Source organism: Kiloniella sp. (assembly GCF_965205715.1).
GTDB lineage: Bacteria > Pseudomonadota > Alphaproteobacteria > Kiloniellales > Kiloniellaceae > Kiloniella.
On record NZ_CBDBHW010000013.1, the window covers coordinates 458,067 to 573,409 of the forward strand.

Annotated in this window: 109 protein-coding genes and 6 pseudogenes (2 of these 115 cut by a window edge); 60 read left to right on the top strand and 55 right to left on the bottom strand. The window is 49.1% G+C overall.

Translation table 11 applies throughout. The features are described from left to right. A protein-coding gene (locus ACOGW3_RS13415) for an MFS transporter (RefSeq protein ID WP_419903442.1) crosses the window boundary here: on the top strand, positions 1–350 show its end. The gene continues 1,081 nt to the left of window position 1, outside the view; the window shows 350 of its 1,431 coding nt (coding positions 1,082–1,431); its start codon lies off the left edge, out of view; it ends in the stop codon at positions 348–350. Between the two features lie 48 nt (positions 351–398). On the opposite strand, the gene recQ is transcribed toward ACOGW3_RS13415, so the two are convergent. Continuing rightward, positions 399–2,240, bottom strand: coding sequence for a DNA helicase RecQ (gene recQ / locus ACOGW3_RS13420; protein ID WP_419903443.1), 1,842 nt, complete (start codon positions 2,238–2,240; stop codon positions 399–401). A 220-nt stretch (positions 2,241–2,460) separates the two neighbouring features. Between recQ and ACOGW3_RS13425 the strand changes: the two genes are divergently transcribed. After that, positions 2,461–2,850, top strand: coding sequence for a hypothetical protein (locus ACOGW3_RS13425; RefSeq protein WP_419903444.1), 390 nt, complete (start codon positions 2,461–2,463; stop codon positions 2,848–2,850). Positions 2,851–2,936: 86 nt separating this feature from the next. On the opposite strand, the gene ACOGW3_RS13430 is transcribed toward ACOGW3_RS13425, so the two are convergent. The 3 genes from ACOGW3_RS13430 to ACOGW3_RS13440 form a co-directional block, all read right to left on the bottom strand. Next, the gene (locus ACOGW3_RS13430) at positions 2,937–3,653 is read right to left on the bottom strand and encodes a Bax inhibitor-1 family protein (RefSeq protein WP_419903445.1); all 717 of its coding nucleotides are present in this window, start codon (positions 3,651–3,653) and stop codon (positions 2,937–2,939) included. A 115-nt stretch (positions 3,654–3,768) separates the two neighbouring features. Next, positions 3,769–6,303: an ABC transporter permease gene (locus tag ACOGW3_RS13435; RefSeq protein WP_419903446.1), complete on the bottom strand. Its 2,535-nt coding sequence runs from the start codon at positions 6,301–6,303 to the stop codon at positions 3,769–3,771. 5 nt (positions 6,304–6,308) lie between these two features. Further along, positions 6,309–7,058 carry an ABC transporter ATP-binding protein gene (locus tag ACOGW3_RS13440; RefSeq protein WP_419903447.1) on the bottom strand — a complete coding sequence of 250 codons (750 nt, stop codon included), beginning with the start codon at positions 7,056–7,058 and terminating at the stop codon, positions 6,309–6,311. A gap of 183 nt (positions 7,059–7,241) precedes the next feature. Between ACOGW3_RS13440 and ACOGW3_RS13445 the strand changes: the two genes are divergently transcribed. The 3 genes from ACOGW3_RS13445 to ACOGW3_RS13455 are packed head-to-tail and all read left to right on the top strand — an operon-like array spanning position 7,242 to position 9,244. Continuing rightward, positions 7,242–7,877: an arylesterase gene (locus ACOGW3_RS13445; protein ID WP_419903448.1), complete on the top strand. Its 636-nt coding sequence runs from the start codon at positions 7,242–7,244 to the stop codon at positions 7,875–7,877. A gap of 5 nt (positions 7,878–7,882) precedes the next feature. Further along, a complete protein-coding gene (locus tag ACOGW3_RS13450; RefSeq protein ID WP_419903449.1) occupies positions 7,883–9,055 on the top strand; it encodes an FIST signal transduction protein in 1,173 nt (390 codons plus the stop codon). Between the two features lie 33 nt (positions 9,056–9,088). Next, positions 9,089–9,244, top strand: a complete 156-nt coding sequence (locus tag ACOGW3_RS13455) for a hypothetical protein (RefSeq protein WP_419903450.1) — start codon at positions 9,089–9,091, stop codon at positions 9,242–9,244. Between the two features lie 6 nt (positions 9,245–9,250). Here the strand turns inward: ACOGW3_RS13455 and ACOGW3_RS13460 are convergent, their stop codons facing one another. Further along, a complete protein-coding gene (locus ACOGW3_RS13460; protein ID WP_419902857.1) occupies positions 9,251–10,426 on the bottom strand; it encodes an ISL3 family transposase in 1,176 nt (391 codons plus the stop codon). A 107-nt stretch (positions 10,427–10,533) separates the two neighbouring features. Between ACOGW3_RS13460 and tnpA (ACOGW3_RS13465) the strand changes: the two genes are divergently transcribed. The 3 genes from tnpA (ACOGW3_RS13465) (at position 10,534) to thpR (ending at position 12,777) form a co-directional block, all read left to right on the top strand. Continuing rightward, positions 10,534–10,968 (top strand): IS200/IS605 family transposase, encoded by a 435-nt coding sequence (tnpA, locus tag ACOGW3_RS13465; protein ID WP_419901075.1) that lies wholly within the window; start codon positions 10,534–10,536, stop codon positions 10,966–10,968. Between the two features lie 121 nt (positions 10,969–11,089). Next, positions 11,090–12,112: an aldo/keto reductase gene (locus ACOGW3_RS13470; RefSeq protein WP_419903451.1), complete on the top strand. Its 1,023-nt coding sequence runs from the start codon at positions 11,090–11,092 to the stop codon at positions 12,110–12,112. A gap of 101 nt (positions 12,113–12,213) precedes the next feature. Beyond that, entirely contained in the window at positions 12,214–12,777 is a 564-nt protein-coding gene (gene thpR, locus ACOGW3_RS13475) for an RNA 2',3'-cyclic phosphodiesterase (protein WP_419903452.1), read from the top strand. Here thpR and ACOGW3_RS13480 read toward each other — a convergent pair. Together ACOGW3_RS13480 and ACOGW3_RS13485 are read right to left on the bottom strand one after the other, a co-directional pair. Beyond that, a complete protein-coding gene (locus ACOGW3_RS13480) occupies positions 12,695–13,654 on the bottom strand; it encodes a DMT family transporter (RefSeq protein ID WP_419903453.1) in 960 nt (319 codons plus the stop codon). The two genes, thpR and ACOGW3_RS13480, sit on opposite strands and share 83 nt — an antisense overlap. Then, on the bottom strand, positions 13,647–14,126 hold the full coding sequence (locus tag ACOGW3_RS13485) for a low molecular weight protein-tyrosine-phosphatase (protein WP_419903454.1): 480 nt from the start codon (positions 14,124–14,126) through the stop codon (positions 13,647–13,649). The genes ACOGW3_RS13480 and ACOGW3_RS13485 overlap by 8 nt, the downstream gene beginning before the upstream one ends. A 580-nt stretch (positions 14,127–14,706) precedes the next feature. Here ACOGW3_RS13485 and ACOGW3_RS13490 point away from each other — a divergent pair. The 7 genes from ACOGW3_RS13490 to ACOGW3_RS13520 all read left to right on the top strand — a co-directional run bounded on the left by ACOGW3_RS13490 (position 14,707) and on the right by ACOGW3_RS13520 (position 21,791). Next, positions 14,707–16,314 carry an ABC transporter substrate-binding protein gene (locus tag ACOGW3_RS13490; RefSeq protein WP_419903455.1) on the top strand — a complete coding sequence of 536 codons (1,608 nt, stop codon included), beginning with the start codon at positions 14,707–14,709 and terminating at the stop codon, positions 16,312–16,314. 6 nt (positions 16,315–16,320) lie between these two features. Further along, positions 16,321–17,388 carry an ABC transporter permease gene (locus tag ACOGW3_RS13495; RefSeq protein WP_419903456.1) on the top strand — a complete coding sequence of 356 codons (1,068 nt, stop codon included), beginning with the start codon at positions 16,321–16,323 and terminating at the stop codon, positions 17,386–17,388. Positions 17,389–17,390: 2 nt separating this feature from the next. After that, on the top strand, positions 17,391–18,320 hold the full coding sequence (locus ACOGW3_RS13500) for an ABC transporter permease (protein WP_419904053.1): 930 nt from the start codon (positions 17,391–17,393) through the stop codon (positions 18,318–18,320). Further along, complete coding sequence (locus ACOGW3_RS13505) at positions 18,317–19,177, top strand: ABC transporter ATP-binding protein (protein ID WP_419903457.1); 861 nt, start codon at positions 18,317–18,319, stop codon at positions 19,175–19,177. The genes ACOGW3_RS13500 and ACOGW3_RS13505 overlap by 4 nt, the downstream gene beginning before the upstream one ends. Further along, the gene (locus tag ACOGW3_RS13510) at positions 19,164–19,958 is read left to right on the top strand and encodes an ABC transporter ATP-binding protein (protein ID WP_419904054.1); all 795 of its coding nucleotides are present in this window, start codon (positions 19,164–19,166) and stop codon (positions 19,956–19,958) included. The genes ACOGW3_RS13505 and ACOGW3_RS13510 overlap by 14 nt, the downstream gene beginning before the upstream one ends. Positions 19,959–20,008: 50 nt before the next feature. Beyond that, complete coding sequence (locus tag ACOGW3_RS13515; protein ID WP_419903458.1) at positions 20,009–21,064, top strand: dipeptidase; 1,056 nt, start codon at positions 20,009–20,011, stop codon at positions 21,062–21,064. A gap of 142 nt (positions 21,065–21,206) precedes the next feature. Further along, positions 21,207–21,791: a uracil-DNA glycosylase family protein gene (locus tag ACOGW3_RS13520; protein ID WP_419903459.1), complete on the top strand. Its 585-nt coding sequence runs from the start codon at positions 21,207–21,209 to the stop codon at positions 21,789–21,791. 29 nt (positions 21,792–21,820) lie between these two features. Here ACOGW3_RS13520 and ACOGW3_RS13525 read toward each other — a convergent pair whose 3' ends face one another. Then, positions 21,821–22,246, bottom strand: coding sequence for a metallopeptidase family protein (locus tag ACOGW3_RS13525; RefSeq protein ID WP_419903460.1), 426 nt, complete (start codon positions 22,244–22,246; stop codon positions 21,821–21,823). 163 nt (positions 22,247–22,409) lie between these two features. Between ACOGW3_RS13525 and ACOGW3_RS13530 the strand changes: the two genes are divergently transcribed. From ACOGW3_RS13530 to ACOGW3_RS13565, 8 genes are all read left to right on the top strand, one after another. Continuing rightward, positions 22,410–22,721, top strand: coding sequence for a 4a-hydroxytetrahydrobiopterin dehydratase (locus tag ACOGW3_RS13530; RefSeq protein WP_419903461.1), 312 nt, complete (start codon positions 22,410–22,412; stop codon positions 22,719–22,721). A 56-nt stretch (positions 22,722–22,777) separates the two neighbouring features. Next, positions 22,778–23,152: a YkvA family protein gene (locus tag ACOGW3_RS13535; RefSeq protein ID WP_419903462.1), complete on the top strand. Its 375-nt coding sequence runs from the start codon at positions 22,778–22,780 to the stop codon at positions 23,150–23,152. 205 nt (positions 23,153–23,357) lie between these two features. After that, the gene (locus ACOGW3_RS13540; RefSeq protein ID WP_419903463.1) at positions 23,358–25,628 is read left to right on the top strand and encodes a host specificity factor TipJ family phage tail protein; all 2,271 of its coding nucleotides are present in this window, start codon (positions 23,358–23,360) and stop codon (positions 25,626–25,628) included. Positions 25,629–25,652: 24 nt separating this feature from the next. Beyond that, entirely contained in the window at positions 25,653–25,946 is a 294-nt protein-coding gene (locus ACOGW3_RS13545) for a DUF6127 family protein (RefSeq protein ID WP_419903464.1), read from the top strand. A gap of 14 nt (positions 25,947–25,960) precedes the next feature. Then, positions 25,961–26,419 (top strand): hypothetical protein, encoded by a 459-nt coding sequence (locus ACOGW3_RS13550; protein ID WP_290077025.1) that lies wholly within the window; start codon positions 25,961–25,963, stop codon positions 26,417–26,419. 87 nt (positions 26,420–26,506) lie between these two features. Continuing rightward, positions 26,507–26,638, top strand: coding sequence for a hypothetical protein (locus tag ACOGW3_RS13555; RefSeq protein ID WP_419903465.1), 132 nt, complete (start codon positions 26,507–26,509; stop codon positions 26,636–26,638). Further along, entirely contained in the window at positions 26,616–26,801 is a 186-nt protein-coding gene (locus ACOGW3_RS13560) for a hypothetical protein (protein ID WP_419903466.1), read from the top strand. The genes ACOGW3_RS13555 and ACOGW3_RS13560 overlap by 23 nt, the downstream gene beginning before the upstream one ends. After that, on the top strand, positions 26,798–27,241 hold the full coding sequence (locus ACOGW3_RS13565) for a lysozyme (protein WP_419903467.1): 444 nt from the start codon (positions 26,798–26,800) through the stop codon (positions 27,239–27,241). Before ACOGW3_RS13560 ends, ACOGW3_RS13565 begins: the two co-directional genes overlap by 4 nt. Here ACOGW3_RS13565 and ACOGW3_RS13570 read toward each other — a convergent pair. The 5 genes from ACOGW3_RS13570 to mads1 form a co-directional block, all read right to left on the bottom strand. After that, a complete protein-coding gene (locus tag ACOGW3_RS13570) occupies positions 27,223–29,973 on the bottom strand; it encodes a DEAD/DEAH box helicase (protein WP_419903468.1) in 2,751 nt (916 codons plus the stop codon). The genes ACOGW3_RS13565 and ACOGW3_RS13570 overlap by 19 nt on opposite strands. A gap of 2 nt (positions 29,974–29,975) precedes the next feature. Beyond that, positions 29,976–31,418 carry a site-specific DNA-methyltransferase gene (locus tag ACOGW3_RS13575; RefSeq protein WP_419903469.1) on the bottom strand — a complete coding sequence of 481 codons (1,443 nt, stop codon included), beginning with the start codon at positions 31,416–31,418 and terminating at the stop codon, positions 29,976–29,978. A 197-nt stretch (positions 31,419–31,615) separates the two neighbouring features. Next, positions 31,616–32,848 carry an ISL3 family transposase gene (locus ACOGW3_RS13580; protein ID WP_419901077.1) on the bottom strand — a complete coding sequence of 411 codons (1,233 nt, stop codon included), beginning with the start codon at positions 32,846–32,848 and terminating at the stop codon, positions 31,616–31,618. 126 nt (positions 32,849–32,974) lie between these two features. Beyond that, positions 32,975–35,818: an SNF2-related protein gene (locus ACOGW3_RS13585; protein WP_419903470.1), complete on the bottom strand. Its 2,844-nt coding sequence runs from the start codon at positions 35,816–35,818 to the stop codon at positions 32,975–32,977. After that, the gene (gene mads1 / locus ACOGW3_RS13590) at positions 35,793–35,999 is read right to left on the bottom strand and encodes a methylation-associated defense system helix-turn-helix domain-containing protein MAD1 (protein WP_419903471.1); all 207 of its coding nucleotides are present in this window, start codon (positions 35,997–35,999) and stop codon (positions 35,793–35,795) included. Before mads1 ends, ACOGW3_RS13585 begins: the two co-directional genes overlap by 26 nt. 98 nt (positions 36,000–36,097) lie before the next feature. On the opposite strand from mads1, the gene ACOGW3_RS13595 reads away from it, so the two are divergent. The 11 genes from ACOGW3_RS13595 (at position 36,098) to ACOGW3_RS13645 (ending at position 48,526) form a co-directional block, all read left to right on the top strand. Next, positions 36,098–39,433: a TM0106 family RecB-like putative nuclease gene (locus ACOGW3_RS13595; RefSeq protein WP_419903472.1), complete on the top strand. Its 3,336-nt coding sequence runs from the start codon at positions 36,098–36,100 to the stop codon at positions 39,431–39,433. 143 nt (positions 39,434–39,576) lie between these two features. Continuing rightward, complete coding sequence (locus tag ACOGW3_RS13600) at positions 39,577–40,686, top strand: Fic family protein (protein ID WP_419903473.1); 1,110 nt, start codon at positions 39,577–39,579, stop codon at positions 40,684–40,686. A gap of 362 nt (positions 40,687–41,048) precedes the next feature. Further along, a complete protein-coding gene (locus ACOGW3_RS13605; protein WP_419903474.1) occupies positions 41,049–42,245 on the top strand; it encodes a tyrosine-type recombinase/integrase in 1,197 nt (398 codons plus the stop codon). Beyond that, complete coding sequence (locus tag ACOGW3_RS13610) at positions 42,245–43,108, top strand: hypothetical protein (RefSeq protein WP_419903475.1); 864 nt, start codon at positions 42,245–42,247, stop codon at positions 43,106–43,108. The genes ACOGW3_RS13605 and ACOGW3_RS13610 overlap by 1 nt, the downstream gene beginning before the upstream one ends. A 155-nt stretch (positions 43,109–43,263) precedes the next feature. Further along, positions 43,264–43,467: a hypothetical protein gene (locus tag ACOGW3_RS13615; RefSeq protein ID WP_419903476.1), complete on the top strand. Its 204-nt coding sequence runs from the start codon at positions 43,264–43,266 to the stop codon at positions 43,465–43,467. 121 nt (positions 43,468–43,588) lie between these two features. Continuing rightward, complete coding sequence (locus ACOGW3_RS13620) at positions 43,589–43,867, top strand: hypothetical protein (protein ID WP_419903477.1); 279 nt, start codon at positions 43,589–43,591, stop codon at positions 43,865–43,867. Then, a complete protein-coding gene (locus ACOGW3_RS13625) occupies positions 43,867–46,236 on the top strand; it encodes a DUF3987 domain-containing protein (RefSeq protein WP_419903478.1) in 2,370 nt (789 codons plus the stop codon). The genes ACOGW3_RS13620 and ACOGW3_RS13625 overlap by 1 nt, the downstream gene beginning before the upstream one ends. Beyond that, the gene (locus ACOGW3_RS13630) at positions 46,233–46,709 is read left to right on the top strand and encodes a hypothetical protein (RefSeq protein ID WP_419903479.1); all 477 of its coding nucleotides are present in this window, start codon (positions 46,233–46,235) and stop codon (positions 46,707–46,709) included. The genes ACOGW3_RS13625 and ACOGW3_RS13630 overlap by 4 nt, the downstream gene beginning before the upstream one ends. A gap of 1 nt (position 46,710) precedes the next feature. Then, a complete protein-coding gene (locus tag ACOGW3_RS13635; protein WP_419903480.1) occupies positions 46,711–47,127 on the top strand; it encodes a terminase small subunit in 417 nt (138 codons plus the stop codon). A 127-nt stretch (positions 47,128–47,254) separates the two neighbouring features. Further along, positions 47,255–47,548 carry a hypothetical protein gene (locus tag ACOGW3_RS13640; RefSeq protein WP_419903481.1) on the top strand — a complete coding sequence of 98 codons (294 nt, stop codon included), beginning with the start codon at positions 47,255–47,257 and terminating at the stop codon, positions 47,546–47,548. 165 nt (positions 47,549–47,713) lie between these two features. After that, positions 47,714–48,526: a tetratricopeptide repeat protein gene (locus ACOGW3_RS13645; RefSeq protein ID WP_419903482.1), complete on the top strand. Its 813-nt coding sequence runs from the start codon at positions 47,714–47,716 to the stop codon at positions 48,524–48,526. A 64-nt stretch (positions 48,527–48,590) separates the two neighbouring features. On the opposite strand, the gene ACOGW3_RS13650 is transcribed toward ACOGW3_RS13645, so the two are convergent. From ACOGW3_RS13650 to ACOGW3_RS13660, 3 genes are all read right to left on the bottom strand, one after another. Beyond that, entirely contained in the window at positions 48,591–49,067 is a 477-nt protein-coding gene (locus ACOGW3_RS13650) for a hypothetical protein (protein WP_419903483.1), read from the bottom strand. A 224-nt stretch (positions 49,068–49,291) separates the two neighbouring features. Further along, positions 49,292–49,591, bottom strand: a complete 300-nt coding sequence (locus ACOGW3_RS13655; RefSeq protein ID WP_419903484.1) for an addiction module antidote protein — start codon at positions 49,589–49,591, stop codon at positions 49,292–49,294. 2 nt (positions 49,592–49,593) lie between these two features. Beyond that, positions 49,594–49,881, bottom strand: coding sequence for a type II toxin-antitoxin system RelE/ParE family toxin (locus tag ACOGW3_RS13660; protein ID WP_419903485.1), 288 nt, complete (start codon positions 49,879–49,881; stop codon positions 49,594–49,596). Between ACOGW3_RS13660 and ACOGW3_RS13665 the strand changes: the two genes are divergently transcribed. Next, positions 49,874–50,071, top strand: a complete 198-nt coding sequence (locus ACOGW3_RS13665; RefSeq protein ID WP_419903486.1) for a hypothetical protein — start codon at positions 49,874–49,876, stop codon at positions 50,069–50,071. The genes ACOGW3_RS13660 and ACOGW3_RS13665 overlap by 8 nt on opposite strands. A 430-nt stretch (positions 50,072–50,501) precedes the next feature. Here ACOGW3_RS13665 and ACOGW3_RS13670 read toward each other — a convergent pair whose 3' ends face one another. The 4 genes from ACOGW3_RS13670 to lexA are packed head-to-tail and all read right to left on the bottom strand — an operon-like array spanning position 50,502 to position 53,337. After that, positions 50,502–51,002 carry a hypothetical protein gene (locus ACOGW3_RS13670; RefSeq protein WP_419903487.1) on the bottom strand — a complete coding sequence of 167 codons (501 nt, stop codon included), beginning with the start codon at positions 51,000–51,002 and terminating at the stop codon, positions 50,502–50,504. Next, on the bottom strand, positions 50,999–51,517 hold the full coding sequence (locus ACOGW3_RS13675; RefSeq protein ID WP_419903488.1) for a hypothetical protein: 519 nt from the start codon (positions 51,515–51,517) through the stop codon (positions 50,999–51,001). Before ACOGW3_RS13675 ends, ACOGW3_RS13670 begins: the two co-directional genes overlap by 4 nt. Beyond that, positions 51,483–52,688, bottom strand: coding sequence for a hypothetical protein (locus tag ACOGW3_RS13680; protein ID WP_419903489.1), 1,206 nt, complete (start codon positions 52,686–52,688; stop codon positions 51,483–51,485). Before ACOGW3_RS13680 ends, ACOGW3_RS13675 begins: the two co-directional genes overlap by 35 nt. Further along, a complete protein-coding gene (lexA, locus tag ACOGW3_RS13685) occupies positions 52,675–53,337 on the bottom strand; it encodes a transcriptional repressor LexA (protein ID WP_419903490.1) in 663 nt (220 codons plus the stop codon). Before lexA ends, ACOGW3_RS13680 begins: the two co-directional genes overlap by 14 nt. A 177-nt stretch (positions 53,338–53,514) precedes the next feature. Between lexA and tnpA (ACOGW3_RS13690) the strand changes: the two genes are divergently transcribed. The 18 genes from tnpA (ACOGW3_RS13690) to ACOGW3_RS13775 all read left to right on the top strand — a co-directional run bounded on the left by tnpA (ACOGW3_RS13690) (position 53,515) and on the right by ACOGW3_RS13775 (position 65,775). After that, positions 53,515–53,931, top strand: coding sequence for an IS200/IS605 family transposase (gene tnpA, locus ACOGW3_RS13690; protein WP_419901640.1), 417 nt, complete (start codon positions 53,515–53,517; stop codon positions 53,929–53,931). Between the two features lie 120 nt (positions 53,932–54,051). Further along, entirely contained in the window at positions 54,052–54,261 is a 210-nt protein-coding gene (locus ACOGW3_RS13695; protein ID WP_419903491.1) for a hypothetical protein, read from the top strand. Beyond that, positions 54,254–54,709, top strand: coding sequence for a DUF2924 domain-containing protein (locus ACOGW3_RS13700; RefSeq protein ID WP_419903492.1), 456 nt, complete (start codon positions 54,254–54,256; stop codon positions 54,707–54,709). The genes ACOGW3_RS13695 and ACOGW3_RS13700 overlap by 8 nt, the downstream gene beginning before the upstream one ends. Beyond that, positions 54,706–56,091 carry a recombinase family protein gene (locus ACOGW3_RS13705; RefSeq protein ID WP_419903493.1) on the top strand — a complete coding sequence of 462 codons (1,386 nt, stop codon included), beginning with the start codon at positions 54,706–54,708 and terminating at the stop codon, positions 56,089–56,091. The genes ACOGW3_RS13700 and ACOGW3_RS13705 overlap by 4 nt, the downstream gene beginning before the upstream one ends. Next, positions 56,076–56,486 carry a hypothetical protein gene (locus ACOGW3_RS13710; protein WP_419903494.1) on the top strand — a complete coding sequence of 137 codons (411 nt, stop codon included), beginning with the start codon at positions 56,076–56,078 and terminating at the stop codon, positions 56,484–56,486. The genes ACOGW3_RS13705 and ACOGW3_RS13710 overlap by 16 nt, the downstream gene beginning before the upstream one ends. Before the next feature lie 198 nt (positions 56,487–56,684). After that, positions 56,685–57,233, top strand: coding sequence for a sigma-70 family RNA polymerase sigma factor (locus tag ACOGW3_RS13715; protein WP_419903495.1), 549 nt, complete (start codon positions 56,685–56,687; stop codon positions 57,231–57,233). Positions 57,234–57,288: 55 nt separating this feature from the next. Next, positions 57,289–57,591: a hypothetical protein gene (locus ACOGW3_RS13720; protein WP_419903496.1), complete on the top strand. Its 303-nt coding sequence runs from the start codon at positions 57,289–57,291 to the stop codon at positions 57,589–57,591. Between the two features lies 1 nt (position 57,592). Then, positions 57,593–57,886, top strand: a complete 294-nt coding sequence (locus tag ACOGW3_RS13725; protein WP_419903497.1) for a hypothetical protein — start codon at positions 57,593–57,595, stop codon at positions 57,884–57,886. Then, positions 57,883–58,797 (top strand): ATP-binding protein, encoded by a 915-nt coding sequence (locus ACOGW3_RS13730; RefSeq protein ID WP_419903498.1) that lies wholly within the window; start codon positions 57,883–57,885, stop codon positions 58,795–58,797. Before ACOGW3_RS13725 ends, ACOGW3_RS13730 begins: the two co-directional genes overlap by 4 nt. Then, complete coding sequence (locus ACOGW3_RS13735; protein WP_419903499.1) at positions 58,797–59,387, top strand: hypothetical protein; 591 nt, start codon at positions 58,797–58,799, stop codon at positions 59,385–59,387. The genes ACOGW3_RS13730 and ACOGW3_RS13735 overlap by 1 nt, the downstream gene beginning before the upstream one ends. Before the next feature lie 12 nt (positions 59,388–59,399). Beyond that, complete coding sequence (locus tag ACOGW3_RS13740; RefSeq protein ID WP_419903500.1) at positions 59,400–59,795, top strand: DEAD/DEAH box helicase family protein; 396 nt, start codon at positions 59,400–59,402, stop codon at positions 59,793–59,795. Next, positions 59,687–61,063 carry a DEAD/DEAH box helicase gene (locus ACOGW3_RS13745; RefSeq protein WP_419904055.1) on the top strand — a complete coding sequence of 459 codons (1,377 nt, stop codon included), beginning with the start codon at positions 59,687–59,689 and terminating at the stop codon, positions 61,061–61,063. Before ACOGW3_RS13740 ends, ACOGW3_RS13745 begins: the two co-directional genes overlap by 109 nt. Further along, on the top strand, positions 61,060–61,269 hold the full coding sequence (locus tag ACOGW3_RS13750; protein WP_419903501.1) for a DUF6511 domain-containing protein: 210 nt from the start codon (positions 61,060–61,062) through the stop codon (positions 61,267–61,269). The genes ACOGW3_RS13745 and ACOGW3_RS13750 overlap by 4 nt, the downstream gene beginning before the upstream one ends. Further along, positions 61,270–62,076 (top strand): hypothetical protein, encoded by an 807-nt coding sequence (locus tag ACOGW3_RS13755; RefSeq protein ID WP_419903502.1) that lies wholly within the window; start codon positions 61,270–61,272, stop codon positions 62,074–62,076. Beyond that, the gene (locus ACOGW3_RS13760; RefSeq protein ID WP_419903503.1) at positions 62,073–64,262 is read left to right on the top strand and encodes an AAA family ATPase; all 2,190 of its coding nucleotides are present in this window, start codon (positions 62,073–62,075) and stop codon (positions 64,260–64,262) included. The genes ACOGW3_RS13755 and ACOGW3_RS13760 overlap by 4 nt, the downstream gene beginning before the upstream one ends. 373 nt (positions 64,263–64,635) lie before the next feature. After that, a complete protein-coding gene (locus tag ACOGW3_RS13765; RefSeq protein WP_419903504.1) occupies positions 64,636–65,121 on the top strand; it encodes a crossover junction endodeoxyribonuclease RuvC in 486 nt (161 codons plus the stop codon). Beyond that, positions 65,118–65,402: a DUF6378 domain-containing protein gene (locus ACOGW3_RS13770; RefSeq protein WP_419903505.1), complete on the top strand. Its 285-nt coding sequence runs from the start codon at positions 65,118–65,120 to the stop codon at positions 65,400–65,402. Before ACOGW3_RS13765 ends, ACOGW3_RS13770 begins: the two co-directional genes overlap by 4 nt. A 16-nt stretch (positions 65,403–65,418) precedes the next feature. Further along, entirely contained in the window at positions 65,419–65,775 is a 357-nt protein-coding gene (locus tag ACOGW3_RS13775) for a DUF6362 family protein (protein WP_419903506.1), read from the top strand. 112 nt (positions 65,776–65,887) lie between these two features. Here ACOGW3_RS13775 and ACOGW3_RS13780 read toward each other — a convergent pair whose 3' ends face one another. The 15 genes and pseudogenes from ACOGW3_RS13780 to ACOGW3_RS13850 all read right to left on the bottom strand — a co-directional run bounded on the left by ACOGW3_RS13780 (position 65,888) and on the right by ACOGW3_RS13850 (position 84,511). Beyond that, a complete protein-coding gene (locus tag ACOGW3_RS13780; protein WP_419903507.1) occupies positions 65,888–66,526 on the bottom strand; it encodes a transposase domain-containing protein in 639 nt (212 codons plus the stop codon). 70 nt (positions 66,527–66,596) lie between these two features. Then, positions 66,597–67,640 carry an SWIM zinc finger family protein gene (locus ACOGW3_RS13785; RefSeq protein WP_419903508.1) on the bottom strand — a complete coding sequence of 348 codons (1,044 nt, stop codon included), beginning with the start codon at positions 67,638–67,640 and terminating at the stop codon, positions 66,597–66,599. A gap of 37 nt (positions 67,641–67,677) precedes the next feature. Continuing rightward, a complete protein-coding gene (locus tag ACOGW3_RS13790) occupies positions 67,678–70,425 on the bottom strand; it encodes a DEAD/DEAH box helicase (protein WP_419903509.1) in 2,748 nt (915 codons plus the stop codon). Then, complete coding sequence (locus ACOGW3_RS13795; RefSeq protein WP_419903510.1) at positions 70,422–73,583, bottom strand: type I restriction endonuclease subunit R; 3,162 nt, start codon at positions 73,581–73,583, stop codon at positions 70,422–70,424. The genes ACOGW3_RS13790 and ACOGW3_RS13795 overlap by 4 nt, the downstream gene beginning before the upstream one ends. 6 nt (positions 73,584–73,589) lie before the next feature. Beyond that, positions 73,590–74,087, bottom strand: coding sequence for a DUF4411 family protein (locus tag ACOGW3_RS13800; protein WP_419903511.1), 498 nt, complete (start codon positions 74,085–74,087; stop codon positions 73,590–73,592). Next, positions 74,084–75,238 (bottom strand): ImmA/IrrE family metallo-endopeptidase, encoded by a 1,155-nt coding sequence (locus ACOGW3_RS13805; RefSeq protein ID WP_419903512.1) that lies wholly within the window; start codon positions 75,236–75,238, stop codon positions 74,084–74,086. The genes ACOGW3_RS13800 and ACOGW3_RS13805 overlap by 4 nt, the downstream gene beginning before the upstream one ends. After that, positions 75,235–75,963 carry an abortive infection family protein gene (locus tag ACOGW3_RS13810; RefSeq protein WP_419903513.1) on the bottom strand — a complete coding sequence of 243 codons (729 nt, stop codon included), beginning with the start codon at positions 75,961–75,963 and terminating at the stop codon, positions 75,235–75,237. Before ACOGW3_RS13810 ends, ACOGW3_RS13805 begins: the two co-directional genes overlap by 4 nt. Further along, complete coding sequence (locus ACOGW3_RS13815; RefSeq protein WP_419903514.1) at positions 75,960–77,600, bottom strand: restriction endonuclease subunit S; 1,641 nt, start codon at positions 77,598–77,600, stop codon at positions 75,960–75,962. Before ACOGW3_RS13815 ends, ACOGW3_RS13810 begins: the two co-directional genes overlap by 4 nt. Continuing rightward, positions 77,597–78,013, bottom strand: coding sequence for a nucleotidyltransferase substrate binding protein (locus ACOGW3_RS13820; protein ID WP_419903515.1), 417 nt, complete (start codon positions 78,011–78,013; stop codon positions 77,597–77,599). Before ACOGW3_RS13820 ends, ACOGW3_RS13815 begins: the two co-directional genes overlap by 4 nt. A 1-nt stretch (position 78,014) precedes the next feature. Beyond that, the gene (locus tag ACOGW3_RS13825; RefSeq protein WP_419903516.1) at positions 78,015–79,559 is read right to left on the bottom strand and encodes a type I restriction-modification system subunit M; all 1,545 of its coding nucleotides are present in this window, start codon (positions 79,557–79,559) and stop codon (positions 78,015–78,017) included. Then, the gene (locus tag ACOGW3_RS13830; RefSeq protein ID WP_419903517.1) at positions 79,559–79,741 is read right to left on the bottom strand and encodes a type II toxin-antitoxin system Phd/YefM family antitoxin; all 183 of its coding nucleotides are present in this window, start codon (positions 79,739–79,741) and stop codon (positions 79,559–79,561) included. Before ACOGW3_RS13830 ends, ACOGW3_RS13825 begins: the two co-directional genes overlap by 1 nt. A gap of 216 nt (positions 79,742–79,957) precedes the next feature. Continuing rightward, a complete protein-coding gene (locus ACOGW3_RS13835) occupies positions 79,958–80,107 on the bottom strand; it encodes a hypothetical protein (RefSeq protein ID WP_419903518.1) in 150 nt (49 codons plus the stop codon). Positions 80,108–80,307: 200 nt separating this feature from the next. Continuing rightward, the gene (locus tag ACOGW3_RS13840) at positions 80,308–83,475 is read right to left on the bottom strand and encodes a PKD domain-containing protein (protein WP_419904056.1); all 3,168 of its coding nucleotides are present in this window, start codon (positions 83,473–83,475) and stop codon (positions 80,308–80,310) included. Beyond that, positions 83,393–83,752 carry a hypothetical protein gene (locus tag ACOGW3_RS13845; protein ID WP_419903519.1) on the bottom strand — a complete coding sequence of 120 codons (360 nt, stop codon included), beginning with the start codon at positions 83,750–83,752 and terminating at the stop codon, positions 83,393–83,395. The genes ACOGW3_RS13840 and ACOGW3_RS13845 overlap by 83 nt, the downstream gene beginning before the upstream one ends. A 65-nt stretch (positions 83,753–83,817) precedes the next feature. Next, positions 83,818–84,511: pseudogene (locus ACOGW3_RS13850) on the bottom strand (IS1595 family transposase). Between the two features lie 47 nt (positions 84,512–84,558). On the opposite strand from ACOGW3_RS13850, the gene ACOGW3_RS13855 reads away from it, so the two are divergent. After that, positions 84,559–85,734: an ISL3 family transposase gene (locus tag ACOGW3_RS13855; RefSeq protein WP_419902857.1), complete on the top strand. Its 1,176-nt coding sequence runs from the start codon at positions 84,559–84,561 to the stop codon at positions 85,732–85,734. Here the strand turns inward: ACOGW3_RS13855 and ACOGW3_RS13860 are convergent. From ACOGW3_RS13860 to ACOGW3_RS13920, 13 genes and pseudogenes are all read right to left on the bottom strand, one after another. Then, a complete protein-coding gene (locus ACOGW3_RS13860) occupies positions 85,712–87,070 on the bottom strand; it encodes a tyrosine-type recombinase/integrase (protein WP_419903520.1) in 1,359 nt (452 codons plus the stop codon). The genes ACOGW3_RS13855 and ACOGW3_RS13860 overlap by 23 nt on opposite strands. Beyond that, on the bottom strand, positions 87,042–87,587 hold the full coding sequence (locus tag ACOGW3_RS13865) for a helix-turn-helix domain-containing protein (RefSeq protein WP_419903521.1): 546 nt from the start codon (positions 87,585–87,587) through the stop codon (positions 87,042–87,044). Before ACOGW3_RS13865 ends, ACOGW3_RS13860 begins: the two co-directional genes overlap by 29 nt. Positions 87,588–87,596: 9 nt before the next feature. After that, positions 87,597–87,809 (bottom strand): helix-turn-helix domain-containing protein, encoded by a 213-nt coding sequence (locus ACOGW3_RS13870; protein ID WP_419903522.1) that lies wholly within the window; start codon positions 87,807–87,809, stop codon positions 87,597–87,599. Between the two features lie 23 nt (positions 87,810–87,832). After that, positions 87,833–88,084, bottom strand: a complete 252-nt coding sequence (locus tag ACOGW3_RS13875) for a hypothetical protein (RefSeq protein WP_419903523.1) — start codon at positions 88,082–88,084, stop codon at positions 87,833–87,835. Positions 88,085–88,143: 59 nt separating this feature from the next. Then, positions 88,144–88,403: pseudogene (locus ACOGW3_RS13880) on the bottom strand (recombinase family protein); the annotation flags it as partial. A 517-nt stretch (positions 88,404–88,920) separates the two neighbouring features. Further along, positions 88,921–89,595, bottom strand: coding sequence for a hypothetical protein (locus ACOGW3_RS13885; protein WP_419903524.1), 675 nt, complete (start codon positions 89,593–89,595; stop codon positions 88,921–88,923). 45 nt (positions 89,596–89,640) lie between these two features. Then, positions 89,641–89,853: a toll/interleukin-1 receptor domain-containing protein gene (locus tag ACOGW3_RS13890; RefSeq protein WP_419903525.1), complete on the bottom strand. Its 213-nt coding sequence runs from the start codon at positions 89,851–89,853 to the stop codon at positions 89,641–89,643. A gap of 209 nt (positions 89,854–90,062) precedes the next feature. Then, positions 90,063–90,215, bottom strand: a pseudogene (locus ACOGW3_RS13895) (ATP-binding protein); the annotation flags it as partial. A gap of 45 nt (positions 90,216–90,260) precedes the next feature. Next, on the bottom strand, positions 90,261–90,629 hold the full coding sequence (locus ACOGW3_RS13900; protein WP_419903526.1) for a DUF4351 domain-containing protein: 369 nt from the start codon (positions 90,627–90,629) through the stop codon (positions 90,261–90,263). 16 nt (positions 90,630–90,645) lie between these two features. After that, positions 90,646–92,067: a DUF6880 family protein gene (locus ACOGW3_RS13905; protein ID WP_419903527.1), complete on the bottom strand. Its 1,422-nt coding sequence runs from the start codon at positions 92,065–92,067 to the stop codon at positions 90,646–90,648. Between the two features lie 242 nt (positions 92,068–92,309). Further along, positions 92,310–92,737 (bottom strand): annotated as a pseudogene (gene tnpA / locus ACOGW3_RS13910) (IS200/IS605 family transposase). A gap of 257 nt (positions 92,738–92,994) precedes the next feature. After that, positions 92,995–93,411 (bottom strand): UPF0158 family protein, encoded by a 417-nt coding sequence (locus ACOGW3_RS13915; protein ID WP_419903528.1) that lies wholly within the window; start codon positions 93,409–93,411, stop codon positions 92,995–92,997. A gap of 20 nt (positions 93,412–93,431) precedes the next feature. Then, positions 93,432–93,560 (bottom strand): annotated as a pseudogene (locus ACOGW3_RS13920) (helix-turn-helix domain-containing protein); the annotation flags it as partial. Between the two features lie 171 nt (positions 93,561–93,731). Here ACOGW3_RS13920 and ACOGW3_RS13925 point away from each other — a divergent pair. After that, positions 93,732–96,926 carry a TM0106 family RecB-like putative nuclease gene (locus tag ACOGW3_RS13925; protein ID WP_419903529.1) on the top strand — a complete coding sequence of 1,065 codons (3,195 nt, stop codon included), beginning with the start codon at positions 93,732–93,734 and terminating at the stop codon, positions 96,924–96,926. Between the two features lie 6 nt (positions 96,927–96,932). Here ACOGW3_RS13925 and ACOGW3_RS13930 read toward each other — a convergent pair whose 3' ends face one another. Beyond that, positions 96,933–98,165, bottom strand: a complete 1,233-nt coding sequence (locus tag ACOGW3_RS13930) for an ISL3 family transposase (RefSeq protein ID WP_419903530.1) — start codon at positions 98,163–98,165, stop codon at positions 96,933–96,935. Between ACOGW3_RS13930 and ACOGW3_RS13935 the strand changes: the two genes are divergently transcribed. The 3 genes from ACOGW3_RS13935 (at position 98,152) to ACOGW3_RS13945 (ending at position 101,618) form a co-directional block, all read left to right on the top strand. Beyond that, a complete protein-coding gene (locus tag ACOGW3_RS13935; protein WP_419903531.1) occupies positions 98,152–98,466 on the top strand; it encodes a hypothetical protein in 315 nt (104 codons plus the stop codon). The genes ACOGW3_RS13930 and ACOGW3_RS13935 overlap by 14 nt on opposite strands. Further along, positions 98,456–100,174 (top strand): DUF262 domain-containing protein, encoded by a 1,719-nt coding sequence (locus tag ACOGW3_RS13940; RefSeq protein WP_419903532.1) that lies wholly within the window; start codon positions 98,456–98,458, stop codon positions 100,172–100,174. The genes ACOGW3_RS13935 and ACOGW3_RS13940 overlap by 11 nt, the downstream gene beginning before the upstream one ends. Positions 100,175–100,409: 235 nt before the next feature. Continuing rightward, positions 100,410–101,618, top strand: a complete 1,209-nt coding sequence (locus ACOGW3_RS13945; protein WP_419903533.1) for an IS256 family transposase — start codon at positions 100,410–100,412, stop codon at positions 101,616–101,618. 286 nt (positions 101,619–101,904) lie between these two features. On the opposite strand, the gene ACOGW3_RS13950 is transcribed toward ACOGW3_RS13945, so the two are convergent. Then, the gene (locus tag ACOGW3_RS13950) at positions 101,905–107,919 is read right to left on the bottom strand and encodes a LamG-like jellyroll fold domain-containing protein (protein ID WP_419903534.1); all 6,015 of its coding nucleotides are present in this window, start codon (positions 107,917–107,919) and stop codon (positions 101,905–101,907) included. Positions 107,920–108,446: 527 nt separating this feature from the next. On the opposite strand from ACOGW3_RS13950, the gene ACOGW3_RS13955 reads away from it, so the two are divergent. Continuing rightward, on the top strand, positions 108,447–108,860 hold the full coding sequence (locus ACOGW3_RS13955) for a VOC family protein (protein WP_419903535.1): 414 nt from the start codon (positions 108,447–108,449) through the stop codon (positions 108,858–108,860). 82 nt (positions 108,861–108,942) lie between these two features. Here the strand turns inward: ACOGW3_RS13955 and ACOGW3_RS13960 are convergent, their stop codons facing one another. The 5 genes and pseudogenes from ACOGW3_RS13960 to ACOGW3_RS13980 all read right to left on the bottom strand — a co-directional run. Continuing rightward, entirely contained in the window at positions 108,943–109,428 is a 486-nt protein-coding gene (locus ACOGW3_RS13960) for a YajQ family cyclic di-GMP-binding protein (protein WP_419903536.1), read from the bottom strand. Between the two features lie 200 nt (positions 109,429–109,628). After that, the gene (locus ACOGW3_RS13965) at positions 109,629–110,780 is read right to left on the bottom strand and encodes a methyl-accepting chemotaxis protein (RefSeq protein ID WP_419903537.1); all 1,152 of its coding nucleotides are present in this window, start codon (positions 110,778–110,780) and stop codon (positions 109,629–109,631) included. Positions 110,781–111,086: 306 nt separating this feature from the next. After that, positions 111,087–111,899, bottom strand: a complete 813-nt coding sequence (istB, locus tag ACOGW3_RS13970; protein WP_419901088.1) for an IS21-like element helper ATPase IstB — start codon at positions 111,897–111,899, stop codon at positions 111,087–111,089. Next, on the bottom strand, positions 111,896–113,404 hold the full coding sequence (gene istA, locus ACOGW3_RS13975) for an IS21 family transposase (protein ID WP_419901087.1): 1,509 nt from the start codon (positions 113,402–113,404) through the stop codon (positions 111,896–111,898). The genes istB and istA overlap by 4 nt, the downstream gene beginning before the upstream one ends. A 192-nt stretch (positions 113,405–113,596) precedes the next feature. After that, positions 113,597–113,899 (bottom strand): annotated as a pseudogene (locus tag ACOGW3_RS13980) (PAS domain-containing protein); the annotation flags it as partial. A 442-nt stretch (positions 113,900–114,341) separates the two neighbouring features. On the opposite strand from ACOGW3_RS13980, the gene ACOGW3_RS13985 reads away from it, so the two are divergent. Further along, a protein-coding gene (locus ACOGW3_RS13985) for a transporter substrate-binding domain-containing protein (RefSeq protein WP_419903538.1) crosses the window boundary here: on the top strand, positions 114,342–115,343 show its 5' portion. Its footprint extends 357 nt past the window's final position; only the first 1,002 of its 1,359 coding nucleotides appear in the window; the start codon lies at positions 114,342–114,344; its stop codon lies beyond the right edge, outside the window.

The following is a 115,343-nucleotide window of genomic DNA, read 5'->3' on the forward strand; positions in this document are numbered from 1 at the left end:
TTTCGCTGACACTGCTTATGATCGGTGTCTTTGGTGTTTACCGTATGACTGTCCGTGAATCTGTTCCAATCGAAGATCAGGGGGATTACATTGGTGTTCCTCTTGAATCGTCAACCATGGTGGTGACTATGACCCCAGAAGGGGAGGAATGGTACGAAGAAGTGATCGCCGAAGCTGAAGCCGAGGCAGAAGCCGAAGCCGAGCAGGCATTCGTACAGGCTCACCCCGAGTTGGACTTGGGCGATATTGAGATCGCAGCAGAGAGTCAAACGTCTGAAATGCTAGAAGATGGTCCCGCTTTTGGGGACGAAGTGAGCGATGATGGCGAAGAGCCTGAGCCAAAAAACTAGCTTAAGAAGTCAGAGGCTGGCTCTATTCTATCTCCTGGATACTTAGAGCTAGCCTCTATCTTCGTTTATGACTTCAAGGAAAATACTGGCATAGCGCTCAAGCTTGCGCTTACCCACCCCTGGAATTTCTGCCATGTCACCCAAGTCTATCGGGCGGGCCATGACCATTTCCAACAATGTTTTATCGTTGAATATGACATAGGGGGGAACTCCCTGATCTTTGGCGAGTTCTAAACGGCGTGCTCTGAGTGATTGGAATAGGGCTTCGTCTTTCGGGTCGTCTATGGTAGCAGCTGGACCAAAAGACTTTTTGTAACGTTCTCGAAGAGCCGCGCGGGTTTTCTTTTGCGGGTCTCTCCTAAGAAGAACGGATTTTTCTCCACGCAATACAGGGCGGCAATCTGCACCGAGTTGAAAAGAACCATGCCCTTCCATATCAACCTTTAGCAACCCAAGAGCAACGAGCTGGCGGAAAATTGAGCGCCATTCTTGCTTGGGATATTCAGTGCCAATGCCAAAGGTGCTGAGTTGATCATGCCTGAGCTTTTCAATGCGTTCGGTTTTAGCACCAAGCAAAATATCAATGACGTGTGCGGATCCGAAAATCTGACCAGTACGATAAACTGTAGATAATGCTTTTTGCGCCGCCTCAGTCCCGTCAAAACTCTCAACGGGATTGAGGCAGGTATCACAGTTTCCACAAGGCTCTATAGGATTGTCGTCAAAATATTCTAACAGCACCTGACGTCGACAACGGGTGGTTTCGCAAAATCCCAACAGAGCTTCGAGTTTTCTGTTTTCGATACGTTTTTGGGCTTCGGGAGCGTCGGACTGGGATGCCATATGATAGAGACGAGCCACATCGTTCATGCTGTAGATCATCCAGGCTTCAGCGGGCAACCCATCTCTGCCTGCGCGACCTGTTTCCTGATAATAAGCTTCAAGGCTTTTAGGCAGATCCAAGTGAATAACAAAGCGTACGTCTGGCTTATCAATACCCATACCAAAAGCAACAGTCGCGACCATGATCACAGCATCATCTTTTAGGAAGCGATCCTGATTACCGGATCTGATTTCTTTACTTAGGCCCGCATGATAGGGCAAAGCATTAAAGCCTTTTTCGCACAAAGATTGCGCAATTTCCTCGACCTTGTTTCGGGACATGCAATAGATGATGCCGGATTGTCCGCTGTGTTCGCGCTCTAGTAAATCTGTAAGTTGCTTCTTGGGAGCAGCCTTTAGGCCGATGCGATAGCGGATATTTGGGCGATCAAAACCTGCAACAAAAGCACGCGCATCCGAGAGGTGGAGCCGCTCTTTTATGTCTTGTCGTGTCGGGCCGTCTGCAGTCGCGGTTAGGGCAATTCTAGGGACCCAGGGAAAGCGTTCTTTCAGAAGACTCAGCTTTAGGTATTCCGGCCTGAAGTCGTGCCCCCATTGTGAAACGCAATGTGCTTCATCAATGGCAAAAAGAGCGAGCTCACATTGATCGAGGAGGTTAAGGAAATTATCAGTAAGTAATTTTTCAGGTGCAACATAGACCATCTCGAGCTCGCCAGATCGCATGGCACGTTCTGTCGCAAGAATTTCCGAATAGGGAAGGGATGAGTTTAAAGCTGCTGCTTTAACCCCTAGTTGCTGGAGGGCCGTAACCTGATCTTGCATAAGCGCAATCAAGGGAGAGACGATGACGGAAAGGCCTGGTCGACAGAGAGCTGGGATTTGATAGCAAAGGGACTTACCACCCCCTGTTGGCATCAGAACGAGAGCATCACCGCCATCAATGACATGGCGGATAATAACTTCCTGATCTCCACGAAAACTGTCATAGCCAAAAACGCGGCTGAGAATATCTTTGTGCGGTAATATTTGAGGGGCAAGAGCATCCATAAGATGGCTTATAGCCAAGCGGGTCGTGGTCGGTCAAAAGAGTTTGTTAAGAGATTTTACAGTATTTTAAACTTTCACTTTAAATGAGCTATTCGTTATCACTAAAACAAGAACTTGGTAAGGTGTTCTTTAACTTTACCTTGTACGGTATTTTTAATTATTTTTGAGATGCGCCAAAAATTAAGAGGATATGTGAGTGTCAGGACCCAGCCAAGTACCTTTGACAGAAGAAGAGCTTGCGGATCTGTATAAAGCAGGTGTTGAGGAAGATCTTGTTGTACTTGAAAGCTTGCTTGATGACATCAAGGCATCGCCCTCTAGCGCTCTAGAGATGTTCGAAAAAGCACGCGGAATTGTCCATAATGTAAAAGGACAGGGTGCTAGCTTTGGCTATCCTTTGATGACTGAAATTGGAAATAGTTATTACAGTATTTTAAAATATCAGACGGCCCAGGAAGAGATAAATCCAGTTGTTATAAAGTTATACGAAGCCCATCTCACAGCAATGAAATCCATCATTGGTAATAAGATCCGCGGCGAAGGGCCAGAATTGCTGCAAAAGGTAGCCATGACTTTAAAAGAGAAAGTCGAGTTGATTATTAGTCAGTGATTTGAATGGAAGCTGATAATCCAGACACAAAAAAGCCCGGTATAAAACCGGGCTTTTTTTATTTTTACCTACTGTTTGGTAAGGAATTATTCGCGGTTACCAAGCAACTGTAAAAGGAACAAGAACATATTGAGGAAGTTCAGATAGAGGGACAAAGCGCCCATAATTGATTTCTTCTGAGCAACCTCCGAACCATCGCTCTCCATGTACATCAATTTGATTCTTTGTGTGTCGTAGGCTGTAAGGCCAGCAAAGATCAGAACACCAATGACTGAGATCACGAACTCAAGACCTGGAGAGCCCAAGAAGATGTTTACAACACTGGCTAGAATCAAGCCAAATAGCCCGATAATTAGGAATGATCCCATAGCGGAGAGATTCTTCTTCGTTGTGTAACCAACTAAGCTCAAGCCAGCAAAGGATGCTGCTGTGATAAAGAAGACGCGAACGATTGATCCGCCAGTATAGATTAGGAAAATGGAGGAAATAGAAATCCCCATCAATACGGCAAAAACCCAAAAGAGCGTTTGTGCAGTTGAGGCTTGAATTTTATTAATGCGGGCACTCAGGAAAAAGACCATACCCAATGGCGCAAGCATTACGACCCATTTTAAAGGGGAGCCAAATATAACTGACATAAGCTCTGGGCTCTGTGAGACCCCAAAAGCAGCCAAGCCGGTAATGCCCAAGGCGATTGACATATAGTTGTATACGCCAAGCATATAGGAGCGCAGACCAGCGTCAATTTCTTCAGCTGTAGCCTGACCATATCCAACACTACGTGGTGAGGAACGGTTAATCATAAGAAACCTCGTTTCAAATTTACCAAATATCTGCCCCTAATATTGGGTGTAGAGATAAAAGAATCAACAATAATCCAACATGAAGGCAGCTTTTAATCGTTTTGGTAGTGGAAAATTACTCATTTCGCAGCAATGAAGCCGGCCGTTGGCGGAGGGCGCTCCAGGTTCCGGCATAACCGCAAAGCAATGTCGCCATGAGTGCAATTGCCGGGGTGAGTAGAACAACTTCTGTTATCAGGCTAAATTCCAGTTTTAAAATATAGACTGTTATAGCCCATGAAGCCGTGGACCCAATAACCGTTGCTACAAGGGCGGATATTAGGCCCAACATCCCAAATTCCAGGAAAAAGGTCGCGGCCAGAGATCGGCGACTCGCACCAAGGACCTTAAGGATAATGGAATCATAAACCCGACGGCGATGCCCCGCGGCAACAGCGCCACCAAGGACCAGCGTTCCAGCCAATAGAGCAACAGAAGCAATAACCGAAAGGGCGAGGGCTACGTGACTAAGTAAATCGGTTGCGGCTTGAAGGGCCTCTTTCACCCGGATGGACGAAACGTTGGCAAAGGTATCTGTTACCGCAATTTCTAGGTTGTCTTCTATATCTGGTGTGGCCTTCACGGTAGCGATATGGGTTTGGGGAGCACGTGACATAATACCCGGAGAAAAAACCATAACGAAGTTAATCTCTAAACCGCCCCACTCTATCTTACGTAAATTGGCAATTTCTACATCTATGGGGCGCCCCAATAAATTAATGGTCAAACTATCGCCGAGAGAAAGGTTCAGGCCTTTTGCGACAGCTTGATCAAGCGATACAAGGGGCTTGCCATCGTAGTTCTCTGGCCACCACTCTCCAGCAATGATGTTTGTATTCCTCGGCATTTCTGCTGACCATGTCAAACCACGGTCACTTCTGAAAACCCATTGAATTTCCGATGGAATGGTCAGTTCTGATGGCGGGGTTCCATTTACAGCGGTAATTCTGCCGCGCATCATGGGTACGCGACGAAGCTCGGTTACACCTTCTGTGGAATTGACAAGTTTTTCGAATTCTTCAACTTGGTTGGGCTGGATATCAATAAAATAAAAACCGGGGGCTTCCTCGGGCAAACTTTGGGTTACTGCATGTCGTACATTTCCCTCAAGCAATGCGACAATCACAAGAACCGTGAGCCCAAGTCCCATGGAGAGAATAACGCTTGTGGTTGGCGCGCCAGGTCTGTGAAGGTTGGCCACGGCCGTTCTAAGCGCGGGATGTGTCGCACGGGGTAAAAGTCTTGTCAGCTTGGTAACTGCCCAACCCACGAGATTGTAGATAACAAAAGTAACGATAGTTCCTGCAATAAAGAAACCGGCAATCCGTGGATTGCTTGCAAAGGCAATCGCTGTTAGGGCAAGCAGCACGGCGCTGATTATCAAGGCAATCATAGCCTTGAGAGTTGGTTGGCCCGTGATCGGCGAGGTCAAATCGCGAAACAATCGAGCCGGGGATGTTTTTCCAGCCTTCGAAAGGGACCAAATCGAAAAGGTGAAGGCGGTGAGAAATCCAAACGAGGCAGCGAGTGCTAGGGGTTCAATATAGAGTTGGGCGGCAATTTCCCAACCGAGAATCCCCTGAGCAAATTCAGCAGCTAAATAAGGAGCTACCGCGCCCGCAGCCAAGCCAGCAATTGTCCCAAGGAGGGTGAGTACTAAAATTTGGGCAAGGTATATTTGGAATATGAGGCGCGAGGGAGCACCGAGGCATTTAAGTGTTGCGACCACTCCAACCTTACTGTCCATGAAACTTTTGACTGCATTACCGATGCCAACGCCACCAACCAGAAGAGCGGCAAGACCTATCAAGGTCAAATACATATCGAGAACGTCAATGAACTGGCTGATCCTTGGGGCGGCTTTTTCGGAGCTTCTGATTCGCCATCCCGCTTCAGGGAAGGTAGAAGTTAGGTTATCTTGGAAAGTACCGAGATCCGTGTTTTGGGGAAGTGCGAGCCGATAATCATACCTGACAAGGCTTCCGGGTTGAATGAGCCCTGTTCCCTCTAAGCTATCGCCAGAGACCATGACGGTGGGGCCATAAGTGAAGGCCCGAGTTGAAAGATCGGGCTCTTTTACAAGAGCTGCCCGGACTTCATATTTACCATTTCCAATAATGATATTATCGCCAACATCTAAACCTAGTTTCCTCATGAGATTAGGGGCAATAACGGTTCCCCAGCCTTCATCGGTTTTGGCCAAAGCTTGGTGAAGGGCCATTGCAGGCTCAGTTACGACGTCGCCATATAACGGGTAGACCTGGTCTACCGCACGTAACTCGATCAGGGTCCGTTTGCCGCCTTCCCGATCTTGTTTACCCATCGTACGCATTTCGCGCACCAGTGATATCTTACTTTTATTCTCTAACCATTGGAGTTGTTCATCGGTTGCTTTTTGGTGAACAAGGTTTAAGGCGATATCTCCCCCGAGAAGGTTCCTACCATCGTTTTGCAAACCTTGATCAATGGCTGCTGATATCGATCCAACCGCAGCGATGGCGGCGACCCCAAGAAAGAGGCAGGCTGTGAAAATGCGAAAACCCTTCAGGCCGCCGCGGAGTTCGCGAAAAGCATAGGTTAAAGCAAGGGAAAAGGGCAGACGCTGGCGCATTGTTATTACCCTTGTTTAGCGGTGACAGGAGTTTCTTCGGCAGAGGATTCTTTGGTGGGGAGCTTTTCTTGTTTGGTTTCGCTCAGTTGCCCATCTTTTAGGGTAATGGTTCTGTTACACATCTTAGCAAGTCGCTGGTCATGAGTAATGAGCACGAGTGTCGTGCCGTGATCTTTCTGAAGCTGAAAGAGCAGGTCGATGATGATTTCACCCGTTGCGCTGTCGAGGTTTCCCGTGGGCTCATCTGCCAGCAACAATTTGGGTTCAGCAGCAAATGCCCTGGCCAAAGCAACGCGTTGTTGTTCGCCACCGGATAATTGTCCAGGAAAATGATCGAGACGATGCCCCAACCCTACGGCTTCCAGTCGTGCCTGCGCCCGAGATAGTGCGTCGGGCTTGCGGGCAAACTCAAGAGGAACAGCGACGTTTTCAAGCGCGGTCATTGTTGGGATCAGATGAAAGTCCTGGAATACAATGCCAACTGCGTCGCGTCTAAAGCGAGCTAACGAGTCTTCATCCATGGTACCGAGATTGTGACCCCCAATTTCAACTAGGCCAGAGCTAGCGGCTTCCAACCCTGCCATCAGCATCATCATTGATGATTTACCAGCGCCAGAAGGGCCCACGACTGAAACGGTTTCCCCAGTGTGGATATCTAAATCAATATTTTTTAAGATGTCGACGGATCCTGCCTGAGAAGCAAGTGTCAGGTTCACATTTGACAAGTGAACCAACTTTGGAGAGCCAGTGTTCATAGCGGCAGGACTTTCTATTTGGTGTCATAAAGCTTTGATCAAAAAGCTATATGGTATTTTAAAGTAAGATTTCAATTGCAAGTGTATTGAAAGAGAATACTTGTTCCTAATCCAGACAAAACCTATTTCTAGGTGTAGAATGGAATAACATATTGTTTTTGTCGGAATTGGATGACTCAATCTATGTCGCGTAGAATTGTTATTAAAACACTGATTTTACTTTTTTCTTTCGGGATTTACCTCAATCCTGCTGCCTCAGAAAACCCTATAAAATTACTGGCCTATGGCGATAGTCTTACACATGGATATGGTCTAGAGGCCGGCGATACATTCCCTGATCGTCTGCAATCGGCTCTGAACGAAGCGGGGTACGCCGTTGAAGTTATCAATGGCGGAAATTCCGGAGATACTTCCGCATCGGGACTTGCCCGTCTTGATTGGGCCCTGTTTGACAAGCCGGAAGTGGTTATCATTGAACTCGGCGCCAATGATGGTCTTCGCGGGCTGGAACCTTCGGAAACACGGGAAAATTTACGGAAAATATTACGGGGATTTAAAGATTTTGGTGCAAAAATACTTCTGACAGGGATGCAGGCACCGAGGAATTTGGGCGAAGAATATGTTCTTGAATTTGATAAAATTTACCCCGAGATCGCCCAGGAATTTAACGTTGAACTTTATCCCTTCTTTTTGGATGGGGTTGCGTTGAACCCAGACCTTAATCAAGCAGATGGTATCCACCCAAACAGGACGGGTGTTGATAAAATTGTAAAGGGTATTATCCCATATCTGGAACCACTACTTAAGGGCAGGACTTAGTATAGATGGCGGTTGTTCCCCCAAGGTTTAAGGCGGCTTGTTCCCTTTCCCCTGATTGGGCAAAGGCCTGCAATGAGGTCATTTTGGGGATCGGGGATATTCCCCCAGAAGCCAATCTTGGATTTATTTACGTGTCGGATGTACTCGTTGATGATTTTTCAAGCATTCTGACTTATTTGCGCAAGAAGATTGGCATCGAAAATTGGAGCGGTACCGTTGGGATTGGTATTGCTGCCACGGCTGCAGATCAACTCGGAAGAGTATCAGCACAAGAAGTGTACGATAATCCCGGCTTGGCAATTCTTGTCGGGGCCTTCCCAACGGGGAGTTTTCAGGTTTTTGAATCTGGACAGATTGAGACTGACGAAGGGGTAAAGCTGGCTGTAACAGGTGAAGGAGTAGAGAGTTGGTTGGATACAAACACGCCATATCTCAGTGTCGTCCATGGCGATCCCCGCAATTACGATTTACCATTACAGCTTTCTTCTTTGGCAGAGGGCCTGGAAACTTACCTTGTCGGCGGTTTGTCATCGTCGCGATCTGAATTGCCTCAAGTGGCAAACCACCTTACCGAATCGACCATATCGGGTGTTTTTTTTAATGATAACGTACCCGCAATCACAGGTCTAACCCAGGGCTGTAGCCCTATTGGGCCTAAGCGAAAGGTTTCGTCAGTCGAGGGGCAGCAGATTTTCTCTATTGATGGAAGATCTGCATTAGAGGTCATGAAGCAAGATATCGGAGAACTTCTTTCACGCGATCTGAGTAAAATAGGCGGTTATATTTTTATCGGATTTCCTGTTGAAGGTACCGATCAGGATGACTATCTGGTACGGAACCTAATGAGCATTGATACCAGCGATGGGTCTCTAAACATCACTGAAGAAGTTGAAGTGGGCCAAGAACTCTTTTTTTGCCGCAGAGATAATGAGGCGGCACGAAATGATCTCAACCGTTTGCTGGATGATATGCGAAAACGTTTACCAAGCCCGCCTAAGGCTGGATTGTACTATTCTTGTTTGGGGCGAGGACAGGCGCTATTTGGGCCCAACTCAGAAGAGTTAACCGTTATTCGTCAAGAGTTTGGAGACATGCCTCTGGTCGGTTTCTTTGCCAACGGTGAAATTTCTCATGATCGCCTATATGGCTATACCGGGGTTTTGACCCTCTTTTATTAAAGTAAGAATTTATTAGAGAACACAGGGAATATTATGGAATACAAAAAGCTCGGCCGAACTGACATTAACGTCAGCGCTTTATGTCTTGGAACAATGACCTGGGGAGAACAAAACACTCAGGAAGAAGCCTTCGAGCAGATGGATTACGCCATCGAACAAGGAATTAATGGCACTTCTCCGCTTTGTTGAGTAGATTTAGGATTTCAAATAGAGCATAGATTGATTATCTGGAATGGATGATTGTCTAATTTTGAGTTTGAAGTATTCGGTATCCTTGATGCCTCTGGCTCGCTTACGGATCATTCCTATACTGACATTACCAGCCTCTATCCTGGCGCTTGTGAGCTTGTGTTTGGCGTAGTTGCAGATGCCCACACAATGTTTCCGTAGGGATTTCGCGAACTTTTTTAGATAGAGCATCTGTGACTGATCTGCTATCAGGCACCAACGTTCCAGTTGCTCCGCCATCGCCTCAAATGAAGCGGCACTCCACAGCAGCTGAAGCTGTTCTTTCAAGACGTAAAGTGCATTCAGGTTGCTATTGCTCTCCAGCAACCTTTGCAGCTTGTCACTTTGTTTTTCACTCAACTTATCCGCATTTTTGAGCAACAGATAATGTGTCCCTTTCATCAACTCTTTACCACTTGGATCGGCCTTTCTGAACTCAAGTCGACGCTGATTATGGATAGCTTTGCTGTAGTTTTTCATGACGTGGAAACGGTCAAATACTATGTCGGCCAACGGCAAGGACTCTCTGACAGCCTTTTGGTAGGCAGGCCCCATATCCATCGCTACGGCCTTTATTTTGCAGGCTGTATCTGGTTGCAGTTGTTTCAAAAACCTTGAAAAAACCTCGGCAGTTCGGCCTGCTTCAACCCAGATCAGATGACCGCCAACCATATCGTAGACCACCGTCATGTAGTCATGACCTTTCGCCCGGGCAACTTCATCTACACCAATATATTCCAAGCCAGTTAGCTCTGCAGGATCAAGCGTAGGGAGAGTTTCAATAAGGTATGCCCTGTCGATATTCTTGACCGTTTCCCATCGTATATCCAAATGTCTGGAAACCGCTTGAATAGACATATGCCGACATAATCCACTGATCAGTCGGCAAAATCGGTGAGTGAAACGGCACCCTTTATCAACAAAATCACACCCCTCAATGCGGCGTTCGCCCTTGTTAATATAAACCTGCGCCAGCTCAATCTCGACCACACAAGGATACCCAAAAAGGGGGATGTCGTTTACTTGTCGGCGGACATGCTGGTTGATGCTTCCCTTCTGGCCTGTAGCAGGGTCTATAGCCCTCCTACGCGCGTCTCGGCTGCAGTGAATGACAATCTTAACACCGCCGTCATCCAGTTTAATTTAATCCGGTAAACCCCCGGCTATGCCGGGGGACTCTCAATGGTTTGACCGTTCCCACGGTCTTACATTTCTTTGTTTATTGACCAAAATAACAAAGGAATTAGCCGATGAGAGATTACAAAAGCCTTGCACATACGAGATGGGATTGTAAATACCACGTGGTTTTCATCCCTAAACGCAGGAAAAAAGTTATCTATGGCAACCTACGTCAGTATCTTGGTGAAATTTTCCATGAACTGGCCGGGCATCGCGAAAGTAAGATTGAGGAGGGCCATTTGATGCCGGATCACATTCACATGTGTATCAGCATACCGCCCAAACATGCTGTTTCAAAAGTCGTTGGATACCTAAAAGGAAAAAGCGCGATTGCCATAGCTCGAAAATTCAAAAATAAAGCACGGAATTTCAAGGGTGAAAATTTTTGGGCCCGTGGATATTTCGTCTCAACTGTAGGGCTCGATGAACAGATGGTGAGGGAGTATATCAGAACGCAAGAAGAGCGTGATAAGTACTTTGACCAAATGGATATATTCAATCCATAACCGCTTTAGCGGTTCCCAATTTGCCCCTTTAAGGGGCTCACCCGCTTAAGCCCCCGGCTTTGCCGGGGGTCATTTAACTTCATTTACACGTTGCCCTTTGAGGCCTAAAATATGCTGCGAGATGTTGATTGTCATATACCTGCTCTATGTAAAGTTATCAGAAACCATACATATCAACAGGTTACTTGGCGGTCGGCATCTTTTTCTACTCAACAAAGCGGAGAAGAGCCGAATTAATTTCTTTGATACGGCTGAAATTTATGCGGTTCCCCCAAAGGCTGAAACCTATGGTCGGACGGAAGAGATTATCGGTAATTGGTTCCAGGAAAGAGGAAGCCGCGAAAAGGTAATTCTCGCATCAAAAGTTGCAGGGCCAAGTCCGGCGCAGACGTATATCCGTGGTGAAATTTCACGATTTAACCGTAAACACATTGTCTCGGCCCTGGATAATTCATTACGTCGTTTAAAGACTGATTATATCGATCTCTATCAACTTCATTGGCCGGATCGAAACTCCAATCTGTTTGGACAACTTGGTTTTGAACACCGGGATCAAGAGCGAATTACCCAGCCAGAAGAAACATTGTCAGTGCTTGATGACTTGGTCAAAGAAGGCAAAGTTCGCCACGTGGGTCTATCCAATGAAACGCCGTGGGGAACAATGAAGTTCCTTCAACTCGCCGAGCAGGGGAAAGGGCCACGTATGCTCTCTATTCAAAATCCCTACAGTCTATTGAATAGAAGTTTTGAAGTCGGCTTGGCAGAAGTTGCTATGCGGGAAGATATTGGCCTGTTGCCTTATGCGCCCTTGGGTGCCGGAGTTCTTACAGGGAAATACCTTGGAGGAGCCCGTCCGGAGGGCGCCAGAATGACTCTGTTCCCGGATAATAAGCGCTATATGGGGGAGCGGGGTCAGGCTGCTGTTGCTGATTATATTAACCTTGCAGAGAAGCATCGTCTTGACCCCGCGCAGATGGCGCTCGCTTTCGTGAGATCACGACCATTTGTAACTGCGCCGATTATTGGAGCCACAAAGATGGCACAATTGAAGGTGAATATTGAATCTGCAGCAATTAATTTGTCAGAAGAAGTATTGAAGGAAATCGAAGACTTAGGGAAAAAGCATACTATTCCTTGTCCTTAAGTTCCTTTGTGAGAAATGAAACGTTTGCTACGATCACGACACGTCTGTGATCTTTGTTCAAAGTAAATGTTTCGCCTTAGGTCTGTACACAGGAGGCACCCATGCGGCTATTCTCGGCAATTGCTCTACCTGAAGAGGTTCGGTTACGGCTTTTAGGGCTTTGCCATGGATTACCTGGCCAACGATGGGTGGCTCCTGAAAATTTTCACCTGACTCTCAGGTTCTTTGGTGATCTTGATGGGGCTCAGGCTCGAGATTTAGATGATGCTTTTAGCCGGTTACAAATTAACCCGCTTGAAATTCGTTTGAACGGGATAGGCTTTTTTGGCAAAGAAAGCCGCCCGCGAATGCTTTGGGTCGGGGTGGATAAAACACCTGAAATTTGTGATTTAAGACGCAAAATTGAATACGCAGCCCAATCTATAGGGCTGCGTCTTGATAGAGAGAAGTTTACCCCGCATATCACTTTATGTCGGATAAAGAGTGACCCAGGATTTGCCTTTGGTAATTATTTACGTACCAACAGTCTGTTTTCTCACCCAGCATTCGTTGCGGAAAGTTTCGGGCTTTATTCAAGCCAGCTTACCCCGTCGGGGGCGTGCTATTTTCTAGAAGCAGATTATCCTGAACCTTTTTATTCTTGGCCCGAGACTCTCGATATATAAGATAAAGGCCGCTTGAGATGATGACTGAAGCTCCAACCAATACATGGGCTTCTGGGATTTCCTGCCAAAATACCCAGCCAAAGATTATCCCCCAGATCAACATAGTGTAATCAAACGGCGCAATGACAGCTGCCGGGGCATATCTATAGGCCTGTCCGGTGAGAAAGTGCGCAGTTGTTGCAACCCCCGCCATCCCGAGAAGCAGCAATAAATCCTTGCCAGTTGGAAGAGTCCAGGCAAAGGCGTCGCCTGGTAAAATAAGGGCTATCGATGCAATGCTAACAGTTGCTATGGTGCCCCATAAAGTCATTCCGGATGACGTGCTATGGTGCCTGAGTTGGCGTGTCATAATCATAAGGACGGCATAAAAGAAGGCGGCAATTACAGGAAGGATAGCCGCGATCTGAAAGGTATCCGTCCCTGGTTGAAGAATGATCAGGACTCCGATAAAGCCTGTTCCAACAACGGCCCAGCGATGTGGTCCAACTTTTTCTTTTAAAAATATTATCGATAATACAGTTGTAAAAAGGGGGGCGACAAATGCGATGGCAAAGGCTTCTGCCAAGGGCATATAAGGAAGAGCGGCATAGAAGGATCCTGCCGCAAAGAAGATTAGGGAAGATCTTGCAAGTAATAGCAGGGGGCGGTCGGATTTTAAATTCTTTAGACCGCCAGTTTTCAACATCAATATAATAGCGATCGGAAGACTAAAGGTGTTTCTGATCAGAATGATACTCACGATGCTATAGGAAGCTGTGAGCCACTTGGCTATACCATCCATAACTGAAGTGCAAAACACCATGAGAATTGCAAAGATGATGCCGAGTATTATTCGGTCCTGGTTTTGCGTGCTATCTGTGTTCTGGGAATCACTCATTGATCACCTGCCGGAGGTGGGCAATCAAGCCATTTACCCCAGTTTCGATTACATCTAACATGGCTTCATAATCAGAAGGACCACCATAGTAAGGGTCGTTGACCTCTTTACTGACCTGATCACAAAAATCCAAAAACATTGCGACCTTCGGCAAATGGCGTTCAGGACAATTATTTTGAATAATGTCGAGATGACCGTGGTCCATTGCGAGAATGAGGTCAAACTCGTTAAAGTCATTTTGATTTAGCTGCCGGGCTCTCAGATCTGCGTAATCGTATCCTCTCTTGGCAGCGAGATTTAATCCTGTCGGGGTTGGCGGCTCTCCGACGTGATAGCTATGGGTGCCGACTGAATCAGTTTCGATGAGATGATCAAGATTCTCCTCAGCCAATTTATGGCGAAGGATTCCGTCTGCGCTAGGGGAGCGGCAAATATTTCCAGTGCATACAAAGAGAACTTTGTATTTTGTCATCTCTTTTATTCCTGAATATGGTGTGTTGAGGTTTTTGGTTGAAACCTAACGACAATATACGTCTTTAGGTATCGAACATTACATAAAGACTCAATACGAGTAAGCTGTCTAGATAAGATTGTATACAATCTTCGGATTTCAGGATTCTTGTTAACAAATTAGTTGGACAGAGAACGCGTGACATATCTTAAAATAGAAATTTTTTTATGTTCGGGTTCTGAGGACTGATTTTGTATTTTTAAATTGGTGTTTACTTAACTTCTAACAGCCCATGCGAGTATTTTTTTAAGAATTATAAAGTTCCTGATTCTGCCAGTAGTTGTAAGGAGCTAAGAAGCATATACAACTAAAATAAGTGTGAAACAGGCAGGGGTATAATTTATAAAGTTTCTCTTTTCAGTTGATAATTTTACGCATCAATTTAACTAATCCTCTTTGATTGTTGGATTTTATTTTGGTTTCTCTAAGTTGACAAATTCTTTGAGAACGGCAACGCTTAGGTAGCGACGCACATTCATTCGTTGAGAATCATTGTTCGGTTTTCCTTAAAAAGCGCCGCATCTAATACAGGGAGTCCAAAGTGAAAATAAAAAAATTATTGAAGGGCCTGGTTTTTGCCACGGCTGTCTCCGCTACTGCATTATCGGCGTCCGCTACTTTTGCAGGAACGCCTGATAACGTTCTCGTAGTTGCCAATAGAATTGACGATATTGTTTCTCTCGATCCGCAAGAATTGTTTGAATTTGCGGGCTCGGATTATGCTAACAATGTCTATGATACACTCGTTGTCTTCGACCCGAATGATCTCTCAAAAGGGTATCAGCCAGGTCTAGCTGAAAGTTGGAGCATAAGTGAAGATGGCAAAACTTTTACCTTTAAAATGGCAAAAGGTCGCAAGTTCCATTCAGGAAATACTGTAACAGCACACGATGCAGCGTTCTCGCTCCAACGAGCTGTCGCAATGAAGAAGACACCTTCTTTCATTCTTACCCAATTTGGCTTTAATGCTGATAATATTGGAGCGACAATTAAAGCGACGGATGATAATACGCTCGTCGTAACTACTGATGCAAAATATGCTCCTTCTTTTGTTTTGAACTGCTTTACAGCAGTTATTTCGTCAATCGTTGATTCTAAAGTTGTGAAGTCTCACGAAGTTGATGGCGATTGGGGTAACGTTTGGCTACAAACAAATTCTGCAGGATCAGGTGCTTACTCACTTGTGAACTGGAAACCAAACCAGTCCTACAAGCTGAAAGTAAACGGTGATTACTGGCAGAAGAAGCCTGCAATGAAGAGCGTTATCGTTCGTCATATAGCAGAATCAGCAACGCAACGGCTACTGCTTGAAAAAGGCGATATTGACGTTGCGCGTAATCTGACACCGACTGATGTTGAAGGCATCTCGGGCAATTCTGATCTGGCTGTAGATAACGATCTTCGCGGTCGTATCATGTACATTTCCATGAATCAGAAAGACCCAATTCTCTCCAAACCAAAAGTACGAGAAGCGCTACGCTATCTGATTGATTATGAAGGAATGACCAGCTCTTTCCTAAAAGGTCAGTATGTCGTGCATCAGGCATTCCTGCCATTGACCTATATGGGTGAGTTGAAAGACAAGCCGTTCAGCCTAAACCTAGCTAAAGCTAAAAAATTACTAGCTGAAGCGGGCCATGCTGATGGGTTTGATGCTGAGATCATTGTACGTAACGCACAAGAGCGTATTCAGATTGCTCAGTCCATTCAAAATACCTTCAAGCAAGCTGGTATTAACATCAGCCTGACACAGGGAACTGGTAAACAGATCCTGGGTAAATACCGTGCCCGTGATTTCCAGATCTATGTAGGTGCTTGGGGCCCGGATTATCCAGATCCGCACACAAATGCAGATACCTTTGCATCTAATCCAGATAACAGAGATGAAGCGAAGCTTACGGGTAAGTTGGCCTGGCGTAACTCTTGGGATATTGCTGGTATGACTGCTCAAACAAAAGCTGCCGTTCAGGAAACAGACAATGCAAAGCGTGCTCAGATGTATATCGACATCCAAAAAGAGCACCAGGTATCTTCCCCGTTTGTTGAGATGTTCCAGAAAAACGAACAGACTGGTCGTCAAGCCAATGTAAAAGGCTTCTATACTGGTTCTGCCGTTACTCAGGTCTTCTATTGGACAGTTACGAAGTAAGATCAGATGAGTAATGCTGTTGATGCAGCGACGCCGAAGCGGCGCGGTTCTTCCGCGCCGCTTCTAAAGCGTCTGAAAAGTTTGGTCACGGTGCTTTTCACTGTGTTGCTTACTTTAGTTGGCCTATTATTTATTACCTTTATTATTGGCCGCGTAATGCCTGTCGATCCAGTTCTTGCGATCGTGGGAGAGCGTGCCTCTCAGGAAATATATGAAGAGGCATATAAATCTCTTGGTCTGGATAAACCGTTAATCGTTCAGTTCGGTATATTTCTAAAGCAGATAGCTTTGGGTGATTTTGGTGTCTCAACACTTACTGCACGTCCGGTATCCGAAGATATTCTCCGTGTTTTCCCTGCAACGATGGAACTGGCCTCTGTTGGTACGATATTTGGCGTATTGCTCGGTGTGCCTATGGGTGTCATTGCTGCTGTGAACGAAGGAAAGTGGCAAGACCAAATCGTTCGCTTTATTGGATTGTTCGGCTATTCGATGCCAATTTTTTGGATCGGCCTTGTCGGTTTAATTGTTTTTTATGGCATCCTCGATTGGGTCGGAGGACCAGGTCGATTGGATGTTTATTACGAAGACACAATCCCGGTTGTGACCGGATTATTGCTAATAGATAGCCTTATCGAAGGTGATATTGATATTTTCTGGAACGCTGTTTCCCATATCATCTTACCAGCATGTATTCTTGGGTATTACTCGCTGGCCTATATCAGCCGTATGACACGTTCCTTTATGTTAGAGCAATTGTCTCAGGAGTACATAACGACAGCGCGGGTTAAGGGCTTGTCAGAAAGAACCGTTATCTGGCGACATGCACTTGGAAATGTCATGATTCCCCTCATTACAGTAATTGCCCTTTCCTATGCGAACCTGCTCGAAGGTTCGGTTTTAACAGAAATTATTTTTGCGTGGCCTGGTTTGGGTTCTTATCTGACCACAGCGCTACTCTCAGCAGATATGAATGCAGTGATTGGTGGGACGGTCGTTGTCGGCATGATTTTTGTGGGCCTGAATCTCTTATCAGATTTCCTCTATAAAGTCGTAGATCCGAGGGCAAGATGACAATGAATACAAATGTCCCGGCTCAAGGAGTGGGTCTTAAGGCATGGCTGACGAGCGAGTCACCAAGTTCACGAACTCATGCTCAGATGGTTCAAGCTTATGCAGGGTGGCAGTCCCTTTGTGCTAATCGCCTCGCATTTCTAGGTTTTATGATTATTGTTGCGCTTATATTGGTTGCAATCTTTGCTCCCTTGCTTGCGACACATGATCCAGCCATCCAAAATCTGAAAACAACTTTATTGCCGCCTTTAAGCGAGGGGCATATTTTGGGAACGGACGATTCCGGGCGCGATATCTGGAGCCGAATTATTTACGGGTCACGGATAACCTTGCTCATTGTTGGTCTCGTCGCTTTTACCGCTCCAGTTTTTGGTCTTTTTGTGGGTACTGTATCCGGATACCTAGGAGGTTGGGCAGATACTGTTCTCATGCGGATCACGGATATTTTTCTCGCTTTTCCAAGGCTGGTCTTGGCTTTGGCCTTTGTCTCTGCATTGGGAGCTGGAATTGAAAATGCTATTTTGGCGATCTCTCTTACCGCGTGGCCTCCTTACGCACGTATCGCACGTGCTGAAACCCTGACCATTAGAAACAGCGATTATATTGCTGCTATCCAGCTACAGGGTGCTGGAAGAATTCGGATCATCCTTGGTCATATTTGGCCCATGTGCATGTCTTCGCTGATTGTCAGGGTTACCCTTGATATGGCAGGGATTATCCTTACGGCTGCGGGACTTGGCTTCCTGGGACTGGGTGCGCAACCCCCAAGCCCAGAGTGGGGAGCAATGATCTCCTCTGGCCGTCAGTTTATTAATGACCATTGGTGGATTGCGACCATGCCGGGTCTCGCAATTTTCATTGTATCCCTTGGGTTCAACCTTTTAGGTGATGGCCTGCGTGATATTCTTGATCCGAAGAAGGCAGAATCATGAGTGAGCCGCTTTTAGAAGTAGAAGATCTCTGGGTCCGCTTTCCCTCTAAAAGGCGCGTTGTTGAAGCGGTTCGCGGGATTTCCTTTTCTGTCGGACGAGAGCGTGTAGGCATAGTCGGTGAATCCGGATCGGGTAAATCAATGACCGGACGCGCCATCCTTCGGTTGATCAGAGAACCTGGGCAAGTCGAAGCCTCTAAAATAATATTTGATGGCCAGGATATCCAGGCTCTGAGCGAAAAACAGATGCGTGATATTCGCGGACATCGAATTTCCTTGGTTATGCAGGACCCCAAGTTTTCATTGAATCCTGTGATGAAGGTCGGTGATCAGATCGCTGAGGCTTATCGAGTACATACCAACGCTTCCAAAAAAGAAGCTAAAGTTCGTGCGATTGAGATGCTTAACGCGGTGCAAATCCGGAACCCGGAACGTGTATACGACAGCTACCCCCACGAAGTCTCAGGTGGTATGGGCCAGCGTATCATGATTGCGATGATGCTTATTCCAGAACCAGATCTTCTTATTGCAGATGAACCGACTTCGGCGCTTGATGTGACCGTGCAAATGCGGGTTCTTCAGATCATGGATAAGCTGGTTAAAGAGCGGGGGATGGGTTTGATTTTCATCTCGCATGATCTCAATCTGGTGGCTTCGTTCTGTGATCGTGTGATCATCATGTATGGCGGCCGTATTGTTGAAACCTGTCGCGCAGATGAACTGCAAAACGCTAAGCATCCTTACACGCGTGGTTTATTAAGTGCCTTGCCAGACATCCATAAACCGAAAGATCAACTGTCCGTTCTTCAACGTGACCCAAAATGGATAGAGGACCCCAGTGTTGATGCCTTCCTCTGAAAATGTAAAACAATCTAAAGCTTCGGCGGCTCTAGAGATCGAAAAACTAAACGTGTTCTTCGGTGAGGGACACGATCGTTTCCAGGCTGTCAAAGAAGTTTCCATCTCTGTATCGGAGGGGGGATCTTTTGGGCTTGTCGGGGAATCAGGGTCTGGTAAATCAACTGTCCTAAGAGCCATTAGTGGGCTAGTGACCGATTGGGATGGCGCTATTGTTGTAAATGGTGAGCACATAAGCAAAAAGCGTGAGATGTCCTATTGTCGAACCATACAAATGGTGTTTCAGGACCCCTACGCATCGCTACATCCGCGCCATAGTATCGATCGAACGTTATCTGAACCTCTAAGGCTTCATAAGTTTGACAATATTGATGATCGGGTGAACCAGGCACTGATTGATGTTGGGCTCGGGGCTTCTTTCAGATTTAGGTATCCGCACCAACTTTCAGGTGGTCAACGACAACGTGTGGCGATTGCCAGAGCTTTGATGCTGGAGCCTGATATTTTACTCTTGGATGAACCAACATCTGCCCTTGATGTATCTGTACAAGCTGAGATTCTCAACTTGCTATCGGATATCCGGAAGAAGAGAAAGCTGACCTATATTCTCGTGACCCATGATCTCGCTGTTGTTGCTCATATGTGTGAAGAGATTGCTGTTATGAGCCATGGTGAAATCGTCGAGGTGATGGATGTGGAAACCATGAGGCACTCAACGCCGAAACACGAATATACCCGTGAATTACTTCTCGCGAGTGAAGGTTATCAGCCAGAGGCTTAAAACCTAAATCCTGGCATTTGGGTTTAAAGAAAAAGAACACAGGAAATACCATGACGGACACTCTAATCCCGGTTTTTGATGGCCATAATGACACGCTTCTTCGCCATGTCATGAACGAAGGTACTACGAAACAAGTGTCCTTCTTTGAGGAAAACAAAACCGGACACATAGACTTACCAAGGGCACGTAAAGGTGGTTTTACTGGTGGTCTGTTTGCGATGTTCACGCCCTCGAAATACGATGATACCTCGGGAGTTCCCTTTGACCCAGAGGATCCAGCAAACTTTGCCGAGATTGATCAACTCGGCGCGCTCAATTTCACAAATAAAATGTTCGCCATGGCGCGTAAATTTGAGAAAGAAAGCCAGGGGGATGTGATCATTGCGCGTTCAGTTGCCGAGGCTCGATCTGCGATGGCAGAAGGTAAGTTGGCAATGATCATGCACATTGAAGGTGCGGAAGCTATTGACGCTGACCTCAAGGCGTTGGAAGTCCTTTATGCATCTGGCCTGAGATCCATTGGTCCGGTATGGAGTAGGAAAAATATCTTTGCAGATGGTGTTCCAATGGCTTTCCCAAGTTCTCCTGACACAGGGTCTGGTTTAACGGATAGGGGCAGAGAACTGATCAAGAACAGTAATGACATGGGAGTCATGATTGACCTTTCTCACATTACGGAAAAGGGTTTCTGGGACGTAGCGGAGCTTTCGACAAAACCTCTCGTTGCCTCCCATTCCAACGCCCATGCACTTAGTCCTTCTGCTCGAAACTTGACGGACAAACAACTGGACGCCATGCGTGAAAGTAAAGGGCTTGCTGGTCTGAATTACCATGTTGCCTTTCTTCGGGAAGACGGCGCTCATGATGTGGATACATCCCTTGATGTACTCGTCCGTCATACGGCGTATTTGGTTGAAAAGCTTGGTGAAGATGGCGTTGCACTTGGTTCCGATTATGATGGTTGTCTTGTTCCGTCAGAGCTAAAGGATGTCGCTGGATTACCTAAATTAATACAGTGTTTTCGCTCGGCTGGTTTTGGTGAGAAATTGATCCGAAAGATAGCCAGTGAAAACTGGCTCAATGTACTTGAGCGTACAGGTCTTTAACTCTTTGATGTAGAAGCAGAAATAGATACCGCTACAAACTTCAGAGCCATTCTGACTTCACAATCCATTGAATTGTGTCTTTGATCTTGTTCACGCACAGTGAAAGAAGAAGTCTTCTGACGTATTTGAAGTGGGGTTTGCTATGGGCGATGAGATGGAAGGATTACTTCAAGAAATAAGAGACTGTAAGGTCTGTAAAAGTGAACTTCCGCTAGGCCCCCGTCCTGTTGTACGTGCGTCCGCAACCGCTAAAATACTGATCATAGGTCAAGCCCCGGGGACAAAAGTTCATGAAACCGGGATTCCCTGGAATGATCCCTCAGGAGAACACCTCAGAGAGTGGATGGATGTGGATGCAACGACCTTCTACGATGACACTCGCATAGCGATCATGCCGATGGGCTTTTGTTATCCCGGACGCCTTGAGAAAGGGGGCGATGCGCCACCGCGACCGGAATGTGCGCCTTTATGGCATGCTAGGCTCAAGGAGCAGATGTCAAATGTCCAGATAACTCTGTTAATTGGTCAATATGCACAGCGATATTATTTGGGGAAAAGTGGTAAGAAAACCCTGACGGAAACGGTACGTTCCTGGCGGGAATATCAACCAGACTGTTTTGTTACCCCGCATCCGAGCTGGCGTTCAAAAATATGGTTAAAGAAGAACCCTTGGTTTGACGAAGAGGTACTTCCTGTAATGCGTGCCAGAATAAGGGAGTTGCTTTAAAAGTAGCTAGAAAAGCAGCATGAAATTAATCAGGAAAGGGTGTTCGTCCGGCTCTCCATTTTTTCCATATCGTCGTCACTTATGCCAAAATAGTGGCCGATTTCATGAAGAAGCACGTGGTTGATCACCTGGCTCAGGTCTTCGCCATTTTCACACCAAAAATCAAGGATAGGGCGGCGAAACAAAAAGACGGTGTCTTTTTCATCGCTCAGGTCCCGTTCAGTCGGAGACTTTCGATCAACACCTTGATAAAGGCCGAGCATTTCGAAGGGCGTTTCACAATCCATGGCTTCCATCATATATTCGGATGGAAACTCCTGAACTTCAATTTTGATTTGGCTTGCCACATCACGAAGTTCATCCGGCATATGGGCATAGGATTCACGTGCCAGAGATTCAATATCACTGATCTCTGGGGGGGTGGAGAAACGTTCTACGTTATGAAGTTGGCCCATTTTTTCATTCCAGAATGCCGAGGAGGGCAATAGGCATAGATTCAAAGGCACTGTCAATGTCAAACACAGCCGACGCTTTTTTTAAATCACCCACTCTTATATACAATTATTCTATGCTATTGTTAACAAAAGAACAAATTTCATTATTACAGGATCCATGAATATGACAAGCCGAACTGTACCAGAGAAATTATCTTCAGATGAACGTGTCGATTTACTTTCTTCTTTGGAAGGCTGGGCTTTGGAGCCGGATAGAGATGCCATTCGCAAAGTTTTTATGTTTAAAACTTTTAATCAGGCGTGGGGTTTTATGAACAGGGTTGCCTTGGTCGCTGAAAAAATGGGGCATCATCCAGAATGGTTCAATGTTTATAATAAGGTAGATATAGTATTAACCACGCATGATTGTGACGGATTGTCTTCACTGGATGTAGAGCTCGCCAAAAAAATGAATCTTTTTGCCTCTAAGGTATAGACAGGTTTATTGCCAAAGGGCTTGTAACAACAACGAGTCCTTCTCATGTGTTTAAAATGCGATTCTTTCAATTTAGAAAACCTGACCCTGATAAACCTGAAAATGAGCCTCTGGAGGATGATGAGAAGCTCGTTAAGAAGGACTTTTTGAGAAAGCTCAAAAGAGTTGCGGCTAAAATCACGTTTTCAGAAAAACTTCTCGCCGCCTATTTCTGTGCAATGGATACGAGCACCCCGGTCAGGGTGAAGGCTATTCTTATGGCTGCTTTGGCTTATTTTGTTGTCCCAGCAGATCTAATCCCTGATTTTTTGGTGGGCTTAGGATATACGGATGATATCTCGGTCCTCATTGCCGCGATAACTTCGGTAAACGCACATGTAAAAGAGGAGCATATGGAAAAGGCCCGTGATCTTCTTGAAACACTAGACTAATGTTGGCACTTCTCCGCTTTGTTGAGTAGATTTAGGATTTCAAATAGAGCATAGATTGATTATCTGGAATGGATGATTGTCTAATTTTGAGTTTGAAGTATTCGGTATCCTTGATGCCTCTGACTCGCTTACGGATCATATCTATGCTCTATTTGAAATCCTAAATCTACTCAACAAAGCGGAGAAGTGCCACAACGAGGTTCTCATGTTTGCTTGCGTCCACATGCTTCACAATCCATTTATGCCAGCACGCGGACGCGATATTTTTGCGGTCGATCATCCCATCACCATTCGTGAATGGCTTGATGAAGCGGGCATCACAGAATTTGAACGTCCTACCATTTGCCTATTCAATGGCGAAGCGGTGCTTCGAGATCAATGGTATAAAATCACCATTGGTCTGTCTGATGTCGTTACCTTTATCACGCTGCCCCAAGGCGGCGGCGGAGGGGGTGGAAAGATTATACGATCCGTCCTGACCATTGATGTCATGGTTGCGGCCCCTTATGCTGGAGCTGCGCTCGCTGGGGCGATTGGTGTCACCAGCACTGTAGGCATTGCACTGGTCACCGCTGGCGTGGCCTTTGCCGGAAGTGCGCTATTGAATGTGTTGGTGCCGCCACCTGTGCCATCCACCAGTTTGAATAGCGGCTTTGGTAATACACCTGCAGCAAGCCCAACATATTCATTGCAGGCACAGGGCAATCAGGCGCGCTTAAGTCAACCCATCCCAGTGGTTTATGGTCGGCATATTGTCTATCCCGACTTGGCCGCAACGCCATATTCGCTCTATCAGAATAACGAGCAGTATTTGCATCAGCTGCACTGCATCGGTCAGGGTGAATATGATCTGGAGCAGATCCGTATTGAGGATACGCCGATCAGCTCCTTTGAAGAAATTGACTATGAAATCGTGCAGCCCGGCGATGCCGTCACGCTATTTGATACGGATGTCGTCACTGCACCCGAGGTCGCCGGACAGGAATTACTCAGCACAGGTGATGGTGGTGATTGGGTCGGGCCTTTTGTGGCCAATCCCGCACAAACCAACTGCCACCAGATCAGCGTTGATATTGTCATGCCGCGTGGGGTCTATTATGCCAATGATAGCGGCGGCCTGAACAACCGCACCATCACATGGCAGTTTGAAGCGCGTCAGATCGATGATGACGGCACAGCGATTGGTACATGGCAGACATTGGGGAGTGAAACCCTCACGGCAGCAACCAATACGCCGCAACGCATGACGTTTGATTATGCTGTGGCGACCGGACGCTATGAAGTGCGGGCTTTGAGAACCGATGCCAAGGATACATCTGCCAGAGCTGGGCATGAGCTTCGCTGGGGCGGCTTAAAAGCTGTCTTGGATCAAACGCCTGATTTCGGGGATGTCACGCTCATTGCCATGAAAATGCGGGCTACGGATAATTTATCGCAGCGCTCATCGCGGATGGTGAATTGCCTTGTCACGCGCAAATTGCCTGTGTGGGATGAAGCCACCGGATGGTCAACACCACAAACCACACGCTCCATCGCATGGGCTCTCGCTGATATTGCCCGCAGTCAATATGGTGGAAAACTAGATGATAGCCGGATTGATCTGGCACAACTCAAAGCGCTGGATGCCAATTGGCAAGCACGCAACGATTATTTCGATGCCGTATTTGATCAAACGGTCACGGTTTGGGAGGCACTGAGCCGAACAGCACGTTGTGGCCGCGCCGTGAGCTTCATGCAAAGCGGCACTGTTCGCTTTGTTAGAGATGAACAACGCTCGATCCCGGTTGCTTTGTTCAGCCCCCGCAACATTGTGAAGAACAGTCTTAAAATCCAGTATCTGCTGGCCAGTGATGATACGGCTGACAGCGTTACGGTGGAGTATTTCTCAAAAGAGACATGGCAAACGGCAGAAGAAACCGTCAGCCTGCCGGATAGCACCAGCGATCAACCCGCCCGGGTGAGATTGTTTGGCTGCACTGAAAAGAACCAAGCCATCCGCGAAGGCAAATATATGGCAGCCGCTAATCGTTATCGCAGGCGCTTGGTGACCTTTCAAACAGAGTTGGAAGGCTTGATCCCCACTTACGGTGATCTGATAGCCATTACCCATGATATGCCAAGCTGGGGCCAAGGTGCCGAGGTTATTGCGGTTGATGACAATGTTCTGAGCTTATCAGAGCCATTGGAATGGTCTGAGGAGCTTGGGGATCATTTCATCAGTCTGCGTAAAGCTGATGGCAGCGTTTCTGGTCCTTGGCTTGTCCTGCCCGGTGAAACACCCAGTCAGGTGGTTTTGCAGGATGAGCTCGACTTCACGCCCTACACCGGAGAGCTGCAGGAGCGTACGCATATTGCTTTTGGCGCTGGCGAGAAATGGAGCACGCTGGCCCGCGTAACGGCTGTCCGGCCTCGCGGTGAGCTGGTTGAAATCAGCGCCGTTGCCGAAAATCCGGTCGTCCATACCGCCGACCAATAACCATTAAAAACAGGAAGATTAATCATGACCGCTGATAATCATCAGCGGCAGGACGATATGGTGTGCCTGCCGCGTACAGAATTTGAGTCTCTGCTGGAGCAAGCTGCCTGCCGAGGGGCCAGAAAAGCCTTAAAGGAAGTGGGTTTGGCAGATGAAAAAGCCGCCAACGACATCCGCACGTTACGTGATTTAGCAGGCTCAATCAAAACCATGCAACGCACCTTTCTGCAAACCATCGTGCGCTGGATAACCATTGGTCTTCTGGCGCTCTTGGTCGCAGGTGTGGCTGCAAAAATTGGACCCTTCACCCCCAAATAAATAGGAGAAAAACTATGCTGACATTACTTGGAAGCCTGCTGGGCTTTTTATCATCCGCGTTTCCGGATTTTTTAAAACTCTGGCGTGATCATGCCGACCGCAAACATGAGCTGGCCATTCTGGACCGCCAGATGGAAGCGCAACGCCAAGGCCACACGCAGCGCCTTGAAGAAATACAGGTGCAGGCCGATGTGGCTGAAAGCAAGGCGCTCTATGCCCATGCCAGCCAGCCCAGCGGTGTGAAATGGGTTGAGGCTTTGCGTGCATCGGTGCGCCCAATCATCACTTATGCGTTTTTTATCCTGTTCGCCACCGTCAAAACCGCTGCGCTGTTCAAGTTATTGGATCAGGGTGTCGGAATTACCGACGGGCTGATTGCCGTTTGGGATGGTGAAACGCAGGCATTATTTGCGGCTGTCATGTCCTTCTGGTTTGGGCAACGCGCTTTGGCCAAGTTCCGCTCAAATCCTTGAAAAACATGATCTTATTCACTTGATAAGCGCCCAGAACGAAGCGTTACTGTAAGTGTAAAAAGCAATAGAAAACAAGGAGATAACGCCATGAGCAAACTATTTTACAAGGCCATGATTGAGGATGTTCAAAACGAAAAATGCACCGATGCAGAGCTGGAAGCACTGCTGAATGCCTTTGAATACACCGTCAAAAAAAATGGCCACCACACTGGCCCGTAAAGCTTGGTACGCGCTGGAAGATTACGCCACTGCCAAACAATACGGCATTAACCGCTTTACGCTGATAATTGAGCGCAAGAATGTCCTCGGGCAAGAGCAATGGCATGGCGTTTTTGAATATGGCAGCAAGAACCTGAAAGTTATAGGAACACTGGAAAAATGAGACACATCACACAAAACGGACTGGAGCTGATCAAACGGTTCGAGGGCTTCTCTCGGACCGTTTATTTTTGTCCTGCTGGTTATCCCACAATCGGCTATGGTCACGTTGTCAAAGACGATGAGGATTTTTCGGCAGGCATTGATGAAGCACAGGCCGAGGAATTATTGCGTCAAGATGCCCAGATTGCAGAGCGTGCTGTCCTGCGCTTAATCAATGTGCCGCTGACAGACGGTCAGTTTGATGCGCTGGTGTCATTCACCTATAATCTGGGTGGTGATGCGCTCCAGCGTTCAACACTACGTCGTAAAATCAACCGCGAGGAACATGGCGAGGTTCCAGAGCAATTCATGCGCTGGGTCTGGGCGGGTGGACGCAAGCTCAAAGGGCTGGTTCGGCGTCGGGCTGCAGAGGCTGGTTTTTATCAAACCAGCTCTGCCTGAGTCATGTATTCGCTCATCAATCCGTCAAAACTTCTATTCGAAGTAATGGCATTGTGTGGAATAAGAGCATAGTGCCATGGCTTGCCGCCATTTTCTTGGGCATGTTGAGTGGCAAACTGGCACCAACGCACAGCTGCTTTTTGTTTAGCCAAAACTGTGTCACTCTTCATCTCTGAAGCCATTTTAGGTTCACATAGATATTTGGCATCCGCAGTTTCAACGACAAAATCCGGCTCATAAGAAACACCATTTTTATACTCAATTTGGAAGAAGCCCGGTGCTGGCTTCATCCAGCGAATGACTTTACCATCATCTTCCAAAATCTGAGCAAACCTAAGCTCACCATCTACCGAATCAAATTTTTGCAGCGGATAACAGCATTTTGCAAAGCCGCCAAAAACAATCTTTTTCACATCACTTTTGACTTCTAGAATAGATCTGAAATCTCGGGGTGTTGCGCCTTCCTGAATAGTACAGTTGAATGGCTTCAATATTGTAAATCCTCTGCTTACACTTACCTGATAGTCCGTAGGTGTTTCCCAATAATGCTGCATAAGCTGTGCGACTATAAAGTCGGTTATTTTGCCTTGATTATGGATCAAAACATTTTCGACATCGCTTTCATCGGATAAATAAGATTTAAAGCGGGCAACAATCTGTCCAGCAAGCTTGTAAAGCAATTCAGCATGTTCATCATAGTCAACAAGGTCATGATCAATCAGGCCACGAATGACATAGTTTTCAAGGCTCTGTTCTTTATCGTAACCACCGTCCCAAGAAAGTAGACTACTTTTGCTGGTACGAAGCTGACGGATCAAGATTTCTTGGCTAACAGGCTGAAAGTTCAATCGTTCTAAACCATCAAGATCAAAATCATTGAAGCCATAAGTCACATCACGAGATGGAATCAAAACGATATTAGGAATATCGATTGTTAATTCAGCAAGATTCTTTGTAACTGTTTCAACTACCTCTTTAACCACAGCGTTTGCGCTATCAGGTTCAAGCTCCAAAGCACCCTGATCCGGCTTAATGATTTCTGAAACTTCTTTGATGATCTGCGTTTGAATTTCAGGCGTTGATAGTTCTCTAGAGCTTTTAAGACGCTCGTATCGTTTAGCAACTTCCATCGTCACCTCAGCAACTCGTTGATGCTGTGGCGTTTTTATGATGGTCGCCGTTGCTGTTTCTGGCTGATGATTATAATCATTTCCAGACACAGAAGAACCAGCCAATGCCATTGAAGCTAAAGATGGAACGGCGATGGCTTGAGGTTTCTCAAACGGTACATCGCCGCCGTTACCAATCTCAATTTTCTTCTTGATGATCGAATTTGGATCATTGGCGCGGTCCACAATATCTTGGAATCTGTCATGGGCGATAATCGTCAGGCGATCAACCGCTTCAACACCTGTTCTGCGTCCATATGGCAATCGCAAGCCACGGCCAATAGTTTGCTCGGTTAAAATCTCAGAAGCCGATGCGCGAAGAGGAACAATGGTGTAAAGGTTAGTAACGTCCCAGCCTTCTTTTAGCTTATTAACGTGAATAACGATTTCTGTTGGCTCGTTCGGGTCCTCAACGGAAATTAAGCGCTGAATGTTTTCATCTTCTTCCGCACCAGATTGCTTGGAATGAACCTCGGCAACCTTGCCTTTGTATCGTCCTTCAAAGAAAGCATCGGATTCTAACAGCTCACGCAACTGGCGAGCATGCTCGGTATCCTGTGCCACCACCAGCATAAACGGCTTGACGATCTTTTTATCATACTGACGCGCATAAACATCAAGCTTGACTTTCACATGCTCGTGGTGATGGATACCATCTTCCAGCTTAATGCGCTCAAGTTGCTCAGGCGTATAGTTTTCAGGCTTAAAGTCTTTACGCGTAGCCACCGCTGGGTCTTTCACATACCCATCTTCCATAGCCTCTGATAGTGAATACGCATAAATCGTATTCTTAAAATCAGCAGGCGTTGCACCTGTTGTTTTCGGTGTAGCCGTCAGTTCTATACCCAGCACTGGTTTTAGCTCATTAATGGCGTTTGCGCCTGCTGTGGCGCGATAGCGGTGCGCTTCGTCCATCAGCATGACCAAGTCCGGCAGGTTGGAAAGATACTCAAAATAGCTCTCCCCAATAGTTTCCTGCAGGCGTTTGATACGCGGTGTTTTAGATTTTGCAGCACCTTTTTTATTCTCGGTCGCATTAATCTTTGAGATATTGAAGATATTGATAAATGGCGTGTCGCTATCTTCAAACAAGCGGCCTTGACCACGGAAATTATTTTCATCGAAGCGAACACCTTTGCCGCTGTCATAATCTTCACCTGTGATGATAACGGGTGGGTTTGCGATGAATTCCTGAATGCCACGGAAGACGTATTTAGGGCTTTGTGGGCTAAAATCTTCCTTCAGCTTTTCATAGATGGTCAGGTTTGGTGCCAACACAAAGAAGTGTCGACTTCGGCTGGTCAAATACAGGTAGCTGATAAATGCGCCCATCAAGCGGGTCTTACCAACCCCGGTTGCCAACGCAAAACAGATGGATGGGAAATCACGCTCAAAATCCTGAACGGAAGAGTACATGCTTTTTATGACTTCAAGGTCGCGCTCAAGGTCCGTGTCTTTTGACAGTTCGATGCTTTCAAGCACACGAGCCAGAATATCAAGAGATTCATCCTGCGGTCGGCGCAGCGAGAGGCGAGCAGATATGTTTCTTACAGTACGGTTCATGATTATACCTCCTTACTTTCTTCGGTAAATAGGTCGGGTTCGGCCTGATCATCGCTTTCTGCTGGCTGCAGCTTGGCGACATTCAGGCTGTAATCATCCTTGCCCCATTCACATTTTGTCAGAACCGCCTGCGGTATCTTTTTAAGGGTTAAATTATCGAATGCTTCTGCATTGGCGTTGAATGCCTTGCAGCAGATCAAAAGGGTCCGGTTCGGGCCAACTTCTTCGCTGATTGCCCGCAGCTGCTCATGCGTCAGTGAGCTGGTTGTCACATAGATGAAGTCGGTTTCCGTTGAGTGACCATGCATCCAGTAGTGGCTTTCATCCGGTGCATAGGTGAAGCCCATATGCTTGCACATGGCCTCGGTCAGCATTCCGGCGTTGTAATCCTTACTGATGACCCAGTTGCCCCATTTATCTTTTTCCAACATGGATGGTGCTAGTCGGTAATAACGGAAACCGCCACCACCTTTCCAATCTACAGCTTTGGATATTCCCCCATCATCAATATTGTTAATTACCGCTTCAATTCGTGGTAATATGTGAGTATCGCAGTGCTCTCCGAGCTCGATCATAATCCATTTACGATTCATTTTATGAGCAGTGGCTCCAGTTGAACCTGAGCCAGCGAAACTATCGAGAACAATATCTCCCGGTTTAGTTGACCACCTAACGATTCGCTCTAGAAGTTCTTCATGCTTTTCATGCGGGAAATCAGTATATTTTCCAGATGTGCGAACATCCATCCAAACATCTGAAACCATTTTATAATTTCTTGGCGGAACATAATATTGGACTACATTATCTTCGCTTAATCTAACCAAGTTAAGCTTTTCACCTGTTTCTTGAACTTTCAGTCCATAATAATCATCCAAGCTCATACTGTCTGAATAATTATCAAGATAATCTTGGTAGTTTTTTATCGCTACTTTTGTTCTGTTCTCAGCCCATCTCCACTGACCTGTCTCTGGTTTTATACCAAAGATTTCGTAGCGCATTGTTTTTCGATCTGTTCCTCGCCAAAATGTATCCCATTTCCCGGGCTCGGCATCTTCTTGAAAGGCCATTAACTTAGGCAGGCGCGTACCTTGTGATTTTGCGTACAAGAATATTGTGTCATGTCCTACTGAAAGAGCATCGATAGTTTCAAATTGAGATTGAACATTCTTTGTTCCTCGGCGAACAATGATTTCATTCTTGAAGCAGGTTTCACCGAACACTTCATCAAGCAAACACTTCAATCTTGCTCCTTCTCTGTAATCAATTTGTATGAAGAGTAGCCCATCGTCACTGAGAAGCTTTTTGTATATTTCCAATCGGTCTCGCATTAGGCCGAGCCATATTGAATGCTCCAACCCGTCGTTATAATGGGTGAATGCTGCGCCAGTATTATATGGGGGGTCGATGTAAATACATTTTACCTGTCCAGTATATTCTGACTCCAATGCCTTGAGTGCAAGTAAGTTGTCGCCAAAAATAAGCTTATTATCAAAGATGTCATTTTCTGTAACGCGCTCCTTGGCGTGATAGGACTTTTCAGGGTCTTCCAGCAGGATGCGTGGCTCAAGCCGAGGGCGCTTATCTTTCCCGATCCATGTTAATTCTAGTTTTTGTTGGCTCTTCTCCGCTTTGTTGAGTAGATTTAGGATTTCAAATAGAGCATAGATTGATTATCTGGAATGGATGATTGTCTAATTTTGAGTTTGAAGTATTCGGTATCCTTGATGCCTCTGGCTCGCTTACGGATCATTCCTATACTGACATTACCAGCCTCTATCCTGGCGCTTGTGAGCTTGTGTTTGGCGTAGTTGCAGATGCCCACACAATGTTTCCGTAGGGATTTCGCGAACTTTTTTAGATAGAGCATCTGTGACTGATCTGCTATCAGGCACCAACGTTCCAGTTGCTCCGCCATCGCCTCAAATGAAGCGGCACTCCACAGCAGCTGAAGCTGTTCTTTCAAGACGTAAAGTGCATTCAGGTTGCTATTGCTCTCCAGCAACCTTTGCAGCTTGTCACTTTGTTTTTCACTCAACTTATCCGCATTTTTGAGCAACAGATAATGCGTCCCTTTCATCAACTCTTTACCACTTGGATCGGCCTTTCTGAACTCAAGTCGACGCTGATTATGGATAGCTTTGCTGTAGTTTTTCATGACGTGGAAACGGTCAAATACTATGTCGGCCAACGGCAAGGACTCTCTGACAGCCTTTTGGTAGGCAGGCCCCATATCCATCGCTACGGCCTTTATTTTGCAGGCTGTATCTGGTTGCAGTTGTTTCAAAAACCTTGAAAAAACCTCGGCAGTTCGGCCTGCTTCAACCCAGATCAGATGACCGCCAACCATATCGTAGACCACCGTCATGTAGTCATGACCTTTCGCCCGGGCAACTTCATCTACACCAATATATTCCAAGCCAGTTAGCTCTGCAGGATCAAGCGTAGGGAGAGTTTCAATAAGGTATGCCCTGTCGATATTCTTGACCGTTTCCCATCGTATATCCAAATGTCTGGAAACCGCTTGAATAGACATATGCCGACATAATCCACTGATCAGTCGGCAAAATCGGTGAGTGAAACGGCACCCTTTATCAACAAAATCACACCCCTCAATGCGGCGTTCGCCCTTGTTAATATAAACCTGCGCCAGCTCAATCTCGACCACACAAGGATACCCAAAAAGGGGGATGTCGTTTACTTGTCGGCGGACATGCTGGTTGATGCTTCCCTTCTGGCCTGTAGCAGGGTCTATAGCCCTCCTACGCGCGTCTCGGCTGCAGTGAATGACAATCTTAACACCGCCGTCATCCAGTTTAATTTCATTTACACGTTGCCCTTTGAGGCCTAAAATATGCTGCGAGATGTTGATTGTCATATACCTGCTCTATGTAAAGTTATCAGAAACCATACATATCAACAGGTTACTTGGCGGTCGGCATCTTTTTCTACTCAACAAAGCGGAGAAGAGCCTTTTTGTTTTTTACGGCTCATGTGATCGTCCTCAAATTAAATTCCAGCGAATGGTAAAGACCTCATCGGCTGTGTGGGACAGCTTAAGCTTGGCTTCGATCTCTTCAAGCAATTCGTCTGACTTCTCATCGACTTGTTTACGAGTTTCAAAAAACTCCATCATCTTTTTATCATGCTCTTTTTCGAGCTTTTTGACTTGGCGCTGAGCGGCTGTTTTTTCTTCCAGCGTTTTCAATGCGCGGGCTGCCTTTTTGGCAGCCCGGATATCTTTCTGCAGTCGATTTAATTCCTGCTGAATTGCATCTTTGGAATCCTCGGCCCAGCGATCAAGTTTTTCCTGCTCTTCATTGAAGTATTCTTCATTTAGGCGCTGCGCGTCTTCAAGATGCAAGGTCGTGGCAGATTGTTCTGCTTGTTCAATTTTGCCAAGGATAGTGCCATCAATGCTTACCATACTGCCTTGGGTTGCCGGGATTAGCATTAAGCGCTCGCATTGCTGTTGGTCGAGGGTTGAGCCATCATCTGCAACAGCGCTGAATACCAGTTTTTCAACGGTATCGATGGAATCAATTTTTAGTTTGGATAACTTCAGCCAGCCAGATTTGCCTCGCATATTTCTCAAGTCAGCCAATTGCATGCCGTAACTGTCATAGTCGAACGTGATTTCTGTGGGCGTAAGGCTGTTTTGCTTGGCAGTGTCAATCAAGCTTGCAACAAGTGGGTTTTCAATTTTCAGGAAATGACCGTTTTGTTCTTCCGCCAGCTTCCAGTCGCAATAAAAGCGCTGCCCATCGTGCATAAACCCATCATCAAAGTGATCGGCAAGTGGCAAAACACCTCTGCAGAAAGCGCGTATTTTCCGCCCGTGTTCATCCATGACCCATTGTATTTTTTCTTTTCGTGATTTCAGGCGAGAAATGACTTCCTCATCAAAATGCTCCAGAAGCTTTTCTCGTGTATTCTGCTCTTTTTCTTCAATGAGATCATCTAACTCTGTTTGAAGGGTATTGAATTCGGCTTCAATCTCATCTGCATGACGACATTTTTGTAAAATATCATTGATACGCTTCTCAATAGAAATCTCAGATTCAATAGCCCCAAGGATTTCATCGCTGGCACCGAACACACCTTCAAATAACTGGAATTTGCGGGCCAAAAGCTCAAACACGAGCTGGTCGGCTTTGTTGCCTTTGTTAACAAAATTCACGACCACCACATCGCACTTTTGGCCATAACGATGCACACGTCCGATACGCTGCTCAACCCGCTGCGGGTTCCACGGTAAGTCATAATTGATCAAAAGGGAGCAGAATTGCATGTTCACACCTTCTGCCCCGGACTCGGTGGAAATCAGGATTGTGGCTTTGTTCTTAAACTCCTCAACAATGGCCGCTTTCATATCAGCGGTTTTTGATCCTGATATTTTGTCGCTACCAGCATGGCGCTCTAGCCATTCTTTGTATATTCGCTTGGAATCTGGATCGCTATTGGACCCATTAAGCAGTGCCAGCTGTCCTTGATAGCCATTAGCCTCAAGCAGCTCCTGCAGATATTTCTGCGTGCGACATGATTCGGTGAAGATTACCGCTTTGCGTTGGCCGCCAAGTTCTCCCACTTTTGAGAAAGCTTTATCCAGCACAGTTAAAAGCGCTTCACCCTTGGCGTTTTGCTGAATTTTCTGAGCGATTGCTTTATAGGACTTGAGCTCTTCGATCTCTTCACGAAGCTTGGCTTGGTCAATGGCCGCTGCATCATCCTCCAAGTCCATTTCTTCGGCGACTTCACCAGCTGTTTCATAATCATCTAGGCTTTCGAGGCCAGCTGCTGCATTCTCTTCTAGGCGTGTAATCATTTTATCGAGCGTGCCGCTGACTGCGAAAGATGAAGAGGCGAGAATTTTCCTGATCACAAGGGTTACAAGGTGCCTTGCACCGGGTTTGATGGAGGCAATATCGTCACGCTGCAGATATGATGAAATCTGATTGTAGAGTTCCATTTCCTCAGTGGAAGGACGAAAATCCTCGACCATTGAATGACGACGTGTGAAATTAATACCACCTTCTTGTTGAACCTGACGGCGAAGCGTCCTGTTGCAAACCTTTGAAAGACGGTGACGTAAAATATCGAGATTGTTCGCGGTCGTTTTGGCCCCGACATATTGGGCTTTAAATGATTCAACGCTCCCAAAAAAATGAGGATCAATAATCGAAACCAAGCCATACAACTCAAGCAGTGAGTTTTGTAATGGAGTTGCAGAAAGCAGGATTTTTTTACGACCTTCTAACGCTTCTTGCAGTCGTTTGGCTATTTTTGCGCCGTCTTTTTTCCAGATGTTGCGAAGCTTGTGTGCTTCATCAAAAACAACCAAGTCCCAGTTGACGCTTTTTAAGTCAATATTTTTACGTGACGCAAATTCATACGAGCAGATTAAAACCCGATCTTCTTTCAGGTCGAAAGGATTGAGCGCACCAGACTTTTTATCAGCGTTATAAGAAGATGATTCCAGTATGTATGATGGAATATTGAATTTTTCTAAAAGCTCCTGTGACCATTGATTTCGAAGCATGGCAGGCACAATAAGAATGATCTTGCGGTGACGCTCCGCCCATTTCTGAGCAATGATTAGGCTGGCCTCAATTGTCTTACCAAGCCCCACCTCATCAGCTAATAGAACACCTTGCGATAGTGGCGATCTTAGAGCAAACAAAGCAGCCTCAACTTGATGAGGATTCATATCCACCTTCGATGAAGCAAGCGATTTTGAAAGGTTGTCTTCGGCAGAGCCGTCAATAGTCAAAGTGTGTGCCAGATAGGCCGCCTGATGTTCGGTATAACTTTCCGTTTTTACATTATTCTGCTTTTGTGCCTGACTCATTTTTACCGCCTGTGCTTTGCTCTTTTGTCCATTGATCGATTTCGCTCTTACGGAATCGCCATGCTCCTCCCACTTTAAAGCCCGGCAATCTGCCTTCAGATGCAAAGCGATAAGCTGTTTTCTCAGCTATTTTCAGGTATGCCGCCAGCTCTTTGACGGTTAAAATCTCATCGTCAGTCATGTCAATTAGGCTCCAAATTAGGAATTATGATTGAAAATACTGGAAACTTGAGTAGTTTTCAAGTAGTTTAATCCTCACAGCACAAAAGCAGACAATTAATGCAGCAGTACGGTAACGATCAAATTCTCTACTCACCATCGGACTTGGTCACCTTTTTGGGGTGTCACCATGCGAGCTTCCTTGATGTGAAGGCGCTGAGCGAGAGCATGGACAAGGCCGAGGCCAGCACCACGGGTCAGCTGCTGCAGAAAAAAGGCTTGGAGCATGAGGCAGCTTACCTCCAGCAGCTCAAGGATGAAGGCAAATCCGTCATTGAAATCCCCAAAGACCGTAATTTGCAAGATCGCGCCCAGCTGACATTAGAGGCCATGCAGTCTGGTGCAGACGTAATTTATCAGGCCGTTTTCTTTGCACCGCCATGGCGGGGAGATGCCGATTTCCTGATCAAGTGCGATACACCGTCCAACTTGGGTGATTTCAGCTACGAGGTGCTGGACACCAAACTGGGGAGAACGGCTGAGCCAAAACACATCATGCAGCTTTGTGTCTATTCTGAGCTACTGACTGACTTACAAGGATTGCCCCCGGCTGATATGCATCTGTTTCTGGGCGACCATGCAAAACACAGCTTTCGCGTGACCGACTTTTTCTATTACTACACCCGCGCCAAAGGCCGCTTTGAAACCTATCTGCAAAATTTGCCAGCAGACTCATATCCCGAGCCTTGCAGCCATTGTAATTTCTGCCCATGGCGCGAGGGCTGCAAAACGCAATGGGAACAAGATGACCATTTAAGCCTTGTGGCCAATATCCAACGCTCACAGATGGACAAGCTACGTAAAGCTGGCATCCGTACCGTTGCGGAGCTTGCCGCCACAACGCCCGATACCAAAATTCCTGATTTAAGCCGAGATGTATGCCTACGTCTGCGTTCACAAGCTGTCCTGCAACATCACAAAGCCGCAACGGGCGAAGATAAATGCGAGATCATCCCGTTCCCACCGGGCAAAGGCTTTACCCGCATGCCTGTGCCGGATGGTGGTGACCTGTTCTTTGATATGGAAGGCGATCCGCTTTACCCAAATGGATTGGAATATTTATTTGGGGTCTATTATTTCAAAGATGGCAAGGAGCTGTTCTTGCCGTTCTGGGCGCATGACCACGAAGAAGAAAAAGAAACCTTCAAATGCTTCATGGGCTTTCTGGCTGATCACTTGGCAAAACATCCGCACGCCCATATCTATCACTACAACCATTATGAAACGACAGCTCTGAAACGCTTGGCCTGCCGTTATGCTGTGTGTGAAGAGCAGCTGGATAATCTGCTCCGCAATCAAAAATTCATCGATCTGTATCTGGTGGTGCGTGAGAGCATCCGCACCTCTGAACCCGGCTATTCCATCAAGAACATGGAAACCTTCTATATGGACAAGCGTGCCAATGCCGTAGCGACCGCAGCCGATAGCATCATTGTTTACAATGAGTGGCGTGAAACAGGTGCTGATGAATTGCTGCAAGAGATTTCTGATTACAATGAGGTGGACTGCGTTTCCACCCATCTGCTGCGCGATTGGCTGCTGACGCTTAAGCCAGAAGATGCGCCGTGGTTTAAGGGCTTGCCTGAATGTACGGAAGAAGAAGAGCTGCAGCGCAAGGACTGGGAAATCGAATATGATGACTACCAAACCCGCCTTGGTGTGACCGAAGAAAACCCACCACCCACCAATGAACGGCTATCGCATCTGCTAGAGTTTCATAACCGGGAAGCCAAACCCCAATGGTGGAGCAGCTTTGAGCGCCAGAACAAGTTTGAAGATGAGCTGATTGACGATACGGAATGCCTTGGAGGCCTGCAACAGGTTGGTAGCCCAGAGCCTGAAAAGCGCTCCCTGATTTACAGCTACCGCTTCCCATCACAAGAATACAAGCTGAAGGTTGGCGCACAGGCCGTTGACATTGCCCTCATGGAAAATGCAGGCACCATTGTTGAGATCGATGAGGATGCCTGCATCGTCAAGATCAAACGCGGAGCCACTAAAGAACCATTGCCGGAAAGCCTGTCTATTGGCCCGCCGGGACCGATTGACAGCAAGATCATCCGCTCAGCCATTTATCGCTACGCTGACCATGTGTTGGAAGCTCCAGAAGGCACCCATGCGGCCACCGAGCTATTAGCACGCAATGTACCACGCATTCGGGATAAGCAGCCGGGAGAAGCAGTCATCACATCTGACGATTTGCAAGACGATGCGCTGGAAGCCATTGCCGCGCTACAAAACAGCTATCTCTTTATTCAAGGCCCTCCGGGCGCAGGGAAAACCTATACCAGCAGCCACATTATTGTGGACCTGATTAAGCTCGGCAAGAAAATCGGTGTTACATCCAACTCCCACAAAGCCATTCATAATCTGCTTGAAAAAGTGGAGAGCGTTGCCGCTGAAAAAAGCGTGCATTTCCACGGCATCAAAAAAGCCACAGGCGGTAATGATGAAACCGTCTTTGACGGGCAATTCATTCGCTCAGAAACCAAAACCGATAATATGAGCCTCGGTGCTGATCTATTCGCTGGAACCGCATGGACCTTTGCCAGCCCGCACTTTGACGGTCAGCTTGATTACCTGTTTATTGATGAGGCCGGGCAAGTTGCCACGGCCAATGTGGTCGCTATGGCCACGGCAACCAAGAACATCATTCTGGTCGGCGATCAGATGCAACTGGGCCAGCCCATCCAGGGCACCCATCCGGGCGAAGCCGGACTATCAGTGCTGGAATTCTTGCTGAGCGATCATTCGACCATCCCGGCAGAGCGCGGTATCTTTCTGGGCCAGACACGCCGTATGCGCCCAAGCATCTGCCAGTTTATTTCTGATGCCTTTTATGATGGTCGCCTGACAGCCCATGAAACAACAGCCGAGCGCAGCTTGAATCTGCAACGCGTTGATCTGCCCAATGAAGGGATTGTCATGATACCAGCAGAGCATGAGGGCTGCTCGCAAAAAAGCGTAGAAGAAGGCGAAATTATCAAAGAAAAATATGATGCCTTGCTCGGCCAAGAATTTACCGACCGTGATGGCAGCACACGCCCAATCACCGAAGACGATATTCTGCTCGTCACCCCATATAATGTGCAGGTCAATTACCTGCGCTCTATCTTGCCGGACAATGCCAAGGTCGGCACCGTTGACAAGTTCCAAGGCCAAGAAGCGCCCATCGTGCTGATTTCCATGGTGACATCCAGCGCCGAAGACCTACCGCGCAATATTGAATTCCTCTACAGCAAGAACCGCCTGAATGTGGCTGTCTCTCGCGCACAGTGTTTGGCAGTAGTGGTCGCCAATCCCAAGCTGCTGGAAATCCCATGCGGCACTGTGGAGCAGATGAAACTGGTCAATACATTCTGCTGGCTGGATGAGTACGCACAAACATCTGCCTGACCATATTGCTGACTTCGGCAAAATGGTTGTTCAATAGGTCTGCGGTGAATAATGGGCTTAATCACCGCACTATATGCGGCGATTTATATTGACCTTGCGGTGAATAGCGGTTATAATCACCTCAAATAATGCGGTGATTAAATATGTGGATTCATGAACATCAAGACTGGCCAATCTTTACATGGGATACAGAATCCCTTGCATCCAAGCTGGCCGATATACGCCATCGCCAAGGTCGTTTGCTGGGGCGCATGGAAGGGCTTGGCTTTAAGCTTAAGCGCGAAGCGTCTCTTAATACACTTACCAGTGATGTCGTTAAATCATCGGCCATTGAAGGTGAAAACCTGAACCCAGAGGAAGTGCGTTCGTCTATTGCCCGTAGGCTTGGGATTGATATTGCAGGGCTTATTCCGGCGAGCCGCGACGTTGAAGGTATCGTTGAGATGATGCTGGATGCCACACAACAGCTCTCCAAGCCATTAACCAAAGGTCGCTTGTTTGACTGGCATGCTGCTTTGTTTCCAACAGGGCGCAGCGGCATGCACAAAATCATCGTTGGGGGATGGCGGACTGTTGAGGCTGGTCCAATGCAGGTTGTCTCCGGCCCTATCGGCAAAGAAAAGGTTCATTTTGAAGCTCCTGCTGCAGATCGCTTAGAACAGGAAATGGAAGTTTTTCTCAAATGGTTTGGTAACGGTGATGGCATTGACCCTGTTATCAGGGCTGGCATAGCTCACTTGTGGTTTGTCACAATCCATCCGTTTGAAGATGGCAATGGGCGTATTGCCCGCGCTATTGGTGACATGGCACTCGCTCGTGCCGATGGCACACCAGACCGTTTTTACAGCCTGTCATCCCAGATCGAAGCAGAGCGCAAACAGTATTACGATCAACTGGAAGCGCAACAACGCTCAAAACCTGATATCACAGACTGGCTGTCATGGTTCTTGGATTGCCTTGGTCGCGCCATCAGCAATGCGGAGAACACGCTTGGTAATGTGCTGTTCAAAGCGCAGCTCTGGGATATGATCAATCAAAAGCCTGTGAATGACCGTCAGCGCTTGATCATCAACCGTATGCTTGAAGATGATTTTGAGGGCTTTATGAACACATCGAAATACGCCAAGCTGGCTAAATGCTCGAACGATACAGCCTTGCGTGATATCCAAGAGCTGAAGGAACGTGGTATATTTATTCAGAATCCCGGGGGTGGACGTAGTACCAGTTACAGGCTCCAGGACCGCGAAGAATGACACGTTTCCAATGAATCCCAAACAGGGATTCGAACCCACGGTTGGTACGGTACTTTCATCATTATGATGGAAGCCATGCCAAGAGCGGAAATCAAAGCAGCACAAGGTGTTGCAACATAAAACTTGCTTTCTATTGTTTTCAGGTCGATTATTTGTTGCAACACTATGGTAGGTGTAGAGGATTCGAACTCAAAGGGGTTCAATACACCGCCAATCCACCCTTATTTACAATTACACTCACCCGCCTTGAATAGCATTAAACCCTTATTTCATTGGGCAATGCGGCGTCTTGGATTATTCTGGTATTTTCTCGATTACCCCTGTATGTTTTCGTTGAGTGGTAACAAATGTGGTAATTTATAATGTCCCACCTGACAGGGAAGCTAACAAAGAAGCTGGTTGAGAACTTAGGTGTGGGTCGCCACGGTGATGGCGGCGGCTTGTATCTTGTCGTTAAGCCTTCTGGCTCACGTAGTTGGGTTGTCCGTGTTGTCGTGCAGGGACAGAAGAATAGAAAGGGTGCGCCCCTTAGAACAGACTTTGGGTTGGGTGGTGCGGATATTGTCACGCTTAATCAAGCAAGAACCAAAGCCTTGGAATATCGCCGTATGGCAAAGCAGGGGCTTAGTCCACGTTTCAATGCCAAGCAGGAAATCCCGACTTTTGAGGAAATCGCCCGGCAAGTGCATATCGACCGTATGCCAACATGGAAGAACGCCAAGCATGGGCAGCAGTGGATTAACACTTTACGGGATTACGCGTTTCCAAAAATAGGACGGATGCCAGTGGACGCCATAGGGCAGCCAGAGGCATTGATGTGCCTATCGCCCATATGGACAGAAAAGCACGAAACGGCAAAGCGACTGGCGCAGCGTATCAAGACTGTTTTGGATGTGGCGAAGTCAAAGGGCTTTCGGACTGGGGAAAACCCGATCACCGAGATTAAAGACGCCAAGGTATTACCAAAGGTCACCAAGAAGCCCAAACACCATGCGGCTATGAAGTGGCAAGACGTGCCAGCCTTCTTTGCTGATTTGTGCACCCGTGAGACTATGGCGGCTAGGGCTTTGATGTTCACTTGTCTGACTGGCTCGCGCACTGGTGAAGTATTGGGCATGCGCTGGGATGAAGTAGACTTAGAAGCGCGTTTGTGGACCGTGCCAGCGGAGCGGATGAAAACCGCTACCGACCACCGCGTTCCCCTGACATGCGAAATGCTGGCAATAATTGAGCCGTTGCAGGCTATGGCCTCTGCATATGTGTTTGAGGGCCAGAAACGCCACAAGCCGTTATCCGATATGGCAATGCTTATGCTCTTGCGCCGCATGAAGGTCGAGGACGTCACGGTACACGGGATTCGCAGTACATTCAGGGATTGGGCGTCGGAGGTTGCCAATGCGCCGCGTGAGGTGGCTGAAATGAGCCTGTCGCACAAAGTCGGGTCTGCTGTTGAGCAAGCCTATGCGCGGTCTGACCTGCTGGAACGGCGCAGGGCATTGATGGAACGCTGGTCGCAGTTTGTGACCGGGAATACAGGTAAGATTGTGAGGATAGGTTAATGTTTTGCCCTGAAGGCTATATCACTATGGCGGAAATAGTTAGAAAATTTGAAGGCAGTCTTTTTCAAGGCGTACTACACAAATTTAAAACAAGAAGGAACGATTTACACGACTTTTTTTCCACCTCTCCCATGGATGAATTGGAAGATATTGTTTTCAATTTTATTGAGGGGAATGCCTTTATAGCATCCCCAGAAGGGATGATATCGACATTAGATACTCTGAATATCAATGGGGCTGCGCGTATCTCGACAAAGGAGTTGTATTTTAGAGGTGCGAATGTGGATCTATCACTAGATTTTGCGAATACATTTAAGTTATCCACCCTGCCGCCAGATCGTTTTTCAAAGGCGTATCGTGACCAACTTAAAGCACCTGATAGTTACAATCCTTGGGAATTTGCCGCTGCTACTGGTGAGGCAAACTGTAATCATCTGTTACCAATGTATTTTGAGCGTTGTGGTTACACAATCTCACTCAAAGGGTTTGACTATATCAAAAATATTGAGACGTCCAAAGTAGAAAGATTTATAAATACGGCCAATATAATCAGGCCTTTTGAAGGTTGGCCTATTTGTGTGAGTGAACAGTTTGCCAGCGAGAAAAACATGAAATCAGAATGTGATAAATGGTTGAAGCTGAATCCTGCCCCGCAACCACACCCAAGAGTCCAAGCCGCCGCCCCGCAAGTACAATCAGGACGCCCCAGAAAACGAGACCTCGCCGCAAAAGACTACAGGCGGGTATTCCCCACTGGGCATGGAAATAAAACATGGAAGGCGGTGCTGGCCGAGATAGAAAACGAAACTGGCAACAGCTACACCATAGACACCCTCAAGCGTGGACTTAGGCTAAAAAAGTAGGGCAAAACCCTAGAAAAAATAGGCAAAAGTCATCTAAATTGAGGCAAAACCCCTAGGCAAAACTGTTTTAGACTTTTGCCCTTTTTGCCCCTGTTCCCAAGCGAATAAAACTGCCCATAATTGGAGACCTATCGAACATATCGAAAGGTAACCCAATGACTGCATTATTCGACGAAACCCGTCACTATCAACCGAACGACCCTGAAATTCTTGCCTTGCTTGGCAGTAAAGAAAAGCAAGCCCAAATGCGCCACCACGGGCGTTCACCTGCTTTTTATAAGCTGGGCCGCAAGATAATCTACCACGGCGTTGACCTTAATAAATGGGCCAATGACCAGCGTGTAGAACAGGTCGCTTAAACGAAAACCCCATTCGGACAAACGGGGCTTTCGAGGTGTTGGATAGTGGTAACTAAATATAACCACACCATACCAGCCCCGTTCCGAATTTCAAGCATTTTGAGAATAAGGAGCAGTGCAAATGGCACGTATGTATTCAAGTAAGACACAAATTTATTGGGCGTGTAAGTCATTCTGTGACGGACGCACATTATCACATAAAACAGAAATCCGTGAAATGGATGGTTGGCGATTAGCCGCAATCGTTCACAACCTACGGAAAAAATATAACTGGCCTATTCGCGGTGAATATCGCGGCGTGAATAATATCATGCATTACTGGCTATACCGTGACTGCCAACAGACCACACTCGCATTCCCCCGCGCTGCCAAAGACCTGAAACAGGAACTTGGCCTATAATGGACATTCAAACACTCACACATAATCTAGGTGGCTTTTATAGTAACGGTAAAGGACAAGCCCCATGTCCTATCTGCCAACCAGAAAGACGCCGTGACCAGAACGCCCTTAGGCTGTCACAACAAGGCGATAAGATACTGGCCTATTGCTTTAAGTCACGATGCAGCTTTGTAGAAATAGCTAAGGCCGCAAACATTCCCGTAAACAGTGTTGGCATAGGCTTTGAAACCCAAAGACACGCGGACGTAAAGCAAGCCGAATATCAAGCCAAACAGAAGGCAAAAGCGCGTTCTTTATGGGATGCGGCTAAACCGATGGCAGGAACCAAAGCAGAGGCATATCTACAGGGGCGCGGTATCTCTGTCCCATTGCCTCCGTCATTGCGTTTCATGACTGATATTTACCACAGCCCCAGTTCTAGTTGGTGTTGTGCGATGATTGCCAATGTAGAGCCTACAGGCGGCGTTCATAGAACATATTTCACAAAGCAAGGTGAACGCTTGGCCAAGTCTGCAAAAATGATGCTAGGGCCGTGTTGTGGTGGTGCAGTGTGTTTGTCCTATGGTGATGGGCCTCTGGTCATAGCAGAAGGCATTGAGACAGGTTTAAGCCTGTTACAAATACTCGCAGACAAAGACCCCGTTGTTTGGGCCACACTATCGACAAGCGGTATGAAAGCCGTGGGGCTTCCCCCGGAACCGCATAACCTGATTATCGGTGTGGATGGGGATGAGGCTGGCAAGCAAGCCGCCAATGCCCTAGCAACACGTTCTACCCAGCTGGGCTGGTCGGTGTCTTTAATGGAATCTCCAGAGGGTCAAGATTGGAACGATGTCATTATGTCGGGAGGTGGTGGCATGAATATTCCAAACGTAGACGGCGCGATTATTCCCTTTGATACCGATGCACAGTGGCCCAACCCAGATATGGCAGTCATTCGCCCCGAACGTCCACCAGCACTTGAAATGACCGAGCAAGAATTTTCCGTTGTTTTTGGAGACTGGGCAAATTGGATTAAACAGGCGGCAGAGGTCAAAAACTCCCATGAGGATTATGTTGCCCTTGCGTTGCTGACCACTGCCAGCGCAATCATTGGCAATACGCGCTGGGCGGTGCCGTGGGATGGGTGGAAAGAACCTCCTGTACTTTGGGGTATGTTAATCGGCGACCCGTCATCAGGTAAATCACCCGCCCTTGATGCGGTGTTAGACCCTTTGAAGGAAATCGATAGTGAGCTGACTCGTCGATACAAGGAAGAACGGGCTGCTTGGCAGGATAAAGACGAAGTTGCTCGACTGGTGCTGTCTCAATGGAAAGCGGATGCCAAGGTGGCGTTATCAGATGGTGGTGACCCGCCAACAAAACCCGATGGTGCAGATGCTGGCAAAGTCCCCGTTCGCAAGCGGGTTAGAATTACCGATGCCACGACCGAAAAAGTGGCTGAATTACTGGCCGCTACATGGCGCGGTTTGTTGCTCTCGCGTGATGAATTATCTGGCTGGTTATCCTCTATGGACAGGTACAGTGGGGGTGGCGACCGTCCGTTTTGGCTAGAAGCGTTCGGGGGCAGAACTTACACGGTTGACCGTAAAAATAATCCTGAACCTGTTATTGTTGAACATTTATCTGTTTCGGTTTTGGGCGGCACCCAGCCCGATAAACTGGATAGCTTGCTGATAAAATCGGATGATGATGGTTTAACAGCACGTTTCCTAACGGTGTTCCCAGACCAAATTCCTTTGAAGCGTCCCTCTGGCAATATTGACGAGGTGTACCTTGTCGAGGCGTTAAAACGGATGCACCGTCTTGAACCTGTGATTGATGAGCATGGCGCACAACGTCCGTTTTTCATGTACCTTGATGAAGATGCACAAACTGCACTGCATGATTTTCGAATAGAGTGCAGGGCATGGGAGGCTAAAACAACGGGGCTTATGAAAAGTCATATAGGTAAACTTCCCGGCCTTTCCGTTCGTGTTGCTCTGGTGTTGTCCGTATTGGACTGGTCTACCAGTGATGGCGCAATGCCGTTATCAACTATCAGCAAAGCACATATAGGCCGTGCTTGCCACTATGTTGGGGAACACCTTCGCCAGCATGCGTTTCGGGCATATGGTGCGGCGTCTGTTCCTTTGGAGATACGTAACGCCCGTCGCATTGCTGAAATCATACAGACCGAACGTTTAAGCATTATCAAATCACGTGAGATACAACGCCGCGAACTGGCTGGATTGCAAACCTCTGCCGATATTAAACCTGCTCTGGCTGTTTTGATTGAAGCTGATTGGATTACGCTGGTTCCCAGTTCTGGTGCAGGGCGTCCCGCAAAAACCTTTGCCGTAAACCCAAAGGTTTGGAGGACAAAATGAGCAGATGGTTAGCCTTAGCGGAAGATACGAATAGTAAATCTATATCTCTACCCGACACCCCGACAAAACCAGACACAATACAACTGAAAGGCGATAAGGAGGGGTTTTGTCGGGTTATGTCGGGGTGTCGGGTAGAGGGTAAAGAAAAAGATACGGCCCTGCCAAGCACCCCGTTTCAGGTAGGAGCCACAAACGACAAGGGAAAGCACTTAGGCAAAATCGCCATGCAAAAGATCGCCCTGTGTCAGCACATCGAGCATGGGGCCAGTCACCGCGCAGACCTCATTGTAAAATCTGGCTGGAGCCATACGGTTACACTCAAAATACTCAACACGCTTATCCGTTCTGGCTATGTGTCGGAAAGCGACAACGGCGTCTTGTCTCTCAACAACATCACCTACCAGCTTATCAACAGGCTGATACAGGCGGGGCATTTGGTTGTCGCAGGCTCGCATTCTCGAAAAGGAGCATAAATTGGAACGCAAACTAACAATAAAGCAGGAAAAGTTTTGCCATGAATACATCACAACGGGCAACGCCAGCGAAGCATATCGTAGAGCGTACAATGCCGAACGTATGAAGCCAGAGACGGTGAACAGGAAAGCCAAGGTTGAAATCGACAAGGACAAGATCAGGGCAAGACTGGAAGCCCTGCAAGAATCAGCCCAGGAACGCACCATGGTTACTGTCGAAAAAATAACTGCGGAACTTGAGGCAGTGCGCATAGCGGCAATGGAGAATCGCAACCTCGCCGCCGCCGTTTCCGCGATCATGGGCAAGGCCAAGCTGCATGGCATGCTGATCGACAAAAAACAGGTAGCTGTTGGATACACGGTCGAGGATATCCGCAATCAACTGTTTGGCGATGTAATTGACGCCAGACCTGATTGAAGCGCACCCTATAGTTCATCGAGAAAGCTGAGGGAAGGTTCGGTAAGTTATGCCGTATATGAAGCTGGCACACTGGCTCCGACTCGTATAGGTGCTAACCGTATGAACCGTGATCTGAGTATAGCGGTTGAAAAAATCTCAAGAAGGCGAGGACGGTAGAGTGACGCAACCCGAAGCAAATAAGGAAGAAATCGAAAATCCATATTTGATATTGGATTTTTGGCATTTCGCTATCATCAGCACCCTAATGATCCTTTTTTTTCCGTGGTCTCTACTGTTTTGTGTATTTGTTTACGGGTTAGAGGAGACAAAATTACTATGTGCTGCCCTGATGCATGATGCATTCAAAACATTATTGGCGATTTTATCTGTGATTACCTCACTAGTGATTTTGATTCTCATAATACTTGCCGTATTCTGACTCTCTTAACGTCGATGTGTCCGCAAAAAATTCAAAAGGTGTCGAGAAGAACACCACCCCAAACCACGGTTGAATTATCACCTTGTTTGTCGCGCGACAAACGCCAGTTTGAGACGTTATGCAAAGGCGTGAAGCTGTAAACAACGACAAGAAGGAGATTCATCTATGCGTAAAATTATCCAAGCGGCAGCACTCATTATTGCCCTGCTCCCATCCGTTACATTGGCGCAGGACTTCGATGCAGGGCTGCAAGCGTACAAAGATGGAGATTATCAAACCGCCGTGAAAGAATGGCGACCACTTGCCGAGCAGGGGAACGCCTTCGCGCAGCTCAGCCTTGGCGTGAGTTACGACAGCGGCAAGGGCGTTCCGCAGGATTACGCCGAGGCCACCAAGTGGTACAGGCTGGCCGCCGAGCAGGGGGACGCCGAAGCGCAGTTCAGCCTTGGCGTGAGTTACTACAGCGGCAAGGGCGTTCCGCAGGATTACGCCGAGGCCACCAAGTGGTACAGGCTGGCCGCCGAGCAGGGGAACGCCTTCGCGCAGTTCAGCCTTGGCGTGAGTTACTACAGCGGCAAGGGCGTTCCGCAGGATTACGCCGAGGCCACCAAGTGGTACAGGCTGGCCGCCGAGCAGGGGAACGCCTTCGCGCAGCTCAGCCTTGGCGTGAGTTACTACAGCGGCAAGGGCGTTCCGCAGGATTACGCCGAGGCCACCAAGTGGTACAGGCTGGCCGCCGAGCAGGGGGACGCCTTCGCGCAGCTCAGCCTTGGCGTGAGTTACTACAGCGGCAAGGGCGTTCCGCAGGATTACGTGCTGGCGCATATGTGGGCCAATATTACAGCCGCAAACGGGAACAAGCACGCTCAAGAACTCAGAGAGCTTATTGCCGTCAAAATGGCCCCATCCGACATAACAAAAGCGCAACAGATGGCCCGTGAGTGTTTGGAAAGCGGTTACAATAACTGCGGGTATTGATGTTGAGAGTGGATTTTCAGTTTCCCCGGCTACCCTGCGGAGTCGCATCGCCCGAAACTTGTCTTTACCTGTTTCGAAACTTGCTGAGGACTAATTTTCCGGTTGCCAGCAGGACGCAACCAACCGCAAGAAACCCAGTCACAAACACAAGAATCGTCTTGGTTTGTGTAAACAGTGATGCGCTTTGTACCTGCCCTGCTGAAATGTCAGGATATTGCAGCAGAATCGTCGTGATCTGGATATTTTCGCCAAGATCAACGAGCCCCGTTATGACCGGGATGATGGCAAGCCAGCCAAGCAGGTCGTTTGCACGCAATCGGTAAATCAGGCCGACGAAAAAGGTCACATAGATCAGTGGAAACAGAGTGTCCAAAGTGGGACTGGCCATTGAATAGATGCGGCGGCCATCTTCGCCATATTGAGCCATCAGTTTATGAACAAGCGCAAAATCATATTCGGGTTGTGCATCAAGGCTCTCACCGCCGATCGGGAGGTTGGGAAAGATCACCAGAGCAAATAGAAAAGTTCCGACGAACGTCAAGATCAGAACTTTGGTTTTTGCGGCAAATTGAAAGTAACAAATCACGGGGCTAGACCTTTGTAAAAAAGAGCGGCAACCAAGACTGCCGTAAATAGTCTGGATTCCATATCTGTCCCTTCTTTCGCTGTTGCCAGAATTACGACACACAAATCACACCAGCGATATTTGCGCTTCACGGCCCTTGCATAGGCACGCAATCGGTTCATGCTGATATGCGTCCGCCTTCAATTTGCGCCCACATTCGTCGTGCTGGCGGTTAGCTTCAAGCCCAACGCCGACACCACTTTTAAGACGGTTCCGAACTCTGGGTTTCCTTTGGCACTAAGGGCGCGGTACAGGCTTTCACGTGACAGACCTGTATCACTTGCGAGTTGCCTCATACCTTTGGCGCGAGCAACAACGCCCAGTGCGTCCGTTATGAACGCATTATCACCAGTTTCAAGGGCGTCTGTCAGATACCCGGCAATTGCATCTTTATTATCAAGATAGTGAGCAGGGTCAAAGTCGGTTAGTTCAATGGCCATTGTTACACCTCTTTCGCTAAAGCCTTGGCGGCGGTTATATCACGGGATTGGGTTTTCTTGTTCCCGCCGCAAAGCAGGATTACCACCACACCATTACGCTGGACAAAATAAACTCGGTATCCTTTGCCTTCATGTATCCGCAATTCGCTGACACCATCGCCGACTGGCTTTGTGTCACCAAAATGACCGAACCCCAGTCGCCTGATGCGGGTTGCAATTTTCTGCTTTGCCCTGAAATCTTTAAGGCTATGCAGCCAAACAGTGAATTGCGGCGTCTGTTTTATGTCCATCACGACACATGTAGCCCATGGGCTACTGGATTGCAATCAGTTCTTTTCAATTATCCTTACCACCCAGTTTCAGCGCCACCCCATCACCCTGTGCGGTATCGCTATATTTGCCCCAACTATCGTTCTGGCTGAGATGCCGCTTGATCTGTATCATGGGAACAACGGGGCTGGCGGTATAGGCTGTGCATGATGGGGAAATAGGGCTGGCCGCTTAAATCTATAGGCGAATGACAACAGCATCGCGCACCAGCCATGCGTGGTTTTTGAATCACCACGTGGTAATAAATGTGGTAATAAAATATAATACAAATTATTTACCATTTAATCACAATATGTTGGATGATTTATTAGGCGGACTCTCTCTCCGCCATTGACTACAAACAAACTTTCATATGCCCGAGATGGCATAGCCTCAAAAGCCCAGCATTTGCGGGCTTTTTCGCTATTTACAATTGACTTGCTCTCTATAAAAACACCCCGTTTTTCTCTAATTTTTCTCCTATATATGCCCCTTTCCTGAAAAACACCGTACTTGGAAAAGCGAAGTACGGAGCTTTTAGTCATGTGGAATCAAGGGCTTGGCAATTGATCAGTTCGCACCGATCTATGCCTGTCATTGACTACTCATCTGGTGAGATATGAAACTTAGAACGATAGCAAACCCGGTTTTTGTGATCTTTGTAATCCTCAAATGGATCGCTGTCATATATGCCGAAGAACTTTTGAAAGACCTTCTTTAGCTCTTGTTTTTGTTTCTTCTGGTTACGATTGGCTTTTGGGTTGTCCCATGTGAACTGGCCTCGCTCATCTGCAAAGCCTTCCAGTAGATTCCATTGTTTATTAGGAGATGCCGTTCGGCCATCTGCCATGCCCATCTGGGTAAAATTATAAACTTGAGAAACCCTATTGTTACCAGTGTTGCAAGTAACACGAACTGTATGCCCATCTGTAAATTTAATCGTAATATTGGACCACTCTGCATCGGCTGGGGTTGGAAATAAGACACAGCTCACTTCTGGCATTGGGTCTTCCTGATCTTCATGGAAGGCAGAAAATTCTTCTAATGCTTTGGTGGTATCGATAAGCGTGTCTGTATTAGCCAAATCCTGCAGGCCAATCAAAGCAGAGCCTTTAGCTCGGATGGCATCAGCAAAATGGCTGATCCATCAAGACCAATCACATGGTTGATTATGCCTTCCAGATCTCCATCGTGAATGTTGATTCCAAAGAAAACCGGATAACGAATGGTGCCTCGGGGAATGTAGAGCCCAACTCTTATACAGCTTGAGGTGCCGTCAATGGTCTGTATATCCTTTAGAACTGAAATCTCATTCGTAGAGTCAGCGATTAAGCTAGCAATCTTTTTTAGGCTTAGGGTATGCAGCCGTCTGTCATTATTTGAAATATGTAAGTCTGGGCAGGAGGTGGTGTCATCATTACAAACTGCCAGCACTTTTCCATTAGGCATTTCACAAACACGTCTTCCACCGCAATGCCCATGATCGCAATGCAACTGTTCATCAAAAGCCGTTGTGCTATCGAACCAAGATTTAACTACCTCAGTATCACCAAAGTGCTTGATTAAAAATGCATGATTATGTTCATGCCGAGGCAGCTTCGCGAGCATATTCCACATATTGCGCTGCCTCCTGTTTTGAGGTTCTTGGTTCAACTAGCCCTTGGTCGGTGATCCAATCTTCTACAACCAAGAAGTCTTCGTCACGACTGAACGTGGCACGATTGCCAGCCCGGATATCAATCGGCCTTGCTTTTTTCAGCCCCTCAAACTTCACGCTGAACTTGGCAAAAGTTATGGCAGCACGCTTTGTCGAGTCTTGACCATTTTTTCGTATCAGTGTGTTGAGAAGATTGCCCGATTTTCTGATTTCAGTTTCACCGCCCCAATCATAATGAATCTCAACCAGCTTCACATCTTCAACGCCATCAGTGGTGGCAAAATTATGAGCGGCATTATCAACGTCCCGTAATTTTTCTAACGAAAACTTCTTTTGCTCAGAGAAGTACCCTTCGTTGCCAAAAATATGTTTTCCCACACAGCGTAAGAATTCCTCTATATGACCTTTTTTCTTACTAGATATTCTGACGCTGACATCATCGCTGTCGCAATTATAAATCAGAAGATCATGGCATTGAGGGTTGTAAAATACACTCCCTGTCTCACCATCTTTCATTTTAAATTCACGCTTTAATGGCTTGCCGTATTTTATAACGATGCTAACTCGGTGCCCTTGAGGGAACAAATAAACTCGGCAATTTCGCAATCGGTTATTACTGGCAAACCAGTCATCAAGCTCTGATTGTAGTGCGGTGATTGTTTCATCTGAAATCTTTGGAAAAGATCTTTTTTGAGCGTGTGAGCCCCAATAAAAACTAAAGCCTCGATAGTTTCGGACTAATGATCGCGCATATTCCGTATGGAAAAGATCAGGCTGATTTAAAAAGCAAAACAGGGCTAAATCTTCATGTGATCCGGGCGTATAGTGTAATTCAATACCTTGGTCTTTAGCTGCTGATATCAGCGAGTCCATAGCTTCTTGACTGGACATTTCTGTTATTAATTGTAGAGCTTCCATCAACTCATGGGTTTCATAAGAATCTTGAACGGTGTCGTTTGGACGGATAAGCGCTTTTGTAATATCTTCAAAATTCAAAGTGCCGTTTTCGAGATGAATCCCATGAGCTTCAAAGAATTTTGGAAATTTTTTAAATAGCTGAATAAGCAGCTCGGCATCCAGACCGCCTAAAACATCTACATTTGTGAATACCTTTGGATTATATCTCGACATCGCCAATCTCCTGTTTCGTCGTTACAGGGTTGGCCTCGGTGTCAACACCCGAGCAGACGTGTAAGACCTTCCCAATTATTTTAAGTTCATCCTGTTGTCCTATGATGATGGGTTTTAGTTTCTGATTTTCAGGGCGCAGCTCAATATGCTCCCCTTCAATGCTCAGCCGCTTTACAGTGGCCTCTTCGCCGACCATGGCCACAATAATATCGCTGTTTTCAGCAATTGGTTGTCTTCGCACGACAACGTAATCTCCCTCGAAAATATCAGCATCAATCATGCTGTCGCCTTGCACTTTGAGCGCAAAGCATTTTCCGCGCAGAACATTATTCGGCACCATGACCTGACCAATCTGATTTTCAATCGCAAGAATCGGTTGACCAGCAGCGACCACCCCCAAAACGGGAACGGCAGTCAGGTTGGTTTTATCCGGTGTTTGTGCGTGAAGGACTTCGATGGATCGCGCTTTTCGCGCCTGTCTGCGAATATAGCCTTTGTCTTCCAGCCGCTTGAGCCCTTCAAACACACTGGGTGCTTTCACCCCCAATTCCACAGCAAGCTCTTGTACCGTGGGCGACATCCCCATGGCACGTTTCAGGCGTTCAATGGCCTGTAATAGCGTATTCTGTGCGTTTGTCAGTTGCTCCATAGCATCCTTTCAATTTTGGCTAATGACCTAATATAAATTAGGCCTTTTATTATCCAACACTTAGGTTTAAAACCACCGACTTTCAGTCGGTAGAGTCGGACTTTAGTCCTTTTTTCTCAGTCATTGTATACTCCCAAGAGGTCGTCCCGGAGGGGTGAAACCTCTTGGGAGTATACAATGACTTACACAGCCTCTGGCCATGCCGTTTTTCACAATCGCTATCACCTCGTCTGGATTACGAAGTACAGATACCGGGTATTGACCAGGGAAATGCGCCTTCGTATCCGTGAGATTACCCGCCAGATATGCGCTCAGTTGGGTGTAACTATCGTCAAAGGCGTATTGTCTGATAATCATGTCCATATGTTTGTCGAAATACCTCCCAGGTTGTCTGTCAGTGATTTCCTGCAAAAAGTTAAGGGCTGTACATCCCGGAAGATCCAGCAAGAATTTCCAGAGCTACGCAAACGCTATTGGGGGCAGAGGTTTTGGGCGCGGGGCTATTTCTGTACAACAGCTGGAAACGTCACTGAGCAAACCATTCTGGATTATATCGAAAACCACACCCCCGAACCTACCGGCTTAAGACGGTAGTCGTTCAGTTTCACAAGCCTAATTTGATTCAATGCACAGCATTGACTGAACCGACAGTTTTCAAGTCATTTCAGTAAGTAACTCCTTGAACGACGCAATAATTCTCAAGGAGGAACGCCCATGTCTTCACTTCCCCCAAACCTAATAAATGAGCGAGATCGCCGCACCGAAGTGGCCCGTTTGCTGGCGCTTGGCATCCTGCGCCGAAAGATTCGCCTGAACCGACAGTTCGAGCCAACAAATCCCTCTAATTCATTGGACTTCAGGGTTTTTCCAAGCGTTCATGCCCATGACGAAGAACCAAAAAACCAAGGAGAAACAGATGGATAAAACACTTCTGGCGCGTGTGGCGGCACTCCCAAATATGCCGCTATCAGAACTAAAAGCATTATGGCGGGATGTGTATCAGGACGAACCACCCGGCGGCCATAAAAGCCACATTGTCCGCAGACTGGCTTATCGCCTGCAAGAGCTTGCTTATGGCGTTGATCCGCAGATTGAGAACCGGATCGAACAGCAGGCCAATGATTTATTCGGTTCGGGTAAGAGAGCCAAGCCGAAGCGCAAGACACAATATCAGCGGCCCATCCCCGGCAGCAAACTGGTTCGGGAATATAAGGGCATCGAATATCAGGTCACCATTTTAGAAGAAGGCTATGAATATGCAGGCTGCCTATACAAAAGCCTGTCTAAAGTCGCGCTGGCCATCACAGGCAGCAGCTGGTCTGGACCTGCCTTCTTCGGATTAAACAACAAGGCACAAGGAGGCAAACATTGAGCACAACCACACCGAAAAAACGCTGCGCGATTTATACGCGCAAATCCACCGAGGAAGGCTTGGACATGGAGTTCAACAGCCTTGATGCTCAGCGCGAGGCTTGTGAATCCTACATTGCTTCACAAAAACATGAAGGCTGGTTCCAGCTCCCTGATGAATATGATGATGGCGGCTTCACAGGCGGCAATATGGATCGTCCAGCCTTAAAGCGTCTGATGGACGATATCAAAAGCGGCTTGATTGATACGGTTGTCGTGTACAAGGTTGACCGCTTGTCACGCTCCTTGGCTGATTTTGCCAAGTTGATCGATCTGTTTGATGTGCACAAAGTTTCCTTTGTCTCTGTTACCCAGCAATTCAACACCACCACATCAATGGGCCGTCTAACGCTGAACATCCTACTCAGCTTTGCCCAGTTTGAGCGTGAGGTTATTGGCGAACGCATCCGCGATAAATTGGCCGCCTCTAAACGCAAAGGCATGTGGATGGGCGGTGTCACGCCCATGGGTTATGTGGTGAAAAACCGCGAGCTTGTGATTGAGCCTGATGAGGCTGAGGGCATTCGCAAAATATTTGATCTGTTTTTGATGACCAAGTCACCCACAGAGATGGCAAAGATGTTGCCGCGCATGGGGGTGTTAAGCAAGAAGCGCACAACTAAAAACGGACGCGTCATTGGTGGCAAGGCACTGGATAAAGGCGGTCTCTATAAGATTCTGCAAAACCCCATCTATATCGGCAAGATCAAACATAAAGACAAAATCTACGAAGGCCGCCACCCAGCCATCATCGACATGGATACGTGGAATAAAGTCCGCGCCATCATGAAAGAAAACACAATCAACCGAGGCGCAATCACACGCAAGAAAACCAAGGCCATTTTGATGGGACTTTTGAAATGCGGTGAGTGTGAATGCTCTCTGGTGCCAAGCCATACCCGTAAAAAAGGCGGCAGGCTTTATCGCTATTACACATGCGAGCACTATCGCAAAGGCATCAACCCGGATTGCAAAGTTCGTAATGTCAGTGCCAGTGAGATGGAAGCTTTGATCCTAGCACAGCTACAAGCCGTTTTTGCTTCACCTGAAATGATCGTTGAGACATGGCGCGAGGCATACAAAGAGGATGAAAGCGTGACTGAAACGGAAGTCCGGGACCCGCTTGGCAATATTGTACCGATCTGGAAGGAGCTTTTTCCGGCAGAGCAGCAACGTATTCTTGAGCTGATGATTGAGAAAGTCATCGTCAATTATGAATATGTCGATGTCCGTATCCGGGCAGATGGCATGCTCAGCCTTGCACGAGAATTGGACGAACAAGAAAAGCGCCTCCAAGGAATTTCAACCAAACAATTGGAGGAGCAAGCATGGATGCACGCATAAAAATGATGGAAGGCAATGTGATCTCGGTTCGGGTGCCGATAAAAATCAAACGCTACGGTGGCAAAAAACTGATTTTACTTCCCGAAGGTGCTCATATGACTGCACCGCAAGAAGCTTCAAAACCCGACGAGACGCTCGTTAAAGCCTTGGCCAAAGCCTATTACTGGCAAAACCTGATTGATACCGGGCGCTACAAATCCATCGATGACATGTCGCGCCAACGCAAAATCAATTCCTCTTATATGTCGCGGATACTGCGCCTCAATCAACTCGCTCCACAGATTAAAAAAGCCATCTTGGATGGTACGCAGCCGCGCCAGTTAAGCCTGCAGGATATGCAAACCCCATTTCCCGATATTTGGGATGAGCAATTAAAGCATTTTGGATTTGCCTAATCTCCCTTCGGTGAAATTTCACCGACCACCCTGAAATTTTTTTCAAAAAAATTTACCCCCACCAAAGCCCCGCATGTAGGGGCTTTTTTTGTTTTTGCAGCGCTTTGAATAGCCCGTCTCATCGGGCCTCCAGTGAGTTTTCGCCAGTCCCAGTTGACCCGCCCGCGTGGCGGCTAACCGCAACTGGAGACGAAAACCATGAGCAAAAACAACTATGAAGGAATCTATCCTTATGTCGTAAACCAAGTCCGTTATCACGCACGCAGCCTGATGCGGCACTCCGCCATTCATGGCGTAGAAGTTGAGGACCTCGAGCAAGAGCTGATGCTGGATTATTTATCCCGCAAGCAGGCTTATAACCCCGAAAAAGCAAAATGGTCGACCTTTGTTGACCGCATCCTAAACCACAAATGTGCCAGCCTCATTGAAGCAGCCCGCGCCCAAAAGCGTGGGTCCGGCATCAGTGATTTTTCACTTGATGCGTGGCTTGAGGATAAGGACGGCGAAGACAACGCCTTGCCTGATCCCGCAACCGAAGACCTGACCAGCCGCGACCTTCAAATTGACCTTGAACAAGCTATTCAGCAGATGCTGCCGCATCTGGCGTTGCTGCTGGTTGATCTGCGAACTCTCAGCATCAGTGAAATCTCACGCAAAACCAAAACCCCACGCTCAACCCTCTACGGGACGCTGTCCGAACTGCGCGGATCGCTGAAAGAGCGAGGCTTTGCGGAATATCTGCACTGAGTCGCCGACAGTTTTTGAGCCCTCTCGGTAAGTAACTCCTTGAAGGCAAGAAAACATGCCGGGTTCTCGCGGAAATACAAGACCTGAATCAGGGAATACCGCGACCGCTTTGCTCTTTGGGCGGCGTCAGAACCCGGCAGGTAGAGCCGACAAGACCAAAGAGCAATTTTTAACCGCTGATACCAAGGAGATCACGATGACGACAAAAACCTTACACGAAATTTTCGATGTGCCTGTCGGGCAACTCATCGAAATGGATGAAACCGAAATCCGCAATTTGCTGACAAAAGCCGAGCTTCTTTGCCGTTGGCTGCGTGGTGTTTTGCGCCTGAAAGCCAACAAAAAAGGAGGCAAATAATATGTTTAAAAGCAAACTCACTAAACTTTTAAAGGACGAATATCTCACTCGAGATTTGCCCAAAGAAATTACTGTTCCAGCATTAGGAGCAATACCAGAAACAAGCATTAAAAATCTAGAAGACGCAACGCTTGATGATCTGGCTTTTGCCGCTCAGGCATTAGATCTCGAAGTTGATGCAATCAATTCACGTTTATACGCCATTCGTCGCTTATATCGTGCAGCACGTTCCAAAGGCGCATTAGGCGCTGAAAATATTGTGGATGCACTCTCCCGCAAAGGAGGTGACCAATGAGCCTTCCTATCATCTCAGCTGATGAACGCTTGAAAGAAACCAAAGGCATCAAAGGATGCATCTTCGGTAAAAGCGGCATTGGCAAAACATCACTGCTGTGGACGCTTCCCGCTGAAAAGACGTTGTTCTTTGATCTTGAGGCTGGTGATCTGGCCATTGAAGGTTGGCAAGGCGACACCATTCGTCCGCGCACATGGCAGGACTGCCGTGATATTGCAGCCTTTATTGGCGGTCCAAACCCTGCCTTGCGTGATGAGCAGCCTTACAGCCAAGCCCATTATGATGCCGTCACCGCCAAATACGGCGATGCCAATAATCCAAATAATAGTGCGCTGGATAAATACGACACAATCTTTATCGACAGCATCACCGTTGCCGGACGCTTGTGTTTCAACTGGTGCAAAGGCCAGCCACAGGCATTTTCTGACAAAACAGGCAAACCTGATACCCGTGGTGCTTACGGCCTGCATGGTCAGGAAATGATCGCGTGGCTTACGCATCTGCAGCACACACGCGGCAAGAATATCTGGTTTGTCGGCATCTTGGACGAAAAGATCGACGATTTTAATCGCCGTTTCTTCCAGCCCCAAATTGAGGGCAGCAAAACCGCATTAGAGCTGCCGGGTATTGTCGATCAGGTCATCACCATGACCGAGATGACAAGCCCCGAAGGCAAGTCATTCCGCGCCTTTATCTGCCACACCATCAATGATGCCGGATACCCGGCCAAGGATCGCTCCGGTCGTCTTGAGCTGATGGAAGAACCCCATCTTGGTCGCCTTATGCAGAAGATTGCGGGCAAAGCCAAGCCTGCTGCTGAACGCCTCACGTTCTCGATTGAACAAGACGCGCCTGCCAGCAGCACCCCTGATTCCCAACAACAAAATAACGAAACACAAGGAGGCCAATAATGAGTTGGAACGATTTTAATAGTGCAGATGATCAAAGCGTATTTGATGTCATCCCCAAAGGAACGCTGGCTAAGGTCCGTATGACCATTAAGCCCGGCGGCCATGATGACGCGTCGCAAGGCTGGACGGCTGGCTGGGCCACGCGCAGCAATACCACAGGTGCCGTCTATTTGAACTGTGAATTTGTGGTGTTGGAAGGCAAATATGCCCGCCGCAAAATCTGGAGCCTGATTGGCCTTTACAGTGCCAAAGGACCGGACTGGGCCAATATTGGTCGCGCCTTTATCAAAGGGATTTTGAACTCCTCTCGCGGCGTGTCCAACAAGGATAATTCTCCAGCCGCCCAGAATGCCCGTCGTATCAACGGCCTTGGTGATCTGGATGGTGTCGAGTTTGCCGCCCGCATCGATATTGAGAAAGACCAGAACGGTGACGACAAGAACGTCATCAAACTGGCCATCACACCGGACAACAAGGAATACGCCTCTCTTATGGGCGCTGTATCCGGTGCAGCTTCCGCGCCGCAGCCCAATGGTGATCAGTCCGCATCTGCGAGTTCTGCCAGCAACCTGCCGTCATGGGCACAATGATAAGGGGGCGGCATGTTACTCAGACCAAGACAAAAGGAGCTCGTCTCCAAGACCGTTGATGCGCTTTATACCCACGGCAATACGCTTGCGGTCGCGCCAACAGGTGCAGGCAAGACGATCATGCTTTCAGCAGTGCTGGGACGCATGTTTGATCGCGATATTGAGCGTGCCTGCGTGCTTGCTCACCGTGATGAGCTGACCTTTCAAAATGAAGGCAAGTTCAAGCGCGTAAATCCATCGCTTTCCACCAGCATTTTTAATCGAATGAGAAAAGCTGGGATGGCCAAGTGGCCTTTGCCATGGTGCAAACCCTCTCGCGGGAGAGCAACCTGCAATCATTGCCGCCGCTTGATGCATTGGTCATTGATGAAGCCCATCACGCCCGGGCCGACAGCTATATGCGGGTGATTGAACACGCTCAAAACATCAACCCCAATTTGAAACTGCTGGGCATGACTGCCACACCTAACCGTGGTGATAAAAAAGGTCTGCGCCCAATCTTTTCCAACGTGTCAGACCAGATCACAGTTAAAGAGTTGATCGCTTCCGGCCACCTTGTGCCGCCGCGCACATTTGTCATGAATGTCGGTGTTCAGGAAGAGCTGAGCAAAGTCCGTAAAACCGCCCTTGATTACGATATGGGCGCGGTCGCCGACATCATGAACACACGCCCGATTAATGATGCGGTGGTTCAACACTGGAAGGAAAAAGCCGGAGATCGACAAACCGTCGTATTCTGCTCGACCGTTGAGCATGCGCGGGATGTCATGGCCAGCTTTATCAGCGCAGGCATCGCCACAGGCATGATCTGGGGTGATATGGGCGAAACAGATCGCGCTGATACTTTGGCAGCTTACGGCAAAGGCAATCTGCAAGTGATCGTCAATGTCGCGGTGCTGACCGAAGGCTGGGACCACCCGCCAACATCCTGCATCGTTTTACTGCGCCCAAACTCTTACAAATCCACCATGATCCAAATGATCGGTCGTGGTTTGAGGACAGTCGACCCGGCTGAGTTTCCCGGCATCATCAAAAAAGACTGTGTTGTGCTCGACTTTGGCACATCGACACTGATGCATGGCTCGCTGGAACAGGAAGTCCAGCTGGATGACCAGTTTATTGAAGGCGATGCGCCATATAAAGACTGCCCGGAATGCGGCGCTGATGTGCCGCTCGCCAGTAAGGAATGCCAACTATGTGGCTATGTCTGGGAAGGACAGCCCGAGGCTGACACCACGCAGACCGCTGATTTCCACATGACGGAAATTGATATCCTCAAACGCTCCAGCTTTCTTTGGTGCGATTTGCGCGGTGATGATCAGTATTTTATTGCAACCGGCTTTGAAGCTTGGGGCGGTGTCTTTTACCGCGACGGCGAATGGTACGCCGTTGGTGGCCGCAAAAATCATGCGGTTAAGCTCTTGGCTGCGGGTGAGCGTATTGTATGCTTCGCTGCTGCCGATGACTGGATCAACCTGTTTGAAACCGAGAGCGCTGCTCACAAAACCAAGAACTGGCTGCACCAGCCTGCCACCGAAAAACAGCTACGTCATCTCCCCCCTGAATATCGCAATGATTACAGCCTGACCCGTTACAAGGCTTCCGCGCTGATGACCATGCGTTTCAACAATACGGCCATCCGTCAGGTCATTGAAAACGGGAGGATCGCCGCATGATTGATCCCACAGATTTTGAACGTGATTGCATGAATAAGGCTCTGCGCCCCCTTGGGGAATATGTCGCCGAGATTGGCGCTGACAAAGCCTTCCAAGATTTAACCCGTGAGCAAGTCCTGACACTGATCGAAGTCGTTGTGACGGCTTACATGGACGAGCTTTCCAAAGGCGAGTCCATAGAAGATTTTGGGGAGATTCCATTTTAGATGCTTGATTTTAACCATTCGTCCGGGTTGGCTTGGGCGGCGGACGACAACATAAAATGCCCCAGTTTTACCGAGCGTGTGTCTGAATTAATTGATCAGGCATTGAGCGCGGAACATAAAGCCCAGCCAGAACGCGATTATCTGGGGGCTTCCCGCCTTGGGGAAAACTGCAGCCTTAAATTACAATACGAATATACGAACATCCCTAAAGACAAAGGCTTTTCCGGCCAGACCTTACGGATATTTGCCGCAGGGCATGTGTTTGAATATCTGGCCATTCGCTGGCTTCGTCTTGCCGGGTTTGAGCTCTTCACTGAAAAGCCGAATGGCTATCAGTTTGGATTTTCGGTCGCCGATGGTCGCATCCGTGGTCATGTTGACGGCATCATTAACGGCGCACCCGAGGCGCTGTGTCTGACATTTCCAATGCTTTGGGAGTGCAAGTCGCTCAATGCCAAGTCATGGAAAGATACTGTTAAACGCGGTGTTTCCAAATCAAAACCTGTTTATGCCGCGCAGATGGCAACCTACCAAGCCTATATGGAAGGCAGTGTGCCGGGCATCAGCAAAAACCCGGCGCTATTCACAGCCATTAATAAAGATACGGCAGAGTTGTATTTTGAGCTTGTGCCTTTTGATGCCAGCCTTGCTCAAAAGGTCAGTGATCGTGCGGTTACCATCTTAAAAGCAGCCGAGGTTGGTGAGTTACTGCCGCGCCATACCGCTGATCCTGAACATTTTGAATGTCGTTTCTGTGCCTACCGCAACCGCTGTTGGGACCAACTCATTGGAGAGGTGCTTGCATGACGACAAGCTGGTCCGATTTCAACGATGCGCCAAGCCAATATCTGGAATTCAAAGACGCCACTGTTCCCACGGATGATATCCGTCAGCAACTGATTGGGCGGCTGGATCAAGTCTTGTCTTATTTGCTGCCTGCAGGCCGTATCAAGCGCGGCGTGTATGAGATCGGCGATATTCAAGGCAGTAAGGGTGATAGTCTCAAGATTGAGCTCAATAGCGGTAAGGCTGGTATGTGGCATGATTTTGCCACGGGTGAAGGTGGTGACATCTTTGATCTGTGGGCGGCTTGCCACAATCTGGATACCAAACATCAATTCCCGCAGGTGGTCAGCTCAGCCAGTGAATGGTTGGGATTGTCTTCGCCCGCGCCGATGCCTGCTTCTCATAGTAAGCCTGTCAAACATATCCCCGAGGATGAGCTTGGCCCACATACAGCCAAATGGGATTATCTGGATGGTGATGGCAAGTTGATTGCCTGCGTCTATCGCTATGACACAGTCGACGGGAAAGAATTCAGGCCATGGGATGTGCTGGCAAAAAAGCACCGCGCTCCCACACCAAGACCGCTTTTTAACCAGCCGGGTCTCAAGGAAAACCAGCATGTGGTGCTGGTCGAAGGTGAAAAAGCTGCCGAAGCTTTGATGGCCCATGGCATTACTGCCACAACCGCGATGAATGGGGCAAAAGCCCCGCCGGAAAAAACAGACTGGTCCCCCCTCAAAGGCAAGCACCTGCTGATCTGGCCGGATCATGATGAGGCTGGCCACGCATATGCCGAGGCCGTCAACACATATCTGGGCTCGCAAGGGATTACGTCCTCACTCACCATTTTAGATGTGCCAAGCGACAAGCCTGAGAAATGGGATGCAGCCGATGCTGTATCTGAGGGCTTGGACATACGTGCCTTTATTGCTGAGTGCATCAAAACCAAAAAAGCCGCTGTCACCGCTGTGCCTGCCTTCACGGTTGGGCATTTTCTGGATGACACATCGCCCATGCCAGAAGATTTAATCCTGCCGCGTGTGTTAACGCCGGGTGGGCTGATGGTCTTCGGCGGTGCGCCCAAAGTCGGCAAGAGTGATTTTCTGCTATCACTGCTGGCCCATATGGCGGCAGGCGTTCCCTTCCTTGGCATGAAGCCACCACGCCCTTTGCGGATATTTTATCTGCAGGCAGAGATTGGCTACCACTATTTACGCGAGCGCCTACAAAACATGGCGTTTGATAAAAACCTGCTGCCACTGGTCCGTAAAAATCTGGTTGTCACACCGCAATTCAAGATGCTGCTCAATGAGCATGGTGTGGCTGCCACCTGTGAGGCCATTCGTAGCCATTTTAGTGATCTGGGCGTTGATATTATCGTCGTTGATCCACTGCGTAACGTGTTTGACGGCGGCGAAGGTGATGCAGGTGAAAATGATAATGCCGCAATGCTGTTTTTCCTTCAGCAACGGCTTGATGCCTTGCGCGATGCCGTTAATCCCGATGCCGGGATCATCCTTGCCCACCACACGCGCAAAATCCAAAAGAAACAGCTGGAAGAAGATCCGTTTCAGGCACTCTCAGGTGCCAGCAGTTTGCGAGGCTATTATACCACCGGACTGATCATGTTCCAGCCGGATGAAAACCAATCCTATCGCCAGCTGATTTTTGAACTGCGAAACGGGCCACGCCTGCGCTCCAAAGTGATCGATAAGGTCGATGGTGCGTGGCAAGAGATGGAATACAGCTCGGATCGTCTGGTGGGTCGCGACTATGGCCAAAAGCTGGATGCGGAGCGCCGTCGCAAGCGTGATGTCATCCTTGAAATCATCTACGCAGAATCCCGCACTGGCCGTGTCTACACCATGAACCAGTTTTGTCAGGCGTTTGAAAACCGCGCCGGACTTGGCGGCAAAGACACCATTCGCGGGCGCTTGGATGTGCTTTCTACCAAAGGCTACGTCAAGTTTTTCAAGGATGCAGACAATTACGGTCTGAGCAGTCCCTCTCGTACCAAATACGGCTTTTTGTGTGTTGAAGACATGCATCTGGGTACTGGTGAAGAGATGGTCGATCCACACACAGGCGAAGTCTCAGCCAAGCTGCAAGCGGTTTATCCAACCCATTACAAATGCCGCCAGACAGCCGCTGTGTTGCCTGTCGAGAACCCTCGTGTGTGGATTTATGACGAGGAGGATCAGGCATGACAAACCAGCCCCAAAACACCTGCAAAAACCAATTTTCCCACCCGGGAAAAATGGTCTATCGCGCTCCCAAACTGGAGCAGTTTCGGCCCAATCTGAAACTGCAGCAAATCTGCCAAAACTGGAAAACGCCAGCCATATCAAAGGTTTCAGCGCAGTTTCGGGTCAGATTCCAGTTTTGTTCATCCAGTTTCGTTCCAAACTACCCAAACTGGACGGAAAGCCTTTTATTTCAAGGCTTAGCCAGTTTGGAAGTGTTTAGGAAAAAGACTCCCTCTCCCTACGGGAGAGAGTGCCCCTATGGGGCAACTCTCCCCGGTCGAGGGTTTTGTGCGTGCTTATTTCATCTTTCCCAACAACCAAACAGGAGGTCTCCATGGAAAAAACCAATCAACCCATTTTGCTCAGTCTCGATCTGGGCACAGCCACCGGATGGGCGCTCTCAAACAAACATGGACGCATCATGAGCGGCACAGCGCATTTTCGTCCCCGTCGCTTTGAAGGTGGCGGCATGCGTTATCTGCGCTTTGAACGCTGGCTGAATGAAACCCGCGATGTGTCGGGCGAGATTAACGCGGTCTATTTCGAAGAAGTCCGCAGGCACCTTGGTGTGGATGCTGCCCATGCTTATGGCGGTTTTCTGGCATCACTCACCGCATGGTGTGAAGAGCACAGCATCCCTTACGAAGGCGTTCCGGTCGGCACAATCAAGAAGTTCATCACTGGCAAAGGCAATGCGGGCAAGACCGCTGTTATCGAAGCAGTCAAAACCCTCGGCCATCTGCCCGAAGATGACAACGAAGCCGATGCACTGGCTCTCCTGCATTTTGCCCGCGAACAAATGATGGGAGGCAAGTCATGAGACATGCCAACCGACTTTTGGAAGAAGCAACACGGACGCTGGCAGAGCGTGGCGAAAGCTATGGATCACCTCAACCGCTATTCGAAAACGTAGCCAAACGCTGGACACTGACGTTGGGCGTGGGTGTGAGTGCTGAACAGGTCATCACTTGTTTGATTGATCTGAAACTGGCGCGACTGAACAGCAGCCCCGGGCATCAGGACAGCATTCTCGACGTTGCCGGGTATGCAGCAATTTTAAACGAAATCATCAACAACAACGGAGGTGCTTATGGAGCATAACTGGACAGAAAAGGACGTGGCAGGTCAATTTGAAGAATCCATTTCAACTTTGAAAAAGCTACCGCCTGTGCGGGCGCAAGGCTATTTTAATGCGTGGCCCGAGATTGTCCGCACCCCAGAAGAGATTGCGGCAGGTGAACCCATGCCGCTTCGCTTACGTGCAACGCCTGATGCGATCTCACGCATGGAGCAAACACTACGCTGGATCACATGGGTTGATGTTGAAGAGCGTCGCTTGATCTGGCATCGCGCCGCACGCAGACGCTGGAAAACAATTTGCTGGGAGCTGGGCTGTGATCGCAGCACAGCATGGCGCAAGTGGAATATTGCGCTGGCAAAAATTGCTGCTCGCTTGAACGCAGGACAGAAGTAAAGTGTTGCAACACTTTAGTATTCGACACTTGCAACATTTTTGGCTACTATAAGAACCATAATCGGCAGCAGTGTAAGCACAGGCAGCCGTCAAGAATTCAAGCGAGCCGCCATCAATCTGATTGCGGCTTTTTTGTTTCCTCACACCGCTCATTTACCGATGCTCCTCTCACATACCAAGCCACGGGTCCTTCCTGCGGCTGGAACGTATGCGGGCGGGCTGGGCGCAGTATTTCGCTAGCGTCAGGGCAGCAAAAGAGGTTCGCAGTTCGCACCCGGGTTCGCACGTCACTAACACAAATCATGTTTCGTTGACGATTGTTGCGGTGAATATCCGCAAATATTTTGAACTTTTTCATACGGCCAATGCCGTGCTCTACGCCAATGCGTAGTTTCGAATGCCATGTATTATATTTTTGCTCTTCTTTCGTAAGTGGTTTTTTCTTTGATGTTTTCAAAGGTACTTCCAGTGTTGTCCCCACATATCCTAAATTTCCAAGGGCAAGGACATCAGGTGGCCGCTCGACGCGGGTCCCGACCCTGTGGGCCAACGCATCCACCGTTGCCCGCTTGCTCTCTGGCTGCGACAGGCGCGCCAGCACCAGTTCGCGCAAAATGCGCTCGAGCACCCATGCGAGCCAGGCTTCGGGATTGACGTTGTTCATCTTGGCGGTTTCGATGAGGGTGTAGGCTATGGCTGTTCGATCATCGGGGAACCGCCATAGAACGCCTCCATTTGCCGCGCGTTTCAACCTCGGTCGGGACATCCCCAAGCGCAAGGGTAACTGCGGCCAGGTTTTGCCGCCGTTATTGTGAAGCGGGCTACTCATTCAAGTCAAAACTGGCTGCATCCAGCAGTTTGATGAATTTTTTCTTCCTCTCATGCCTGACACGGAGTGCGGCGAGGTGGTTTCTGAACTTTTGATCTTTTGGGGAACGTTTGAACGCGTCAAGCAGTAATGCCATTGCCTGAATGTATGCTGGAGAGTTGCACCGGAGAATTAGCTCCTCGATTTCCCGCCAGTTGGTTTTTTCCTGATGCGCAGACATCGCAGATTGACGTTTGGTCTTTGCCATGGGTTTTTTCGGCAGAGGCGAGGCAAGATTCTTGGACGTCCTCGATTTCTTTTTGTCTTTTCCAACCTGTTTTGGCGTTGCCATGTCCAGGTCACCAGCACTCCCTTCCGCCATGTCCAGACCGAACAGCGCGGCTATGTCGTCAGACTCAAGCACCTTACCGGCGTCAGGGGCTTTTTTCTCTATAGGCACTGCCGTATCAATATAGGTTATCAGGTCGGCCTCATCCACCGCACGCAAGTGGAACAGCAACTCCGGTTTTTCATCTAACCGAGAACCGATACCGTACAGCACCGCTGCAACGTGTTTGCACATATACGCGTAGTCGGGACAGCTGCACGAAAAATCAATCTCGGATGGTTTGGGAAACAGCCCCTTGTCCTGGCGGCAAAGACGCTCCATGACCCCCTTGCTGAAGCGTCCCTGCAACAGCTCCACCAGGGAATCAATGCCGCCCGCGCAATCTTTGCATATGGCTTTCCATTGTGTCTTTGGCATAGCCGCGATAGCGACTGAGACGTTGTAGATCGACGATCCGCTGACCATTGCCTGCACCTTCGTCTCAGAGATTTGCAGATCAATCACAGAACCGTTGCGCACATAGGTGCGCCCGCGCGGCAACCGGTTTTCGAAATCGTGATAGTTTTCCAGATTGTCGCACCACGATTTACCCCAGAAAGTGCTTGTAATCTTGCGCCCTTCTATTTCTATTGGCGCAACTATATGCCCTTTTTTGCGTAATTTTTTAACTTCGCGAGCCGCTTTTTTACGACGCTCTGCAACCGTCACATAGGGTGCCCATCCTCCGTAATAGGGTGACATTGTTTCAGTCCTTCAGTGCGGTGTTAAGATCAAGGGTGACGAGACGTAGCAATGCATCATCCTTCATCTCAGTCAGGTTAATTTCGCCGGATCCGGTCAACAGATCCTCGGACAGTCGCTTCTTTGCTTCAATCATACCGTCAATTTTTTCCTCGACCGTTCCCTGACAGACAAATTTGTGCACCAGCACGTTTTTTTTCTGCCCTATGCGGAAGGCCCGATCTGTGGCCTGGCTCTCTACGGCAGGATTCCACCAGCGATCAAAATGCACGACATGTGATGCCGCCGTCAAGTTCAAGCCTGACCCTCCCGCTTTCAGCGACAGGATGAAAAATGGAACGTTCTCGTCTTCCTGGAACATCCGCACCATATCTTTGCGTCTTTTTACCGCCGTTCCACCGTGCAGAACCAAGCCAGGGCGGCTAAAGACCCTTCCTAGTAATGTTTCCAAGGGGGACGTGGTTTCTTTGAATTGAGTGAATACCAGCATCTTCTCCTGACGTGCCGCAACGACCTCGGCGATTTCACGTAAGCGCGCGAACTTTCCGCTATCCTCCTCAGACCAGCTACCGTCTTTCAGCCACTGGGATGGATGGTTGCAGATTTGCTTCAGGCGCATCAGGGTAGCCAGCACGATGCCCTTGCGCTGTATCCCTTCGGTCGCGTCAAGCGCCTCTGCCAGATCCGCTACCGTTTGCTCATAAAGCGCTGCTTGCTTTCGGCTCAAGGCGCAGTGTGCCTTGATCTCGGTTTTGTCCGGCAGATCGGAGATGACTGACTTATCGGTTTTCATCCGGCGCAGGATGTAGGGGCGCACCAAATCACGCAATGGACCATAGGGATTATGGGGGCGATCCGTTAGTGTTCTGGCGTAATTGGTGAACTGCATGGACGTTCCGAGAAGCCCTGGATTAATGAAGTCAAAGATTGACCAAAGGTCGCCCAAGTGGTTCTCGACTGGGGTGCCGGTCAACGCAATTCGCGCGGTTGCCGCAATGGACTTGGCCGCCTTTGTTTGCTTGGTTTTCGGGTTTTTGATCGCCTGGGCTTCGTCAAGGACAAGCAGGCGCCAGTTCGTATCCACCAAAACCTCTGACCGCAGGAGCGTACCATAGCTGGTGATTGCCAGATCAAAACCAGTAAACTGATCCGGGGTCAATTGTTTCATCCGTTCTGCAGTCAGAGCCGAAGGGTGAACAATCAAAGCCTTTAAACCGGGGGCGAAGCGTTCGATTTCAAGCATCCAGTTGGCGAGCAACGAGGCCGGTGCCACCAACAGGCTTGGTTGTCTGTCCTTGTCTTTCTGCTTCAGAATTAAAAGCAGCGACAACACCTGGATCGTTTTTCCGAGCCCCATGTCATCGGCAAGGCAGGCCCCCAGGCCCAGCCCGCTCAACAGATGCAACCATTGCACCCCCGCCTTTTGATAGGGGCGAAGCGTTCCCTTGAGTGCCGGGCCGGGCGTAACGTCTTTGCCGTCGGGGCTACGCAACGCTTTTAGTGTCCTGGCGAGAAAAGGCCCTGCGCACACATGAGACCAGTCGGAAACGTCGCTACCTTCGCCATCTTCGGTGATTGTGGCCCCGGCAAGCATACGCATAGCCTCGGCAAAGGTGAGGCCGGTCTCCAGCGCCAGGGTTTCCACTTCCTTGAATTGCCGCAGTGCACGTTCCATACGTTCGCGGTCAACTTCCACCCATTGACCGCGCAGCATGACCAGTGATTCAGTCCCCGCGAGCAGGGCGACAATCTCATCTTCGCTGAGCGGCTCCCCCTCAAGCATCACCTCTGCCTGGAAATCAAGTAGCCCATCCAGCCCCACAGCGGATGGCGCGCCCGCGCCAACCGTTGCCGTAACCTTGGGCCGCAGGGGACGTTGGGCGCGCCAGGCGGATGGCATGCGTATGATTACGCCAGCACTTTCCAATTCGGGCACGCTGGCGAGAAATTGTGACGCCTCCGCCACCTCCCAACGCAGGGGATGAAATATTTCACCCGCATCAACCATCGCCTTCAGCCAGTCACAGGTTTCGGCGGCACGTTGCACCGGTACCAGGAGCGACAGCAGCTTGTCACGGTTAGCTGCCCCTGAATATTCGCTCAATGCCTGGCCGAGCGGGACATGTTGGGCCGTGGCTTGCGCCGATAAACCCGTGGTGTAGGTCGCCAGGAAAGCAAACGGCAGATCAGGATCGCGCCGGTTTTCTGCCAGATTAAAATGTACACGCCCGACGACGTTCCAGGCCGGGTTCAGACTCCTGAGAAATGTTTGTGTGTCCGTTTTGGCCGCAGACAGAGAAGTGGCAAAAGCCTTTCCCATTTCCTGCCAGAGTGCCTTTAAAATGTCATGGCTCAGGTACTCCGCACCCGGCATCATCGGTGCCGTCAGCACCATAGTGGCGAGTTCACTGTCGTTCGGCAGTGGCATAATGAAGGTCGGATCCGATGGGTGCTGACACAGCCCCGCCACATACCGTACCGCGAAATCACGCCACCAGCCTAGGAGGGGCGGCAAAGCCTGCCCCACCTCCTCCGCGCCCAGCCACATGAGGCCGCACCCTGAACCTTTGGTGAAGGTTTCGATCATCCGCTCTGCAACTTTGCCTTCCAGAACGGGAAAGTCCTCGGCGTATTCAGGGACAAGATGTCCGTGCGGAGTCAGGCGCAGGCCCAGACGGGGCGGGTCCTGTCGCAAAGATTTTCCCAGCCCCTGTTCTTCTGGTTTGAGCGATTTTGCGTGACCTGTGATCATGCTGGGCTTCTCTCCTTGCGCTCAGAATACGCAGATGATCCGTCCCATTGCTCCGACAGCGCCTCAGCCTGTTGCAGCACCGTCTGAATGGCCGCATCTTGTAGATCAGGCGGGTACCCGTGTCGGCGCAATATTCGTTTCACCAGAACCCGCATCCGCGCTCTTGCGCTCTCACGCCGCGACCAGTCGACGGTGCTGTTAGACTTCAACCCCTCAAGGAGTTCATGCGCGATGATCTTGAGCGAATCATTTCCCATCACATCAACCGCGCTCTCGTTTTGTGCCAGCGCATCGTAAAAAGCGATTTCATCAGCGGACAGGCCTTCTTCCTCACCCCGTCCCCTCGCTTCGCGAATATCGCGGGCAAGGTTGATCAACTCCTGCAAGACCTCGACCGTGCTGATGGCATTGGTGTGATAACGCGCCACCGCTTCGGCCAACCGGTCAGAGAACTGCTTACTCTCAACGACGTTCGATTTGCTTCGCGACGAAATTTCATCATTCAGCAGTTTCTTCAGGGCTTCCAGTGCCAGATTCTTTTTTTTCATCTGCAGTATCTCCGCCAAAAACTCATCCGACAGGATGGATATGTCGGGGGATCTCAGCCCCTCGGCGGATAGAATATCGACGATCTCGGTTGAAACCACTGATCTGTCGATAATTTGCTGAACTGCCAGCAATCTGTCTGCGGTCGAGCCCCCGGAAGCCTGAGAAGATTTTACCAGTGCGGCGCGAATGGTCTGGAAAAAGCCAACGTCAACTCGGATGTCTCGCGCCTCGTCGCTGGCGGCAGCAAGGGCAAAGGCTTTTGACAGCGCCAGAACGGCGTCCCGATACCGTCGGTGTGCTTTCTTCTTGGCCTCGTCGGTTGTTTCTTGTTCGGCGGCTTCGTGTTGTTTAGATAAAATCCAGTCCATTGCACCGGCCATTACGGTCAACCGCTCTTTCGGTGTCCCAGCCAAACCATCACTGTAATCAAACCCATGAAACATGTCTTGAATGATGCCAAATCGTTTGAGCATCTCGGCAACGGCTTCGGCTTCATTGATGCCGGCCTGCCTTTGGTCGTTCTCCGAATATTGGCCAACCGCGTTTTTCAGATTCTGGGCAATGCCGATATAGTCCACCACCAGCCCTGCGGGCTTGTCGCGAAACACTCGGTTCACACGGGCAATTGCCTGCATCAACCCGTGCCCCTGCATCGGCTTATCAACATACATCGTATGCATCGACGGCGCATCAAACCCAGTCAGCCACATATCCCTCACAATGACGATATTTAGCGGGTCGTCCGGATCCTTGATGCGCTTTGCCAACAGGTCGCGGCGGGCTTTATTGCCGACATGGGCCTGCCAGTCCGACGGGTCGGATGCGGAACCAGTCATAACTATTTTGACCGCGCCTTCCTTGTCAACGTCAGAATGCCATTTTGGGCGCAGGGCGACGATCGCGTTATACAGAGCCACACATATCCGGCGGCTCATGCAGACGATCATGGCTTTACCGTTCATGGCCTCCACACGGCATTCAAAATGCTGCACCAAGTCGTTAGCAACCAGCTTCAGGCGCTTTTCGGCCCCCACCAACGCCTCTACGGTGGACCATTTCCGCTTGAGTTTTTCCTGTTCGTCCAAAGCCTCGTCTTCGGTCAGGGCCTCTATTTCGGCGTCAATCCGGGGTTTTTCAGCCTCGGGCAGTTCTATCCGTGCAAGGCGGCTTTCGTAATAGATCGGCACTGTCGCGCCGTCTTCAACCGCTCGGGTGATGTCGTAAATGTCGATGTAGTCGCCAAACACAGCGGGAGTGTTCACATCGTCTTTCTCAATTGGCGTTCCAGTGAAGCCAATGAATGAGGTATTGGGCAGTGCATCTCGCAGGTATTTAGCAAATCCATAGGTGATATCGCCAGTTTTGCGGTTAACCTTGGGCTTTAGCCCATACTGGCTACGGTGGGCCTCGTCCGCTATGACAACAACATTGCGCCGCTCCGTCATCTTCGCATCCGAGAACTTCTGAATTGTGGTGAATATCACCCCTCCCGCAGTCCGGTTCAGCACGCTCTGCAAATCATCTCGGCTTTCGGCCTGCACCGGGGTCTGGCGGATCAGGTCGCGGCACATGGAAAAGGTTGCAAACAGCTGATCATCCAGATCATTGCGATCAGTCAAGACCACCAGCGTCGGGTTCTCCAACTCGGTCCTACGCATCAGTTGCCCGGCAAAGAAGGCCATCAGCAGGCTCTTGCCTGAGCCCTGCGTATGCCAAATCACCCCGGCCTTTCGGTCGCCAGTTGCAGAGGTTGCACGCAGCGTGCTTTCCACCGCCTTCAGTACCGCGTGAAACTGGTGATAGCCCGCAATGATCTTGATGATTCCGGTCCCGCTGTCGCCAAACACTGTGAAATCGCGTATCAACAGCAGGAAACGGCCTTTTTCAAACACGCCCTCGATCAGGGTCTGTATTTCCGGGCTGCCTTTGGGGGCAACGTCACGCCCATCCGTTGTGCGCCACGGCATGAAGCGTTCTTCATTGGCCGTCAGGCTGCCAACCCGCGCCAGCATGCCATCCGAGGTCACCAGCACCCCATTGGTGCGAAACAGCGCAGGGATCTGCACCTTGTAGGTCTGCAACTGGTTGTAGGCACTGGTCAGGGTCGCAGATTCGGTGCCGGGGTTCTTCAACTCGATCACCGCCAACGGCAAACCGTTCACAAAAACCACCACGTCTGGGCGCCGCTTATGGCCGTGCTCTATCACCGTCAGTTGATCGACAACCAGCCAGTCATTGGCATCCGGGTTGTCGCAATCCAACAGACGAACTTTGTCGCCGCGGATGGTGCCGTCCTCGGCGTAGAATTCCACATCCACGCCCTCGATCAGTGCACGATGCAGTCGGCGGTTTTCTTCGATCAGAGAGGCGCTTTCAGCTCCCATGATCCTCTTGGTCGCCTCCTCCCGCGCATCGGTAGGGATATGGGGATTGAGCCGTGCGACAGCCGATTCCAAGCGGCCAACCAGGATCACATCGCCATAGGATGCCCGTTCGGGGGCTGTGCCATCCGGGCCGATCACAGAATCGGGTATGTGCTCGTAACCAAGCTCTTGAAACTGTTCGAGCAATATTTGTTCAACGTCATCCTCGGATAAAAAACTGGCCATCAAAAACTACTCCTGTCGTCCCAAGACGAACTCTGCCCTTTCTCGGCGCAACATTTCATATGGGCTGATGCAATGAAGCGCCAATCCTATGCAGGCATTGGGAATTTTTATTTTCCTTGTTGAATTTGCAGGAACCTCGTGGGTGACAATTGTATTTTCATGCGCCAAGACATGAGAGACGAGCCAATAATCCGCTACTTGCAGGAATGTAGCGACAGCCGCTGGCTCATAGCCTTGACCGCTCGCCCAGGCACTCACAGTGCCAAGAGCGGGTAATACGACGTCATCCGCAGGTAAGAAAAATGCGGGCCCACGATCCTTGGCCCAAGAAGTAAGCTCGTCTTCTCCTGCTGCCAATTCATCGGCGACTTTTTCGATGCTTGCCACGGTTCCCCCACCGTTTTGAACAACCAGCCATTCCCAAAATGCTGGACAAAAATCGAAGCCGTAGTGCAGGTTTTTTGCCTGAATGAAGACGTTGGCATCGAGAAGATATCGGGTCACATCATCACCCCGACTTCCCGCCCGAGATTATTGAACGTCTCGGTTTTCTTCACGCCCAGCATACGGAATGCGTCGCGATACAGCGTCTGCCCTTCCAGTGTGCTGACAACCAGCGCTCTGGCAAACCGTTGACTTACACGCGAAAGGGTGGTCCGGTAGAAATCCCCGCCTCCGTTGGATCGTTGCTTGATTTCTCGCAGCCGCTCCACCTCAACTCGCCAAGCAGTATTGAACGCGGGGCGATCTAGGGCACCGGCATCCAGAAGACGACGCAGGATAACCAGCGTGCTTACCTTGAAGTGCCTTGCCAATCGACTGAGCGTCTGACCGAGAACTTCACCATCGCGGATTTCAGCCCGGACGGCGGCGAGCGGGGCAAGAAGTTCAGCCGCAACCTTGTTGCACCAGACCTCTTCGCGCCGGTATCCGGTCAGAGGGGCCGCGCTCGCGTTCGACAGGGCCGAAGCGCCCAGCCAGATATGCGCAAGTTCGTGGGCCAGGGTGAACATCTGTGCCGCTTTGGTGTCCGACCCGTTGATGAACACCAATGGTGCCCGATGGTCAACAAGGGCGAATCCTCGGAACTCTTCGATGTCCAATGGCCTGTTGTTGCTGCTGAAAACGACGCCGCTGATCATCACCAGAATACCAGCCTGATCGGCCTGACGAATGAACAGCCGCAAGGCATCGGTCCAGGTGCCACAATCGCGACGCTCCTCCACACTGAAGCCCAGCGCTGCGTGGATGCGCCCGGCCACATCTTCGGGAGGCATATCCAGCGTTGCGCTTCCGACGAAACCCAACTCCGGGTCTTGGTAAAGGCGAGCGAAATCGGCATACCAGCTCTGGCGTTCCTGGCAGGCATAGATCATTTCCAGAAGGTTCGGACTCGGTCGCGCCAATTGCCGCCCATCGACGGTGCGAAAATCCGGGATCGGCAAGGGTTCGTCCGGTGGTTCGGACAGAAACAGATAACCGATCGGCACATGCACCGCCTTGGCGAAATTCTCCAGCTGCTTCAGTGTCGGGTGCACTTCTCCTTCCAGCCATTCCGGAAACTTGGCAAACCGCGACTGCATATCGTCCGGAGCCATCCGGGCGCGTTCGACCGCCCAGTTCAGAATCTCCGGTCTGACCTCAACACGGGTCATGCGACTTCTTCCTCCTCAGGCTCTGCCTCGCGGCAGGCGTTTAGGGCCAGTTTGTAGGCTTCGCGATCGACGCCAAACTGCAACTGCGCCGGCGAAATAGCCAGCGGGATTTCTTCGTTGTTGGGACGCCTGACCGTGACCAGCAATCCGCCTTCTTCATCCGCTTCTGCCACAAGCGAGCTGTGCGCGTCTATCAGGGCGTTCCCTTCGGAAAACCTCTCGAACGGTTCCAGCGTCAAAACCGGGTAGGGTTCGCGTTCCAGATAGGCCTCAAAAAGAAAGGTGATGATCGCATCTGCGGCGAGAATGGCGGCGCGCCGGTGGTGAGTCGGCAGCTTGGCTACGAACCCGTCCTTGCCGTGCGATTCCGTTCCGCCCTCGTTGCGCAAGACACGCAGGGCGTCGGCCAGCTTGTTGTGCTCGCGGATCAGGTTCGCGAAAGCCCTGTCGCGTATTTCGCCAAGCTCCAGTGCACGTGTGGCCAGCCCCAGCAGCTCGCCCAGCGCAACATCGCTTCGAGTCGGCTTCAGCGGCGATGCCGGATCGTCCAATTCTTCGATAATCAGACGGCACGCACATTCCACCAGACCCTTGGCGGCATCGATACAGGCGTCACTGTCGCGGACAAGCTCGCTTTCCAGCGTTGCAAACGTCTGCTGCAACATCGGCGCGTGGGACCAATGGGTGCAAAAAGCGCGGATGCCCGGGGTCCAGTCAGCGCTCATCCCGCATCCCCCACCAGTTCTTCCGCCCCGCCCACGCGGATTTCGCCGGACATGAGCTTGGGCAAGAGGAGGTCGCGCAGAGCGGCGAGGGTTTGGGATTCTTGTTGGTTCGTAACGATTCTACTATTCAGTAGGGATGCTATGTCCTGAAAGCGATCAGCGACTGCTTTGGAGGGTTTAACACAAGGTTGCTTCTTGAGCGTGGTTTGCGTCAACAGTGGCTGGGTGGACCCACTATTTAGGGCCTTGAAATCCAGCATTTGAATGCTTTGGAAAAGTATCTCATTAAAACCATCATGCGGGAACAGGCATAGTGCATTGTCCGAGACCCAAACATTCCCTTCCACGCGATAGACAGTACCAAGTGTGCCAACACGGCCCGTAATGATTAACGGTTGATCAAAGAGAGTTTGATTGGTGAACCAACTAACACCGTTGCCACCCCAAACTGGAATAGAGTTCACTTGATCAGGAGAATTTACCTTAACAGGCGGACGTTTACCGCTCTTAATGTCACACAAACTCGAGATTTCAGTGACTTCCCATCTCTCCGGCATGCCATCCTCTCCCAGACTTGCCGGAAACAGCGGGGCGAGGGTGGCGGCTGTTAGGGGTTTATTGGTCGATATGCCAGACGCGGAACCGGTGCCCACTTCCGCTGACCTATCTTGGGCGGGAAAGGCTTGGCCCATGATGGCCACCGGATCGGTTGCGCCCGCCGTCTGGCGGCGGGTGGGGCCGAAATCGACGAACCAGTCCTTGAAGATCACCCGCGCCATGGCCTCAAGCGTCTCATTCATACGGCGGTTGAGGTCGATCTTGTCGTCGAGAGAGCCGAGGATAGAGGCGATGGCGCGCTGTTCGGGGAGTGGGGGTAGTTTGATATCTACAAGTTGAAACGTATCCCTTGTTATGGTGTCGAAGACAGCACCGTGCGCGATATTCTGTAAGTTCAGAACTATACCTTGCAGCAAATAAAAAACGTAATCATTCGTCGTGAATTTAGTATTGGCATTTATCCCGTAGCAGGATTGATTAAATGCCATTGGGTGCGCTATTTGTGCAAGAGCCCCCACGGTACCACGCGCGGAGATAATTATTTGCCCTGGCTTTAATATTTTTGTGCTACTGTTATTCAAACCATCTTCAGTTATCGTTTCTTCTACAGAACAAACATAACGTTTGTCGTCGTTGAAATCTTTTACTGAAAGCCATGGGATATCCCCGCCCCAGTAATCGGGACGGCTACGTTTTGGTGTACCACCACCGATCAACTCGATTACATCTGCAAGCCGGTGATTAGCCCACTCACCCATCACTTTTTTGTTCAACGAAAACACGACCCTATCCTCATCAATCAACGCCCGAAACGACGGCGCAATGGCGTTGAGGTCGAGGACATCCACCTTCCAGGGCAGGTCGCTCTCCCTGAAGTCCTCCGCGAGGTCAGCGACAAGCGCGCTAGGCAATATTCCGGGCCCCTCCAACGCCAGATCGAGGTCGGAATAGGGTTTTGCCAGCCACTTTGCCCGGCTGCCAAAGGCCCAGACCCGGACGCCTTTTGGCAGCCGTGCCCGCAGAATGTCACGAACCAGCGCCTCATGGTCGGGGCGAATATCGATAGGTTGACCACTCACGCTGCCCCCGTTCGTTTACGGAGTTGTTTTAGCAAGTAACGCGCCTCTTCCAGAAAAGTCGGAATTTGGGCGATAACCAGTAAGGCTTTTTCCTCGTTATAGGTATGGCTGGTATCAGTTCTTGACTGTCGATATCCCTTCCATTCTTCCCAGTCATTCAACAACAGCCCTTGTTCGTTACCCATGCGTATCAGATCCTGAAAGACCATGTCGTCGATATCGCCCGGAGTGGGTGCCGCCATTTCCAGATACCGTTTGAGGCTCTTGTGGGCGAGTTCATAAGTGAACTCAAACCGCTGGATGACCCCATCCCGGATCAAGGCATTGTCCGGGTGTTCTCCCAGAGTATCCAGACCCTCAGTGAAACGATCAATAGCATTGGCAAAAGACGTGATATCCAACTTGACCGCCATATTACATTCCGACCTTTGCGATCTGCGCGCGGATTGTATCCGTCAGCTGATCCGATTCCGCAAACTGCATCTCCAGTGTTGCCTGCAACGCAGCAAAGCGCTCCGCAAACGGCGTATCGTCCTTGGCCGAGGCCTCCACGCCCACGTAGCGCCCCGGTGTCAGCACATGGTCATGCGCGGAGACTTCTTCATGTGATGCGGATTTGCAGAAACCCGGTATATCTTCATAATCCATTCCTTCGCGCCAGCGATGATAAGTATCGGCAATTTTTGCAATGTCCTCGCCAGAGAACTCCCGGCGCGTGCGATCCACCATATGGCCAAACTTGCGGGCGTCGATGAACAGTATCTTACCGCGACGGTCGCGCAATCGCTTATCCCGCGCGATGCCGTTTGATTTGTCTTTGGCCAGAAACCACAGACAAACAGGTATTTGGGTTGAATAGAACAGCTGCCCCGGCAGGGCGATCATGCAGTCAATCACATCACCTTCAATCATCGCGCGGCGGATGCCGCCTTCCCCTGATTGCTGGGAGGACATAGAGCCGTTAGCCAGCACCACCCCCGCTGTGCCGGTTGGGGCAAGGTGGTGCAGAATATGCTGGAGCCAGCCAAAGTTGGCATTCCCTTTGGGAGGCACCCCATATTTCCAGCGCACATCCTCGCGCAGGCGATCCCCGCCCCAGTCCGAGATATTGAAGGGTGGGTTGGCAAGGATATAGTCGGCGCGCAGGTCCGGAAGTTCATCTTTGTGGAACGAGCCTTCGGAGTTCCACTTGATCTCGGCGTCAATACCCCGCACAGCCAAATTCATCCGACACAAACGCCATGTGGTGTGGTTGCTTTCCTGCCCATAGATGGCAATGTCGCCAATGCGGCCCTCGTGGCTTTCGACAAAGCGTTCGGATTGCACGAACATGCCGCCGGAGCCGCAGCACGGGTCATAGACCCGGCCCTTATAGGGTTGCAGCATCTCTACCATGGTTTTAACCACGGAACGGGGCGTGTAGAACTCGCCGCCGCGCTTGCCTTCGGAGCCTGCGAACTGACCGAGGAAGTATTCATAGACCCGACCCAGAACATCGCGTGCCTCGCCGTTGTCAGCTTTGAGGCCAATATTGGCGATCAGGTCGATCAGTTCGCCCAGCATGATGGCGCTGAGCGATGGCCGAGCGTATTCCTTGGGCAGAACGCCCTTGAGCGAAGGGTTGACCTTTTCGATGGCCAGCATCGCGTCGTCGATGATCTTGCCGATCTTGGGTTGCTTGGCGCTTGCCTGCAGGTGCGACCAGCGGGCCTCCTTCGGCACCCAGAAGATGTTGTCGCCCAGGTAGACATCCGCGTCTTCGGCTTCCTCCGGGTATTCGGAGGCCAACAGTTCGGCGTGCCTGTGCTCAAAGCTGTCCGAGATGTGTTTAAGAAAGATCAGGCCAAGGGCGACGTGCTTATAGTCTGACGGTTCCATATTGCCGCGCAGCTTGTCGGCAGCCTTGAACAGTTCATCCTCAAAACCCAGAGGTGCACCGTTGTTTTTCTGTTTGGCCATCAGCCATCACTCTCCATTTGCGACGGAGAGATATTATCCCCTGTCAGTTTTTCAAATTCCTCAACCGCCAAAACAACCACCACAGGGCGACCGTGCTTTTCAACAACAACCGGCTCTGCACGAGCAAGGTCAATCAATCGGCCGAACCGGAGCTTGGCCTCGCGGGCCGGAATTACCTTCATGGGAAGTCTCCCCCTATGCTGGAGAAATAATGGTCATAATAACCCCATTCGTCAATCGGAAATTATCATCGTGAAATTATCATCGGAAATTGACACACCCTTCGCAGATTGAGCCCTGGAAAATGCCGTGTGGGCTTGAACCGTCCTATTGTCTGGCTTCATGTGTAGCGGACCTCAGGTTGTTTGGGTCAGGCCCCGGCTTTTGATCAAATGAGCTCAAGCTCTTATCTCTCGCTTGCCGGGATAGATAACCTCAGTGATGCGCAGCGCGCCGAGGCTGAAGCGGTGCTTTTGGGGCGGGGTGAAGCGATTTCCTCGCTTGCTGCGGTCGAACTTACGGTTGGCGATGACAGGCGCAATCCGCATTGCAGCACACCGGGTGCCGTATCACGGGGCAAGGCACGTGGCCTGCGCCGCTATCTTAACGCACCAGATGCCGCAAAGTTCTCCGGTATACGTATACGGGGGATAGGTAACCGGTACGGGTCGGCCCCTCCGTATCCCGTGTATCGTATATGATACCTATACGTAACGATACGCAGGGGCCGCCGGGCGGTGGTTTCCCCTCAGAACTTCATATCGAAATGAGCCTTGATCCCCCAGGCCTCATAGCCGCTTTGACCGATGCCGTCATAAGTGCTGGAGAGCGACAGGCCGGTGCCATCGGGACCGGTCATGCTGATCCCGGGGGCGATCCGCGCGCGCCAGCCATCCTCCAGCCCGCTGTCCGCGCCCAGGAAGCCGCCGCCCCCGCTGGTGTTGGCATGGCTGTAGATCGCATCGAACGTCAGCGTGGGTTCGTAACGCCAGCCATCGCTCCCGAGGAACTGCGTCGAGATCGTCGGGCCAAACTTGAGTTGCCCTTGCGAGACCGTCTGGCTCGGAATGATGTCGCCCAGCGTGTTGGTATAGGCGTTCTGCTTGTCGGCCAGCCAGGACAGGCCAGCATTGGGCCGGATGGTCCATCGGTCTTGGGTGAACTCCCCGGTGAGGCTGATGTCGGCCAACCAGCGGGTCGAGCTGAAGCTGTCGGTATAGGTGCCCACCGGCGTGACGTCATTGTCGGATTTACCCCCGGCCACACGGGCGTCGAGATAGAGGTTCTCTTGCAGCCTTGCGGTCACATAAGGGCCAACCATCCAGCCTGTGCCTTCGGTTCTGGAGTTGTCGCTGTCGTTGCTGTCGGTCAGGCGGTCATATTGCAGCATCCCGCCCACCAGCAGGTCGGGGGACATGAGATAGTCTGCCCCCAGATGGGCGATGGCAAAGTCACCGCCGGAACCGGCACTGCCGTTGAACTTGTTAAAGCTGCCCTCAAACCAGACGTCAAAGCGGCGGCTCTCATGGGTGGCCGTCCCGCCTTGCATCACTTGTATCTGATTGGCAGCGCGGGTGACCTGATCCAGATTTGTGGCGAAATTGTAATTCCCCGAACCAAGGCTGCGCAGGTTGAACTCAAACGGCATGAGCTTTCCGATCTCGCCGGTGGCAAAGCTCAACTGTTCTGATCCAGTGCCGCGCTGTAACCGGTTGATCCTGCGCGATACATCTGGCTGGTTGGCCAGAATGAGCCGGGTGCGCGTCTCCAAAAACCGGTTGATGGTCTCAACCGTCTTTTTAACCGAGGCATTCGTACTCACCGAGATGGCTACGGTATCGGTGTTTTCCGCGCCTGCCGCATCTCTCACGGTCAGGGCGAACTCAAACTCGCCGTCATCCGCCGTCTGTCGGGTTGGGGCAGTGAAGGTGGCAGTGATGGTGTTCGCCCCGGTCAAGATGACGGTGGTTCCGCTGGTCTGCGTCCATGCGTAGCTCCGCCCGTCACCGGCAAGACCGGAACTGCCGTTGCCGTCAAGGGTGACTTCCGCGCCCTCGTTTACCTCCTGATCGTCCCCGGCATCGGCGGTCGGCGGCAGATTCGTCACCGAGATGCTCACCGTGGCGGTGGAAGCCTCGCCTGCCGCATCGGTCACGGTCAGAGTGAACGCCAGTTCTCCGTCATCCGCCGTCTGTCGGATTGGTGCCGTGAAGGTCGGGGAGATTGCAGACGTGTCATTCAAGGTGACAGTGGTTCCGCCGGTCTGCGTCCATGCGTAGGTCCGCCCGTCACCGGCAAGACCGGAACTGCCGCTGCCGTCAAGGGTGACTTCCGCGCCCTCGTTTACCTCCTGATCGTCCCCGGCATCGGCGGTCGGCGGCAGATTCGTCACCGAGATGCTCACCGTGGCGGTGGAGGTTTCATTTTCTGAATCGGTTACGGTCAGGGTGAACGCCAGTTCTCCGTCATCCGCCGTCTTGCGCACTGGCGCAGTGAAGGTCGGGGAGATTGCAGATGTGTCACTCAGGGTGACAGTGGTTCCGCTGGTCTGTGCCCACAAATAGGTGAGTGTGTCGCCCGTGCCGGTGTTCGGGTCGATGTCCGGGTCTGTGGTGCCGCTGCCGTCAAGGGTGACGAGGGTGCCCTCGTCCACGGTTTGATTTGAACCGGCACTGGCCACGGGTGGGCTGTTGGCCGCGCTCACCGCCGCCGTGGGGGCACTGGTCCGGCTTTCCTGCGCGCTGCCGCCATCGGTGAAACTGGCCGTCACGGTGATCACCTTGCCGATCTCGGCCGCCGTCAGGGTGTAGGTGGCAGAGGTTGCGCCGGTAATATCCGCGCCATCCGCCTTCCATTGGTAGCTGAAGTTGGCGGGCCCACCTTCGCTGGGGATGTCGAGCCCATTGGCATCCATAATTCCAGAGGGGTCCGCCGTCAGTTCCTGATCCTCGATCAGGTCACCGGAGATGGTCGGAGCACCGGTCGCCGGGGTGTTGGTCACGGTGATACTAAAGCTCAGTGAATCCGTGTCTCCGTCTCCATTCGTCGCGGTGTAGGTCAGGTTAAACGCCTTGGTTCTCGCGGCTCCTGTCGGCGTACCAGACAATATGCGGCTGGCAGGGTTAAAGGTCAGCCCAGGGGGCACGGAACTGAGTGTATAGGTATTTGTACTCGGCGCTGACGCGGGCCCCGCCAGTGCCTCGGGCAAAGTCAGACCAGTAATTGCATTGCCCGCGCTGTAGGTCTGATCATCAATGGTTGTCCGAAACAGCGGTCTGACAAAGATGCGGACCTCATCAGTGTCCTCGTCGGTGGCCGGGTGCGCTGCGTCACGAACGCGCAAGCTGAACGTCAACGAGGCCGGACCAGATGCCGGTATCAGGTCTGGAATGGTGAACGTTGGCTTTGCTGCTGTCGTATTGCTTAAAGTCACCGTGGGGCCGGCAGTCTGCGTCCAGAGGTATTTCAGGTTCGAATTATCGCCGTCAGGATCGTTACTGCCAGTGCCATCAAGCGTGACTGTGGCGCCCTTGTCGACCCTCTGATTATCCCCGGCGTCAGCGGTGGGCGACTGATTGTGGTTGCGAATAGTTACCGACGCGGAGTTGATAGCCGGTCCGGCAGAAGTGCTCCCAGAGACCTCAAGTCTAACGCCAAACGTAGTCCCATCTAGCACTGAGGGGCTCGCAGTGATGGTAAAAGTTGACCCGTCCCTAGCGGAAAAGGTAACCCCTGCCGGGGTACCCGCAGCGTTGGGAGGCTGCCACCTGTATGCGAAGGGGCTAGCAATGCCGGAAATTGAAGCAGCGGTGAGCGTCAGGGACTCTCCCGCATCAAATGTACGGACATTTGCGGAACCGCTTCCGCCCGGAGTAATCGTAACACTCTGCGCACTGGCTGCTGTTCCCGAGATCATCAGGGCGAGGAGCGCCACCGCGCAGAACCGCGCGGTGGCGCTGAAGGCCGCGCCCAGAAAATGGAATATCGCCGGATAAGATTTTGAGATGATCATGAGCGTCCCTTGCTCCGCGGTTTTGACTTTTCCGGAACCTATCAAATTCAACCGTTTGTTCAAGGTTGGATTGGCTCTTCTCCGCTTTGTTGAGTAGAAAAAGATGCCGACCGCCAAGTAACCTGTTGATATGTATGGTTTCTGATAACTTTACATAGAGCAGGTATATGACAATCAACATCTCGCAGCATATTTTAGGCCTCAAAGGGCAACGTGTCAATGAAATTAAGGGGCTGTCCCAGTTAACTAGGTTAAATACTCTCTAACCCATTGTCTTAACTCCAATAACTGGGTTGGCGGGTTACTGTTGTTAAAACGCCATTCACATTCCTTTAAAAATAGCCCAAAATTCTCCTTTGGAACACCGTTAAATTTCCTCATATGCCGTTTCGCTCTCCTCTCAGGTATGCAAGCATACCCTGCCGGGCAAGGGGTTCCAAAAGTTTTCGATGCCATTGATGTGATTTGCTTTGTCTGCGAAGAGTTTAGAATGGTTGATACGGAAGTGCTTAAAGTCCGAAACATCCAGTACATTATAACCTCTCCAGCAATCAGAATAGACGATACTATCGGGTATAACTTTACGCTCAATGATAGGAAATAAAGTCGCAGATGAAGCATCAGGGATGATCTTCGTGTAAACCTTACCACCACGCTTTAACAAGCCAAACACTGGAATTTTGCCAGCAGCACCTCGACCTCTGTGCCCTTTACGCCGGCCGCCAAAATAACTTTCATCGACTTCAATCTCACCACCAAACGCCTCATGACATTCTTGCTCTAGTTTGTGTGCAATAATTTCTCGAAGGCGAAGATAATAATAGGCGGCTGTTTTGCGGTTTACTCCAGCTAAAGACCCTGCACATCGGGCTGTTGTTCCTGCAACAAAATGCTCTATCAAGCGGTCTTGTTTATAATGACTCAGGCGACTCTTTCTCATATGTCCCATTGTAACACCTTTTAGGCATTAACTGGGACAGCCCCGAAATTAAACTGGATGACGGCGGTGTTAAGATTGTCATTCACTGCAGCCGAGACGCGCGTAGGAGGGCTATAGACCCTGCTACAGGCCAGAAGGGAAGCATCAACCAGCATGTCCGCCGACAAGTAAACGACATCCCCCTTTTTGGGTATCCTTGTGTGGTCGAGATTGAGCTGGCGCAGGTTTATATTAACAAGGGCGAACGCCGCATTGAGGGGTGTGATTTTGTTGATAAAGGGTGCCGTTTCACTCACCGATTTTGCCGACTGATCAGTGGATTGTGTCGGCATATGTCTATTCAAGCGGTTTCCAGACATTTGGATATACGATGGGAAACGGTCAAGAATATCGACAGGGCATACCTTATTGAAACTCTCCCTACGCTTGATCCTGCAGAGCTAACTGGCTTGGAATATATTGGTGTAGATGAAGTTGCCCGGGCGAAAGGTCATGACTACATGACGGTGGTCTACGATATGGTTGGCGGTCATCTGATCTGGGTTGAAGCAGGCCGAACTGCCGAGGTTTTTTCAAGGTTTTTGAAACAACTGCAACCAGATACAGCCTGCAAAATAAAGGCCGTAGCGATGGATATGGGGCCTGCCTACCAAAAGGCTGTCAGAGAGTCCTTGCCGTTGGCCGACATAGTATTTGACCGTTTCCACGTCATGAAAAACTACAGCAAAGCTATCCATAATCAGCGTCGACTTGAGTTCAGAAAGGCCGATCCAAGTGGTAAAGAGTTGATGAAAGGGACGCATTATCTGTTGCTCAAAAATGCGGATAAGTTGAGTGAAAAACAAAGTGACAAGCTGCAAAGGTTGCTGGAGAGCAATAGCAACCTGAATGCACTTTACGTCTTGAAAGAACAGCTTCAGCTGCTGTGGAGTGCCGCTTCATTTGAGGCGATGGCGGAGCAACTGGAACGTTGGTGCCTGATAGCAGATCAGTCACAGATGCTCTATCTAAAAAAGTTCGCGAAATCCCTACGGAAACATTGTGTGGGCATCTGCAACTACGCCAAACACAAGCTCACAAGCGCCAGGATAGAGGCTGGTAATGTCAGTATAGGAATGATCCGTAAGCGAGCCAGAGGCATCAAGGATACCGAATACTTCAAACTCAAAATTAGACAATCATCCATTCCAGATAATCAATCTATGCTCTATTTGAAATCCTAAATCTACTCAACAAAGCGGAGAAGAGCCGAAAAAGCTCAGGGTCCATGATTGTGCTTTCATTTACATAGCTTTGGAAATGAACTGCGCAATTAACCCCATCCGACATTATTACAGCATATTGAGCAGGAGATTCATAGCAATCCTGCTGCCCTATACGGCCTCGAAGAAACGGTTCTACACTGTGCTGATTGCCTGATAATGTTGCGCAAGGATAGCCACCCCAACTGCCTGCAGTAGTGATATGACAGTGCCCAGCAAGTATCTGGATGATGTCAGCACCGCTTTCATGAAGAACCTTTAGCAACTTTTCTGGGGCTTCCAATCGATACGTATCCACTGGCATCTGTAACGCACAAGGGTTGTGGTGTAGTAACAGGATAACTTTAAGTCCTTGTGCTTTTGCTTCAGCTAGACGTTTCGCCGCCCACGAAAGACGCCACTCACATAAGTCACCACGTAATAGACCAGGCTCCGAGCTATCCAACATAAGACCGTAGTTTGGCAGGTTAGCGGCTTCAAAGGCTTGTCGGACAATCTTACGAATGGGTTCTGTACTTTTCCAATGATTGCGGTGAAAGCCTGTTGCTGTGAAGCCTTGCCTAATACTCGCTTGAATAGCCGTTGCAGGGAAGAGGGGATCATCTGGGCCGTAGAGAGCTGTTTGATCAAGATAGGTAAGCCATTCAGCAAGGGCCTTCTCGGCCTCTGCAAAATCTTTTGCAAAGAAAGTATCAATGGATTTCCCAAACTTGGTGGCGACCTCTCTTGGATTTTGGGTTACAGATTTTTCACGCATATCAACGTGTTTGATTTTTAGCGATGCCAGAGCCGCCACGCGGATGCCTGTCAGGCATAAAAGCGCAAAGACTGCCTTGTCCCTTTTTTTGTGCGCTGTGGTGCTTGGCATCAATCCCAGCGCATGTTTGGCTTGGGGAATGCTTGGCGCTGGGCGTGGGGGTGCGGCGCGGGCTTCGGCCTCATCACGACGGGACAAGTTGAAATAATCAGCATCCGCCGCTTTTATTTTGCTTCGAAAGCCGTCTTGTTGGGTCAACCACAAGATAAATTCGCGAAGGGTAGATAGTATGGCGCGCATCGAAGATTTGGCGAGCGGTTTACCCTTGGTTGATTTGCTGACTTCTAAATGGGAACGAAACCCCATTGCCTGTTCTATATGAAAGCTTTTGAAATCCTTACGCCCGTTCCAAATGTCAAAACGTTCCAATGCTGATATTTCACGATCTAAGGATTTCTCGGAAAGTCGCTTTGCGTATTTTCGATACTCTAGAAAGCGCCGTTTTAGGCGTTCATTTTTCTCGTTCGGGCGCTTGCTCATTTTGATCTCCTATCGGGCAAGTTATTGGGGGATTATTGCGACTGTTTGGGTTGGTGCGATAAGCGGAAAAACACGGGGGCCTATGTCCGCCATTATATGTTGCATCATCCCTCGTGATTGTCAGATCGAGTGTTCGACGAAGTTCGAGCAAGCGGCTTAGTGAAATAGGCTTACAAACGACTGTTTCACATGCCTTGCACAGTGCCGTCAGTGTCGCACGATTATTTGTGATTTTACAATCGGCCATCGATTCGGCAGCTTTGCGACTTGCGCGACACCGCAGGCAATAAAACTCACTCAGACCGATTTGAACTTTGCGGCCTTTTCGCTGATCTTGGATATAGCTACGCAGATCGTCGCCGCGAATAAGCGCTGGGCGTTCCCTATCCAAAAGCATCAACCCATCGCGCGTCCAGTTGCGGATTGTTCGAGTAGAGACGCCGACCAATTCCGCCGCCTCTGTGGGTGTGTAGCATCGATAGGATTTGATGCCGTTTATGCGGGCTTGTTTAGGCATAGAAAACCCTCACGCGGTTGGGTCTTGTTCATTTTGCTGTAGCCAGTCTTTGAGCGCATCTATTGTGATTAAGCGGCGTGTGCCGATTTTTATGCTCTTCAATTTGCCCGATGATAGGGCGGCATAAAGAGTGGTGCGCCCAATACCTGCCAAGCGGGCCGCTTCATCTGGTGATACGGCTATTGGTGGATTTGATTTGTTTTGTTGAATTGTGTTTATCATTGTTCACGCTCCTATGATGATTGTCACGCGGTTGGGTCTTGTTCATTTTGCTGTAGCCAGTCTTTGAGCGCATCTATTGTGATTAAGCGGCGTGTGCCGATTTTTATGCTCTTCAATTTGCCCGACAACAAGACCGCAGCCGACCGTGCGCCAATGCCCTTAATGCTGGTCAGCCCCTCAAACCCCACCAGCTTTTCACCAGCAGTTTCAATTGCACGGTCAAGACCCGCAAGGGTGGCGGTCAGACTTAAAGCCTGATCTCGTAATGCGCCCAACTCAATTTGCTCCAAAGGCGTAAACTGGCTCAGATCAAGGGCAAGAAGTCGTTAGACCCATATTCCGCCAAAGCACCAAAGATCGAGAAGACAGCCGCCCTTCGACCGTGGTGGTGTCCATGTTGCTTTGCGTCAACGATCGGAAGCCTACGCCTCGTTCTTCAAGATCCGCGACAATCTGAAGGAGATGCGAAAGAGAGCGACCAAGGCGGTCCAGCTTCCAGACCAGCAGCACATCCTCGGATTTTACATAGTCAAGAGCCGCCTTGAGTGCTGGTCGGTCACCTCGCGACCCGGACACACGGTCTTCAAACAAATGTGGCCCAGTACCAGCGAAGGTGCATTTGTGGCAGGATTTGGTGATTTAGGACAAAAATGTTCCTAAACTTAAGATATACGGAACACAAAATATCCTGTTTGCATTCAAATGCTTAAAATTTCCGATTTTCCGTTCCGTAACAGATCAACTCCCAAAAGTGAACCACTACCGGCTGATGCCGGTAGCATCATTTGGCGGAATGTAATTCCAGGTACTGGTTGATGATGTCGTCTGTCACATGTCGCCGGATAGACGGAAATACGCACGCATCTGGCCTTGCAGAACACATGTCGGGTCACGACACACAAAGCTTTGAGCTTTACGAGGTGATTTGGACCCGACCCGCGCATCACCATACCGGCCCGCGGCCATGCAAAGTGCAAATCGCCGCAACGAGAGGCCTTATACATGACCGCACCCGATCACGACTCAAATCGTTCAGAAATCACTTGCACTGAAGCGGGCATCCATACATGTGTCGTGACCCGATGTTGGGTGGGGCAAAGCAGCTATTCATTCATAGGCTAGTGAAGTTGAATCTCTTGTTTGGTAATATGGCATATTTGAAAGTAATCTCATCAATGGAATGGCCGTAACCGCGGGCTTTCAGAGATAAAACTTGAGTCGCGAGATAGTAACCTGCCGTATTTTGCCAAATTACAATCTCGTTTAGGTGCGGTGATCTTACGCGAGAAGCTGTATCGAAAACTCTTGCATCTTTAATCTCTGAGATTTTGGAGGCTCCTATTGCGAGTGCTACGCTTCTTATGCTTGGTGGATCGGTATAAGCATAAATTGAACTTGAGCTACCGCGTGACCACTTTGTTTGAAAGAGATAATCTCCTGCACCTAAAACATAGCTACCATCATTGTTGGAATAATCAAATAAAATAGTTCCAGAGGTGGTTGCCGAGGTGTAGCGTTCAGGAGCGAATGATACACGCGGCTCAACTTCCAGAATATCTGCGGTAAAGGGGTTTAGTCCCAACTGGGGCCGAGGCACAACAGGCACTCCATGTATACTCCTCAATAGATTAGCATATTGGGCTTCAAATGCTCCATCGTCTCGAAAGTCGGCATAAAGACGTGTCGATAAAAATGTAGGAACTAAAATGTCAGTTTCGTTGTTACGAATAACTGGAATTATTTGATCTGAGTTAATATTATTCATGAGCTGATTGGTGAGGATCATCTTCTCATAACCAGTTCCACCCTTCCCCTTGTTCGCCTTTTCAACCTAGTTGGCACTGCATATAGCCAGAACGCGGTCTGCATCTTTGAGACCAACCTCCATGAAGGAAGGTAGATCGCTGGCAAGGCTCATGTCCCATTGATCAAGAACAACGTCGATGCCATTTTTAATCAATCGAGTTGATAGGTTCAGAACCCAATCTTTGTGGGCTTGATTATCATGCGAATAGGAAGTGAATAATCGAGGTGTGTCAGGCATCCTAACAGAATGTTGGATAAGGACTGGGTTTGCAAGTGTTTCCGTCAAGACGCACGGCAATCGCTTGAAAAAGCGGGGATTCCCTTAGCGGGTGATATGTGATTCTCTGGTCATTGAAATGACATTCGCAGCCTCCCATGATCTCAGCCAATATCCTCGACCATTTTTCTGCCATTGAAGACCCACCCTTGTTTATGTTTATATTTTGGTCAATGTTGTCTTTTCCTTTCGTGTTTTTTTGCAGCCTCAGAGCTGGCTTTAAATCGATAGCTGTCGTTGCCGGTCTCGAGGATGTGGCAGCGGTGCGTAAGACAATCCAGAAGCTCGGTCGTCATCTTTGCATCTCCGAAGACCAGGGCCCATCTCTTACGAACGGGAGGAGTAGGGCAGGGCGAATTGCACCCACTTCAGTGATCACGCCGCTCCCCAAACACCGCCTCCAGCGTAGGGGCATCCAGCACCCTATCCACCCAACGATCCAGCTCCTCAATGCTGCCCGCCGCTATCTGTGCGATCACAGGCTGGGGCAGGGGGCCAAACCGCTTGACCAGCAGCCGCATTAGGGACTTGGATTCACCTTCTGCCCTGCCTCTAGCTTCACCTTCCGCAAGGCCTTCCACCTTGCCTTTTTCACGTCCAAGCGCCTCACCAGCAGCCAACCCTTCGGCCTTTCCAGCGACGCGCCCCTTGGCCTCAGGCCGTTTCTGAGGGTGTATGGAAGGAATTACGCGCGCCATTTTTATGGTGCTGCGCCGCAGAAAGTAAGGCGCAGTCAATGTCCACTAAGCGCCGTCAACAACTCTGTGCGGCACGCGCCCAGAAGCCAGATTTACGCGAATGGTTCTTCTTAATGTTTGCCAGATAGCTCGCATGATCGACAATACCGATCGGTCGAGCAAGATCAGCATCTCTGGCTAGAAGGGCAAGTTGCCCAAGGTATTTTGCGCCATGTGAATAGGCCTTTGAACGTGCGCGGTCCAATATGTCATCCAGGAGTGCCCTGTAGAGGATAGTTGCGGCTAGCGGGTTCTCGTGTTCAAGAAGTTTGGCCACTTTCGGGAGTAAGTGCCAGTCACGACCATTCCAACGTTGCGGATGGGTCTCGATCAACTGCGCGGCCAGATCCAGTCGTGGCCAGTTGAGGAAAAATAAGAGAGCTGTTTCGGGCGCAGAATTTTCAAGCGCCAACGCATGGGCGCGCTCTTCGGCTTCAATGTCTTCAAAATCAGGCAGATGTTTGAGGTATTCACGCAGGATGTCGGCAGACAGCACGGCCTCGAAGCAGCGCCATCTCAAAGCTTGCGCGGCAGGTTTGTCATCAAGGGCTTCCAGGACGCGTGCTTCCAGACTGACCCGAACAGGTGACAAGTCGTCATCGGCCGCGTTAAACGTGCGGTGCCCAGGTTTGCGCACCCAATCGAGTGCTTCGGTGGCGCGGCCAGCCTCAAGGAGTTGGGCCGCAATTACAAGCGTATCTTGCGCGTTAGGTTGTTTTTCTTCTTCCAGATCAATCAGGAGGTCGATATCCCCGCGAGCCTTTGCGATGGTCTGGCGCATCCCTGCCCATTGCGAGGTCATGGAATAGAACCAGTCATCTGATTTGCGGGTTTTCTCTTTGGCCCGCCGGTCAGCGATTGCTTTTTTCAAATCATTATCCCAGCAGTTCAAAGTGTTTTGTGGCAGATGCGGCACTACTGCCGCCGTGATATCTGCCAGATAGCCATGCGTGCTTTCACCAAGGCTCACCATGATCTTCTCAGTTAAAAGATCAGCCTCAGGTCTGGAAAGGGCCTGACTTAGCTCGCCAGTCATGTGGATCGCCTGATAATAGACGTCCTGAACATAACCAGAAGAATCATCGACCCGCTCGAATACCCGTTCATGCGTGGCGATAAAGCGTAGCAGTCGGTCGAGGGCCAAAGTCGGTGCAACCGGTCCCAGCTCTGCCTCAATCGTGTTGATCAGGCTACGCAAGTCATCGCGGAAGGCTCGGGCCTTGTCCCATTCAACAAAGCTTTTCGCGCGCTCCAACCCGGAAATCCGCCTATCGATCAGCTTGGCGATGGCCTCGGGACCAGATTTCCCTGCAAGTGCGGCTTTGACCTGCCGCCGGAAACCCGCATTCTGCTCAGCCTCATTCAGCACCATCTGCGCAAGCTTTTCAATTCCGAGCTCGTTCAGCTTTTCTATGGAAAGAGCGGGTTTTCGGGCCATGGGCAGAACCTCGTTTTGAAAATTCGAATTGTGTCGCTGCCCTGAGATAACCGTGATGATAAGGATTAGTCAACTCAATCATGAAAAGCTGCACGCTGTACGTATGGCAGCTTCGAAGGGCCGCAACGCTGCGTATGGACAGCGACTAGGTATCCAGTTTTGGCTGGTGAATACTCCACCGGCTGAAAGCCGGTGGCTTCGGGTTACGGCTAAAAGCCGGATCGGTCCGCCCTGCGGCGGACTCAGGTCACGCTAAAATCATCGTCTGGCTCGGGTGGTTTCTGCGTCTTAATGTATTCCACCCATGCCTCGTCCGTGACGTTACCGCTCGATACAACCCAATAGCCGCGCGCCCATAAATGCTGGCCCCAGTATCGCTTTTTTAGGCCCCCAAATTCGCTCAACAACTTATGCGAACTTCGGCCCTTCAGATATTGCACCGCCCGCGACACCGATAGATTTGGCGGGATCGACAGCAACATATGCACATGGTCTCTCTGATAGCACCAGCGTGGATCAACATCTCATGCCCTCGCGCCGTCTCGCGCAACAATTCTCGGCACCGGTCGCCAACATCGCCACCAAGTACCTGATACCGATATTTCGTTACCCAAACGATATGATATTTGCAGTCCCAGACCGTATGGCTGCCACGTTTGTATGATTCCATACCCTCAGTCTAACCTAAAACCAAAGCTATCCCATGCCGCCTAAAGGCGTGGGATTTACTGATCCCCTATCGGGGACTTTAAATCTGCTTCCATTTCATCCAATTCGCTATAGCTCTGCGCCAAAAATATCTACCCGGCATGGTTATTGCGCGCTTCGCAATGATTATGATTATTGCCGGCGGTATCACGCTCGTGAAGGACGACATCTTTGCGGTCCGACTGCGCCAGAAGGGGACATCATCCCTAGCCAGCTTTGCTATTTGTAATCTGTGTAGGCTATTCCTTGGTTTTCCAAAAATCCCACTGCGATCTGCTTAAGAGCACTATCCCGGAACCGCCGCCAGTTCGCGTCTACCGCTTCCTCAAAAACCCTGTCCTTGAAGCGGCGGAACGCACCCTTGCCGTTGATCGCCAGTAGCAGGGTATTTCGTACTCGCTCATCCTCAATTGTATAGCAAAAGTGTTCCATGATCTGGTATTCATGGATTTCGAAGCTGTCTGGCAATGCAATGAATTCGTCGTCTGCCAGCACTTGTTTAATCCAGCGGGAACTCCCCGTGTGTAAGCACGGGGATGATAGCCTTTCCTGTTTTTTGTTGTCGCGTCCGTGGCTAATATTCACCAGCGGCTCAAAACTCAGGACAAGCGAAGCTTGAACTTTGAATAGAACCATGGGCGTAAGCCCGTGGGTATCTATTTGCCATCGTTTTTGTCCTCGCCTTTTTGTTCTTGCTCACTGATCCATCGGTCTATCTCGCTTTTGCGAAACCGCCATGCACTTCCCACTTTGAAGCCCGGAACCTTGCCCTCAGACGCAAATCGATAGGCCGTCTTCTAAGCAATCTTGAGGTAATCGGCGAGTTCCTTCACGGTCATAATGTCGTCATTGGGCATAGCTTTAATGTCCTTCTCGGGATATATGGATTGAAAATAGTGGAAAATGGATGAATAATCAAGTAAGTTATCGAGGAAATCAAGTTATAAGACAGGGTCATGCAGCAATACGGTAACGATCAGATTCTCTATTCACCATCAGACTTGGTCACCTTTTTAGGGTGTCACCATGCGAGCTTTCTTGATGTAAAGGCGCTGAGCGAGGATATGGACAAGGCCGAGGCCAGCACCACTGGCCAACTGTTGCAACAAAAAGGCTTGGAGCACGAAGCGGCATATCTCCAGCAGCTCAAAGACGAAGGCAAGTCTGTCGTTGAAATCCCTAAAGACCGCAATTTGCAAGATCGCGCCCAGCTGACATTAGAGGCCATGCAGTCTGGTGCAGACGTAATTTATCAGGCCGTTTTCTTTGCACCGCCATGGCGGGGAGATGCCGATTTTCTGATCAAGTGTGACACGCCGTCCGGCTTAGGTGATTTCAGCTATGAGGTGCTGGATACCAAACTGGCACGAACGACTGAGCCAAAGCATATCATGCAGCTTTGTGTCTATTCCGAGCTTCTGACCGACCTACAAAGGCTACGCCCGGCTGACATGCATCTGTTTCTGGGTGACCATGAAAAACACAGCTTCCGCGTGGCTGACTTTTTCTATTACTACACCCGCGCCAAAGGCCGCTTTGAAACCTATCTGCAAAGCCTGCCTGCGGACTCATACCCTGAACCTTGCGGTCATTGTAATTTCTGCCCGTGGCGTGAGGGTTGCAAAGCGCAGTGGGAGCAGGATGACCATTTAAGCCTTGTGGCCAATATCCAGCGCTCACAAATGGACAAGCTACGTAAAGCTGGCATCCGTACCGTTGCGGAGCTTGCCGCCACAACGCCCGATACCAAAATTCCTGATCTGAGCCGTGATGTGTTTTTACGCCTGCGCTCCCAAGCTGTCCTGCAGCATCACAAAGCCGCCACGGGCGAAAATAAGTGCGAGATCATTCCGTTCCCGCCGGGCAAGGGTTTTACCCGTATGCCTGTATCGGATGATGGCGATTTGTTCTTTGATATGGAAGGTGACCCTCTTTACCCGAATGGCTTGGAGTATCTGTTTGGGGTCTATTATTTCAAAGATGGCAAAGAGCTGTTCCTTCCGTTCTGGGCGCATGATCATGAAGAAGAGAAAGAAACCTTCAAACGCTTTATGGGCTTTCTGGCTGACCATTTGGCCAAACACCCGCATGCCCATATCTATCATTACAACCATTATGAAACCACGGCCCTGAAACGCTTGGCATGCCGTTATGCCGTGTGCGAAGAGCAGCTGGATAATCTGCTCCGCAATCAGAAATTCATTGACCTGTATCTGGTGGTGCGTGAAAGCATCCGCACTTCTGAGCCCGGCTATTCCATCAAGAACATGGAAACTTTCTATATGGATAAGCGGGTCAATGCGGTGGCAACCGCCGCCGATAGCATCATCGTTTACAACGAATGGCGCGAAACAGGTGCGGATGTATTGCTGCAGGAGATTTCAGATTATAACGAGGTGGATTGTGTTTCTACGCATTTGCTGCGTGATTGGCTACTGACCCTCAAGCCGGAAGATGCACCATGGTTTAAGGGCTTGCCTGAATATGCCGAGGAAGAAGAGCTACAGCGCAAGGGCTGGGAGATCGAATATGAGGATTACCAAACCCGCCTTGGTGTGATCGAGGATAACCCGCCGCCGATTAATGAGCGGCTGTCGCACCTGCTGGAGTTTCATAACCGGGAAGCCAAGCCGCAATGGTGGAGCAGCTTTGAACGACAGAACAAGTTTGAAGATGAGCTGATTGACGATACGGAGTGTCTGGGTGGCCTGCAGCAGATTGGCAGCCCCGAGCCTGAAAAACGCTCCCTGATTTACAGCTACCGTTTCCCATCGCAGGAATACAAGCTGAAGGTTGGCGCTCAGGCCGTTGATATTGCGGTCATGGAAAATGTAGGCACCATTGTTGAGATCGATGAGGACGCCTGCATCGTCAAAATCAAGCGCGGAGCCACTAAAGAACCATTGCCGGAAAGCCTGTCTATTGGCCCACCGGGACCGATTGACAGCAAGATCATCCGCTCAGCCATCTATCGTTATGCCGATCATGTTTTGGAAGCGCCGGAGGGCACTCATGCCGCGACCGAACTACTGGCACGCAATGTACCTCGCATTCAAGATAAGCAAGTGGGTGAAGCGGTCATCACATCTGATGATTTGCAAAGCGATGCGCTGGAAGCCATTGCTGCGTTAGACAACAGCTATCTCTTTATTCAAGGGCCACCGGGCGCAGGTAAAACCTACACCAGCAGCCACATCATTGTGGACTTGATCAAGCGCGGCAAGAAAATCGGGGTTACCTCCAACTCGCACAAAGCCATTCATAACTTGCTGGAAAAAGTGGAGAGCGTTGCCACTGAAAAAGGCGTGAACTTCCATGGCATCAAAAAAGCCAGCGGCGGGAATGATGAAACCGTCTTTGACGGGCTATTCATCCGCTCAGAAACCAAGACTGACAATATGAGCCTTGGTGCTGATCTGTTTGCGGGTACTGCATGGACCTTTGCCAGCCCGCATTTTGATGGCCAGCTTGATTATCTGTTCATTGACGAGTCCGGGCAAGTTGCTACCGCCAATGTGGTGGCGATGGCCACGGCGACCAAGAACATCATTCTGGTGGGAGATCAAATGCAGCTCGGCCAGCCCATTCAAGGCACCCACCCGGGTGAGGCAGGATTGTCAGTGCTGGAGTTTTTGCTGGGCGATCATTCGACCATCCCAGCTGAACGCGGCATCTTCCTTGGTCAGACACGCCGTATGCGCCCGAGCATCTGCCAGTTTATCTCTGATGCCTTTTACGATGGTCGCCTCACAGCCCATGAAAGCACCGCCGAACGCAGCCTAAACCTGCAAGGTGTTGATCTGCCCAATGAGGGGATTGTCATGATCCCGGCAGCGCATGAAGGCTGCTCACAAAAAAGCGTTGAAGAAGGCGAAATCATCAAAGCCAAATATGATGCCTTGCTCGGTCAAGAGTTTGCCGACCGTGACGGCACCACACGTCCAATCAGCAAAGACGATATTCTAGTAGTCACCCCGTATAATGTGCAGGTGAATTATCTGCGCTCCATCCTGCCGGACAATGCCAAGGTCGGCACCGTTGATAAATTCCAAGGCCAAGAAGCGCCCATTGTGCTGATTTCCATGGTGACATCCAGTGCCGAAGATCTGCCGCGCAATATTGAGTTTCTCGGCACTTCTCCGCTTTGTTGAGTAGATTTAGGATTTCAAATAGAGCATAGATTGATTATCTGGAATGGATGATTGTCTAATTTTGAGTTTGAAGTATTCGGTATCCTTGATGCCTCTGGCTCGCTTACGGATCATTCCTATACTGACATTACCAGCCTCTATCCTGGCGCTTGTGAGCTTGTGTTTGGCGTAGTTGCAGATGCCCACACAATGTTTCCGTAGGGATTTCGCGAACTTTTTTAGATAGAGCATCTGTGACTGATCTGCTATCAGGCACCAACGTTCCAGTTGCTCCGCCATCGCCTCAAATGAAGCGGCACTCCACAGCAGCTGAAGCTGTTCTTTCAAGACGTAAAGTGCATTCAGGTTGCTATTGCTCTCCAGCAACCTTTGCAGCTTGTCACTTTGTTTTTCACTCAACTTATCCGCATTTTTGAGCAACAGATAATGTGTCCCTTTCATCAACTCTTTACCACTTGGATCGGCCTTTCTGAACTCAAGTCGACGCTGATTATGGATAGCTTTGCTGTAGTTTTTCATGACGTGGAAACGGTCAAATACTATGTCGGCCAACGGCAAGGACTCTCTGACAGCCTTTTGGTAGGCAGGCCCCATATCCATCGCTACGGCCTTTATTTTGCAGGCTGTATCTGGTTGCAGTTGTTTCAAAAACCTTGAAAAAACCTCGGCAGTTCGGCCTGCTTCAACCCAGATCAGATGACCGCCAACCATATCGTAGACCACCGTCATGTAGTCATGACCTTTCGCCCGGGCAACTTCATCTACACCAATATATTCCAAGCCAGTTAGCTCTGCAGGATCAAGCGTAGGGAGAGTTTCAATAAGGTATGCCCTGTCGATATTATTGACCGTTTCCCATCGTATATCCAAATGTCTGGAAACCGCTTGAATAGACATATGCCGACATAATCCACTGATCAGTCGGCAAAATCGGTGAGTGAAACGGCACCCTTTATCAACAAAATCACACCCCTCAATGCGGCGTTCGCCCTTGTTAATATAAACCTGCGCCAGCTCAATCTCGACCACACAAGGATACCCAAAAAGGGGGATGTCGTTTACTTGTCGGCGGACATGCTGGTTGATGCTTCCCTTCTGGCCTGTAGCAGGGTCTATAGCCCTCCTACGCGCGTCTCGGCTGCAGTGAATGACAATCTTAACACCGCCGTCATCCAGTTTAATTTCATTTACACGTTGCCCTTTGAGGCCTAAAATATGCTGCGAGATGTTGATTGTCATATACCTGCTCTATGTAAAGTTATCAGAAACCATACATATCAACAGGTTACTTGGCGGTCGGCATCTTTTTCTACTCAACAAAGCGGAGAAGAGCCAGTTTCTCTACAGCAAGAACCGTTTGAATGTTGCCATCTCTCGTGCACAATGCTTGGCGGTGGTGGTCGCCAATCCCAAACTGCTGGAAATCCCATGCGGCACTGTGGAGCAGATGAAACTGGTCAACACATTTTGCTGGCTGGATGAGTATGCTGATAAAGGTACTAAAACTATTATGAACAAGGATGCCCTAGATGACGTATAAAACAGAAACGATTAAAAATGCTGTGATGGGCATTAGTGATAACAAGTTTTTATTACCTGCTATTCAACGCGAACTTGTTTGGGATCATGAGCAAATTGAAAAGCTATTTGACTCTGTCTTGTCAGGATATCCTTTTGGCTCAATGCTTTTTTGGCGATACAAAAAAGACGAAAACAATAAAGACTATAAAGACTATAAATTTTATGAGTTTTTAAATGCATACGATGAGTATAATCGTCAAAACAATCATAATTCAGAGCATGAAATCACAGGAAAAGATGAAATCACTGGTATCTTAGACGGCCAGCAAAGATTGACCGCTCTCTTACTGGGACTAAAAGGATTCCTGAACTTACACAAGCCACGCACAAGATGGGATAATTCAGATAATTTTGAGAAGAAATATCTTTTTATCAATCTGCTGTACAGCAAAGATAACGAGGTTGAGCATGAAGATATAAGGCCAGAATTTCAGATAAAATTTAAATCTGAAAAGCAGGCTGAAAAGGAAAACTCCAGTCAGGATGTGTATTGGTTTAAAATCGGAAAATCCCTTGAGTGGAAAGAGAAGAAAAGCTGGAAGGAAGTTTTGTCTGGACAACAAATTACAGAAGAGCAAAGAGATGTTATTGATGATGTTTGTTCTGCAATATACGAAAATCTGATTAATCCGAACAACCCAAGAATCAGCTTCTATGAAGAAACCACAGATTCATTGGATAAAGTTCTCAATATTTTCGTTCGTATTAATGCTGGTGGAACACCTCTTGATTATACGGATTTTCTTATGTCCATGATTATAAATCAGTGGGGAGACGGAAGAGAGAGTATTAATACAGCGATAGACAATATTTCCAAAGATTTTGAATTCGATATCCCAAAAGATGTATTCCTTAGAGCATGCTTATTTTTAACAGGAGAAAATCTGAACTTTAAGGCAGATAATTTTAAACAGAAAACGATCCAGAACATTAAGAATGATTTTGAGTCAATTTCTGAAAGTTTGAGAAAATCGTGCCGTGTCTTTAGAGAGCTCGGCTACTCAAAAAATAACCTTAGATCGAATTTGATTCTATTACCGCTAGCTCATTTCATAAAGGCCAATGATTTGAACGAAGTTGATGATGATGATTTCGTAAAAATAAAGAAATGGGTCCAGCTTTCTATTTTGGGGCGCGTTTTTGGGTCCCAAACAACATCATATCTTACAAGGCTCAGAAGAGATGTTTCTTGGCTAAACAACTTTCCTTTGAATGAAATCATCAAGGTGTCAAACGAAGCAAATAAGAATATGGACATCAACGAAGACCGCCTTGAGGATATTATTGAGAAATCAAAGAAGGGGTCGCAAGATAGCTGGGCGCTTTTAACCTTATTGTATCCATCACATAATTATCGTGATGTGAATTTTCACGAGGACCATATTTATCCATACTCCAAGCTCAACAAGGAGCAGAAAGGAAATGGCGGAGACTTTATATCTAACATTCAGTTGCTAGAGGGTAGGGATAACTGTAGCAAAAATGATAGAGCTCCCGAGATTTGGATGGAAGAATATTGTTCAAGCCCGAATTTGGACATCAATGAATATAAAAATCAAAATTTCATACCCTTGGATGTTGATTTAACCTTTGATAATTTTGATCATTTTATAAGTGCTCGAAAAGATTTGATTAAAACGAAACTTTTGGAAACTCTTAGAAGTTAGCTGTTTCCAATGAATCCCAAACAGGGATTCGAACGCACGATTAGTACGGTACTTTCGTCACTATGATTGAAGTTATGCCAAGAAGGGAAATCAAAGCAGCATAAGGCGTTGCAACATAAAACTTGCTTTTCGTTGTTTTCAGGGCGGTTATTTGTTGCAACACAATGGTGAGTGTAGAGAGACTGTGAATTAGTTTGTGTATCTGCTTATCATCCCCCTACAGGAGATAAGCATTATGAATCAAAAAGAACTATTAGCCTTTGCCAAAGAGGCTGCCAAAAGCATGAAGACCGAGAAAGACCTCAGTGACTTTAGCCGTATGCTCAAAAAAGTAACTGTTGAGGCTGCGTTAGGCGCAGAACTCGATGATCACCTAGGCTACGATCGAAATCAACCCAGCACAGGCGCGAACAGCCGCAACGGCCACACCAGCAAGACCCTTTATACTGATGATGGGGTGATTGATATTGAGGTTCCGCGTGATCGTGATAGCTCCTTTGAGCCACAGTTGGTTAAGAAGCAACAAACTCGGTTCACTGGCATGGATGATAAAATCCTCTTCCTGTATGCCCAAGGAATGACGACACGTGAGATCTGTACAGCCTTTAAGGAACTGTATGATGCCGATGTATCGGCAAGTCTTATCTCCAAGGTGACCAACTCTGTTATGGAGCAGGTTATTGAGTGGCAATCTCGTCCGCTTGATCAAGTGTACCCTATCGTCTACCTGGACTGCATCGTGGTCAAAATCAGGCAAGATAAACAGGTCATCAACAAGGCCATTTATCTAGCGCTCGGTGTTAATGTTGAGGGCCACAAAGAGCTTCTGGGTATGTGGTTATCAGAAAACGAAGGTGCGAAGTTCTGGCTAGGAATTTTGACTGAGCTAAAGAATCGTGGCCTAGAGGATATTCTTATCGCCTGTGTCGATGGCCTCAAGGGCTTTCCAGAGGCCATACAAACGGTTTATCCGCAAACGCACATTCAGTTGTGCATTGTTCATATGGTCCGCAACAGCATGAAATTTGTGCCTTGGCGCGACTATAAAGAGGTCGCCGCCGATCTTAAACGTGTTTACCAGTCAGCTACGGAGGATGAGGCGTTACGCGAGCTTGACCAGGTCGATGAAAAATGGGCTGCTAAATATCCCCAAATTACCCGTTCATGGCGCCAAAATTGGGAAAATTTGAATACGCTGTTTGCCTATCCACAAGAGATACGCAAGGCGATTTACACTACCAATGCCATTGAGTCGTTAAACAGCGTGATCCGTAAAGCTATTAAGAAACGCAAGCTGTTCCCCCATGACGATGCGGCTAAAAAGGTGATTTACCTGGCCACTCGTGAAGCATCTAAAAAATGGACGATGCCAATTCACAACTGGCGTGCTGCTCTAAATCACTTTATGATTGTTTTTGACGAACGATTGTCTGACCATGTTTAACTAAGGCAGATACACAGAGTTATTTACAGGCTCAGTGTAGAGGATTCGAACCCAAAGGGGTTCAATACACCGCCATTATACCTAACACCCAGCGCCTTTTAGGCGCTTTTTTTGTGTCTAAATTATATGTTTTCAGTTTAAGCTCTTTTGCTTCTAATAATTAGGCACATATCAGCCAATAAATTATATGGAATTAATTCTGTGGTGTTAGCAGTAGGCTATAAAAACGGCACCGACGGATTTCTTCGTCGATGCCATTTCTATTAACCGATAGGTTTATCCAGCTTTAAGTGAACATGTCCCCAGACGGATCCGGGGTGTAGGCTAGGATATCGTCGAGGCTGATACCTGAGCCATAAACATTGGCTGAGCCCATATCGGCGCCGCTGTCATCGGTGAAGATAAGGGTGGCGAGGTTTTCTCCCTGTTGGATTTCGACGTTGAGATCGGCAGAGATTTCTATGGTGTCTCGGCCACTTTGGAAATCGAGGATATCATCCATGCCAAGGGTTTCTCCGTCGCCTTGATTGATGAAGCGGAAAACGTCTCTTCCCGCACCGCCTTCAAGACTATCGTCTCCGGCACCACCCAGTAGAATATCTGCGCCGTAGCCACCAGAGATTTCATCATCTCCAAAGCCACCGACGAGAATGTCCAGACCTTTGCCGCCATCAAGGACATCGTCTCCATCACCCCCGTTCAGGTAGTCCTTACCTTTATCGCCGATCAAGTCGTCATCGCCTGCTCCACCAAGGATGCGATCGTGTCCACGTCCGCCATCGATGATGTCATCGCCATCACCGCCATCTATGATGTCGTTACCGCGATCTCCAACGACATCATCGTCGCCAGTGCCCCCCAGAATTTGATCGTGGCCTTTACCTCCAATGATATCGTCATCCCCGGCTGCACCATCGAGGACATCATTCCCTTTGCCGCCATCAATGGTATCGTCACCGGAATCGCCGGTTAAAATATCGGCATTTTTAGTGCCTGTAAGTTCGAGATCGTCGGCAGGTGTATCATCCACAGGCGGCGTATCATCCGCAGGCGGTGTGTCATCCGCAGGCGGTGTGTCATCCGCAGGCGGTGTGTCGTCCACAGGAGGTGTGTCGTCCACAGGAGGCACATTACTACCTGCATAATCTAACTTACCATCACGGAGAAGTATGGTTTCCAGGGGATAGAGTGCCCGATCAAGGATCACAACATCTTCAATCACGCCGTCAAAGTGATGACTGAGATATTTCAGTTCACCAGCAGGGCTGTAAGCGGCGCTGGCACCGAATACCAAGCTTTCCTGATTGCCCGTCATCCCATCTGAGAAACTCGGCATATCACTTAAGTCCTGAGACGCCTGAGCGATACCATCTATATAAAGAACGGCCACACCTGCATTGAAGGTAAAGGCGAAGTGATGGTTTTGGCCAGCCTTGATCTCGACATCGTAAGCGCGGAGATAGAAGCTTTCCTCGGTCGACTGGAAACGAACCTTTAATCGAGCATTACTGTCGATCCAGGCTGTCAGATGACCTCCTTCGCCAAATGCTGAAGCGTCCTTGGAGAAGAGGGCCTGAAAATCACCACCAGGGTTATCGGCTGTGAAGTTAAAGGCAATAGTCCCCGCAGCCTGCGCCAATCCTGTGGCATGCGGCAAGATGATATAGGCACCTGGTGTTTCAAGTGAACCTTCACCATCGTTTTTATTCCCGGTGAATTCCATCCGATCGAGAACCGGGTTGGAGTGCTCATCGATAATTGCTCTTGCCTGAGGAGTTCCTTCTGGAATGTTACTGGCAAGGGTGAAGAGATCGCTGTTCAAGTGTGGATTATCAACATACTTTTCTGGATCAGAGATAATTGCGCCAAGGTTGCCTTGGTCATCACGGGTGTCATAACCATAAACCACAGTGCCATCATCGAGAGTGGTGGTTTTAAGATCACCCGTTGGATGAATGGCTTCGTTGATATCATCGATGGTTTCGACGATTCCGTGGGTGACATTGGCTTTGATCAGGATGTCGCCCTTATCGACGAGATCTCCATGGACAATAATCTGCCCGATTAAATCCTGATCGTGGGCACCGCCATTTCCGGTCATTTGTTGTGAATAGACAGATATGATTGAAACCGCATCATCGTCGATACCATCTCCGTCAGCGTCGATCAGACGGTGCTCGACCTCTGGATTAACGGTGTGTCCGACAATCGCGATGGTATCTTCGTCGGCGCGATAATCGGCGATGATATCGATGCCAAAGCTGTCGACCCAGTGATCGTGCAGCTCATTGTTTTCCCCAGCAACGCCCGCCCAGTCGATGGTGCGGTCGTCATTGACGTGCTTGAGGATAATATCCTGCTTGGCGTTTATTTGGGGGTTGAAGAGGAAGGTGTCATGCCCTTCGCCACCAACGAGGATGTCGTCGGAGATAAGAGGTTGTTCTTCCCACCCATAGAGTTTTTGTCGAATTGGATTAACTTCGTTATCCGGGTCGTCTCTTGTGGGGTTCCCAATAGCGAGCTGACCAATGCGTTGTTCTCCGGCATCAGAGTGACTGATAAGAATATCATCACCAGCCCCGCCAAGCAGGAGATCAGAACCTCGGCCCCCTTCCAGGGTGTCGTTTCCAGCATTGCCAATAAGAATGTCATCGCCGTAGCCTCCTTCAAGGTTGTCTTCGCCCGCACCGCCATCGAGGGTATCGTTTCCTGCATTCCCTTCCAGATGATTGTTGCCATCATCCCCTGTCAGAGTGTCATCGCCACTGCTGTCAGGCTGAGTACCAGCAGGTGCTGTCAGCGCATTACCTGGGCCCTCGTTGACCAGTTGGAGAACTTCTTCATCTGTGAGGACATCTTCGGCCGTAAAGCCGCCCCAAATACCAAAGTCAGCTATAGCACCATCAAAGGGACGGTTTAGGCTGTCGTCGCCGGCTGCAAAGGCATCAGGCGAGGAGTTGTCTTTTGTGTAGGCGGTATCCGCACCCAATACCCATGGTTCCTGGTTTTGGAGAAGGTAGGCTTCAGACTGCAGGCTCGGCAGATCTTCATTGCCTTCTTTGCGGATCCAACCGTAGTCTGGAACGGCAACACCGTTGGCATAAACCGTGATGCCACCATCTGCCGCGAAAGATACTGCGAGATGGGTCCATTCGCCCTCTTCCATATAGGATACGGAAGATTCCCACGCCTTGTTGCTTCCGCCATCGCCATTGGCAAATCGGACAAAGATGCGACCGTCATCGGTTAGGCCTAAGCGGAAATGTCCGCCATCGCCTGAGCCACTTTCGTCCTTGGAGAGAATAATCTGACCGCAACGATGGAAGTCATCCGGCTGCACCCAAAGAGCTATCGTGCCCTGGGTGATTTCATGAGAGCTGTCGTGTTCCAGGAATGCAAAACTGTCTCTACCATTAAATTCCAGCGCTGAATTTGACGCCCCATCCGGTCCATCACGTACGGGTGAACCCGTGGTTCTAACGGCTGTATTGCCATCCAGAGTATAGGTGGTAACGGCATTATCACCACGCAGATCGGCAAAGACACCATCTACGCCGTTGTCAAAACTCCAGTATGACAGAGCGCCAGGTAGGTCTAGTGATGTGGTTTCTGCAGGAGCTTCTGCTGCAGGAGTTTCGCTCTCTTCTGCAGATATCTCTGGCGCGGGATCTGGGTCGATAGCCACTGGTGCGGGTGTTTCATCCACATCCAGAACTTCCAGTTGACCCTGACTTAGAAGCAGCGTTTCCAATGGATAAAGGGGGCGGTCGAGAACGACGACATCTTCAATTGTGCCATCAAAGTGGTGCGAGAGATAGCGCAGATCGCCCGATGGGCGATACGCGGTTGTTGCTCCAAAAACCAGATACTCCTGATTACCCGTCATGCCATCGTGGAAAGAGGGTTTATCTGAGAGATCCAGGCTGGCTTCTTCCTTGCCATCGATATAGAGAACGGCCTGATTATCATCGAAAGTAAAGGCGAAGTGATATTTTTGTCCGGCCTGAATGTCGATGTCGTAATCCCGGATGTAATGACTTTCTTCTGTAGATTGGAAGCGGACTTTCACGTGGCCGTTGGTATCGATCCAGGCGGTGAGATGACCGCCGCCTTCATAGCCGGAAGCATCCTTTGAGAAGAGGGCCTGATAGCCATTGCCAGGATTGTCAGCTGTAAAGGAGAAGGCGATCGTGCCACTAGCCTGCGCCAGATCTGCGAGAGCACCGTTGTGAGCAAAGCTTGTAAAGGCGCCTGGTGTCCCGTCATTGCTTTCGCCGTCGTCCTTATTTCCGGTAAATTCCATACGGCCCAGCAGGGGATAGTTGGTCGCGTTGATGATTGCCTGAGCTTGTGGTGTATCGGCTGGGATATTACTCTCCAGCTCAAAACGATCACTGTTGAGATAGGGGTTATCTACAAATTTTTCTGGATCGGATATGATCTCACCCAAATTACCCTGGTCGTCGCGGCTGTCATAGCCGTAGACTACGGTACCATCATCCAGTGTCGTCGTTTTTAGGTCACCTGTTGGCGCTAAGGCTTCCTGTAGGTCGTCGACCCGCTCGACAATACCGTTGGTGACATTGGCGCGAATTAAGATGTCGTCCTTTTCAACGAGATCACCGTGGACAACGATCTGGCCAATAAGATCCTGATCATGGGCGCCGCCGTTACCTGTCATTTGCTGTGAATAGACGGAGATAATGGAAACCGCATCATCATTGATGCCATCGCCATCAGTATCGATCAAACGGTGTTCTACTTCTGGATTTACGGTGTGACCTACGATTGCGATCTTGTCTTCATCGGCCCGGTAATCGGCAATGACGTCAATGCCAAAGCTATCAACCCAGTGGTCGTGTAGTTCGTTGTTTTCCCCGGCAACGCCCGCCCAGTCAATAGTGCGATCAGCATTGACATGCTTCATAATGATATCGCGTTTGGCGTTGATCTGTGGAGCAAAGAGGAAGGTGTCACGACCTTCGCCACCAACGAGGATGTCATCACCAGCCAAGGGCTGGTCTTCCCAACCATAAAGTTTTTGCCGATCTGGGTTTACTTCGTTATCCGGGTCGTCGCGGGTTGGCTGGCCAATAGCCAACTGGCCAATGCGTTGTTCTCCAGCATCTGAACGGCTGACGAGAACATCATCCCCAGCTCCGCCGAGAAGCAGATCGGATCCGCGTCCACCCTCTAAGGTGTCGTTGCCATCGCCGCCATCAAGGATGTCGTTGCCATAACCACCTTCGAGATTATCGGCACCACTTTCGCCGAGCAGTTCATCATCCCCGGCATTACCTTCGATGTGATCATTTCCCGCACCGCCAGAGAGGGTGTCGTCACCGGCCTCCATGGGTTCTGGGCCTGAAGGAGCGGTGAGGGCTGTGCCTGGTCCGTCATTAACCAGCTGAAGAACTTGCTCGGCAGTGAGGACACTATCTTCTGTCATACCGCCCCAGATGCCAAAATCAGCTATGGCACCATCAAAAGGTTTATTGAGGCTGTCATCTCCCGCTGCAAAGGCATCCGGGGACGAGTTGTCTTTTGTATAGGCTGTGTCTGCACCCAGAACCCAGGGCTCTTCATTTTGAAGGAGATAAGCTTCGGATTGAAGACTTGGCAGATCTTCGTTGCCTTCTTTACGGAACCAGCCTGCGTCAGAAATGGCGACGCCATCTGCGTAGACGGTAATACCATCTGTCGCGCTAAAGGAGACCGCAATGTGGCTCCATTCGCCTTCTTCCAGGTAAGATGCGGAAGATTCCCAGGCTTTGTTGCTGCCACCATCGCCATTGGCGAAGCGGAGGAAAATCCGACCATCTTCTTCGAGGCCGAGGCGGAAGTGACCACCTTCGCCAGAACCGGAAAGATCTTTGGAGAGGATGATTTGTCCCCGGTCAAGACGATCAGGTTGAACCCAGAGACCGATTGTTCCCTGACTAATTTCAAAGGCTGTATCATGGTTGATATAGGCAAAGCTGTTGGTGCCATTAAAGTCGAGCGCAGCATTGTCTGCTCCGTTGGGACCAGTTCGTGTTACCGGTGTGGTCACAACATCTGCAATATTGCCAGAAAGGGTGTAGGCTGTGACATCGTTCCCATCACGCGTATTGGCGTAGGAGCCATTAACACCATTATCAAAGCGCCAGAATGCCAGCGCGCCGGGAAGGTCTGTACCTTCGAGCGGAGCTGGATCTCCGACAAGGTGGTCGCCTGAAGCGGTGCCGATTACCGTATCATCTTGTCCGTCAGTGAAGCCGAGTTGGTCGAAATGCCCTCGGTTATTTTGATTATCAGTCATATTGGCCTCTTTTATTCATAAATGAATGAGACGCCCCTTCTCTATGCAGCAAGAATGTTTGACCATCGCATGGTCCCCAAACCAGTCAAAATTCTCTTCAGCCGCTTTTTGTATTGGTCGCAATGAGTCCTAAGCCAAAACGCGTTTTACGCCTGGCTGTAAGGTCTTGTGCAATAGGTGGTAAAGTTAGTTGTTAGAGGTGTATTCGATCTTGCCGAACCTCCCCTTTAATTTTGTTGGCATGTATTGTTGGGTGATTAAAGGGCGATATATCAACCTCCCGTCTGGTGTGGCGAGGTGTTGTACTATGATAGACAGGAAGACTTAGAAGGCCTCTGCGCCGATCTTTACTTATCCCCCAGTATTTATTTATCAATGTTATGCCCCCTTGATATTTCTACCTGTGATGAAATTATATTAGCGGGCACAACAAAAAAGTGCTGTAACATGGCCGGGGCAAAGCTGAGGCAATCTTGTGATGTATAGGTTTGTTTTTGCTTATTACAGAACTGGCAAGGGAGCTTCCAATGCAACCACGTATAAGCATGATCACCTTAGGTATTGATGATCTCGAAAGATCTGTTGAGTTTTACGAAAAGGGTTTGGGTTTTCCCAAAATGGAATCGCCACCCGAAGTTGCCTTTTTTACCTTAAACGGTACTTGGCTTGGGCTATATGGAAGAGAAGCCTTGGCAAAAGATGCAATGTTATCTCCGGAGGGGACTGGATTTAACTCTTTCGCCCTCGCTCATAATTTGAGTTCAGAAGCTGAAGTTGATGCGCTTTTTGCGCATGCGGTTTCAGTTGGCGCGACGGCAGTTAAGCAGCCTCAAAAAGTATTTTGGGGAGGTTACTCTGGCTACTTAAAAGATCCCGATGGGCACCTGTGGGAGATTGCTTACAATCCGTTTGTATGGATTGGTCCTGAAGATAAGGATTAAAGTTCATTTCAAGGTGATGAGGGCAAAGAAAAAGCTCTGTACACATACAGAGCTTTTTACATTATGAAATGACAGGTCTTAATTAGTCGCGGAAGTTTTCGTATTGAAGGGGTTGATCAAGGTTCAGTTCCTTGATCATTGACATTGCTCCTTGAAGGTCATCTCTTTTCTTGCCAGTGATGCGAACTTCATCACCCTGAACAGCGGCTTGAACCTTTAGTTTTGATTGCTTTACGGCCGTGGTGATCTTCTTTGCGAGCTCGCGATCAATCCCCTGTTTTAGCGTAACAATTTGGCGAACCATGTTGCCAGAGGCAGGTTCTTCTTTGCCGAAGTCGAGTGCACCAGGATCAATGTTGCGTCGGGTCGTGTGAACTTTGAGAAGCTCGTGCATTTGCTTTAGCTTGAGATCGTCATCAGCAAGAATAGTGATCAGCTCACCTTCGAGTGTGATCTCACAATTTGAGCCTTTGAAGTCATAACGTTGAGTAACTTCACGGCGGACACCATCAAGAGCATTATTTAGTTCGGGCATATCTGTTTTTGAAACGATATCAAATGATGGCATATCGAAGGTCCTTTTATTTCGTCATTCGCTATTGGTGCTTACGGATGGACAGCAGGTTTAGAAGCCCACTGTTACCGACAATTCTGTGCCGAGAATAACGGATGATACGGATCGACAAAACGTAAAATTGAAAAATCGAGCTATCAATAGCTGATTAAGACTTTTGATAGCTCGATTTATGGTCTGTTCTAGAGTTTGTTTTAAACGACAGCTCGAACAGAAGTCAGGAAATTGCTTACCTCTCCATTCAAGATTGCCCCTTGTTGAGAGAGTTCAGTTGAAGCCGTTAAGACATCTTGAGAGGCTGATCCCGTTTCAACTGACGCCTGAGTTACCTTTTGTATATTGCTGGTAACCTCACTGGTGCCTTTTGATGCTTCTTCAACGTTTCTTGCAATTTCGGTTGTTGCGGCACCCTGCTCCTCTATTGCAGAAGCGATGGTTGTAAAGCTTTCGTTGACCTGTTCGATCACCGATCTAATTTTATCAACAGCAGAAACGGCATTACCTGTGGCTTCTTGAACCCCGGAAATTTGTATAGCGATTTCCTCGGTAGCCTTGGCGGACTGATTTGCGAGATTTTTGACTTCAGATGCAACCACCGCAAACCCTTTTCCTGCTTCTCCTGCCCGGGCTGCTTCGATGGTTGCATTGAGCGCCAGTAGGTTCGTCTGCTCTGCAATGTCTTTAATAAGATGCATTACCTCGCCAATCCTTTCAGACGATACAGCAAGGTTTTCTATCATTACCAAGGTGTTTTGCGCCTCAGTTACCGCTTCAATGGAGATTGAGGATGAATGAGATACTTGCCGGGTGATTTCGTTAATCGACGAAGATAGCTCCTCTGCGGCTGAAGCGACCGTTTGTACATTGGTGGCAGCCTCTTCGGCAGCTGCTGCCACCATAGTTGCCTGTTCGCTTGTGAAACTCGCGGTGGAGTTCATGGTCTCAGATGTGGCATTTAGTTCTGTTGATGCTGACGAAACGGTACTGACGATGTTGGCCATTGAACCCTGGAATTCATCAATAATCCCGGAGAAGGACTTTACGCGGGTTTCCATGGAATCCATTGCGTCGTTCATGGTTCTACTGGCAACACCAAACGATCCAACCATGCCCTTTTCGGCGATACGACGGAAATATTTGTTGTTGCTGACGTACTCCAAAGAAGCCGTAGATTCCCTCATGAAGGCGTCAGTCCTATCGATCATTCGGTTGATGGCGTGCATTACCTCAGCCATTTTACCTTTGGACCTAATATTAATTATACGAGATTCGAAATCACCCTCAGATACCGCCAAGCACACATCAAGGATTTGCTGTAGTTCTCTATTGGTTTTACTTCTAATCATTGCCTGTTCCTCAGTTATTCATGACACCGGCGATAAATTCGTCGTACTCAACGCCTTTACTTGCGAGCAAAGAGGTCAATTTGTTGTAGGAGTTTTCTAAGCCATGTTTCCTGCCGCCTTGTCTTTCTTCAGATAGTAAATCGTCATAAAGAGGAATAATGGTTTCATCTAAAACTTTGCGTTCTGGGACTCGTCTGTTGGAGTGGTAGCCAATAATATTGCCACTTTTTGTAGAGCGTCAACCACTTTGTCCGGTTGCGTCAACCACCTTGGCCGCTTTTGATGCGGCTGTGATCTGACGTTTATTTACGATGCTTCAGGCATATTTTTCACCTTTTTGTTTGTGGTTTTCCGCAACATTTTTTTGAGATTTTGGGCGGCTTCCCATTGTCTGTAGCTGTCGATATTCATCTCAAGAATGGTTGAGTGGTGAACAAGACGATCGATTGCTGCAACGGTCATGGCCTTATCTTGAAAAATATTGTCCCATCCGCTAAAAGGTTGATTGGCAGCAATTGCAATACTTCGGTACTCATATCGTCTGGCGATCAATTCAAAGAGCACGGATGTTTCAGATATATCCCTTTGTGCATAGGTAATATCATCGAGAATGATGAGATCAAATTTATCGAGTTTTGCGAGGGCGTTTTCGAGCATAAGTTCACGTCTGGCAGCCTGGAGTTTTTGCACCAGATCACTGGTTTGCGTATAGAGCACACGGTATCCAGCCTCTATAAGAGCATAACCTACGGCGCATAGGAGATGAGTTTTTCCTCCCCCTGAATTTCCAATGGCAATCAGATTTGCTCTTGCGTCAATCCAGTCACCGGCAGACAAGGCTTCGACCTGCGCCTTTTTCACGTTAGGCAGCCGCTTGAAGTTAAAAGTGGCCAGAGTTTTTCCGCCCAGCAGGTTTGATGCGTTGAGATGGCGTTGAATGCGTCGCGTGTCCCTTTCGGCCAATTCATATTCGGCCAAAACGGCAAGGAACCTGGCTGCTGACCAGCCCTCCTTGTCGGATTGGATTGCGATATCTTGCCAGTGTTTGTGAAAGCTGGGTAATCGTAAGTCAGTTAGCATAAGAGGCAGCTTGTGCTGATCCACTTCAATGTTTGTCATGCCCGATCCTCCAACAGAGTATCAAAGACTGATAATGAAGGTTGAACCACGGGAATATCAGGAGGTAAATCCGTGTTCTTTTTTGTGATATTCAGCTTAAGTTTTTTTGCGCAAGGTAGCCTTCCTGCATTGATTTCTCTCGAAATCAGGTGCGCGACTTCGGCCTCACAAGCCTCTTCGTGCGCAAGGAAAAGTATCCCAACCATCTGACGACACGCATCTCTGCGGGACAACTTTTTCTGAAACAATGTCCAGGCCAGGGAGTACTCGGTTCTTGGAAAAATACTGTCACGATAAATAGAATTGGCGAGTGCCTGAGGTTTACGTTTGAGAGCATGAATGACGTGATGATAATTGATAACATGAATGCGGGGGCCTTTGCCGTGCCCCCGCTCACGAGAATGGCTGACGACATGAGTGCTGCCTAGATAGGCTTCTATCCGGTTATCGTAAATATGGACACGCAAGCGTTGACCAATTAGGCGAGAAGGGGCGCTATAAAAAACCTGCTTAACTAAAAAACCACTTGTTTTGGTAACTCTCGACACGACTTCAGTGTAATCTGTTGTTCGCCGAGGAGGTAACGCCTTGAGAGATTTCAACTCTGTTTGGATATCTTGGTCACGATGTTTGTTCCGTCTAGCAATCAGCTCGTCCAAAAATCGCCGATACTCATCCAAAGTGTCAAAGTCATTACTGCCACGCAAAATCAGGGCCTGCTTTATCGCAGTCTTAAGGTGACCGTGGTGAGATTCAATGGCACCGTTCTCGTGTGATTCCCCTCTGTTATTTCGACTGGCCTCCATACCGTAGTGCTCAACAAAAGCAGAATAACGTTTGGTAATGTCCTCCTTTTCCTCAACGCTCAAATTCCGAAAGGCCGCAGACAGGCTGTCGGTCCGGTGGTTTTCAGGAGCGCCCCCCAAGGACCAAAGCGCATTTTGTAAGTTCTCCGCAAGGGCTGTAAAACTCTCACCGCCAAGTACGACCCCAACATGTTCCCATCGGCTATATACCAGAACAAAATGATAGAGCCGATGCACCAAAGGATCTCCTGCAATGGTAATACTTAAGTCGGCTGCATCCGTGAAATCTGATTGGCCCATGTAACCCGGCTCAGGTGTTTGCCTGAAAATGATATCCTTTTCAGGGCCATTCAGAGCCCGCCATCCCCGAACTCGGCGCTCTAACGTGCGCTTGACACGGTCATCGGGAAAACGGAGCGGATAGAGGCTCTGTATGTGGCGCAACAAAGTAATGGGTTTGACCGAGTTGTCTTTATCCAAAATGGGAAGGATGTCCTTATCCCAGATATCTTCAAGCGGATCAGAAACTGTTCGCCCTCGCTTTATATTGCGTTGTGACGGTAAAGTCGCATCAACGTCAAATCGGCGGGCCGTGCGTTCGCTAAACCCTGCGCGGGCAGCGGCGGTTCGTTGACCATGAGTTTTTCTATCTGTCATGTAAAGTCTCAGTTGTTCATCTGTGATAAATTTATACGGCAAACAGGTTCCTCCAATTACATCTAGAGGTTCCTAATTTATCAACTCACAGCAGCTTGTAACTAACACCAAATTAAGCCTTGGCCGGTGGATCTGATTATCAAACGGGCACGCCCTTTTTAATGATCAGATCCACCGGCCAAGGTGGTTGTCGCAACCGGCCAAGGTTATTGTCGCTGAACAACTTTTGTTTCTACTCGGCGTCACATGAGCAATTACCCAGTAAAAATCACCGTTTTTTGCTCTGTTTTTAACGTATGCAAAAATTTCCTGCTTTTTCTCAAGCGTTTCCCAAAGCAGTTTGAAGATAGATCTGGGCATAGAAGGGTGGCGTATCATGCTGTGAGGCTGACCGAGAACTTCTTTCTCGGTGAAGTCTGCTATGGATAAGAACACTTAGTTTGCATAGGTAATGTGTCCTTTTAAATTGGTTTTGCTGACGATTATTTCGTCATCGCCAAAAAAACGTTCAACGTCTGTAACATCTGTTTCTCTCATTTGAACCCCCTTACAGGTTAGCTTTAAATCTGTATCGAGGAGGGCTTGATACCGGCAGTATTTAGCCCCGAGATCCTCGGTAGATATAAATGAAATAGTGTTCAATAAACGCACAGGTACAAAGGTGAGGTCTTATTTTCAATTCCGTGTTAAATATATTTAGGGGCAACAAAATCTTGCCGTATCCGTAAATAATGTGTGGATATAAGATTAGTAATCACCACAAAAATATTGTGAATATAGATTAGGGGTGAAATGTTAATATAATACTACTATGGGGTGCTGTTGAGTTTATGAATTCCCTTAATGAGGGCTTTTGTAGTGCCAAGTTCAATTTAAATTTATCATTAACGGGTAATTTATAGGGAAATCTGTGGTTATAAGAACGATATCGATCATCCTTTACTGCTCAATTCTGATTCTTTCATTATCCAGCCAACCTGTGGCTGCACCGAGCCTACTTGTCCAATCTACAGACAATTACAGTGATGATTTGAAAGGCTTGATTGAAAAGAGAACCATTAGAGTTTTGGTTAATTATAGCCCGACAAATTTCTTTATTGTCGGTGGGAAACCTCGAGGCTTTGAATACGATTTGATTGAGGAGTTCCGAAAAAATCTCAAAAAGATAACCCCAAAAACCAACTGGCCGATAATCTTCATTTATAAACCCGTTGCCTTCTCTGACCTCTTGCCTCTTTTGGAAAGTGGGTATGGGGATGTTGCTGTTGGCGGCTTAACGATTACGGCTGCACGGCAAGAAAGCGTTACTTTTACAAAACCTTACCTGGATGATGTCGCAGAAGTCATTGTCAGTAGTGCAAAAGCACACCCAATTAAGACTATCGATGATATGGCAGGAAGGTCAGTCCTCATTAATATGAGCAGTAGTTTTGCTGAGCATCTAAAAAATGTGAACAGCAAGTTAATCAGCCGGAAACTCGAACCGATTAAGGCCCTTCCAGCCAATGAAAAATTAACCGATGAAGATATTCTGCAGATGGTCAGTGCTGGAATTGTTGATTATACAGTTGCCGATCTGCATGTCGCACAGATTTGGCAGCAGGCTCTCCCCTCGATAAAAATACACGAGGACATTGTTCTTAATGACAATGGTCGATTGGCCTGGGCTGTGCGGAAAGATAATCCTGAACTTCTCAAGGTCCTAAATTCTTCCCTGCACAAGGTGAAAAAAGGGAGTTTATTGGGAAACATATATTTCAAAAAATATTTCGAGCAAACCAAATGGATCGAAAACCCTCTCAATGCCGGTGGGAGTACCAAGCTAAATAAGTTGAGATTACTGTTTGAGACCTATGGTGAAAAATACGAGATTGATTGGCTTGCGCTTGCTGCTCTGGGATATCAGGAATCTAAACTTGATCAATCCGTAAAAAGTAACGCTGGGGCAGTTGGAATAATGCAAGTACTCCCTTCTACAGCA

Bases quoted from the DNA above. Each gene is read 5' to 3' on its own strand.
- ACOGW3_RS13960 (WP_419903536.1), bottom strand. From the start codon at position 109,428: ATGCCATCATTTGATATCGTTTCAAAAACAGATATGCCCGAACTAAAT.
- ACOGW3_RS13615 (WP_419903476.1), top strand. From the start codon at position 43,264: ATGACTGCATTATTCGACGAAACCCGTCACTATCAACCGAACGACCCT.
- ACOGW3_RS13565 (WP_419903467.1), top strand. From the start codon at position 26,798: ATGAGACACATCACACAAAACGGACTGGAGCTGATCAAACGGTTCGAG.
- ACOGW3_RS13430 (WP_419903445.1), bottom strand. From the start codon at position 3,653: ATGATTAACCGTTCCTCACCACGTAGTGTTGGATATGGTCAGGCTACA.
- ACOGW3_RS13625 (WP_419903478.1), top strand. From the start codon at position 43,867: ATGGACATTCAAACACTCACACATAATCTAGGTGGCTTTTATAGTAAC.
- ACOGW3_RS13865 (WP_419903521.1), bottom strand. From the start codon at position 87,587: ATGCCTAAACAAGCCCGCATAAACGGCATCAAATCCTATCGATGCTAC.
- ACOGW3_RS13830 (WP_419903517.1), bottom strand. From the start codon at position 79,741: ATGAAGGTAATTCCGGCCCGCGAGGCCAAGCTCCGGTTCGGCCGATTG.
- ACOGW3_RS13505 (WP_419903457.1), top strand. From the start codon at position 18,317: ATGAGTGAGCCGCTTTTAGAAGTAGAAGATCTCTGGGTCCGCTTTCCC.
- ACOGW3_RS13595 (WP_419903472.1), top strand. From the start codon at position 36,098: ATGCAGCAGTACGGTAACGATCAAATTCTCTACTCACCATCGGACTTG.
- ACOGW3_RS13740 (WP_419903500.1), top strand. From the start codon at position 59,400: ATGTTACTCAGACCAAGACAAAAGGAGCTCGTCTCCAAGACCGTTGAT.
- ACOGW3_RS13585 (WP_419903470.1), bottom strand. From the start codon at position 35,818: ATGAGTCAGGCACAAAAGCAGAATAATGTAAAAACGGAAAGTTATACC.
- ACOGW3_RS13440 (WP_419903447.1), bottom strand. From the start codon at position 7,058: ATGAACACTGGCTCTCCAAAGTTGGTTCACTTGTCAAATGTGAACCTG.
- ACOGW3_RS13755 (WP_419903502.1), top strand. From the start codon at position 61,270: ATGCTTGATTTTAACCATTCGTCCGGGTTGGCTTGGGCGGCGGACGAC.
- ACOGW3_RS13760 (WP_419903503.1), top strand. From the start codon at position 62,073: ATGACGACAAGCTGGTCCGATTTCAACGATGCGCCAAGCCAATATCTG.
- thpR (WP_419903452.1), top strand. From the start codon at position 12,214: ATGCGGCTATTCTCGGCAATTGCTCTACCTGAAGAGGTTCGGTTACGG.
- ACOGW3_RS13580 (WP_419901077.1), bottom strand. From the start codon at position 32,848: ATGACAATCAACATCTCGCAGCATATTTTAGGCCTCAAAGGGCAACGT.
- ACOGW3_RS13825 (WP_419903516.1), bottom strand. From the start codon at position 79,559: ATGGCCAAACAGAAAAACAACGGTGCACCTCTGGGTTTTGAGGATGAA.
- ACOGW3_RS13950 (WP_419903534.1), bottom strand. From the start codon at position 107,919: ATGACTGATAATCAAAATAACCGAGGGCATTTCGACCAACTCGGCTTC.
- ACOGW3_RS13660 (WP_419903485.1), bottom strand. From the start codon at position 49,881: ATGGACATAAAACAGACGCCGCAATTCACTGTTTGGCTGCATAGCCTT.
- ACOGW3_RS13930 (WP_419903530.1), bottom strand. From the start codon at position 98,165: ATGACAATCAACATCTCGCAGCATATTTTAGGCCTCAAAGGGCAACGT.
- ACOGW3_RS13870 (WP_419903522.1), bottom strand. From the start codon at position 87,809: ATGATAAACACAATTCAACAAAACAAATCAAATCCACCAATAGCCGTA.
- ACOGW3_RS13610 (WP_419903475.1), top strand. From the start codon at position 42,245: ATGTTTTGCCCTGAAGGCTATATCACTATGGCGGAAATAGTTAGAAAA.
- ACOGW3_RS13535 (WP_419903462.1), top strand. From the start codon at position 22,778: ATGCGATTCTTTCAATTTAGAAAACCTGACCCTGATAAACCTGAAAAT.
- ACOGW3_RS13445 (WP_419903448.1), top strand. From the start codon at position 7,242: ATGTCGCGTAGAATTGTTATTAAAACACTGATTTTACTTTTTTCTTTC.
- ACOGW3_RS13925 (WP_419903529.1), top strand. From the start codon at position 93,732: ATGCAGCAATACGGTAACGATCAGATTCTCTATTCACCATCAGACTTG.
- ACOGW3_RS13810 (WP_419903513.1), bottom strand. From the start codon at position 75,963: ATGAGCGCTGACTGGACCCCGGGCATCCGCGCTTTTTGCACCCATTGG.
- ACOGW3_RS13965 (WP_419903537.1), bottom strand. From the start codon at position 110,780: ATGATTAGAAGTAAAACCAATAGAGAACTACAGCAAATCCTTGATGTG.
- ACOGW3_RS13715 (WP_419903495.1), top strand. From the start codon at position 56,685: ATGAGCAAAAACAACTATGAAGGAATCTATCCTTATGTCGTAAACCAA.
- ACOGW3_RS13645 (WP_419903482.1), top strand. From the start codon at position 47,714: ATGCGTAAAATTATCCAAGCGGCAGCACTCATTATTGCCCTGCTCCCA.
- ACOGW3_RS13720 (WP_419903496.1), top strand. From the start codon at position 57,289: ATGCCGGGTTCTCGCGGAAATACAAGACCTGAATCAGGGAATACCGCG.
- ACOGW3_RS13530 (WP_419903461.1), top strand. From the start codon at position 22,410: ATGACAAGCCGAACTGTACCAGAGAAATTATCTTCAGATGAACGTGTC.
- ACOGW3_RS13915 (WP_419903528.1), bottom strand. From the start codon at position 93,411: ATGGTTCTATTCAAAGTTCAAGCTTCGCTTGTCCTGAGTTTTGAGCCG.
- ACOGW3_RS13600 (WP_419903473.1), top strand. From the start codon at position 39,577: ATGTGGATTCATGAACATCAAGACTGGCCAATCTTTACATGGGATACA.
- ACOGW3_RS13605 (WP_419903474.1), top strand. From the start codon at position 41,049: ATGTCCCACCTGACAGGGAAGCTAACAAAGAAGCTGGTTGAGAACTTA.
- ACOGW3_RS13620 (WP_419903477.1), top strand. From the start codon at position 43,589: ATGGCACGTATGTATTCAAGTAAGACACAAATTTATTGGGCGTGTAAG.
- ACOGW3_RS13630 (WP_419903479.1), top strand. From the start codon at position 46,233: ATGAGCAGATGGTTAGCCTTAGCGGAAGATACGAATAGTAAATCTATA.
- ACOGW3_RS13745 (WP_419904055.1), top strand. From the start codon at position 59,687: ATGGTGCAAACCCTCTCGCGGGAGAGCAACCTGCAATCATTGCCGCCG.
- ACOGW3_RS13520 (WP_419903459.1), top strand. From the start codon at position 21,207: ATGGGCGATGAGATGGAAGGATTACTTCAAGAAATAAGAGACTGTAAG.
- ACOGW3_RS13545 (WP_419903464.1), top strand. From the start codon at position 25,653: ATGACCGCTGATAATCATCAGCGGCAGGACGATATGGTGTGCCTGCCG.
- ACOGW3_RS13675 (WP_419903488.1), bottom strand. From the start codon at position 51,517: ATGTGGAATATGCTCGCGAAGCTGCCTCGGCATGAACATAATCATGCA.
- ACOGW3_RS13770 (WP_419903505.1), top strand. From the start codon at position 65,118: ATGAGACATGCCAACCGACTTTTGGAAGAAGCAACACGGACGCTGGCA.
- ACOGW3_RS13560 (WP_419903466.1), top strand. From the start codon at position 26,616: ATGGCCACCACACTGGCCCGTAAAGCTTGGTACGCGCTGGAAGATTAC.
- ACOGW3_RS13805 (WP_419903512.1), bottom strand. From the start codon at position 75,238: ATGACCCGTGTTGAGGTCAGACCGGAGATTCTGAACTGGGCGGTCGAA.
- ACOGW3_RS13680 (WP_419903489.1), bottom strand. From the start codon at position 52,688: ATGTCGAGATATAATCCAAAGGTATTCACAAATGTAGATGTTTTAGGC.
- ACOGW3_RS13730 (WP_419903498.1), top strand. From the start codon at position 57,883: ATGAGCCTTCCTATCATCTCAGCTGATGAACGCTTGAAAGAAACCAAA.
- ACOGW3_RS13480 (WP_419903453.1), bottom strand. From the start codon at position 13,654: ATGAGTGATTCCCAGAACACAGATAGCACGCAAAACCAGGACCGAATA.
- ACOGW3_RS13435 (WP_419903446.1), bottom strand. From the start codon at position 6,303: ATGCGCCAGCGTCTGCCCTTTTCCCTTGCTTTAACCTATGCTTTTCGC.
- ACOGW3_RS13470 (WP_419903451.1), top strand. From the start codon at position 11,090: ATGTTGATTGTCATATACCTGCTCTATGTAAAGTTATCAGAAACCATA.
- ACOGW3_RS13765 (WP_419903504.1), top strand. From the start codon at position 64,636: ATGGAAAAAACCAATCAACCCATTTTGCTCAGTCTCGATCTGGGCACA.
- ACOGW3_RS13540 (WP_419903463.1), top strand. From the start codon at position 23,358: ATGTTTGCTTGCGTCCACATGCTTCACAATCCATTTATGCCAGCACGC.
- ACOGW3_RS13945 (WP_419903533.1), top strand. From the start codon at position 100,410: ATGAATCAAAAAGAACTATTAGCCTTTGCCAAAGAGGCTGCCAAAAGC.
- ACOGW3_RS13495 (WP_419903456.1), top strand. From the start codon at position 16,321: ATGAGTAATGCTGTTGATGCAGCGACGCCGAAGCGGCGCGGTTCTTCC.
- ACOGW3_RS13710 (WP_419903494.1), top strand. From the start codon at position 56,076: ATGGATGCACGCATAAAAATGATGGAAGGCAATGTGATCTCGGTTCGG.
- ACOGW3_RS13935 (WP_419903531.1), top strand. From the start codon at position 98,152: ATGTTGATTGTCATATACCTGCTCTATGTAAAGTTATCAGAAACCATA.
- ACOGW3_RS13500 (WP_419904053.1), top strand. From the start codon at position 17,391: ATGAATACAAATGTCCCGGCTCAAGGAGTGGGTCTTAAGGCATGGCTG.
- tnpA (WP_419901640.1), top strand. From the start codon at position 53,515: ATGACTTACACAGCCTCTGGCCATGCCGTTTTTCACAATCGCTATCAC.
- ACOGW3_RS13835 (WP_419903518.1), bottom strand. From the start codon at position 80,107: ATGCGGATTGCGCCTGTCATCGCCAACCGTAAGTTCGACCGCAGCAAG.
- ACOGW3_RS13795 (WP_419903510.1), bottom strand. From the start codon at position 73,583: ATGGCCAGTTTTTTATCCGAGGATGACGTTGAACAAATATTGCTCGAA.
- ACOGW3_RS13455 (WP_419903450.1), top strand. From the start codon at position 9,089: ATGGAATACAAAAAGCTCGGCCGAACTGACATTAACGTCAGCGCTTTA.
- ACOGW3_RS13665 (WP_419903486.1), top strand. From the start codon at position 49,874: ATGTCCATCACGACACATGTAGCCCATGGGCTACTGGATTGCAATCAG.
- ACOGW3_RS13450 (WP_419903449.1), top strand. From the start codon at position 7,883: ATGGCGGTTGTTCCCCCAAGGTTTAAGGCGGCTTGTTCCCTTTCCCCT.
- ACOGW3_RS13955 (WP_419903535.1), top strand. From the start codon at position 108,447: ATGCAACCACGTATAAGCATGATCACCTTAGGTATTGATGATCTCGAA.
- ACOGW3_RS13525 (WP_419903460.1), bottom strand. From the start codon at position 22,246: ATGGGCCAACTTCATAACGTAGAACGTTTCTCCACCCCCCCAGAGATC.
- ACOGW3_RS13885 (WP_419903524.1), bottom strand. From the start codon at position 89,595: ATGATCCTCACCAATCAGCTCATGAATAATATTAACTCAGATCAAATA.
- ACOGW3_RS13790 (WP_419903509.1), bottom strand. From the start codon at position 70,425: ATGATCACAGGTCACGCAAAATCGCTCAAACCAGAAGAACAGGGGCTG.
- ACOGW3_RS13750 (WP_419903501.1), top strand. From the start codon at position 61,060: ATGATTGATCCCACAGATTTTGAACGTGATTGCATGAATAAGGCTCTG.
- ACOGW3_RS13940 (WP_419903532.1), top strand. From the start codon at position 98,456: ATGACGTATAAAACAGAAACGATTAAAAATGCTGTGATGGGCATTAGT.
- ACOGW3_RS13515 (WP_419903458.1), top strand. From the start codon at position 20,009: ATGACGGACACTCTAATCCCGGTTTTTGATGGCCATAATGACACGCTT.
- ACOGW3_RS13555 (WP_419903465.1), top strand. From the start codon at position 26,507: ATGAGCAAACTATTTTACAAGGCCATGATTGAGGATGTTCAAAACGAA.
- ACOGW3_RS13840 (WP_419904056.1), bottom strand. From the start codon at position 83,475: ATGATCTCGGGAACAGCAGCCAGTGCGCAGAGTGTTACGATTACTCCG.
- ACOGW3_RS13860 (WP_419903520.1), bottom strand. From the start codon at position 87,070: ATGAGCAAGCGCCCGAACGAGAAAAATGAACGCCTAAAACGGCGCTTT.
- ACOGW3_RS13510 (WP_419904054.1), top strand. From the start codon at position 19,164: ATGCCTTCCTCTGAAAATGTAAAACAATCTAAAGCTTCGGCGGCTCTA.
- ACOGW3_RS13820 (WP_419903515.1), bottom strand. From the start codon at position 78,013: ATGGCGGTCAAGTTGGATATCACGTCTTTTGCCAATGCTATTGATCGT.
- ACOGW3_RS13700 (WP_419903492.1), top strand. From the start codon at position 54,254: ATGGATAAAACACTTCTGGCGCGTGTGGCGGCACTCCCAAATATGCCG.
- ACOGW3_RS13735 (WP_419903499.1), top strand. From the start codon at position 58,797: ATGAGTTGGAACGATTTTAATAGTGCAGATGATCAAAGCGTATTTGAT.
- ACOGW3_RS13570 (WP_419903468.1), bottom strand. From the start codon at position 29,973: ATGAACCGTACTGTAAGAAACATATCTGCTCGCCTCTCGCTGCGCCGA.
- ACOGW3_RS13655 (WP_419903484.1), bottom strand. From the start codon at position 49,591: ATGGCCATTGAACTAACCGACTTTGACCCTGCTCACTATCTTGATAAT.
- ACOGW3_RS13695 (WP_419903491.1), top strand. From the start codon at position 54,052: ATGTCTTCACTTCCCCCAAACCTAATAAATGAGCGAGATCGCCGCACC.
- lexA (WP_419903490.1), bottom strand. From the start codon at position 53,337: ATGGAGCAACTGACAAACGCACAGAATACGCTATTACAGGCCATTGAA.
- ACOGW3_RS13890 (WP_419903525.1), bottom strand. From the start codon at position 89,853: ATGCCTGACACACCTCGATTATTCACTTCCTATTCGCATGATAATCAA.
- ACOGW3_RS13725 (WP_419903497.1), top strand. From the start codon at position 57,593: ATGTTTAAAAGCAAACTCACTAAACTTTTAAAGGACGAATATCTCACT.
- ACOGW3_RS13550 (WP_290077025.1), top strand. From the start codon at position 25,961: ATGCTGACATTACTTGGAAGCCTGCTGGGCTTTTTATCATCCGCGTTT.
- ACOGW3_RS13485 (WP_419903454.1), bottom strand. From the start codon at position 14,126: ATGACAAAATACAAAGTTCTCTTTGTATGCACTGGAAATATTTGCCGC.
- istB (WP_419901088.1), bottom strand. From the start codon at position 111,899: ATGACAAACATTGAAGTGGATCAGCACAAGCTGCCTCTTATGCTAACT.
- tnpA (WP_419901075.1), top strand. From the start codon at position 10,534: ATGAGAGATTACAAAAGCCTTGCACATACGAGATGGGATTGTAAATAC.
- mads1 (WP_419903471.1), bottom strand. From the start codon at position 35,999: ATGACTGACGATGAGATTTTAACCGTCAAAGAGCTGGCGGCATACCTG.
- ACOGW3_RS13905 (WP_419903527.1), bottom strand. From the start codon at position 92,067: ATGGCCCGAAAACCCGCTCTTTCCATAGAAAAGCTGAACGAGCTCGGA.
- ACOGW3_RS13845 (WP_419903519.1), bottom strand. From the start codon at position 83,752: ATGTTGATTGTCATATACCTGCTCTATGTAAAGTTATCAGAAACCATA.
- recQ (WP_419903443.1), bottom strand. From the start codon at position 2,240: ATGGATGCTCTTGCCCCTCAAATATTACCGCACAAAGATATTCTCAGC.